This window comes from Variovorax paradoxus, assembly GCF_024734665.1.
Taxonomy (GTDB): domain Bacteria; phylum Pseudomonadota; class Gammaproteobacteria; order Burkholderiales; family Burkholderiaceae_C; genus Variovorax.
In genome coordinates, this window is sequence record NZ_CP102931.1 from 6,762,949 (window position 1) to 6,873,405 (window position 110,457).

At 66.8% G+C, this 110,457-nt stretch carries 111 protein-coding genes and 1 tRNA gene (2 of these 112 cut by a window edge); 63 read left to right on the plus strand and 49 right to left on the minus strand.

Annotated elements, in window-relative coordinates; translation table 11 throughout:
• Nucleotides 1-142: the 5' portion of a YbaY family lipoprotein gene (locus NWF24_RS31595; protein WP_258351969.1), read on the minus strand. It extends 302 nt beyond the left edge of the window; 142 of the gene's 444 nt are visible here — the first part of the coding sequence; the start codon lies at nt 140-142; the stop codon falls past the left edge of the window.
• Between the two features lie 7 nt (nt 143-149).
• Complete coding sequence (locus NWF24_RS31600; RefSeq protein WP_258351970.1) at nt 150-2,144, minus strand: acetoacetate--CoA ligase; 1,995 nt, start codon at nt 2,142-2,144, stop codon at nt 150-152.
• Between the two features lie 100 nt (nt 2,145-2,244).
• On the opposite strand from NWF24_RS31600, the gene NWF24_RS31605 reads away from it, so the two are divergent.
• From NWF24_RS31605 to NWF24_RS31645, 9 genes are all read left to right on the plus strand, one after another.
• Complete coding sequence (locus tag NWF24_RS31605; protein WP_258351971.1) at nt 2,245-2,973, plus strand: TetR/AcrR family transcriptional regulator; 729 nt, start codon at nt 2,245-2,247, stop codon at nt 2,971-2,973.
• A complete protein-coding gene (locus NWF24_RS31610; protein WP_258351972.1) occupies nt 2,970-3,914 on the plus strand; it encodes an ABC transporter substrate-binding protein in 945 nt (314 codons plus the stop codon). Before NWF24_RS31605 ends, NWF24_RS31610 begins: the two co-directional genes overlap by 4 nt.
• Entirely contained in the window at nt 3,911-4,768 is an 858-nt protein-coding gene (locus NWF24_RS31615; RefSeq protein ID WP_258351973.1) for an ABC transporter ATP-binding protein, read from the plus strand. The genes NWF24_RS31610 and NWF24_RS31615 overlap by 4 nt, the downstream gene beginning before the upstream one ends.
• A complete protein-coding gene (locus NWF24_RS31620; RefSeq protein ID WP_258351974.1) occupies nt 4,761-5,531 on the plus strand; it encodes an ABC transporter permease in 771 nt (256 codons plus the stop codon). Before NWF24_RS31615 ends, NWF24_RS31620 begins: the two co-directional genes overlap by 8 nt.
• A complete protein-coding gene (locus tag NWF24_RS31625; protein WP_258351975.1) occupies nt 5,528-6,319 on the plus strand; it encodes an ABC transporter permease in 792 nt (263 codons plus the stop codon). The genes NWF24_RS31620 and NWF24_RS31625 overlap by 4 nt, the downstream gene beginning before the upstream one ends.
• Nucleotides 6,320-6,361: 42 nt before the next feature.
• A complete protein-coding gene (locus tag NWF24_RS31630) occupies nt 6,362-7,168 on the plus strand; it encodes a cyclase family protein (protein ID WP_258351976.1) in 807 nt (268 codons plus the stop codon).
• Between the two features lie 13 nt (nt 7,169-7,181).
• Nucleotides 7,182-8,504: a fumarylacetoacetase gene (fahA, locus tag NWF24_RS31635; protein ID WP_258351977.1), complete on the plus strand. Its 1,323-nt coding sequence runs from the start codon at nt 7,182-7,184 to the stop codon at nt 8,502-8,504.
• Between the two features lie 100 nt (nt 8,505-8,604).
• Nucleotides 8,605-8,745, plus strand: coding sequence for a hypothetical protein (locus tag NWF24_RS31640; protein WP_258351978.1), 141 nt, complete (start codon nt 8,605-8,607; stop codon nt 8,743-8,745).
• A gap of 100 nt (nt 8,746-8,845) precedes the next feature.
• The gene (locus tag NWF24_RS31645) at nt 8,846-9,886 is read left to right on the plus strand and encodes an RNA ligase (ATP) (protein WP_258351979.1); all 1,041 of its coding nucleotides are present in this window, start codon (nt 8,846-8,848) and stop codon (nt 9,884-9,886) included.
• Between the two features lie 62 nt (nt 9,887-9,948).
• Here NWF24_RS31645 and NWF24_RS31650 read toward each other — a convergent pair.
• The 3 genes from NWF24_RS31650 to NWF24_RS31660 form a co-directional block, all read right to left on the minus strand.
• Nucleotides 9,949-10,024, minus strand: a tRNA-Gly gene (locus NWF24_RS31650).
• A gap of 63 nt (nt 10,025-10,087) precedes the next feature.
• Nucleotides 10,088-10,990 (minus strand): NAD(P)/FAD-dependent oxidoreductase, encoded by a 903-nt coding sequence (locus tag NWF24_RS31655; RefSeq protein ID WP_258351980.1) that lies wholly within the window; start codon nt 10,988-10,990, stop codon nt 10,088-10,090.
• Entirely contained in the window at nt 10,980-11,441 is a 462-nt protein-coding gene (locus NWF24_RS31660; RefSeq protein ID WP_258351981.1) for an RrF2 family transcriptional regulator, read from the minus strand. Before NWF24_RS31660 ends, NWF24_RS31655 begins: the two co-directional genes overlap by 11 nt.
• 118 nt (nt 11,442-11,559) lie before the next feature.
• Between NWF24_RS31660 and NWF24_RS31665 the strand changes: the two genes are divergently transcribed.
• The 3 genes from NWF24_RS31665 (at nt 11,560) to NWF24_RS31675 (ending at nt 14,446) form a co-directional block, all read left to right on the plus strand.
• Complete coding sequence (locus NWF24_RS31665; protein WP_258351982.1) at nt 11,560-12,654, plus strand: helix-turn-helix domain-containing protein; 1,095 nt, start codon at nt 11,560-11,562, stop codon at nt 12,652-12,654.
• A 107-nt stretch (nt 12,655-12,761) separates the two neighbouring features.
• A complete protein-coding gene (locus NWF24_RS31670) occupies nt 12,762-13,790 on the plus strand; it encodes an alpha/beta hydrolase family protein (RefSeq protein WP_258351983.1) in 1,029 nt (342 codons plus the stop codon).
• Nucleotides 13,791-13,966: 176 nt separating this feature from the next.
• Entirely contained in the window at nt 13,967-14,446 is a 480-nt protein-coding gene (locus NWF24_RS31675) for an adhesin (RefSeq protein WP_093057054.1), read from the plus strand.
• 65 nt (nt 14,447-14,511) lie between these two features.
• Here the strand turns inward: NWF24_RS31675 and NWF24_RS31680 are convergent, their stop codons facing one another.
• The 5 genes from NWF24_RS31680 to NWF24_RS31700 form a co-directional block, all read right to left on the minus strand.
• Nucleotides 14,512-14,955 (minus strand): MaoC family dehydratase, encoded by a 444-nt coding sequence (locus NWF24_RS31680; RefSeq protein WP_093174767.1) that lies wholly within the window; start codon nt 14,953-14,955, stop codon nt 14,512-14,514.
• A gap of 10 nt (nt 14,956-14,965) precedes the next feature.
• Nucleotides 14,966-16,252: a benzoyl-CoA 2,3-epoxidase subunit BoxA gene (boxA, locus tag NWF24_RS31685; RefSeq protein ID WP_258351984.1), complete on the minus strand. Its 1,287-nt coding sequence runs from the start codon at nt 16,250-16,252 to the stop codon at nt 14,966-14,968.
• Between the two features lie 124 nt (nt 16,253-16,376).
• The gene (gene boxB, locus NWF24_RS31690; RefSeq protein WP_093174765.1) at nt 16,377-17,804 is read right to left on the minus strand and encodes a benzoyl-CoA 2,3-epoxidase subunit BoxB; all 1,428 of its coding nucleotides are present in this window, start codon (nt 17,802-17,804) and stop codon (nt 16,377-16,379) included.
• A 31-nt stretch (nt 17,805-17,835) separates the two neighbouring features.
• On the minus strand, nt 17,836-19,512 hold the full coding sequence (gene boxC, locus NWF24_RS31695) for a 2,3-epoxybenzoyl-CoA dihydrolase (protein ID WP_258351985.1): 1,677 nt from the start codon (nt 19,510-19,512) through the stop codon (nt 17,836-17,838).
• A gap of 139 nt (nt 19,513-19,651) precedes the next feature.
• The gene (locus tag NWF24_RS31700) at nt 19,652-20,608 is read right to left on the minus strand and encodes a helix-turn-helix transcriptional regulator (protein WP_258351986.1); all 957 of its coding nucleotides are present in this window, start codon (nt 20,606-20,608) and stop codon (nt 19,652-19,654) included.
• Between the two features lie 163 nt (nt 20,609-20,771).
• Here NWF24_RS31700 and NWF24_RS31705 point away from each other — a divergent pair, with 163 nt between their 5' ends.
• The 9 genes from NWF24_RS31705 to NWF24_RS31745 all read left to right on the plus strand — a co-directional run bounded on the left by NWF24_RS31705 (nt 20,772) and on the right by NWF24_RS31745 (nt 29,743).
• Nucleotides 20,772-21,263 (plus strand): DUF4863 family protein, encoded by a 492-nt coding sequence (locus tag NWF24_RS31705; protein ID WP_258351987.1) that lies wholly within the window; start codon nt 20,772-20,774, stop codon nt 21,261-21,263.
• Entirely contained in the window at nt 21,260-22,810 is a 1,551-nt protein-coding gene (locus NWF24_RS31710; protein ID WP_258351988.1) for a 3,4-dehydroadipyl-CoA semialdehyde dehydrogenase, read from the plus strand. The genes NWF24_RS31705 and NWF24_RS31710 overlap by 4 nt, the downstream gene beginning before the upstream one ends.
• Nucleotides 22,811-22,840: 30 nt before the next feature.
• A complete protein-coding gene (locus NWF24_RS31715; protein ID WP_258351989.1) occupies nt 22,841-24,388 on the plus strand; it encodes a benzoate-CoA ligase family protein in 1,548 nt (515 codons plus the stop codon).
• Nucleotides 24,385-25,191, plus strand: a complete 807-nt coding sequence (locus NWF24_RS31720; protein ID WP_258351990.1) for an alpha/beta fold hydrolase — start codon at nt 24,385-24,387, stop codon at nt 25,189-25,191. The genes NWF24_RS31715 and NWF24_RS31720 overlap by 4 nt, the downstream gene beginning before the upstream one ends.
• Nucleotides 25,188-26,360 (plus strand): ABC transporter substrate-binding protein, encoded by a 1,173-nt coding sequence (locus NWF24_RS31725; RefSeq protein ID WP_258351991.1) that lies wholly within the window; start codon nt 25,188-25,190, stop codon nt 26,358-26,360. The genes NWF24_RS31720 and NWF24_RS31725 overlap by 4 nt, the downstream gene beginning before the upstream one ends.
• Before the next feature lie 105 nt (nt 26,361-26,465).
• Entirely contained in the window at nt 26,466-27,338 is an 873-nt protein-coding gene (locus NWF24_RS31730) for a branched-chain amino acid ABC transporter permease (RefSeq protein ID WP_093057064.1), read from the plus strand.
• Complete coding sequence (locus NWF24_RS31735; RefSeq protein ID WP_258351992.1) at nt 27,335-28,294, plus strand: branched-chain amino acid ABC transporter permease; 960 nt, start codon at nt 27,335-27,337, stop codon at nt 28,292-28,294. Before NWF24_RS31730 ends, NWF24_RS31735 begins: the two co-directional genes overlap by 4 nt.
• Complete coding sequence (locus tag NWF24_RS31740; RefSeq protein WP_258351993.1) at nt 28,291-29,040, plus strand: ABC transporter ATP-binding protein; 750 nt, start codon at nt 28,291-28,293, stop codon at nt 29,038-29,040. Before NWF24_RS31735 ends, NWF24_RS31740 begins: the two co-directional genes overlap by 4 nt.
• 1 nt (nt 29,041) lies before the next feature.
• Nucleotides 29,042-29,743 carry an ABC transporter ATP-binding protein gene (locus NWF24_RS31745; protein ID WP_258351994.1) on the plus strand — a complete coding sequence of 234 codons (702 nt, stop codon included), beginning with the start codon at nt 29,042-29,044 and terminating at the stop codon, nt 29,741-29,743.
• A 42-nt stretch (nt 29,744-29,785) separates the two neighbouring features.
• Here the strand turns inward: NWF24_RS31745 and NWF24_RS31750 are convergent, their stop codons facing one another.
• The 3 genes from NWF24_RS31750 to NWF24_RS31760 are packed head-to-tail and all read right to left on the minus strand — an operon-like array spanning nt 29,786 to nt 31,364.
• Nucleotides 29,786-30,244, minus strand: coding sequence for a hypothetical protein (locus NWF24_RS31750; protein WP_258351995.1), 459 nt, complete (start codon nt 30,242-30,244; stop codon nt 29,786-29,788).
• A 24-nt stretch (nt 30,245-30,268) separates the two neighbouring features.
• Complete coding sequence (locus NWF24_RS31755) at nt 30,269-30,976, minus strand: Crp/Fnr family transcriptional regulator (RefSeq protein WP_258351996.1); 708 nt, start codon at nt 30,974-30,976, stop codon at nt 30,269-30,271.
• Nucleotides 30,977-30,983: 7 nt separating this feature from the next.
• Nucleotides 30,984-31,364 (minus strand): DUF1090 domain-containing protein, encoded by a 381-nt coding sequence (locus tag NWF24_RS31760; protein ID WP_258351997.1) that lies wholly within the window; start codon nt 31,362-31,364, stop codon nt 30,984-30,986.
• A gap of 153 nt (nt 31,365-31,517) precedes the next feature.
• Here NWF24_RS31760 and NWF24_RS31765 point away from each other — a divergent pair, with 153 nt between their 5' ends.
• The 4 genes from NWF24_RS31765 (at nt 31,518) to NWF24_RS31780 (ending at nt 36,756) form a co-directional block, all read left to right on the plus strand.
• A complete protein-coding gene (locus tag NWF24_RS31765; RefSeq protein WP_258351998.1) occupies nt 31,518-32,438 on the plus strand; it encodes a 3-keto-5-aminohexanoate cleavage protein in 921 nt (306 codons plus the stop codon).
• 33 nt (nt 32,439-32,471) lie between these two features.
• On the plus strand, nt 32,472-33,680 hold the full coding sequence (locus NWF24_RS31770; protein WP_258351999.1) for an ABC transporter substrate-binding protein: 1,209 nt from the start codon (nt 32,472-32,474) through the stop codon (nt 33,678-33,680).
• 2 nt (nt 33,681-33,682) lie between these two features.
• On the plus strand, nt 33,683-34,633 hold the full coding sequence (locus NWF24_RS31775) for a 3-hydroxyacyl-CoA dehydrogenase NAD-binding domain-containing protein (RefSeq protein WP_375338429.1): 951 nt from the start codon (nt 33,683-33,685) through the stop codon (nt 34,631-34,633).
• 311 nt (nt 34,634-34,944) lie between these two features.
• Entirely contained in the window at nt 34,945-36,756 is a 1,812-nt protein-coding gene (locus NWF24_RS31780; protein ID WP_258352001.1) for a feruloyl-CoA synthase, read from the plus strand.
• 3 nt (nt 36,757-36,759) lie between these two features.
• Here the strand turns inward: NWF24_RS31780 and NWF24_RS31785 are convergent, their stop codons facing one another.
• A complete protein-coding gene (locus tag NWF24_RS31785) occupies nt 36,760-37,677 on the minus strand; it encodes a LysR family transcriptional regulator (protein ID WP_258352002.1) in 918 nt (305 codons plus the stop codon).
• 118 nt (nt 37,678-37,795) lie between these two features.
• On the opposite strand from NWF24_RS31785, the gene NWF24_RS31790 reads away from it, so the two are divergent.
• The 3 genes from NWF24_RS31790 to NWF24_RS31800 are packed head-to-tail and all read left to right on the plus strand — an operon-like array spanning nt 37,796 to nt 40,941.
• Nucleotides 37,796-39,163, plus strand: a complete 1,368-nt coding sequence (locus tag NWF24_RS31790; protein WP_258352003.1) for an MFS transporter — start codon at nt 37,796-37,798, stop codon at nt 39,161-39,163.
• A gap of 12 nt (nt 39,164-39,175) precedes the next feature.
• Nucleotides 39,176-39,685: a GAF domain-containing protein gene (locus tag NWF24_RS31795; protein WP_258352004.1), complete on the plus strand. Its 510-nt coding sequence runs from the start codon at nt 39,176-39,178 to the stop codon at nt 39,683-39,685.
• Nucleotides 39,682-40,941 carry a metal-dependent hydrolase family protein gene (locus NWF24_RS31800; protein ID WP_258352005.1) on the plus strand — a complete coding sequence of 420 codons (1,260 nt, stop codon included), beginning with the start codon at nt 39,682-39,684 and terminating at the stop codon, nt 40,939-40,941. The genes NWF24_RS31795 and NWF24_RS31800 overlap by 4 nt, the downstream gene beginning before the upstream one ends.
• Before the next feature lie 4 nt (nt 40,942-40,945).
• Here NWF24_RS31800 and NWF24_RS31805 read toward each other — a convergent pair whose 3' ends face one another.
• On the minus strand, nt 40,946-41,734 hold the full coding sequence (locus NWF24_RS31805; protein ID WP_258352006.1) for a PaaX family transcriptional regulator: 789 nt from the start codon (nt 41,732-41,734) through the stop codon (nt 40,946-40,948).
• 95 nt (nt 41,735-41,829) lie between these two features.
• Between NWF24_RS31805 and NWF24_RS31810 the strand changes: the two genes are divergently transcribed.
• Nucleotides 41,830-42,612 (plus strand): crotonase/enoyl-CoA hydratase family protein, encoded by a 783-nt coding sequence (locus NWF24_RS31810; RefSeq protein ID WP_258352007.1) that lies wholly within the window; start codon nt 41,830-41,832, stop codon nt 42,610-42,612.
• Here NWF24_RS31810 and NWF24_RS31815 read toward each other — a convergent pair.
• On the minus strand, nt 42,602-43,987 hold the full coding sequence (locus tag NWF24_RS31815) for an aminotransferase-like domain-containing protein (protein WP_258352008.1): 1,386 nt from the start codon (nt 43,985-43,987) through the stop codon (nt 42,602-42,604). The two genes, NWF24_RS31810 and NWF24_RS31815, sit on opposite strands and share 11 nt — an antisense overlap.
• A 137-nt stretch (nt 43,988-44,124) precedes the next feature.
• Between NWF24_RS31815 and NWF24_RS31820 the strand changes: the two genes are divergently transcribed.
• From NWF24_RS31820 to NWF24_RS31830, 3 genes are all read left to right on the plus strand, one after another.
• A complete protein-coding gene (locus tag NWF24_RS31820; protein ID WP_258352009.1) occupies nt 44,125-45,411 on the plus strand; it encodes a hydroxymethylglutaryl-CoA reductase, degradative in 1,287 nt (428 codons plus the stop codon).
• Between the two features lie 65 nt (nt 45,412-45,476).
• Complete coding sequence (locus NWF24_RS31825) at nt 45,477-45,938, plus strand: hypothetical protein (RefSeq protein WP_258352010.1); 462 nt, start codon at nt 45,477-45,479, stop codon at nt 45,936-45,938.
• Nucleotides 45,935-47,323: a tripartite tricarboxylate transporter permease gene (locus NWF24_RS31830; protein WP_258352011.1), complete on the plus strand. Its 1,389-nt coding sequence runs from the start codon at nt 45,935-45,937 to the stop codon at nt 47,321-47,323. The genes NWF24_RS31825 and NWF24_RS31830 overlap by 4 nt, the downstream gene beginning before the upstream one ends.
• Here the strand turns inward: NWF24_RS31830 and NWF24_RS31835 are convergent.
• Nucleotides 47,307-48,671 carry an AsmA-like C-terminal region-containing protein gene (locus tag NWF24_RS31835; protein ID WP_258352012.1) on the minus strand — a complete coding sequence of 455 codons (1,365 nt, stop codon included), beginning with the start codon at nt 48,669-48,671 and terminating at the stop codon, nt 47,307-47,309. The two genes, NWF24_RS31830 and NWF24_RS31835, sit on opposite strands and share 17 nt — an antisense overlap.
• 93 nt (nt 48,672-48,764) lie before the next feature.
• On the opposite strand from NWF24_RS31835, the gene NWF24_RS31840 reads away from it, so the two are divergent.
• From NWF24_RS31840 to minE, 5 genes are all read left to right on the plus strand, one after another.
• Complete coding sequence (locus tag NWF24_RS31840; RefSeq protein WP_093057085.1) at nt 48,765-49,187, plus strand: hotdog fold thioesterase; 423 nt, start codon at nt 48,765-48,767, stop codon at nt 49,185-49,187.
• A gap of 113 nt (nt 49,188-49,300) precedes the next feature.
• The gene (locus tag NWF24_RS31845) at nt 49,301-50,584 is read left to right on the plus strand and encodes a solute carrier family 23 protein (protein ID WP_258352013.1); all 1,284 of its coding nucleotides are present in this window, start codon (nt 49,301-49,303) and stop codon (nt 50,582-50,584) included.
• A 129-nt stretch (nt 50,585-50,713) separates the two neighbouring features.
• Nucleotides 50,714-51,487 (plus strand): septum site-determining protein MinC, encoded by a 774-nt coding sequence (minC, locus tag NWF24_RS31850; protein WP_258352014.1) that lies wholly within the window; start codon nt 50,714-50,716, stop codon nt 51,485-51,487.
• Between the two features lie 72 nt (nt 51,488-51,559).
• The gene (minD, locus tag NWF24_RS31855; RefSeq protein WP_093057168.1) at nt 51,560-52,375 is read left to right on the plus strand and encodes a septum site-determining protein MinD; all 816 of its coding nucleotides are present in this window, start codon (nt 51,560-51,562) and stop codon (nt 52,373-52,375) included.
• Nucleotides 52,376-52,378: 3 nt separating this feature from the next.
• Nucleotides 52,379-52,657, plus strand: a complete 279-nt coding sequence (gene minE / locus NWF24_RS31860) for a cell division topological specificity factor MinE (protein WP_093057088.1) — start codon at nt 52,379-52,381, stop codon at nt 52,655-52,657.
• Here the strand turns inward: minE and NWF24_RS31865 are convergent.
• A complete protein-coding gene (locus NWF24_RS31865) occupies nt 52,614-54,284 on the minus strand; it encodes a rhodanese-like domain-containing protein (protein WP_258352015.1) in 1,671 nt (556 codons plus the stop codon). The genes minE and NWF24_RS31865 overlap by 44 nt on opposite strands.
• A 214-nt stretch (nt 54,285-54,498) precedes the next feature.
• Between NWF24_RS31865 and NWF24_RS31870 the strand changes: the two genes are divergently transcribed.
• On the plus strand, nt 54,499-55,434 hold the full coding sequence (locus NWF24_RS31870) for a fatty acid desaturase (protein WP_258352016.1): 936 nt from the start codon (nt 54,499-54,501) through the stop codon (nt 55,432-55,434).
• 7 nt (nt 55,435-55,441) lie between these two features.
• On the opposite strand, the gene NWF24_RS31875 is transcribed toward NWF24_RS31870, so the two are convergent.
• Together NWF24_RS31875 and NWF24_RS31880 are read right to left on the minus strand one after the other, a co-directional pair.
• Nucleotides 55,442-56,359 (minus strand): alpha/beta fold hydrolase, encoded by a 918-nt coding sequence (locus NWF24_RS31875; RefSeq protein WP_258352017.1) that lies wholly within the window; start codon nt 56,357-56,359, stop codon nt 55,442-55,444.
• Nucleotides 56,360-56,577: 218 nt separating this feature from the next.
• Nucleotides 56,578-57,180 carry a TetR/AcrR family transcriptional regulator gene (locus tag NWF24_RS31880; RefSeq protein WP_093076513.1) on the minus strand — a complete coding sequence of 201 codons (603 nt, stop codon included), beginning with the start codon at nt 57,178-57,180 and terminating at the stop codon, nt 56,578-56,580.
• 169 nt (nt 57,181-57,349) lie between these two features.
• Here NWF24_RS31880 and NWF24_RS31885 point away from each other — a divergent pair, with 169 nt between their 5' ends.
• Nucleotides 57,350-58,294: a CysB family HTH-type transcriptional regulator gene (locus NWF24_RS31885; protein WP_093076511.1), complete on the plus strand. Its 945-nt coding sequence runs from the start codon at nt 57,350-57,352 to the stop codon at nt 58,292-58,294.
• 220 nt (nt 58,295-58,514) lie between these two features.
• Nucleotides 58,515-58,685 (plus strand): hypothetical protein, encoded by a 171-nt coding sequence (locus NWF24_RS34310; RefSeq protein WP_371127388.1) that lies wholly within the window; start codon nt 58,515-58,517, stop codon nt 58,683-58,685.
• 85 nt (nt 58,686-58,770) lie between these two features.
• Here NWF24_RS34310 and NWF24_RS31895 read toward each other — a convergent pair whose 3' ends face one another.
• The 8 genes from NWF24_RS31895 to NWF24_RS31930 form a co-directional block, all read right to left on the minus strand.
• Nucleotides 58,771-59,190, minus strand: a complete 420-nt coding sequence (locus NWF24_RS31895; RefSeq protein WP_258352018.1) for an RcnB family protein — start codon at nt 59,188-59,190, stop codon at nt 58,771-58,773.
• A 124-nt stretch (nt 59,191-59,314) separates the two neighbouring features.
• Complete coding sequence (locus NWF24_RS31900; RefSeq protein WP_258352019.1) at nt 59,315-59,914, minus strand: dihydrofolate reductase family protein; 600 nt, start codon at nt 59,912-59,914, stop codon at nt 59,315-59,317.
• Nucleotides 59,915-60,065: 151 nt separating this feature from the next.
• A complete protein-coding gene (locus tag NWF24_RS31905; RefSeq protein ID WP_258352020.1) occupies nt 60,066-60,968 on the minus strand; it encodes a VOC family protein in 903 nt (300 codons plus the stop codon).
• A 25-nt stretch (nt 60,969-60,993) separates the two neighbouring features.
• The gene (locus NWF24_RS31910) at nt 60,994-61,842 is read right to left on the minus strand and encodes an ABC transporter ATP-binding protein (protein ID WP_258352021.1); all 849 of its coding nucleotides are present in this window, start codon (nt 61,840-61,842) and stop codon (nt 60,994-60,996) included.
• Entirely contained in the window at nt 61,839-62,675 is an 837-nt protein-coding gene (locus NWF24_RS31915; protein ID WP_258352022.1) for an ABC transporter ATP-binding protein, read from the minus strand. Before NWF24_RS31915 ends, NWF24_RS31910 begins: the two co-directional genes overlap by 4 nt.
• Nucleotides 62,659-63,228 (minus strand): OsmC family protein, encoded by a 570-nt coding sequence (locus tag NWF24_RS31920; protein ID WP_258352023.1) that lies wholly within the window; start codon nt 63,226-63,228, stop codon nt 62,659-62,661. Before NWF24_RS31920 ends, NWF24_RS31915 begins: the two co-directional genes overlap by 17 nt.
• Before the next feature lie 14 nt (nt 63,229-63,242).
• Nucleotides 63,243-65,072, minus strand: coding sequence for an ABC transporter permease (locus NWF24_RS31925; protein ID WP_258352024.1), 1,830 nt, complete (start codon nt 65,070-65,072; stop codon nt 63,243-63,245).
• Nucleotides 65,073-65,217: 145 nt separating this feature from the next.
• Nucleotides 65,218-66,399, minus strand: a complete 1,182-nt coding sequence (locus NWF24_RS31930; protein WP_258352025.1) for an ABC transporter substrate-binding protein — start codon at nt 66,397-66,399, stop codon at nt 65,218-65,220.
• Between the two features lie 156 nt (nt 66,400-66,555).
• Between NWF24_RS31930 and NWF24_RS31935 the strand changes: the two genes are divergently transcribed.
• Nucleotides 66,556-67,194 carry a GDSL-type esterase/lipase family protein gene (locus NWF24_RS31935; RefSeq protein ID WP_258352026.1) on the plus strand — a complete coding sequence of 213 codons (639 nt, stop codon included), beginning with the start codon at nt 66,556-66,558 and terminating at the stop codon, nt 67,192-67,194.
• On the opposite strand, the gene NWF24_RS31940 is transcribed toward NWF24_RS31935, so the two are convergent.
• From NWF24_RS31940 to NWF24_RS31955, 4 genes are all read right to left on the minus strand, one after another.
• A complete protein-coding gene (locus tag NWF24_RS31940; RefSeq protein ID WP_258352027.1) occupies nt 67,195-67,710 on the minus strand; it encodes a class IV adenylate cyclase in 516 nt (171 codons plus the stop codon).
• Between the two features lie 287 nt (nt 67,711-67,997).
• Nucleotides 67,998-68,360, minus strand: a complete 363-nt coding sequence (locus NWF24_RS31945) for a hypothetical protein (protein ID WP_258352028.1) — start codon at nt 68,358-68,360, stop codon at nt 67,998-68,000.
• On the minus strand, nt 68,357-68,965 hold the full coding sequence (locus NWF24_RS31950) for a cob(I)yrinic acid a,c-diamide adenosyltransferase (protein WP_258352029.1): 609 nt from the start codon (nt 68,963-68,965) through the stop codon (nt 68,357-68,359). Before NWF24_RS31950 ends, NWF24_RS31945 begins: the two co-directional genes overlap by 4 nt.
• Before the next feature lie 14 nt (nt 68,966-68,979).
• A complete protein-coding gene (locus tag NWF24_RS31955; protein WP_258352030.1) occupies nt 68,980-69,480 on the minus strand; it encodes a DinB family protein in 501 nt (166 codons plus the stop codon).
• 73 nt (nt 69,481-69,553) lie between these two features.
• Between NWF24_RS31955 and NWF24_RS31960 the strand changes: the two genes are divergently transcribed.
• Entirely contained in the window at nt 69,554-70,978 is a 1,425-nt protein-coding gene (locus NWF24_RS31960) for an FAD-binding oxidoreductase (RefSeq protein ID WP_258352031.1), read from the plus strand.
• Nucleotides 70,979-71,071: 93 nt separating this feature from the next.
• On the opposite strand, the gene NWF24_RS31965 is transcribed toward NWF24_RS31960, so the two are convergent.
• The 9 genes from NWF24_RS31965 to NWF24_RS32005 all read right to left on the minus strand — a co-directional run bounded on the left by NWF24_RS31965 (nt 71,072) and on the right by NWF24_RS32005 (nt 79,179).
• Complete coding sequence (locus tag NWF24_RS31965) at nt 71,072-71,977, minus strand: CsgG/HfaB family protein (protein WP_258352032.1); 906 nt, start codon at nt 71,975-71,977, stop codon at nt 71,072-71,074.
• A gap of 115 nt (nt 71,978-72,092) precedes the next feature.
• Nucleotides 72,093-73,058, minus strand: a complete 966-nt coding sequence (locus NWF24_RS31970) for a ParB/RepB/Spo0J family partition protein (protein WP_258352033.1) — start codon at nt 73,056-73,058, stop codon at nt 72,093-72,095.
• Complete coding sequence (locus NWF24_RS31975) at nt 73,058-73,603, minus strand: RBBP9/YdeN family alpha/beta hydrolase (RefSeq protein WP_258352034.1); 546 nt, start codon at nt 73,601-73,603, stop codon at nt 73,058-73,060. Before NWF24_RS31975 ends, NWF24_RS31970 begins: the two co-directional genes overlap by 1 nt.
• Before the next feature lie 42 nt (nt 73,604-73,645).
• Nucleotides 73,646-74,560 (minus strand): ParA family protein, encoded by a 915-nt coding sequence (locus NWF24_RS31980; protein WP_093057108.1) that lies wholly within the window; start codon nt 74,558-74,560, stop codon nt 73,646-73,648.
• Nucleotides 74,561-74,579: 19 nt separating this feature from the next.
• The gene (locus NWF24_RS31985; RefSeq protein ID WP_258352035.1) at nt 74,580-75,194 is read right to left on the minus strand and encodes a LysE family transporter; all 615 of its coding nucleotides are present in this window, start codon (nt 75,192-75,194) and stop codon (nt 74,580-74,582) included.
• A 126-nt stretch (nt 75,195-75,320) separates the two neighbouring features.
• On the minus strand, nt 75,321-75,974 hold the full coding sequence (gene rsmG / locus NWF24_RS31990; protein ID WP_258352036.1) for a 16S rRNA (guanine(527)-N(7))-methyltransferase RsmG: 654 nt from the start codon (nt 75,972-75,974) through the stop codon (nt 75,321-75,323).
• The gene (mnmG, locus tag NWF24_RS31995; protein ID WP_258352037.1) at nt 75,971-77,932 is read right to left on the minus strand and encodes a tRNA uridine-5-carboxymethylaminomethyl(34) synthesis enzyme MnmG; all 1,962 of its coding nucleotides are present in this window, start codon (nt 77,930-77,932) and stop codon (nt 75,971-75,973) included. The genes rsmG and mnmG overlap by 4 nt, the downstream gene beginning before the upstream one ends.
• Before the next feature lie 174 nt (nt 77,933-78,106).
• Nucleotides 78,107-78,994, minus strand: a complete 888-nt coding sequence (locus tag NWF24_RS32000; RefSeq protein ID WP_258352038.1) for a transglutaminase-like domain-containing protein — start codon at nt 78,992-78,994, stop codon at nt 78,107-78,109.
• On the minus strand, nt 78,994-79,179 hold the full coding sequence (locus tag NWF24_RS32005) for a DUF1328 family protein (RefSeq protein WP_013538518.1): 186 nt from the start codon (nt 79,177-79,179) through the stop codon (nt 78,994-78,996). Before NWF24_RS32005 ends, NWF24_RS32000 begins: the two co-directional genes overlap by 1 nt.
• A gap of 185 nt (nt 79,180-79,364) precedes the next feature.
• Between NWF24_RS32005 and gstA the strand changes: the two genes are divergently transcribed.
• The 7 genes from gstA to gloA2 all read left to right on the plus strand — a co-directional run bounded on the left by gstA (nt 79,365) and on the right by gloA2 (nt 85,672).
• On the plus strand, nt 79,365-79,973 hold the full coding sequence (gstA, locus tag NWF24_RS32010) for a glutathione transferase GstA (RefSeq protein WP_258352039.1): 609 nt from the start codon (nt 79,365-79,367) through the stop codon (nt 79,971-79,973).
• A gap of 155 nt (nt 79,974-80,128) precedes the next feature.
• Nucleotides 80,129-80,911, plus strand: coding sequence for an enoyl-CoA hydratase/isomerase family protein (locus NWF24_RS32015; RefSeq protein ID WP_258352040.1), 783 nt, complete (start codon nt 80,129-80,131; stop codon nt 80,909-80,911).
• Nucleotides 80,908-82,725, plus strand: a complete 1,818-nt coding sequence (locus NWF24_RS32020; RefSeq protein ID WP_258352041.1) for an acyclic terpene utilization AtuA family protein — start codon at nt 80,908-80,910, stop codon at nt 82,723-82,725. The genes NWF24_RS32015 and NWF24_RS32020 overlap by 4 nt, the downstream gene beginning before the upstream one ends.
• Before the next feature lie 85 nt (nt 82,726-82,810).
• Nucleotides 82,811-83,914, plus strand: coding sequence for an alkene reductase (locus NWF24_RS32025; RefSeq protein WP_258352042.1), 1,104 nt, complete (start codon nt 82,811-82,813; stop codon nt 83,912-83,914).
• Between the two features lie 62 nt (nt 83,915-83,976).
• Complete coding sequence (locus tag NWF24_RS32030; RefSeq protein WP_258352043.1) at nt 83,977-84,462, plus strand: RidA family protein; 486 nt, start codon at nt 83,977-83,979, stop codon at nt 84,460-84,462.
• Nucleotides 84,459-84,914: a GNAT family N-acetyltransferase gene (locus tag NWF24_RS32035; RefSeq protein ID WP_258352044.1), complete on the plus strand. Its 456-nt coding sequence runs from the start codon at nt 84,459-84,461 to the stop codon at nt 84,912-84,914. Before NWF24_RS32030 ends, NWF24_RS32035 begins: the two co-directional genes overlap by 4 nt.
• A complete protein-coding gene (gene gloA2 / locus NWF24_RS32040; protein WP_258352045.1) occupies nt 84,911-85,672 on the plus strand; it encodes an SMU1112c/YaeR family gloxylase I-like metalloprotein in 762 nt (253 codons plus the stop codon). The genes NWF24_RS32035 and gloA2 overlap by 4 nt, the downstream gene beginning before the upstream one ends.
• Here gloA2 and NWF24_RS32045 read toward each other — a convergent pair.
• Nucleotides 85,669-87,075 carry a sensor histidine kinase gene (locus NWF24_RS32045; protein WP_258352046.1) on the minus strand — a complete coding sequence of 469 codons (1,407 nt, stop codon included), beginning with the start codon at nt 87,073-87,075 and terminating at the stop codon, nt 85,669-85,671. The two genes, gloA2 and NWF24_RS32045, sit on opposite strands and share 4 nt — an antisense overlap.
• Nucleotides 87,076-87,082: 7 nt before the next feature.
• A complete protein-coding gene (locus NWF24_RS32050) occupies nt 87,083-87,772 on the minus strand; it encodes a response regulator transcription factor (protein WP_258352047.1) in 690 nt (229 codons plus the stop codon).
• A gap of 137 nt (nt 87,773-87,909) precedes the next feature.
• Here NWF24_RS32050 and NWF24_RS32055 point away from each other — a divergent pair, with 137 nt between their 5' ends.
• From NWF24_RS32055 to NWF24_RS32075, 5 genes are read left to right on the plus strand one after another with little or no spacing between them, the layout of a single operon-like run.
• On the plus strand, nt 87,910-88,770 hold the full coding sequence (locus NWF24_RS32055; protein WP_258352048.1) for an alpha/beta hydrolase: 861 nt from the start codon (nt 87,910-87,912) through the stop codon (nt 88,768-88,770).
• Nucleotides 88,771-88,814: 44 nt separating this feature from the next.
• Entirely contained in the window at nt 88,815-89,114 is a 300-nt protein-coding gene (locus NWF24_RS32060) for an acyl carrier protein (RefSeq protein ID WP_093057120.1), read from the plus strand.
• Entirely contained in the window at nt 89,111-90,388 is a 1,278-nt protein-coding gene (locus tag NWF24_RS32065; RefSeq protein WP_258352049.1) for a beta-ketoacyl-[acyl-carrier-protein] synthase family protein, read from the plus strand. Before NWF24_RS32060 ends, NWF24_RS32065 begins: the two co-directional genes overlap by 4 nt.
• A 41-nt stretch (nt 90,389-90,429) precedes the next feature.
• Nucleotides 90,430-91,557 carry a sterol desaturase family protein gene (locus NWF24_RS32070; RefSeq protein ID WP_258352050.1) on the plus strand — a complete coding sequence of 376 codons (1,128 nt, stop codon included), beginning with the start codon at nt 90,430-90,432 and terminating at the stop codon, nt 91,555-91,557.
• A 51-nt stretch (nt 91,558-91,608) separates the two neighbouring features.
• Nucleotides 91,609-92,091, plus strand: a complete 483-nt coding sequence (locus NWF24_RS32075; protein WP_258352051.1) for a GNAT family N-acetyltransferase — start codon at nt 91,609-91,611, stop codon at nt 92,089-92,091.
• Between the two features lie 7 nt (nt 92,092-92,098).
• Here NWF24_RS32075 and NWF24_RS32080 read toward each other — a convergent pair whose 3' ends face one another.
• Nucleotides 92,099-94,345, minus strand: a complete 2,247-nt coding sequence (locus NWF24_RS32080) for a heavy metal translocating P-type ATPase (protein WP_258352052.1) — start codon at nt 94,343-94,345, stop codon at nt 92,099-92,101.
• A gap of 140 nt (nt 94,346-94,485) precedes the next feature.
• Here NWF24_RS32080 and NWF24_RS32085 point away from each other — a divergent pair, with 140 nt between their 5' ends.
• Both NWF24_RS32085 and cueR read left to right on the plus strand, forming a co-directional pair.
• The gene (locus NWF24_RS32085) at nt 94,486-94,680 is read left to right on the plus strand and encodes a heavy-metal-associated domain-containing protein (protein WP_007833622.1); all 195 of its coding nucleotides are present in this window, start codon (nt 94,486-94,488) and stop codon (nt 94,678-94,680) included.
• Nucleotides 94,677-95,081, plus strand: coding sequence for a Cu(I)-responsive transcriptional regulator (cueR, locus tag NWF24_RS32090; protein ID WP_258352053.1), 405 nt, complete (start codon nt 94,677-94,679; stop codon nt 95,079-95,081). The genes NWF24_RS32085 and cueR overlap by 4 nt, the downstream gene beginning before the upstream one ends.
• 1 nt (nt 95,082) lies before the next feature.
• Here the strand turns inward: cueR and NWF24_RS32095 are convergent, their stop codons facing one another.
• A complete protein-coding gene (locus NWF24_RS32095) occupies nt 95,083-96,027 on the minus strand; it encodes a YcjF family protein (RefSeq protein ID WP_258352054.1) in 945 nt (314 codons plus the stop codon).
• 564 nt (nt 96,028-96,591) lie between these two features.
• Here NWF24_RS32095 and creB point away from each other — a divergent pair.
• Together creB and creC are read left to right on the plus strand one after the other, a co-directional pair.
• Nucleotides 96,592-97,386: a two-component system response regulator CreB gene (gene creB, locus NWF24_RS32100; protein ID WP_258352055.1), complete on the plus strand. Its 795-nt coding sequence runs from the start codon at nt 96,592-96,594 to the stop codon at nt 97,384-97,386.
• On the plus strand, nt 97,383-98,822 hold the full coding sequence (creC, locus tag NWF24_RS32105; protein WP_258352056.1) for a two-component system sensor histidine kinase CreC: 1,440 nt from the start codon (nt 97,383-97,385) through the stop codon (nt 98,820-98,822). The genes creB and creC overlap by 4 nt, the downstream gene beginning before the upstream one ends.
• On the opposite strand, the gene NWF24_RS32110 is transcribed toward creC, so the two are convergent.
• The 4 genes from NWF24_RS32110 to creD all read right to left on the minus strand — a co-directional run bounded on the left by NWF24_RS32110 (nt 98,816) and on the right by creD (nt 104,671).
• A complete protein-coding gene (locus NWF24_RS32110) occupies nt 98,816-99,427 on the minus strand; it encodes a hypothetical protein (protein ID WP_258352057.1) in 612 nt (203 codons plus the stop codon). The genes creC and NWF24_RS32110 overlap by 7 nt on opposite strands.
• Nucleotides 99,428-99,512: 85 nt before the next feature.
• Nucleotides 99,513-101,915 carry a penicillin-binding protein 1A gene (locus tag NWF24_RS32115; protein ID WP_258352058.1) on the minus strand — a complete coding sequence of 801 codons (2,403 nt, stop codon included), beginning with the start codon at nt 101,913-101,915 and terminating at the stop codon, nt 99,513-99,515.
• 24 nt (nt 101,916-101,939) lie between these two features.
• Complete coding sequence (locus tag NWF24_RS32120) at nt 101,940-103,133, minus strand: glycoside hydrolase family 3 N-terminal domain-containing protein (protein WP_258355389.1); 1,194 nt, start codon at nt 103,131-103,133, stop codon at nt 101,940-101,942.
• A gap of 95 nt (nt 103,134-103,228) precedes the next feature.
• On the minus strand, nt 103,229-104,671 hold the full coding sequence (gene creD, locus NWF24_RS32125) for a cell envelope integrity protein CreD (RefSeq protein WP_258352059.1): 1,443 nt from the start codon (nt 104,669-104,671) through the stop codon (nt 103,229-103,231).
• A gap of 204 nt (nt 104,672-104,875) precedes the next feature.
• Here creD and NWF24_RS32130 point away from each other — a divergent pair, with 204 nt between their 5' ends.
• The 5 genes in view from NWF24_RS32130 to NWF24_RS32150 are tightly spaced (at most 24 nt apart) and all read left to right on the plus strand, a layout consistent with a single transcriptional unit that may run on beyond the window.
• Nucleotides 104,876-106,939 carry a VIT and vWA domain-containing protein gene (locus tag NWF24_RS32130; RefSeq protein WP_258352060.1) on the plus strand — a complete coding sequence of 688 codons (2,064 nt, stop codon included), beginning with the start codon at nt 104,876-104,878 and terminating at the stop codon, nt 106,937-106,939.
• A gap of 24 nt (nt 106,940-106,963) precedes the next feature.
• Nucleotides 106,964-107,893: an exosortase Q gene (gene xrtQ, locus NWF24_RS32135; protein WP_258352061.1), complete on the plus strand. Its 930-nt coding sequence runs from the start codon at nt 106,964-106,966 to the stop codon at nt 107,891-107,893.
• Entirely contained in the window at nt 107,874-108,443 is a 570-nt protein-coding gene (locus tag NWF24_RS32140) for a hypothetical protein (protein WP_258352062.1), read from the plus strand. The genes xrtQ and NWF24_RS32140 overlap by 20 nt, the downstream gene beginning before the upstream one ends.
• Before the next feature lie 17 nt (nt 108,444-108,460).
• Nucleotides 108,461-109,726 (plus strand): biosynthetic peptidoglycan transglycosylase, encoded by a 1,266-nt coding sequence (locus tag NWF24_RS32145; protein ID WP_258352063.1) that lies wholly within the window; start codon nt 108,461-108,463, stop codon nt 109,724-109,726.
• Nucleotides 109,723-110,457 carry the 5' portion of a GNAT family N-acetyltransferase gene (locus NWF24_RS32150; protein WP_258352064.1) on the plus strand. The gene runs 36 nt beyond the window's last position, so the window shows 735 of its 771 coding nt (coding positions 1-735); it begins with the start codon at nt 109,723-109,725; its stop codon lies beyond the right edge, outside the window. Before NWF24_RS32145 ends, NWF24_RS32150 begins: the two co-directional genes overlap by 4 nt.

Consider the following 110,457-nt stretch of genomic DNA (forward strand, 5'->3'; position numbering starts at 1 on the left):
TGCGTTCGCGGTAGGTGACGGTGCCGCTCACGCGAAGCTGCGTGCCTCCGCCTGCAGCTGGCGAAGAAGGCACGGCACAGGCGCTCAGCAAAGAGGCGCCGGCGATGGCCGAGAACATGAGGAGGCTGGTGCGTCTTTTCATGCGGTCATTATGCGGAGGCTCGCTCTGCGGCAAAGGCCACGTACCAGTCCAGGCTGCCCGGGTTTGCCATCGCCTCGCGGTTGACCACCTTCTCGATGGGCTGGCCCAGCAACAGCTTCTTGATCGGCAGCTCCTGCTTCTTGCCCGAGAGCGTGCGCGGTATCTCGGCCACCTGGAAGATGTCGTTGGGCACGAAGCGCGGTGACAGCGAGGTCTTGATGGCGTTGTTGAGCCGCATGCGCATGGCGTCGTCGAGCGACACGCCGGGGCGCAGCACCACGAACAGCGGCATGTAGCTGTCGCGGCCCAGGTATTCAAGGTCGACCACCATCGAGTCGAGCACCTCGGGCAGGCCCTCGACGGCGCTGTAGATCTCGCTGGTGCCCATGCGCAGGCCCTGGCGGTTGATGGTGGCGTCGCTGCGGCCGTAGATGATGCAGCCGCCGTCCTCGCCGATCCTGATCCAGTCACCGTGGCGCCACACGCCGGGATAGGTGTCGAAGTAGCTCGACACGTAGCGCGCATTGCCTTCGTCGCCCCAGAAGTAGAGCGGCATCGACGGAATGGCCTTGGTGCACACCAGCTCGCCAACTTCGCCGATGACCGGCTGGCCCTGTTCGTTCCAAGCCTCGACGGCATGGCCCAGTTCGCGGCACTGCATCTGGCCCGGCACTTCGGGCAGGTCGCGGTTGCCACCGACGAAGGCCCCGCAGAAGTCAGTGCCGCCAGAGATGTTGCACCACCACACCTCCTTCGAACCCGCATCGAGGATCTGCCTGGAGCCCCAGCGCTGCACCTCTTCGGGCAGCGGCGAGCCGGTGCTGCCTAGCGCGCGCACGCGCGACAGGTCGCCGCATTCCTTCGCGACGAGGCCGGCCTTCATGCAGTTGGTGAAGTAGGCCGCGCCCGCGCCGAAGAAGGTGACCTTGTGCCGCGCCACGAAGCGCCACAGCACGCTCCAGTCGGGCTTCTCCTTGCTGCCCGCCGGGTTGCCGTCGTAGATGCAGATGGTGGCGCCGAAGGCCATGCCCGAAAGCTGCGAGTTCCACATGACCCAGCCGGTGGAGCTGTACCAGTGGTAGCGCTCGCCGAAGTTGTTGGCGCCGTAGCTCGCACCCACGTCGTTGTGCAGGCCGCAGGCGTGCATGGTGAGGATGATGCCGCCCTGCCCGTGCACGATGGGCTTGGGCAGCCCGGTGGTGCCGCTCGAATAGACGATCCAGATCGGGTGATCGAAAGGCAGCCATTCGGGCTCGAAGGCTGCGACCTCGGCACCGTTGCGGTCGGTGGCCTGTGCCCAGTCGACGTCGTGCTGCACGGCGTTGGTGGCGTACGGTGACTTCACGAGCAGCAGCTTCTGCACGCTCGGCAACTGGCCGCGCAGTTCCTGCAGCACGGCGCTGCGGTCGAGCGGCTTGCCGCCGTAGTGCACGCCGTCGACGGCGATCAGCACCTTGGGCTCGATCTGGCGGAAGCGGTCGGCCACGGCGGCGGTGCCCATGTCGGGCGCGCACACGCTCCAGATCGCGCCGATGCTGGAGCACGCGAGAAAGGCCACCATGGTCTCGGGCACGTTGGGCATGTAGGCCGCAACGCGGTCGCCGCGCTGCACGCCAAGAGACTTGAGCGTGAGCGCGACTGACGCGACCTGGCGGCGCATTTCGGGCCACGACATCTCGCGCACTTCACCGCGTTCGTTGTCGCTCACGATGGCGGGCATGCCTGCGGCGTGGGCCACGTCGGCATGGCGCAGCACCTCGCGGGCGTAGTTGACCTGGGCGCCGGGGAACCAGCGCGCGCCGGGCATGCGCGATTCGGCGAGCACGGCTGTGTGCGGCGTGGGCGACTCGATGCGGGCGTAGTCCCAGATGCTCTGCCAGAAGGCGTCGAGCTCGGTGACGGACCAGCGCCACAGGGCGTCGTAGCTGTCGAACACGAGGCCGCGCGTATCGCGCAGCCAGTCTTGATAGAGGCGGATCTGGGGGATGTTGGGAGCGGGCATGGCACGAGCGTAGCGCTGCGAACGACCGTGCTCAATCGGGGTTGACCTCAGGGTTTGTACGCGTGTTCAATGTTTTTGTACAAGCGTTCAATATGCTCCCATGAGCACCCGCACACCTGCCGCAAGGCGCAGCACCTCGCGCGCTGCGACGCCGCCTCCCGCCGCAGTCGCCATCGCGACTGCGCGGCCCGACCGCAAGCAGGCGATCCTGCTGGCGGCCGAGAAGCTTTTTGCGCAGCACGGCTACCACGTGGTGACGATCCGCCAGATTGCCGAGGAGGCGGGCGTGCCGCTGGCGCTGGTGGGCTACTACTACGGCCAGAAGCACGAGCTGTTCCACGCGATCTTCGAGCACTGGGGCCACTCCATCGAGGCGCGGCTCGCGGGGCTGGCCGCGGTGAACATCGACCCCGACGACACGCGCACGCTGCCGCGCATCATCGAAGCCTTCACTGCGCCCGTGCTGGCGCTGCGCGCAAGTTCAGAGGGCGAGTACTACGCACTGCTGGTGGCGCGCGAGCTGTACCACGCCACCGAGGAAGCCGACCGCGTGCTGCGCGCCTACTTCGACCCATTGGCCGAGGCGTACATCGATGCGTTGCATGTCGCGCTGCCGCATGCCACACGCAGCCAGGCGGCCTGGGGCTATCAGTTCGCACTGGGCTCGCTGCTGCACCACCTGAACGACAGCCGCATCGAACGGCTCTCGCGCGGCGAGAACACGCGCGCCGACCCGGCCGTGGCGCCGATGCTGGTGAGCTTCATCGTCGGCGGCCTGCGCGCCGCGCTGCCACGCCCAAGAACCACCCCCAGGAGACAAAAGACATGATGAAACGACGCACCCTGCTGTCGGCGCTTGCCGCGGTGTCGGCCACTGCCGCGCTGCCTTCGCGTGCCCAGTCGAGCACGAAGGTCGTGTTCGGCTACACGGCCGTGACCGACTTCGCCTCGGTGTTCGTGGCGGCCGAAGAGGGCTACTTCAAGAAGCGCAGCCTCGATGTCGAGCTCAAGTTCATCCCGCTGAACTCGACGATCCCGGCGGCGCTGCAGTCCGACTCGCTGCAGATCGGCGGGCCCACGCCCTCGGTATTCCTGCAGGCGGTGGACGGCGGACTCGACCTGGTGCTGGTGGCCGGCGGAGGCCTCACCTCGAAGACCATCACCGGCTTCGGCCTGGTGGCGCGCGCGGGCTCGGGCATCAAGGGTCCGCAAGACTGCATTGGCAAGAAGATCGGCGTGCCGGGCCTGCGCGCCTTCCTGCACGTGACCTTCCGCGCATGGCTGAAGGACAGCGGCGTGGACTACCGCAAGGTCAACTTCGTCGAGGCCGCCTTCCCGCAGCATGCCGACCTGCTGCGCGGCGGCTCGGTCGATGCGGTGGTGTCGGCCGACCCGTTCATGAGTCGCATCACCGAGAGCGGCGCTGGCTACGTCGCTTCGTACTACTCGACCTTCCTGCCCGAGAACAACCAGACCATCGTGCACGCGGCCAAGCGCGAGTGGGTGGCGAAGAATCCCGCGGCGGCGCGCGCATTTCGCGAAGCGCTGGTCGAGTCAGGTGCATTCATGCAGCAGCCGAAGAACGATGCCAAGGTGCGCGCGGCCATCGGCAAGTACATCAAGCTGCCACCCGAAGTGCTGGCCAAAGTGCAGATCTCGCCGCCCGGCCCCGTGGTGACGGAAAAGCAGCTCGCCTACTGGACCGGGCTGATGAAGGAGCAGGACATGCTCAAGACGAGCATCGACGTGGCGAAGCTGGTGGCGAAGTGATCACAGCACCTGCCCCCGTCACCGCACGCGCCGCGCTGTCGGCGAGCGCCTTTCATTCGCCGGCCAGCCCCACGATGCAAGCCACCCCTTTCCTGCGCTTCGATGGCGTGACCATCCGCCTCGGCGGGCGCGAGATTCTGTCGCCCACCTCGTTCGACGTGGCGCGCGGCGAGTTCGTCTGCATCGTCGGCCCGAGCGGCTGCGGCAAGACCACGCTGCTGCGCGCGGCCAGCGGGCTCGTCACGGCGAGCGCGGGCGAAGTGCGGCGCAACGGCGTGAAGATGACCGAGCCTTCGCGCGAGGTCGCCTTCGTGTTCCAGGACTACGGCCGCGCGCTGCTGCCCTGGCGCACGGTGGAAGGCAATGTGAGCCTTGCACTCGAAGCAGCCGGCGTGCCGGCAGCCGAACGCGCGCCGCGCATCGCCGACGTGCTCGACAAGGTCGGCCTCGCGAAACATGCGCAGAAGTTTCCGGTGCAGCTGTCGGGCGGCATGCAGCAGCGCGCGCAGATTGCACGCTGCCTCGCGCAGAAGCCCGAGCTGATGATGATGGACGAGCCCTTCGGCGCGCTCGACGCACTCACGCGGCAGAGCCTGCAGGACGAGCTCGCGCGGCTGGTGCGCGACGACGGGCTCACGGTGCTGTTCGTCACGCACGACCTGGAAGAGGCCATCTATCTCGGCGACCGCGTGATCGCGCTGCAGGCCAACCCCGGACCGGGGCGGCCGAGCCTCGCGCGGATGATTGACGTGAAGATCCCGCGGCCGCGCGACCAGCTCACGACGAAGGAGCATCCGGAATACCTGCAGTTGCGGCGTGAACTGTTCGCCTTCATCGAGCAGGGCCATGACTGAAAACCGCCTCTTCCGCTGGCTGCGGCCGTGGGTGTTTCCGGTGGTGCTCGTCGGTGCGTTCGAGTGGTACGCACGACGTGCAGCGGCCTTGGGCAGCGATGCGCTCGCGCCGCCGAGTGCGGCGGCCAAGGCTTTCGTCGGCGCGGCCATGGACGGCTCGCTCTGGCAGGCCACCGGCTTCACGCTCGGCACCGCGGCACTCGGGCTGCTGTTGGGCGCGGTGCTCGGCATCGCATTGGGCCTGGTGCTCGGCCTCTCGCGCCGCGCGGCGCAGCTGGGCTCCGTCTCCATCGAGGTGCTGCGCCCGGTGCCTTCGGTCGCGCTGATCCCGCTCGCCATGCTGACCTTCGGCTTCGGTGTGCGCATGGAGCTGGCCATCGTCGCCTTCGCCACCTTCTGGCCGCTGCTGGTGCTGGTGCAATCCGCGGTGCAGCAGATCGAGCCGCGGCTGCTCGAAGTCAGCCGCGTGCTGGGCCTGTCGGCGCGCGAACGTGCCTTCAAGATCGTGCTGCCGGCCATCGTACCGCGCCTCTTCGTCGCGCTGCGGCTGGGCGTGGCGGTGGCGCTGGTGGTGGCCGTGACGGTGGAGATCGCTGCCAACCCGAACGGCATGGGCTACGCGATGATGATCGCGCAGCAGAGCTTCGACCCCGCGTTGATGCTCGCCTGGCTGGGGTGGATCGGCGTTGTGGGCTTTGCGGTCAACGCAGGCATGCTGTTGTTGCAGCGTGTGGTGGCGCGAGGCATGGGGGTGCCGTCATGAACGGCAGCAACAACGATCGCACCAGTCTGAACTGGCTCGGCTCGCTGGGCGTGCTGCTGGCGCTCATCGCGCTGTGGTGGGTCGCGAGCAACGCGGGCTGGGTCAGCCGCGTGTTCCTGCCGACGCCGCAGGCTACCTTCTCCAGCCTGCTCGAAGGGCTGAATCTTTCGGGGAGTGGCGGCAACGGCGAACTGCTCGGCTTCACGCAGGCCACGGTGGGCCGCATGATCGAAGGCTGGCTGCTTGCTTCGCTCTTCGGCGTGCTGCTGGGCGCGGCCATTGGCGTGTCGCCATCGGTGCGCGCGTGGGTGCAGCCGACGCTCGAATTCATTCGCCCCCTGCCCGCATCGGCGCTGCTGCCGCTGGCCATTTCGATCTTCGGGCTGAACCCCGGCATGGTGCTCTTCGTGGTCGCCTTCGGCGCGATGTGGCCGGTGCTGCTGGCCACGGTGCACGGCTTCGCGGCGGTAGAGCCGCGCCTGGCGGAAGTGGCGCGTTGCCTGCAGATGTCGCGTGCCGCGTACATCTGGAAGATGGGCCTACCCAATGCGATGCCCGACATCCTGGCCGGCATGCGACTCGCGCTGACCATTGCGCTGATCGTCGCGGTGGTGGGCGAAATGATCGCCTCGCAAAGCGGCCTGGGCCAGGCCATTCTGTTGGCGGCACGCGCCTTCCGCGCCAGCGACCTGTTCGCGGGCATCGTGCTGCTCGGGCTCATCGGCTTCGTGAGCAACGCGCTGCTGGCCTTTGCCGAAAAGCGCCTGTTGCGCTGGCAGCAACCCTGATTCCTTCTTCTTCCAACACCAACACCCCCACAAGGAGTTCCCATGCCACGCAAATTCGTCGACCTGTCGATCTTCCTGGAGAACGACGTGCTCTCCGACCCGCCGGCCTTCGCGCCGAAGATCCAGTACTTCACGCACGAGCAGACCTACGAGCAGATCGAGCCCTTCTTCCCCGGCTTGAAGAAGGAAGACCTGCCCGACGGCGAAGGCTGGGCGGTGGAGCTGGTGCAGCTGTCGACGCACAACGGCACGCATCTCGATGCGCCCTATCACTTTCACTCGACCATGGACAAGGCACTGGGCGAGAAGAAGCCCGCCATCGCCATTCATGACGTGCCGCTCGAATGGTGCTTCCAGCCGGGCGTGAAGCTCGACTTTCGGCACTTCGCCGACGGCTACGTGGTGACGGCCGACGACGTCGAGGCTGAGCTCAAGCGCATCGGCCACACGTTGAGTCCGCTGGAGATCGTGGTGGTCAACACGCGCGCCGGCTCGCGCTATGGCAGCAACGACTACGTCTCGGCCGGCGCGGGCATGGGCTACGAGGCGACGATGTACCTGCTGGAGCGCGGCGTGCGCCTCACGGGCACCGACGCATGGAGCTGGGATGCGCCCTTCGTGCACACCGCGAAGAAGTACGGCGAGACGCAAGACGCCTCGCTGATCTGGGAAGGCCACAAGGCCGGCCGCGACATCGGCTACTGCCACATCGAGAAGCTGCACAACCTCGAAGTGCTGCCGCCCACGGGCTTCTTCATCAGCTGCTTTCCGCACAAGATTCGCGGTGCGTCGGCAGGGTGGACGCGCGCGGTCGCGATCTTCGACGACGCGCTGATGGCTTCAGCTTGAGGGCCCTTTCATCATGAGCGCACTCAATCACACACACGACGTCAATGCACGCAGCTGGGTCGAATCGGCCAACGGGGCGGGCAGCGACTTTCCGATCCAGAACCTGCCGCATGCGGTGTTTCGCCGCGCGGGAAGCGGCGAGGCGTTTCGCGGCGGCGTCGCCATCGGCGACCAGGTACTGGACCTTGCGGCGCTGGCCGCACAACAGCAGCTCGACGGCCTTGCGCTCGATGCGGCGCGAACGGCCGCGCTGCCCGCGCTGAACGACTTCTTCGCGCTCGGCGGCGGCGCGTGGAAGGCGCTGCGCCACGCGCTCTTCGACCTGCTGAAAAACGACGCGCCCGTCGCCACGGTGCAAGCAGTGCGCGAATGCCTCGTGCCGCGGGCCGAAGTCGAATACACGGTGCCCGCACGCATCGGCGACTACACCGACTTCTACACCTCGATCGACCATGCGCTGAACATCACGCGCCTGTTCAACCCCGAGGGCGACGTGACGCCCAACTTCCGCTGGATTCCGACCGCGTACCACGGGCGCGTGTCGACCATCGGCGTGAGCGGCCAGCGCTTTCACCGGCCGATGGGGCAGGCGATGGCGCCGGGCGCGAAGGCGCCGACGTATCAGGCCTGCGCGCGGCTCGACTACGAGCTGGAGCTAGGCGTATGGATCGGCACGGGCAACGCGCAGGGCGAGCCCATTGCGCTCGAGCACGCGGAAGAACACATCTTCGGCATCTGCCTGCTGAACGACTGGTCCGCGCGCGACATTCAGTTCTGGGAGATGGCGCCGCTCGGCCCCTTCCTGGCAAAGAACTTCGCCACCACGATATCGCCGTGGATCGTGACGATGGAAGCGCTCGCGCCCTACCGGCAGGCCTGGACGCGGCCAACGAACGAGCCCCAACCGCTCGCGTACCTGGAGAACGCGAAGAACCGCGAGAGCGGCGCGCTCGACATCCGCCTGGAGGTCTGGCTCGAAAGCGAGAAGGCGCGCAAGGAGAAGACGGGCCCGTCGCGCCTGTCGTCCACCAGCTTCAGGCACCAGTACTGGAGCGTCGCGCAGATGGTGACGCACCACACGATGGGCGGCTGCAGCCTGAACCCGGGCGACCTGTTCGGCAGCGGCACGATCTCGGGGCCCGGTGCGGGCGAAGCCGGCGCGATCATCGAGCTGACACGCGCGGCGCAAAGCCCGGTGGCGCTGGCCAATGGCGAGCAGCGCGGTTTTCTGGAAGACGGCGATGCGGTGCTGCTGCGCGGCTGGTGCGAGAAGCCGGGGCATGCGCGCATCGGGTTTGGGGAGAGCCGGGGGACGGTGTTGGCGGCCAGGGGTTGACGCCGCCGTAAACATTATTTACAGTCCGCCTCCTTCGCGAATTTGCTCGCGTCGATCCGACAACGAAACACACCCACAACCACCACCCGGAAGCCTCTTCGTGAACGCAGCACTGGTCATTGCCAACGACATCGACAACGCGTGCCCGACATCGGGCCTTGCGTTCGCGTGCGGCATGGGCCATGCGATCGGCCTGCAGCAAACGGGCCATCACGCATCACCGGGAGGAGTCGGCGCATAGCGCGCATCTCTTCAGCACTCTTTTCAAGGAGGCCCGGACACCGAATGGTTCCGGGCCTCTTTTCTTTTGCGTCACCATCAACCACAGGGAGAAAACAACCATGCGCAAACTCGTCACCGTCCGCACCGTCGACGCCATCCGCCCCATCCCCGGGGCCGATGCCATCGAATGCGCCATCGTCGAAGGCTGGACCGTCGTCATCAAGAAGGGGGAGTTCGCCGTCGGCGACCGCTGCGTCTTCTACGAGATCGACGCGTTCCTGCCGCTCGACGATCCACGCTTCGCCTTCCTGGAGAAGGCCGCGATCACCTGGAACGAACAGCGCGGCGTGCGGCTTCGCACGATGAAGCTGCGCGGCCAGATCTCGCAAGGGCTGATCCTGCCGCTGTCGCAGTTCGCGGAAATCGACGCGCTCGCGCTGGCCGATCCGGCACTGCGCCAGCGCGATTGGGCCGAGCTGTTCGGCATCGGCAAATGGGAGCCGGTAATCCCGGCCTGCCTGTCGGGCGAGGTGGAGGGCCCATTCCCGTCCTTCATTGCCAAGACCGACCAGGAGCGCATCCAGAACCTGCCGGAGGTGCTCGCGGCGAACGACGGGCTTGCGTTCGAGGTCACGGTCAAGCTCGACGGATCGAGCATGACCGCGTTCCACAACGCGGGAGCACTCGGCGTGTGCGGGCGCAACTGGCAACTGCGTGAAACCCCGGGCAACAGCCTGTGGCGCGTGGCGCGGGAAAACCGCCTACTGGAAGCGCTCGCGACGCTGGGCCGCAATGTAGCGCTGCAGGGCGAGATCATCGGCGAGGGCATCCAGGGCAACCCGGAGAAGCTGCGCGGTCAGCAGTTCCACGTTTTCGATGTGTTCGACATCGACCGCGGCAGCCACTGCGGGATGGATGAGCGCAACGCCATCGTCGACGCGCTGCGCGTGTTGGGAGCGGGGGTGCGCACCGTGCCGCTGCTCGAAGTGAGCACGCTCGACCGCTTTGGCGGATCGATGGCCGAGGTGCTGGCGTATGCCGAAGGGCCGTCGCTGAACCCGGGCACCTCGCGCGAGGGGGTGGTGTTCAAGCGGCTGGACGGCGGGCTGTCGTTCAAGGCGATCTCGAACAGCTACCTGCTGAAGCACTCGGACCGCTGAGCAGGCAGGGCAGTCGCCCAACGAAAAAAGGCCACCCGATGAGGTGGCCTTTTTCTGCAATGTGGAGCGGGAAAAGAGTCTCGAACTCTCGACCTCAACCTTGGCAAGGTTGCGCTCTACCAACTGAGCTATTCCCGCGTGAAGCCTCAGATTATAGGGTGATCTTGAGCTACTTTTCCCGGATCCGGGAAAAAAGTTCGTTCAAGCGTCGAACACCAGCGACCGATGCAGCGACACGCCGGCCATCAGGCCGTCCGCCGAGGCCAGCGTGGCATTGGTGAATTTCATAGAGAGGTCGCCCGCCGCGTAGACGTCTGGCGCCGTCGTCATCTTCATGCCGTCGACGCGCAGCACCGGGCCGAAGGGGCCGTCGTCGAAGGCGCAGCCGAGTTGTTCGGCCAGCGGGCTGGACGGACGCGTGTGCGGCACCACGTACAGCGCCTCGATCGGCACGAGCCTGCCGTCGTCGATGCGCACGCCGGCAAGCTGAGGCGCCGCGCCTTCCAGACCCACGATGCGCCCCGGTTCGATCACCACGCCGCGCGACTGCAGCCTCGCGCGCGTCTCGGCATCGGGCCCCTCGCCGCCATTCAGGAAGATCGTGGTCGGGCCCCACTCGTTGATCAGCAGCGAATGGTCCGGTGGGTGTCCGCTGTGGAACAGCACGCCCAATGGACGCCCACTGAACTCGTAGCCGTGGCAATAGGGGCAGTGCAACACGCTCTTGCCCCAGCGCTCGCTGATGCCGGCGATGTCGGGCAGGCCGTCCTGAATGCCGTAGGCCAGGAGCAGCTTGCGGGTCTGAATCTGCTCGCCGTTGTCCAGGGACATCGTGAACCCCTGCGCGCCCTCGGCGTTCGCGGCCACCGCACTGGCGCTGACGAACTTGACGGACGGATACGCAAGCAGCTTGTCGCGCGCGTCGGCAATCATCTTCAAGGGCGGCACGCCGTCCTGCCCGAAGAAGCCGTGCGACGCCGCGGCGAAGCGGTTGCGCGGCGCGCCCGCGTCGACGACGCACACGTTCCTTCGCGCGCGAGCCAGCTGCATGGCAGCGGAAAGGCCGGCAAAACTGCCGCCCACGATCAGAGCGTCATAGCGCATGCTCAATGTCCTTCGATGTGAAGCCGCCGCCCGTCATGCGGCGGTGGAAGTCCCTGGAAAGATCGGCCAGCGTGATGCTGTTGAAACGCTTGAGCAGCAGCGCCTCGGCCTCGTCGCACGCGCCGTCGAGCGCCGCATTCACGGCCTGTTCGACGATGCAGCCCGGGCTCTCGGTGCGGTTGCCCATAGCCAGCAGCGCGGGCGCGCCGACGGCGTTGTGGATGTCGCCCAGGGTCACCGCCGCCAGCGAGCACGACAGCACCCAGCCGCCGCCATGGCCCTTGGCCGAACTGACGAACCCCGCCTGCCGCAGGCCGGCCATGAGGCGGCGCACGACGACCGGGTTGGTATGCATCGCGGCCGCGAGCGACTCGGAAGTGACGGGGTCGTTCATCTCGGCCATATGCAGGAGCACGTGGAGAACGGCTGAAAGCTTGCTGTCTCGTTTCATGCAACATTATGAGTTGCATATGTTTGTCGTGGCGTGCCGAAGGGTCTTGCGGGGCCGGAACGCCCGTCGGTCGTCACGACACTGAGGTGAGAATCGGGCCGGCCGCACCAATCCCACCATGACGCCCACCCCGACAACCCTGCTCGACGCCGCCCTGCGCGGCGTGCTGCTGGCCTTGCTGCTCGTGCTCGCGCTGGTCCTCGGCCGCGACCGCCCTCGCCTGCCGGTCGCGCGCGCCGGCGTGCTGCTGACGCTGGGCCTGTGTATCCAGGTCATCGGCTCCGCGCCGGCTTTCGAGGCACTGGTGCCGCGCGTGTGGCAGTCGCCATTCGTCGCCGTGGCGGTCGGCAATGCAGTGCTGTTCTGGGTGTTCGTGCAGGCACTGTTCAACGATGACTTCAGGCCGCGGCCCATGCACGTCGCCGCGTGGCTCGTGGTGGCCGCAGTGGCCGCGCTCAACTGCGCGGTGGTGGCGGGCAGCGCCTCGGTGCTCGCGCCGATGACGATGGGCGTTCAGCGCGCCGTGCCGCTGGTGTTCGCGGTGCTGGCCGCGATGGCGGCGGCTTCGCAGTGGCGGGCGGACCTGGTGGAGGGGCGGCGCCGGCTGCGCGTGTTCATCGTGGTGACGGGCGTCGGCTACAGCGTCGGGATGCTGGTCGTCCGGCTGGCCTCGCCGCACGGGCAGCTGTCGAGCCTGTCGGCGACGGCTGATGTGGCGATGCTGCTGCTGATCGTGGCGGTGGTGGCTTGGCGGATGGTGCGGCTGGCCGGATCGGAGCTCTTTCCGGTCGCGGTGGTTCCGGATGCGCCGATCCCCACGGTCGAACCGCCCCCCGTCGAACCTCCGGCCCCCGACCCCGCCGAAGACCGCCTCGCCGAGTCCTTGCAATACGCCATGGCCGTCGATCACGCCTATCGCAGCGAAGACCTGAGCATCGCTGCCCTCGCCGCACGGCTGTTCGTACCCGAGTACAGACTGCGCCGCCTCATCAACCAGCGGCTGGGCCACCGCAATTTCAACGCCTTCGTCAACGGCTTCCGGCTGGCCGAGGCGAAGGCGGCGCTAGCCGACTCCTCGAAGCGCGAGCTGCCGGTGCTGACCATCGCCTTGACCGCGGGCTTCCAGTCCATCGGCCCATTCAACCGCGCGTTCAAGGCCGCCACCGGCCTCACGCCCACCGAATTCCGCAAGCAGAAGCTGGCCGAATCCTGAAATCTCTTGCCGAAAACCGCGTTTGCGGCTTTCGGCAAGACGTTGCCGGCGCGCAGCGGCATCGTCCGGGTCGCCGGGGGCATGGGCCTCCGATGACAAGGAGTTCGATGCGACGACGTTTCCATTTCATCTTCCTGCTGGTCCTGTGGTCCGGATGGGCGCAAGCCTCGATGGGCATGGCGGAGCTTGCCGCCACGGCCGATGACGGCCCGGTCACGGTGTTCTACCCGTCCGCCGATGCTGCCCAGCCGATCCGGCGCGCCCGCTTCACGCTCGACGTGGCGGCGCAGGGCGCGCCGGTGCGCGGCAATGGCCGGCTGGTCGTCGTCTCGCACGGTTCCGGCGGCGCGCCGTGGGTGCACGTGGACTTGGCGCGCAGCCTGGTCGAGGCCGGCTTCATCGTCGCCATGCCCGAGCACAAGGCCGACAACTACAAGGACGACAGCAACCCCGGCCCCGACAGCTGGGCGATGCGCCCGGTCGAGGTGTCGCGCGCCATCGACGCGGTGGCGCGCGACCCGCGCTTCGCGCCGCTGCTGCAGCTCGACAAGGTCGGCATGTACGGCATGTCGGCGGGCGGTCACACGGCGTTGAGCCTCGCGGGCGGACGCTGGTCGCCGGCCGAGTTCAGGCAGCATTGCGAGGCGAACCTGGTGGACGACTTCCAGTCCTGTGTCGGCCTGATCACGCGGCTGACGGGCGGGCCTTTCGACGGCATCAAGAAATGGGCCGCGCTGTGGGTCATCCGCCATCGCTTCGACGACGCCACCCCGCGCGAGCACACCGACCCGCGCATCGCCGCCATCGCGGCGGCCGTGCCTTCATCAGCCGATTTCGACATGGCCTCGCTGGCCAACCCGCGCGTGCCGCTGGGGCTGATCACCGCCCGGCAAGACCGCTGGCTGGTTCCGCGCTTTCACAGCGACCGGGTGCTCGCGGCCTGCCTGCCGCGCTGCGAACTGATCGCCGACATGCCCACCGCCGGGCACGGTTCGCTGCTGTCGCCACTGCCGCCGGGCCTCACCGGGCTGATCGGCGACATGCTCAACGACCCGCCCGGCTTCGACCGCACCGGCGTGTTACCGGACGTGAACCGCAAGACAACAGCGTTCTTCAGCACGCATCTGCTGCCTTGATGCGGGCCGAGGCCTAACGTACGAGCCTCTGATTTCGCCGACAGCCGATTCCCACACGTGTGGGCGACTGTCGCGCACATGGCGACAGATAGCGGCCCGGCCATGGTTGCACCCGAATCGATCGAACCTCGGTCGGTCCTTGAAATCGTGACCATGCTACGAAAGGAAAGTCACCCATGAAGCAACAGCAACACAACCGCATCTTCCTCGGCGCCCTGCTCGCAGGCCTCCTGGCCGTCGGCGGCGCAGCCCAGGCGCAAGGCGTCGGGGTCGGCGTGGGAGTCAATGCAGACGTGAACACTTCGGGCGCCGCCGGCACCGGCTCCCCACAGGGCGGCGCTGCAGCAGGCGCCGGTGCACGCACCGGTGCGGCCGCAGGTGCACGCACGAATGCCGGCACTACCGCCACCGACGCGGCCGGCAACTCGACAGGCGGCGTTGGCAATGCCGTCGGCGGCGTGCTGGGTGGTGCCACGGGCGCTGTCGGCGGCGCCACGAATGCGGTGGGCGGCGTGGCGAACACCGCTGGCAGCACGCTGAATGGCGCGACCGGCGCCGTGGGCTCGACCGCCGGTACCGTGAAGCCGGCAAACGCCGGCGCGAAGGCTCGCGCCAAGGCCCAAGGCTCGGGCGCTGTCGACATCAAGCAGCAGTAACCCCGGCGGCCAAGCCGAAGAAAGCCCGCAGCGCCCGCGTTGCGGGCTTTCTTATTGATGAAGCCTCAGTCGGCCAGCTTGAGCTTGAACAGGCTGGTGACTTCCGCGTCTAGCACCACCAACTCGCGCTGGTTGAAGAGCCGCCAGCGCCAGCGCAGGATGCCGAGCGTGGGGCGTTTCTCGGAGCGGCGCACCTCGATCACATCTGCCACCAGCCGCAGTGCATCACCGGGCCGCACGGGGTTGGGCCAGCGCACATGCTCGAGCCCCGGCGATGCAAAAGACTCGGAGCCGGCGAGCGCTGCACCGACCACCAACCGCATCGCGATGGAGCACGTGTGCCAGCCGCTCGCTATCAGCCCGCCGAAGGGGCTGTCGGCAGCCGCGTCGGCATCGGTGTGAAACCACTGGGGGTCGTAGGCCCGCGCGAACTGCAGGAGCTCGGCTTCGGCAAGCACGTAGGGCCCGGCCTCGATGACCTGGCCCGCATGGAAGTCGGCGAACTTCATCCGCCGCAGCTTAGTACGTTTCGAGGTGCAGGCGGCCTTCGCGTTTCAGGGCAGCGCCCACAGTGTCCCAGTCGAGCCCCGCTTCCTTCGCCACGTCGCGCAGTGCGAGCACCACGCCCTCTTCCATGCTCTTGAGGCCGCACACGTAGAAATGGCTGCTGCCGTCTTTCAGCAGTGCGGCCAGGTCGGCGGCGCGTTCGCGCATCAGGTCCTGCACGTAGCGCTTGGGTTGCCCCGGCGTGCGCGAGAACGCGAGGTTGATGTCGATGAAGTCCTTGGGCAGCGACTGCAGCGGGCCGAAGTACGGCAGCTCCTGCTGCGTGCGAGCGCCGAAGAACAGCATCAGCTTGCCGCCCTCGAACTTGCCGCTCTTGCGCAGCCGGCGGCGCCATTCGGTCATGGCGCGCATCGGTGCGCTGCCGGTGCCTGTGCAGATCATCACGATGTGCGACCTGGGGTGGTTCGGCATCAGGAACGACGCGCCGAAGGGCCCCACCACCTGCACCGTGTCACCCACCTTCAGGTCGCACACGTAGTTGGAGCACACGCCGCGCACCGGCTCGCCTTCGTGGTCTTCGGTCACGCGCTTCACGGTGAGCGACACGTTGTTGTAGCCGGGCCGCTCGCCGTTGCGCGGGCTGGCCACCGAATACTGGCGCGCATGGTGGCGCTTGCCGATGGCGTCAACGCCCGGCGGCACGATGCCGATCGACTGGCCTTCGAGCACCGGAAACGGCAACACGCCGAAGTCCAGCACGATGTGGTGCGTCTCGCTGTCGAAGCCGGCCTCGGTGCAGTTGAAGTTGCCGACCACGGTGGCGGTGGTCGGCGTCTTCGGCGGAAAGAGATTGGTATAGGCGTGCGCGGCCGACCAGGGCGGCACGGTTGCGCCGTACTGCGCGGAGTTGAAGGCCGGCTCGACGGATTCGACCGCGGCCTGGGCTTGCGCCTGGGTTTGCTCAGGCGCGGCGGCATCGCCAGCGGCTTCGGCAGACACGCCGGCCGCTTCCAGCTCTTCAGGCGAGAGCTCGGCAGGCAGCGATTCCCAGGTGAGCTGTTCCTCGATCGTGTACGCACGCACCAGCGGCATGGTGCGCCAGTTGTCGATCGAGCCCGTCGGGCACGGCGAGATGCAGGCCATGCAGCCGTTGCAGACGTCGGCACGCACGACGTAGTTGTTGTCGTCGTGCGTGATCGCGTTGACGGGGCAGGTGGCCTCGCAAGTGTTGCAGCGGATGCAGATCTCGGGGTCGATCAGGTGCTGCTTGATGACTCCGGCTTCAACGGCCATGTCCATGTCTTTTTCTCCTTTCCCTCGCCCCTTGGGGAGAGGGTCAGGGTGAGGGGGCAGCGGCTTGTCGTGGGGACGCCGCCTACCCTCACCCCTGCCCTCTCCCCGAGGGGAGAGGGAGTAATACCAATCAGCCGAAACGCACGTATTCGAAGTCCACCGGCTGGCGATTGATGCCCATCACCGGCGGCGAAATCCAGCCTGCGAACTTGCCCGGCTCCACCACACGGCCCATCAACGATGCCACGAAAGCGAAGTCTTCGGCGCTCGGCAGCCATTCGTCGCGCTTGGCGGCCCATTCGACCTCATTCACCACGCGGCCTTCCGGCGACATCTTGATGCCGGCGAGCGCGCCGATCTGGCGGTTGAATGCCTTGTGCGGCACCACCAGGCGGGTCGGAATGCCGGCCTTTTCCAGCACCTTGTTCCAGCGGCCCACGCCGGCCACCGAGTCCTTGATGAAGTCGTCGCGCAGCACTTCATTCAACGCGTTGAGCATCGGCACGTCTTTCTCCACGAGCTGGCCTTCCTTCACTTCCAGCACCTTGTAGGTCTGGCCCTTGAGGATGTGGTCGTCCGTGCGCTTGCCTTCTTCGTAGCGGCCTTTCAGGCCCGAGCTGTAGAAGATGGCGGCGTTGCTCGACTGGTCGGCGCCGAACAGATCGATGGTCACGCTGTAGTGGAAGTTCAGGTAGCGCTGGATGGTGCCCAGGTCGATACAGCCCGCGGCGCGCACCTTCTGCGCATCGTCGGTCTTCAGCTCGTTCATGACCTGCGCGGTGCGTGCGATGACGCGCGACACGCCGCTTTCGCCCACGAACATGTGGTGCGCTTCTTCGGTCAGCATGAACTTCGTGGTGCGCGCGAGCGGATCGAACGCGCTTTCGGCCAGCGCCGAAAGCTGGAACTTGCCATCGCGGTCGGTGAAGTACGTGAACATGAAGAACGCGAGCCAGTCGGGCGTGCGTTCGTTGAAGGCGCCCAGGATGCGTGGGTTGTTCTCGTCGCCCGAAGTGCGCTGCAGCAGCGCTTCGGCTTCCTCGCGCCCGTCGCGGCCGAAGTGCTTGTGCAGCAGGTAGACCATCGCCCACAGGTGGCGGCCTTCTTCCACGTTGATCTGGAACAGGTTGCGCAGGTCGTACATGCTTGGCGCCGTGAGGCCCAGGTGGCGCTGCTGCTCGACCGAAGCGGGCTCGGTGTCGCCCTGCGTCACGATGATGCGGCGCAGGTTGGCGCGGTGTTCGCCGGGCACGTCCTGCCAGGCCTTCTCGCCCTTGTGGTCGCCGAAGTGAACTTCGCGGTTGGCGTCGCCCGGGTTCAGGAAGATGCCCCAGCGGTAGTCGCGCATCTTCACGTGGCCGAACTGGGCCCAGCCCTGCGGGTCGACGCTCACGGCCGTGCGCAGGTACACCTCGTGGTTGGTAGAGCCCTCGGGGCCCACGTCGTCCCACCAGTTGATGAAGTTGGGCTGCCAGCCTTCGAGCGCGCGCTGCAGCGTGCGGTCTTCGCCGAGGTTGACGTTGTTGGGGATCTTCTCGCTGTAGTTGATCGTGCTCATCGTTGTTCCTTGGGTTGTACGGACTGTCAGCTCAAACGCGGTTCATGTCGAAGCCGGCCTTTTCGCCGGTGCCGTAGACCTTGAGCGCACCCTTCTCGCCAACGGCGTTGGGGCGGTTGAAGATCCAGTTCTGCCAGGCGGTAAGCCGGCCGAAGATGCGGGTGGCCATGTTTTCCTTGCTCGCAAAGCGCAGGTTGGCTTCGAGGCCGGTGAGCGCGTCGGGCGACATAGCGGCGCGCTCCTCGATGACGATGCGGATCTCGTCGTCCCAGTCGATGTCGTCGGGCGCGGCGGTGACGAGGCCGAGCTTCAGTGCTTCGTCGGCATCGAGCGGCTTGCCGGCGGCGGCGCGCGCGGCTTCGAGCGGCGCGGCCTCTTCATAGAAGCGGCGCTGCAGGCGGCTCTGGTCGTTCACCATCGGGAAGAAGCCGAAGTTGAACTCGTTCAGCGTGAGCTTGGGCGCACGGCCTGCGTCGTCGGGCAGCGCGAGCATGTAGGTGCGGTCGGCCGCGAAGGCCAGTTCGGCCAGCGTGCCGGCGAAGCACGAGCCCGCTTCGATCAGCGCGAACAGGCTGCGCGAAGAAACATCGAGGCGTGCCAGCGTGCGGCGCAGCGCGCCGATGGTTTCGCGCACCAGCCAGTGGTCTTTATTGGCGAGCATCACGGCGTCGGATGCGAGCACGGCGGCTGCATCGCCTTCGGTCTTGAGCAGCCAGGTGCCGATGTCGAGTTCGTTGGTGCGCAGGTTGAGGATCGCGTCGTCGAGTTCGCGGCACACAGCGAGCGGCCACCAGGCAGCGCCCGCGGCTTCGATGGCGGCCACGTCGGCCGGCTGCGTGCCGGTCGGCGCCTTGACGGTGATCGTGGCGGTGCGCTTGCTGCGGTCGATCTGCACGTTGACGTGCGAGTAGGCGATGCCGTCTGCGCTGTCGGAGCGCTCGAGGCGGGTCAGGGCTACGCCCTTGCCGCCGGCCGGGCGGTCGCTGCCTGCTGCGAGCTGCGAAGCACGGTCTTGCACGGCAGCGGCGAACTGCGCGGGCTTGGCCACCGCATCGACCAGGCGCCAGTCGACCGCGCGCTGGCCGCGCACGCCTTCGACGCTGGTGCAGAAGATGTCGGCGAGGTCATGGCGCACGTGGCGCTTGTCGGTCACGCGGGTCAGGCCGCCGGTGCCGGGCAGCACGCCGAGCAGCGGCACTTCGGGCAGCGAGACGGCGGAGGAGCGGTCGTCCACCAGCAGAATTTCGTCGCAGGCCAGTGCCAGTTCGTAGCCGCCGCCGGCGCAGGCGCCGTTCACGGCCGCGAGGAACTTCAGGCCCGAGTGCTTCGAGGAGTCTTCGATGCCGTTGCGCGTCTCGTTGGTGAACTTGCAGAAGTTCACCTTCCAGGCATGGCCCGAGACGCCGAGCATGAAGATGTTGGCGCCCGAGCAGAAGATGCGGTCCTTGCCGCTGGTGACAATCACGCTGCGCACTTCGGGGTGCTCGAAGCGCACGCGGTTGAGCGCATCGTTCAGCTCGATGTCCACGCCCAGGTCGTAGCTGTTGAGCTTGAGCTTGTAGCCGGGGCGGATGCCGCCGTCTTCCGCAATGTCGAGCACGAGGCGCGCGATGGCGCCGTCGAAGCTCAGCGACCAGTGGCGGTACTGGCCGGGTTCGGTGCGGTAGTCGACGCGCGGGGGCGCCTGGAGCGTGGTGGTGTCGGTCATGCGGAAGTCTCCTGTGGGGCAGTGTTCGGAAACCGTGAACAGGAAAGATAATGCACTTTCTTGCTCCGATGACATGCATCATGCTGCATGTGACAAGGCAAGTCAATGCCTGTAGCGCTTTTTTTCAGATTTCAGGTGCCTAGACCAGGCCCATGGACTGGCGGGCAACGGAGCGCAGGGCCTGGAAGCTCTGCGACAGCGTCTTGCCGCTGGTGTCCACCGACAGGTCGGCCTTCGAATAAAAGGCGGCGCGGCCGTTCAGGATGCGGCGCAGGTCTTCCATCGCTTCCTTGCTGGCCGCCATCGGGCGGGTGTCGCCCTGCGCGGCCACGCGGCCCATGTGCTCCTCGGGCGCGGCCTGCAGCCATACGGTGGTGCAGTGCGCGAGCAGTTCGTTGAAGGTGGCCGGGTCGGAGACGATGCCGCCGGGTGTGGCGATGACCACCTCGCTGTAGATCTGCACGGCCTCCTCGAGCGCGCGGCGCTCGTAGCGGCGGTAGGCGTTGGTGCCGTACAGGTCGTGAATCTCGCGCACGCTGCAGCCCGCAAGCTTCTCGATCTCGCGGCTCAGCTCGATGAAGGGCAACTCCAGGTCTTCGGCCAGCATCTGTCCCAGCGTCGATTTGCCCGCACCGCGCAGGCCCACGAGGGCGATGCGCCGGTGCCGCGCCGGGTCGACCGAGGCGGTGCCCAGCAGCTCGCCAAGCGCCACGCGCACGCGGCGCAGGTCGGATTCGCTGCGGTTCTCGAGCAGTTCGCGGATCAGCAGCCACTCGGGCGAGCTGGTCGTGACGTCGCCCACCAGTTCGGCCAGCGAGCAGTGCAGCGCACCGGCCACCTGCTGCAGCACCAGGATCGACGCGTTGCCGATGCCGTATTCGAGGTTGGCCAGGTGGCGCTCCGACACGTCGGCCGCAATAGCCACAGCTTTGCGCGTGAGGCCACGCTGCGCGCGCAGGTTGCGCACGCGGTCGCCCAACGCCACCAGCAGCGGATTCTTCGCCTCCCCGGCGACGGCGTGGCCCGGGGCACCGTTGCTGCCGCCATTGCCGCTTTCCAGCGCGGCAGCCAGCCCCGCGTCTACATGCTCATTCATGCAATTCCTCGTTCTTCGCCGGGATTGTGCGCGCTCAGGGTAAACACCATAGATGCACTATATTGCTTGACACTCATTGTCTCGATGCTTATTGTTCGGCCACACGCAAGATACTGCACACACAGTGATCCTGCAAGGTAGTTCCAAAGTTCGAGGCCCCACGATGTCCGACAGCAGCACTCCCGCCACCGGCAAGGAAGCATTTCACCAGCTGATCGCCGGCCTGACCGCCGAGATTGCCGGCAGGCCGCTCGACGGCGCCCTCGACCAGTGGCTCAACGCCACCCACGGCGCGGGCAGCGCCAGCTTCGAACAACTGCGCCAGACCTGCATCGGCGGCGTGGCCGAAGGCTGGCTCTGCGAGCGCGAAGGCGGCGGCATCAGGTACGGCCGCGTCTTCAAGGCCGAGGACGCGCTGCATCGCTTCTCGGTCGACGTGGTCGACATGAAGGACATCGCCGGTCCGCACCACACGCATCCGAACGGCGAGATCGACCTGATCATGCCGCTCGACGACAGCGCCGCCACCTTCGACGGACGGCCCGCGGGCTGGTGCGTCTACGGGCCCGGCACCGCGCACCGCCCGACCGTGGCCCAAGGCCGCGCGCTCGTTCTCTATTTGCTGCCCGAAGGGCAGATCAAGTTCACGCAATGACCGAACTCCTTTCCAACTACGTCGCTGGCCGCTGGCAAAGCGGATCGGGCGCCGGCACGCCCCTGTTCGACCCGGTACTGGGCACCGAGCTTGCGCGCGTCGACGCTACCGGGCTCGACCTGCCCGCCGCCTTTGCCTTTGCACGCGAACAGGGCGGCCAGGCGCTGCGCGCCCTCACCTACCGCCAGCGCGCCGCCTTGCTCGCAGCCGTCGTGAAGGTGCTGCAGGCCAATCGCGATGCTTATTACGAGATCGCCACCGCCAACTCCGGCACGGTAAAGAACGACTCGGCCGTGGACATCGACGGTGCGATCTTCACGATCGGCCAGTACGCGAAGTGGGGCGATGCGCTCGGCGACGTGCGCGCGCTGCGCGATGGCGAAGCAGTCAAGCTCGGCAAGGAGCCGGTGTTCCAGTCTCAGCACCTGCAGGTTCCGACGCATGGCGTGGCGCTTTTCATCAACGCCTTCAACTTCCCCTCGTGGGGCCTGTGGGAAAAGGCCGCACCCGCGCTGCTGTCGGGCGTGCCCGTGATCGTGAAGCCCGCCACGGCCACCGCCTGGCTCACGCAGCGCATGGTGAAGGACGTTGTCGATGCGGGCGTGCTGCCCGCCGGAGCGCTCTCCATCGTGTGCGGTAGCTCAGCCGGTTTGATGGATGCGCTGCAGCCCTTCGATGTGGCCTCGTTCACCGGTTCGGCCGAAACGGCCGCGGTGATCCGCTCGCACCCCGCCGTGGCCGAACGCTCGGTGCGCGTGAACATCGAGGCCGACAGCCTCAACAGCGCCCTGCTGCTGCCCGGCGCCGCGCCCGGCAGCGAGGCCTTCAACCTGCTCGTGCGTGAAGTGGTGCGCGAGATGACGGTCAAGTCGGGCCAGAAATGCACGGCCATCCGGCGCATCCTGGTGCCGGCGGAGGTGTACGACGCGGCAGCCGAAGCCATCGGCGCCAAGCTCGCGGGCATCACCGTCGGCAACCCGCGCAACGAGAACGTGCGCATGGGTTCGCTCGTGAGCCGCGCGCAGCTGAACGCGGTGCGCGACGGGCTCGACGCACTGGCCGCGCAAACGACCGTGCTGCATGACAGCCGCAACAAGCCGCTGATCGACGCCGACCCGGCCGTGGCCGCCTGCATCGGCCCCGTGCTGCTCGGCGCGCGCGATGCCGATGCGGCGCAGCGCGTGCACGACGTGGAAGTGTTCGGCCCCGTCGCCACGCTGCTGCCGTACCGCGACCTCGCGCACGGCATCGCGCTGGCGCATCGCGGCCAGGGCTCGCTCGTCACCTCTCTATATGGCAGCGATGACGCTGCGCTCGCGCAAGCCGCGCTATCGGTCGCGCCAAGCCACGGCCGCGTGCACGTCATCACCCCCGAAGTGGCGCAGGCCCACACCGGCCACGGCAACGTGATGCCGATGTCACTGCACGGCGGCCCCGGCCGCGCGGGCGGTGGCGCCGAGCTCGGCGGGCTGCGCGCGCTAGATTTCTATCACCGCCGCAGCGCGGTGCAGGCAAGCCCCGGCGTCATCGCCGCGCTCGGCCTCTAGAACAAGAACACGGCCGAAGGAGACAAGACCATGACCCTGCCCACACGATTCAACTTCGCCGAGCACCTGTTCGCCCTCAACCGCGGCCGCGCCGAACGCACCGCCTACATCGACGACCGCGGCACGCTGAGCTACGGCCAGCTCGAAGACCGCGCGCGCCGGCTGGCTGCCGCATTGAAGGCAGCCGGCATCCGGCGCGAAGAGCGCGTGCTGCTGCTGATGCTCGATGGCAACGACTGGCCCGTGAGCTTTCTCGGCAGCCTCTATGCCGGCGTCGTGCCGGTGGCAGTCAACACGCTGCTAACGCCCGACGACTACGCCTACATGCTCGATCACAGCCGCGCGCAGGCGGTGCTGGTGTCGGGCGCGCTGCTGCCCACGCTGCAGGAGGCGATGGCACGCGGTGGCCATGAAGTGCACACGCTGTTCGTGTCGCAGCCCACGGGCGCCCTGCCCGATGGCGCGAAGGAATTCGATGCAGCGCTCGCCGCAGTCGAGCCCCTGCCGTCGCCCGTGACAACCGCTTCCGACGACCCGGGTTTCTGGCTGTATTCCTCCGGCTCCACCGGCAAGCCCAAGGGCACGGTCCACACGCACGCCAACCTGTGGTGGACGGCCGAGCTCTACGGCAAGCCCGTGCTCGACCTCACTGAGAACGACGTGTGCTTCTCGGCCGCGAAGATGTACTTTGCATACGGCCTTGGCAATGCGCTGACCTTCCCGCTCTCCGTGGGCGCCACCGTCGTGCTGATGGCCGAGCGGCCAACTCCCGACGCCACCTTCCGTCGCTGGGTGGAGCACAAGCCCACCGTGTTCTTCGGCGCGCCCACCGGCTTCGCGGGCATGCTCGCATCGCCCAAGCTGCCTGCGCGCGAAGCAGTGGCGCTGCGCATGTGCTCTTCAGCCGGTGAAGCCTTGCCGGGCGAGATCGCTCAGCGCTTCAAGGCGCACTTCGGCTGCGAAATCATCGACGGCATCGGCTCGACCGAGATGCTGCACATCTTCATCTCCAACCGCCTCGGCGACATCCGCTACGGCACCACCGGCAAGCCGGTCGACGGCTACGAGGTCGAGCTGCGCGGCGAAGACGGCCGCCCGGTGCCCGACGGCGAAGTGGGCGACCTCTACATCCGCGGCCCCAGCTCGGCACTGATGTACTGGGCCAACCGCGAGAAGTCGCGCGAGACCTTCCAGGGCGGCTGGACCAAGAGCGGCGACAAGTACACGCGCGACGCCGACGGCTACTTCACCTACGCCGGGCGCAGCGACGACATGCTGAAGGTCAGCGGCATCTACGTGTCGCCCTTCGAGGTCGAGGCCACGCTGATGCAGCACCCGGCCGTGCTCGAAGCGGCAGTCATCGGCAAGGAAGACGCCGAAGGGCTGACCAAGACCAAGGCCTTCGTGGTGCTGAAGGACGGCAGCACGGCAACCGAGGAAGAGCTGAAGGCCTTCGTCAAGGAACGCCTCGCGCCATATAAATACCCGCGCTTCCTGGAGTTCGTGAGCGAGCTGCCCAAGACGGCGACCGGCAAGATCCAGCGCTTCCGGCTGCGCGAGCGCGAGAAGCAGGCATGAGCACGCCCGAGTTCGCCACCATCGACTGGCGCGGCCGCACGGTGCGCATCGAATGCCAGTGGATCGCCCCAGAGCGCACCGACGCCCCGCTCATCGTGTTCCTGCACGAAGGCCTCGGCTCCGTCGCCATGTGGAAGGATTTCCCCGCGCAAGTCTGCGAAGCCGCCAACGCGCGAGGCCTGGTCTTCTCGCGCCCCGGCTACGGTCGCTCCACCCCACGCGCCGACGACGAGATCTGGGACGTCGACTTCATGCACCGCCAGGCGCACGAAGTGCTGCCCGCCCTCTTCACCGCGCTGGGGCTCGATGGCCAGAAGCCCTGGCTCTTCGGCCACAGCGACGGCGGCTCGATCGCGCTGCTGTACGCCTCGCGCTTTCCCGAAAAGGTCGAAGGCCTGGTCGTGCTCGCTCCGCACATCTTCGTGGAAGACAAGACCGTCGCGAACATCGAGATCGCCCGCACCGCATATCTGGGCACCGACCTGCCGAAGAAGCTGGGCCGCTATCACGACAGTGCCGACTCCGCCTTCTGGGGCTGGAACCGCATCTGGCTGCACCCGCCCTTTCGCGACTGGAACATCGAGGCAGAGCTCGACACCATCCGCTGCCCCGTGCTCGCCGTGCAGGGCATCGACGACGAGTACGGCACGCTCGCGCAGATCCGCGACATCGCCGCGCGCGTCAGTGGTTGCGAGCTGCTCGAAATCCCTGAATGCGGGCATTCCCCGCATCGCGATCAGCCGGATCGTGTCATCGTCGCGGCCACTTCTTTCATCACCAAAAACAGGAGACAGACATCATGACAATCCGCACCGCCCGACTGGCCCTCACGGCCATTGCCTTTGCCGCGCTGGCCTCGGCCGCCGGCGCCCAGGGCACCGGCAAGCTCAAGGTCGGCCTGATGCTGCCCTACAGCGGCACCTACACCGCCCTGGGCGTGGCCATCGAGAACGGCTTCAAGCTCTACGTTGACGAGCAAGGCGGCAAGCTCGCCGGCCGCGAGATCGAATACTTCAAGGTCGATGACGAGTCCGACCCCGCCAAGGCCACCGACAACGTCAACAAGCTCATCAAGCGCGACAACGTCGACGTGATCGTCGGCACCGTGCACTCGGGCGTCGCGATGGCCATGGCCAAGGCCGCGAAGGAAAGCGGCACCGTGCTGATCGTGCCAAACGCCGGCGCCGACGCAGTGACCGGCCCGATGTGCGCGCCCAACATCTTCCGCAGCTCGTTCAGCAACTGGCAGCCGGCCTTCGCCATGGGCGAGGTGGCGGCCAAGCAGCAGGGCAAGAAGAAGGCGATGACCATCACCTGGAAGTACGCGGCCGGCGACGAGTCGGTCAACGGCTTCAAGGAAGGCTTCGAGAAGAACGGCGGCAAGGTCGACAAGCAGCTCACGCTGCCTTTCCCCAACGTGGAATTCCAGGCGCTGCTGACCGAGATCGCGGCGGCCAAGCCCGATGCGGTGTATGCCTTCTTCGCGGGCGGCGGCGCGGTGAAGTTCGTGAAGGACTACCAGGCCGCGGGCCTGAACAAGACCATTCCGCTGTACGGCCCCGGCTTCCTGACCGACGGCACGCTCGACGCGCAAGGCGACTCGGCGCAGGGCATGCTGACCACGCTGCACTACGCCGACGGCCTGAACACGGCACGCGACAACGCCTTCCGCGTCGGCTATGCCAAGGCCTTCAAGCTGCAGCCCGACGTGTACGCCGTGCAGGGCTACGACGCGGCACAGATGCTGGGCGTGGGCCTTGCCGCCACCAAGGGCGACATCGGCAAGAAGGCCGAGTTCACGGCCGCCATCGAGAAGGCGAAGATCGACAGCCCGCGCGGCACGTTCACGATGAGCAAGTCGCACAACCCGGTGCAGGACATCTATCTGCGCAAGGTCGAGGGCAAGGAAAACAAGCTGGTGAGCACGGCCATCAAGGGACTGGCTGACCCAGCCCGCGGCTGCAGGATGTAAGCGGGCCACAAGCCCTTCGTTTGTCTCGTTCCCTCGCGGCCCTCGACTGAGTTCACGGGCCGCGAGCCGCCTTGCGGCAACCACAACCAACTGGGATCTCACACGGTGGATTTCGGAACCTTCCTCGTCCAGTGCCTGAACTCGGTTCAGTACGGACTCCTGCTCTTCCTCGTGGCCTCGGGGCTGACGCTGATCTTCGGGATCATGGGCGTCATCAACCTCGCCCACGGCAGCTTCTACATGATCGGCGCGTACATGGCGTTCGCGCTCGCGCCGCTCTTCGGCGACCAGTTCCTGCTGATGCTGGTGGCCGGCGTGGTGCTTGCCGCGGTGTTCGGCTACCTGCTCGAATGGGCCTTCTTCAGCTACCTCTACCAGCGCGACCATCTGCAGCAGGTGCTGATGACCTACGGCCTGATCCTGGTGTTCGAGGAGCTGCGCTCCATCCTGGTGGGCAACGACGTGCACGGCGTGAAGGTGCCCGCGTGGCTCGACGGCAGCTTCGCGCTGGGCAACGTCATGAGCTACCCGTGGTATCGCCTCTTCGCATCGGCCGCCTGCATCGTGCTGGCCGTGGGGCTGTACTGGGTGGTCAACCGCACGCGGCTGGGCATGATGATCCGCGCCGGCGCGAGCAACCGCGACATGGTTCGCGGCCTGGGCATCGACGTGAAGCGGCTCTACCGCATCGTGTTCGCAGCCGGCGTGGCGCTGGCGGCGCTGGCCGGCATGATCGCCGCGCCGATGTCCTCGGTGTACCCGAACATGGGCGCGAGCGTGCTGATCATCTGCTTCGTGCTGGTGGTGATCGGCGGCATCGGCTCGATCACGGGGGCGCTGGTGGCGTCGCTGCTGGTGGGCTTCGTCGACACCTTCGGCAAGGTGTTCTTCGCGGACCTGAGCGGCATCGGCATCTACCTTCTGATGGCCATCGTGCTCATATGGAAGCCCGAGGGGCTGATGGGGAGGCGGCCATGACAGCCATGAAAAAAGGCGCCTTCCTCCTGCCCGTAGCCTGCGCAGTGGCCATCGGCATTGCTGGCCCGTTGCTGGGCAACTATGCGTCGGACTTCATCGTGAAGGTGATGATCCTGTCGATCTTCGCGCTGAGCCTGGAGCTGCTGGTGGGCATGACGGGCCTCGTGAGCCTGGGCCATGCGGCGTTCTACGGCATCGGCGCGTACGTCACTGTGCTCGCATCGGGCAGCGAAGGCGGCAACTTCGCGCTGCTGCTGCCGCTGGCCATGGGCGCGGCCGCGCTCTACGCCCTCTTCGTCGGCGCACTGAGCCTGCGCACGCGCGGCGTGTACTTCATCATGGTGACGCTGGCCTTCGCGCAGATGGCCTTCTTCGTGTTCCACGACACCAAGGTCGGCGGCGGCAGCGACGGCATCTACATGTATGTGCGCCCCGCCATCGGCGCGCTCGACATGGAGAACCGCACGGTGCTGTTCTACGTGGTGCTGGCCTCGCTGGTATTCACCTACGGGCTGCTGGCGCTCATTCGCCGCTCGCGCTTCGGCGCGGCGCTGGCGGGCATCCGCGTGAACGAGCAGCGCATGCGCGCGGCCGGGTTCGCGGTGTATGGCTACAAGCTCGCGGCCTTCGTGCTGGCCGGTGCGCTGGCCGGGCTCGCGGGTTTCCTGCTGGCCTCGCGCGACGGCGTGGTCAACCCGGAGCTGATGGCATGGCACAACTCGGGCGAAGTGCTGCTGATGGTGATCCTCGGCGGCCTCGGCCATCTGCGCGGCGCGGTAATTGGCGCCATCGCGTTCACGCTGCTGAAGGAAATCTTCTCGACGCATGCGGTGATGGGCCCGCTGGCCGACCACTGGCAGCTGACGCTGGGGCTGACGATCATCGTGTTCGTGGCGCTGCTGCCCAAGGGCTTGATCGGCCTTGTCCAGCGCCTCTCGCCGAAGGGGGCTGCATGACGACCGCACTGCTTTCCGTCGAAGGCCTCACGCGCCGCTTCGGCGGCCTCACGGCCGTCAACGCCGTCACGCTCGACCTGCACGTCGGCGAAGTCCATGCGGTGATCGGCACCAATGGCGCGGGCAAGTCGACGTTGATCAACATGCTCTCCGGCGAGATCGAAGCCTCCGAAGGTCGCATCGCGCTCGACGGCGTGGACATCACCGGCCGTGCCCAGTCGAAGCGCGCGCGCGACGGCGTGGGCCGCAGCTACCAGCGCACGACCATCTTCCCGGAGTTCAGCGTGCACGAGAACTGCCGCCTCGCCGCGCAGGCCGCCACGCCGAAGCCCTGGGCGTTCTGGCAATCGTCGCAAGGCTGCGCCACCAGCAACGCATCGGCCGACGCGGCGCTCGAAGCCGCCGGCCTCGCGCATGAAGCAGGCCGCATCGCCGGCACCATGAGCCACGGCGCGCAACGCCAGCTCGAAGTGGCGATGTGCCTGGCCACCAACCCACGCGTGCTGCTGCTCGACGAGCCGCTCGCCGGCATGGGCGCGGAGGAAACCGACCGCATGCTCACGCTGCTCGCGCGGCTGAAGGCCACGCATGCCATCTTGCTGGTGGAACACGACATGGACGCAGTGTTCCGCATTGCCGACCGCATCACGGTGATGGTGAACGGCACGGTCATCGCCACAGGCAACCCCAAAGAGATTCGCGAGAACCCCGAAGTGCGCACGGCTTACCTCGGAGAAGACCACTGACATGCTCATCGTCCGCGACCTCAACACCTACTACGGCAACAGCCACATCCTGCGCGGCGTGCACGCCGGCATTCCGGCGGCCACCTCGGTCGGCCTGCTCGGGCGCAACGGCATGGGCAAGACCACGCTGATCCGCACGATGATGGGCTACGTGCGCCCCGCTTCGGGCGAAGTGCAGGTCGACGGCCGCACCGTCACCGGCCTGCCGCCCGAGAAGATGGCGCGACTGGGCATCGGCTACGTGCCCGAGGGGCGCGGCATCTTCCCGAACCTCTCGGTGCGCGAGAACCTCGTGATGAGCGAACGCGCCGGCATCGACGGACGGCGCGAGTGGACCTTCGACCGCGTGATGACCACCTTTCCGCGCCTGGCCGAGCGGCTGTCGCACGGCGGCCAGCAGCTGTCGGGCGGCGAGCAGCAGATGCTGTCCATCGGCCGCGCGCTGATGACCAACCCGCGCCTGCTGATCCTGGACGAGGCCACCGAGGGTTTGGCGCCGCTGATCGTGGCCGAGATCTGGCGCGTGATCGGCGAGATCCGTGCGACTGGCATTGCCACGCTGATCGTGGACCGCGACTACCGCAAGGTGTTGGCCCACACCGATCTTGCGGTGGTGATGGAGAAGGGGCAGATCGTGCGGCACGGGGCTTCGGCGGATCTGCTGGCCGAGCCGCATGTGCTGGAGGAATTGCTGGGCGTGTAGTAGGGTGCGCCCGCACGTGGTTGCAGCTGACGCTGTGAGAAATCAGGCCACGCGCTGCTTGAGAACAGTCGGTTCGATGGCCGGCGCCGGCCAGAGCTGCAGGTGGTAGCGATCGCTGCCCTCCAGCCCGTCTTCGGAAAGCGTGTCGAGGCCCGCATAGCAGGCGCGCAGCCTGTAGATTCCGGGCGCAACGGGAATGCGCGCTGCATCGGGAAAGTAGTCGGTGCAGCCGGCGATGACCAGATCAGCGCTCTGCGTCACCAGCGTGCATTCGACGACATGCTCCCACTGGTCAAGATCGAGCGGGCTTTCCGCTTCGAGGATCTCGACAGTGACGGGCACGTCCATGTTGCGAACGGTGCCGATGCCGACGACGCCGGCTTCGGTCGCAAGCATGCGTTCCACGGCTTCGTCTGTCCACGCATCGGAGAGGTCGCCATCCGCGGCCTCGTCCTGTATGTAGAACTGGAAGTAGTCGGCAAAGATGCTGAATTCATGCATGGGGCGTACTCCGATTCCCTTTTGCTATTCGATGAAGCGCCGCAGCCCTTCGAGATCGATCACGGTGATGCCACCGTACTCGATCCGCAGGAACCCCGCTTCCTTCAGCCGGTTCAGCGCCGCATTGCACCGCTGACGCGACACGCCCGAGAGATTGGCAATCTCCTCCTGCGAGGTCTGCAGGTGCGGCTCGCTGCCCGGATGCAGCCACGGGTGGAACAGCCCCGCCAGCGCGCGCGCCACCTGGCTGTCGGCATCGAGCAGCCGGTGCGCCGCGTAGTTGCCCATGAACCAGTGCAGCCGCTCGTTGATCTGCTGCAGTAGGAAGTGGTCGAAGCCGCGCTGCGTGCGGTGCAGCCACTCGAAGGTCTCCAGCGGCAGTTGCGCCACGCGGCTCGGGCGCAGCGCGATGATGTCGGCCGAGCGCGGCAGCGCGCGCAGCAGCGTGCCCTCGCCGAACCAGCTGCCGACCGAGAGCCCGCCGAAGGTCACGGAGCGTCCGTCGCTCGAGGTGATCGACCACTTGAGCAGCCCTTCGAGCGTGCCGTACCAGTGCAGCGGCGTGTCGCCGCGCCGGCACAGCGCGGCACCCGCGGCCACTTCGACCTCGCGTATCTCGTCGAGCACGCGCTCGCCCGCCGCCACGTCGAGCAGCGGGAACCAGGCCGAGCCCTGGAGCAACTGGGGAATCGTGAGCGATGCCGCCTGGATGGCGGGCCTGGTCGTGGGCATCTTCTTCTTACTGCGCGCCCTTGAGCTGTTGCAGCTCGGCCTGCGCTTCACGCAATTTTTCTTCGCGGTCTGCGATCTTGTCGGCGCGGCCCTTGTGCTGGGCCTCGCGCAGGTCACGCTCGCGTTCTGCCACTTTGCGTTCCTGGCTGCGAATGCGCCGCTGGTGCTCTGCCGCCAGCTTCGCGTCGCTGCAGGTGCGGCGCACTTCGCCCAGCGCCTTTTCGAGCCCGCGCACGCGCTGCTTCTGGCCCTTGGCTTTGGCCGCCTCGATGTCGCGGCCAATGGCCTCGCGCTTGGCTTCGCAAGTGGCGGGGCCAGCCGGTTGCGCGAGCGTCCAGGTCGAGGTCAGCGCGGCCGCGGCGGCCAAGAGGATGGGCAGTAGTCTCATTGGTTCTCCTTGATGCGCGCAATGGCGCTGGGGCGACTTTAGCGTTTGGCGCAGCGTAAACCCTGCCCCCAAATGTCGTCGCGATGACTGAGTGCAAATGCGCCCCAAAAAATAATGACGCGCCCCCATGAAAGACACCAGGAGTCCCCGAGCATGTCGAAGCGCAAAGTGATCGTGACCATCGCCCCCACCGGCGGCATGGCGCACAAGTCGCAGAATCCCAACCTCCCCACGCAACCCGCTGAAATCGCCGCCGACGTGCTGCGCTGCTGGAATGCCGGCGCCAGCGTGGTCGCCATTCATGCGCGCCGCCCGGACGACGGCGCCACCTGCAACGCCGACGTGTACCGCGACATCAACAGCCGCATCCGCGCGGGCGGCAGCGACATCGTCATCAACAACTCCACCGGTGGTGGCGTGCACGGCGACATGGTGAAGCCGCTGGCCGGCGAGCGCTGGGAAATCGCGTGGGAAGAGCGCATCAAGGGCATGGACGCCGGTGCCGAGATGTGCACGCTCGATGCGACCACGCTCAACCTGAGCTTCGAAGGCAAGCAGATCCTGATGGACACGCCCATCACCCGCGGCCGCGAGTTGGCCGCCGGCATGAAGGCGCGCGGCATCAAGCCCGAATGGGAGGTGTTCAGCCCCACGCACATCCTGCAGGACACGACCACGCTGATCGACGAAGGCCACGACGACGAGCCCTACTTCATCAACCTGGTGATGAACGTGCACCGCAACTTCCAGAACGCGATGCCCTACTCGCCGCGCTTCCTGCAGATGATGGTCGACACCCTGCCCAAAGGCAGCATCTTCTGCGTGAGCGGCATCGGCCCGTCGCAGCTCGAAGCCAACGTGGCAGCACTGCTGCTGGGCGGCCATGCGCGCGTGGGCCTGGAAGACAACCTCTACTTCCGCCAGGGCGAGCTGGCCACCAACGTGCAGCTCACCGAGCGCATCGTGCGGGTGATACGCGAACTCGACATGGAGGTGGCCACGCCGGCCGAGGCGCGGCAGATGATGGGCTTGCCGCGCGTGGGCACGCCGCGGCCCGAGTTCGCGCTGGGCTGACAACACCAAAGAGCAACGAACGGAGACAAGCACATGAACATTTCCCGCACCGCCCTGGCCCTCGCCCTGGGCGCGGCTTTCGTAGCAAGCGCCTCGGCCCAGGTGTCCGACGACACGATACGCATCGGCTTCATCAGCGACATGTCGGGTATCTACCGCGACTACGACGGCCCGGCCGGCGCAGAGGCGATCCGCATGGCCATTGCCGACATGGGCGGTGCCATCGGCGGCAAGAAGATCGAGCTGGTCACGGCCGACCACCAGAACAAGCCCGACATCGCCGCCGCGAAAGCACGCGAGTGGTTCGACGTGCAGAAGGTCGACATGCTGATCGCCGGCGTCAACTCGGGTGCGGCCATTGCGATGGCCGGCGTGGCGGCCGACAAGAAGAAGCCGTACTTCGTGGTGGGCTCGGGCGCATCGAGCCTCACCAACGAGTACTGCTCGCCCTACACGGTGCACTACGCCTACGACACAGTAGCCATGGCGCGCGGCACTGCAAGCGCGGTGGTCAAGGCCGGCGGCAAGAGCTGGTACTTCGTGACGGCCGACTACGCCTTCGGCGCGGCGCTGCAGAACGACGCGGCCAAGATCGTGCAGGCCAGCGGCGGCACGGTGGCAGGTTCAGTCAAGCATCCGCTGGGCGCGAGCGATTTCTCGTCATTCATGCTGCAGGCGCAGAACTCGAAGGCGCAGGTGCTGGCGCTGGCCAATGCGGGCGGCGATACGGTGAACGCCATCAAGTCGGCCGCGGAGTTCGGCATCAGCAAGAACATGAAGCTGGCCGGCATGATCATCACCATCAACGACGTGCATGCGCTGGGCCTGAAGAGCTCGCAGGGCATGTACCTCACCGACAGCTGGTACTGGAACCAGAGCCCCGAGGCGCGCGAGTGGGCGCGCCGCTTCTTCGACAAGCACAAGCGCATGCCCTCCTCCTTCCACGCCGGCGACTACTCGGCCGCGCTGCAGTACCTGCAGGCCGTGAAGGCCGCGGGCAGCGACGATGCCGACAAGGTGATGGCGCAATTGCGCAAGACGAAGTTCAATGACATGTTCGTCAAGGGCGGCTGGCTGCGCGACGACGGGCTGATGGTGCACGACATGCACCTGATGCAGGTGAAGACGCCGGCCGAGTCGAAGGAGCCATGGGACTACTACAAGGTGGTCGAGCCGATCCGCGGCGAGGCCGCATGGACCACGAAGGCAGAGAGCCGCTGCGCGCGGTGGAAATCAGCATGAGCATGAGCACTTCTTCCTCGAACGTGAAGCGCGTGGCGGTGGTCGGCACCGGCGTGATCGGTGCGAGCTGGGTCGCGTACTTTCTCGCGCACGGGCTCGACGTGAACGCGACCGATCCGTCGCCCGGCGCCGAAGACCGGCTGCGCGCCGCGGTGGCGCAGCACTGGCCGACGCTGGAGCGCTTCGGTTTGTCCGAAGGTGCTTCAGTGGACCGCCTGCGCTTCCACGACAGCCTGGAAGACGCGGTGTCCGTGGCCGACTTCGTGCAGGAAAACGGCCCCGAGCGCATGGATTTCAAGATCGACCTGTTCCGCCGCATGGATGCCGCCGCGCCACCGGAGACGATTCTTGCGTCGAGCTCGTCAGGCCTGGCGATCAGCGGCGTGCAGTCGGGGTGCGTGCATCCACAGCGCGTGGTGCTAGGCCATCCGTTCAACCCGCCGCACCTGATTCCGCTGGTGGAGGTGATCGGCGGCGAGCAGACCTCGGCCGAAGCCATCGAGCGGACGATGGCGTTCTACGCCGCCATCGGCAAGCGGCCGATCCACGTGAAGCGCGAGGTAAAGGGCCACATCGCGAACCGGTTGCAGGCAGCGCTGTGGCGCGAGGCCTTCCATCTCGTCAACGAAGGCGTGGCGAGCGTGGCCGACATCGACACGGCCATCGCACACGGACCCGGCCTGCGCTGGGCGGTGATGGGGCCGTTCATGAATCTGCATCTCTCGGGCGGTGCGGGCGGTATCGAGCACGTGCTCGCGCATCTGGGCGGGCCTATCGAGGACTGGTGGAAGGACTTGGGTGCGCCGTCGATGACAGCCGAGCTCAAGCAGAAGGTGACGGAAGGCGTGGCACAAGAACTGGGCTCGCGCCGCACCAGCGACCTCGAAGCTGCGCGCGACACCCTGCTGTTAAACCTGATTCGCGCGAAGGCAGAGACCGGCAAGCTCGACTAGATGAAAGCTTGCTTTTCGATTTGTCGCGTTGTTCGTTTGGGGTGCGATCACGCCGACGGGGTACCTTGCTCCGCGAATGTCCCCCGGCCTGCGGCCTCCTCCTTTATTTCGCTGCGCAAGGCACCCCATCGACGTAATCGTTGGACGGTGCGGTCGTTGATCGGCCAGCACAACGGCAGCGCCCATTTGCGAATGGCATCGGGTGCTCCCCGCAGCGAAATAAAGGAGGAGGCCGAAGGCCGGGGGACATTCGCGGAGGGGAGTACCCGGTGTCATTCGCACACGCCCTGAACAAACCCCGGAACACTGAAATGACCGACTTCCTCAATGACGAAAGCCTGATCGCTCCACCCCGCACGGTTCGCATCGACTTCGACGACGGCTCCTTCGCGCTGCGCTCGCCGATGGCGCTGAAGTCTTACGCGCGCTGCATCGGTGAATGGCTGGAGCGGTGGGCCACGGAAACGCCCGACGCACTGGCCTTCGCCGAGCGCGACGAAACAGGCGAAGGCTGGCGCAAGCTCGACTACCGCACGCTGCGGCAAACGGTAGGCGCGGTGGCGCAAGGCCTGCTCGACCTGAACCTGCCCGCAGGTCAGCCGGTCGTGATCCTCTCGGACAACGCCATAGACCACGCGGTGCTGATGCTCGCGACCATGCACATCGGCCGCACCGCGTGTTCGCTCTCAAGCGCCTACTCGCGCATGGCCAAGGACCCATCGCGGCTGCACGGCATGCTGCAAGCGCTGAAGCCGGGGCTGATCTACGCATCCGACGCGAAGGTGTACGGCGCATCGCTCGCGGGCTGTGGCGTGGAAGCGGTCACAGTGTTCAGCCGCAACGCCGATGCGCATCCCGGTGCGATGTCGTTCGAACAATTGCTCGCAGCGAAGGAAACGCCCGCCGTGATGCAGGCCTTCGCCAACGTGCTGCCCGACACGCACGCCAAGTACCTGCTGACCTCCGGCTCCACCGGCAAGCCCAAGGTGGTCATCAACACGCATCGCATGCTCTGCGCCAACCAGCAGATGATGGCGCAGACATGGCGCTTCCTCGCGCAGGAAAAGCCGGTACTGGTCGACTGGCTGCCCTGGAGCCACACCTTTGGCGCGAACCACAACCTGCACATGGTGCTGTGCCATGGCGGCGCGCTCTACATCGACGAGGGCCGGCCCGCGCCGGGCCTGATCGAGAAGACGGTGCGCAACCTGCGCGAGGTGAAGCCCACGCTGCTGTTCAACGTGCCGCGCGGCTTCGACATGCTGCTGCCTTTTCTCGAAGCCGACGACGCGCTGGCCGCCGAGGTGTTCTCGCGGCTGCGGCTGGCCTTCTACGCGGCGGCGGCGCTCGCGCCTTCGACATGGCAGCGGCTCGAAGCGGTGGCCAAACGGGTGCGGCCCACGCGACCGCTGTGGCTCACCACCTCATGGGGCGCGACAGAGACCTCGCCCGCCATCACCTCCGCGCATTGGAAGCTCGACGGCGCCGGCTGCATCGGCGCGCCGCTGCCGGGGCTGGAGCTGAAGTTCGTGCCCAACGGCGAGAAGCTGGAGATGCGCGTCAAGGGCGTCTCGGTGTTCCCAGGCTACCGCGATGCGCCGCACGAAACGGCGCAGGCTTTCGATGAAGAAGGCTACTACCGCATCGGCGATGCCGGCTTTCTCGCGAACCCGGCGCAGCCCGCGCACGGCGTGATCTTCAACGGCCGCGTGGCGGAAGACTTCAAGCTCTCGACCGGCACCTGGGTGTCGGTGGGCACGCTGCGCGTGAAGCTGGTGTCGATGCTCGCGCCGCACGCACAAGACGTGGTGCTCACCGGCCACGACCGCGACGAGATCGGCATGCTGGTGTTTGCAAGCCCGCAAGGCGCGGCGCTGCCGCCGGAGGCCCTGGGCGAGCGCATCGCCGGCGTGCTGCGTTCGCTGCGCGACGAAGGCGCGGGCTCCTCGCAATGCCCGGCCTGCGCACTGGTGCTGGCCGAGCCGCCGAGCCTCGACGCGGGCGAGATCACCGACAAGGGCTACATCAACCAGCGCGCGGTGCTCACGCGACGCGCGGCGGACGTGGCGCGCCTGCACGCCCTTGCCGATGACGACCTGCAGGTGGTGCGGCTGCGCGCCTGATCATCACGAAGGCTGCTCAAACAGCGCCAGCAGCGTGTTCTTCAGCCACTGGTGCAGCGCGGAGGTCTCGTGCCGCTGGTGCCAGAACAGCTCGATGACGCGTGCCGGCGCCTCCAGCGGCACGGGCATCCGGCGCAGGCCGGCCAGGCGCGCGGGCTCGAACTTCTCCGACCACGGCAGCACCGCGATCAGGTCGGAGCGGCGCACCACTTCGTACGCCGCGCCGTAGTGGTTCACCGTCGCGACCAGGTTGCGCTGCAGCCCGCGGCTGTGCAGGAACAGGTCGTAGGTCGGCGTGGTCTTGCCGACCAGGCTCACGTCCACATGGCGCGCCGCGAGGAATTTCTTCAGCGGAATCCTGTCGGCGCGCGCCAGCGGATGCCCGGTGCGCATGACGCACACGAAGTCGGGTGACCACAGCGCCCTCGACTTGAGAAACGCCGGCCGCTGCACTTCCTCGTTGTAGACGCTGATTGCGAAGTCGGCCTTGTTGTCGGCCAGCACCTTGTCGAAATCCACCAGCGTGTTGGGAATGGCGTGGATGAGCATCGACGGCGCAGCCTTGCTGAGCTTGCCGGCGAGCCTCGGCACCACGATGCCCGAGACGTAGTCGGACATCGCGATGCTCAGGCTGGCGGTGCTGCGCAGCGCATCGAAGCGCTCCAGGTCGAGCGTGCCGCGAATCGCATGCAACGACTGCGACAGCGGCTCCCACAGGTCGATGGCCCGCCGCGTCGGGTTGACACCGGCGCCACTGCGCACGAACAGCGCGTCGTCAAAGGTCTCGCGCAGCCGGCGCAGCGCGTTGCTGACCGCGGGCTGGGTCAGCGACAGCTTGCTGGCGGCGCGCGTGACGTTGCCCTCGGTCATGAGGGCTTCGAACACCTTCAGCAGGTTGAGATCGGCGGAGCGGTAGTTCATCGTGCGGCCTGACCATTCACTGAATCTATAAACACAATCACACGTATAAATTTGTCGTGATATCCCTGCGATCCTACGATCTGCCGCTTCATCGCACCACCGAAGTCGAGGGATTCACATGACCATGCTGTCGGCCCGCATCGAGCGCCTGCCGTTCTCCGGTTTCCATCGGCGCCTGCTCCTCATGGGAGGACTGGGCTACACCTTCGACGCGATGGACGCCGCGGTGATCGCCTTCGTGCTGCCGGTATTGCGCACCGAATGGGGGCTCAGCAGCGTGCAGATCGGTGTGCTGGCCAGTGCGAACTTCATCGGTTTCTTCTTCGGCGCGCTTGCGTCCGGCACCTGCGGCGACTTGTTCGGGCGGCGCGTGGTGATGATGTCGGCGCTGGCGATCTACTGCGTGGCGTCGCTCTTCAGCGGCATGGTCGACAGCTGGACGGTGTTCCTCGGGCTGCGCATCGTGGCCGGCTTCGGCGCCGGCGCCGAAAGCGCGATCATCGCGCCCTACCTGTCGGAGTTCGTGGCGCGCCGCTACCGGGGCACCTTCACCGGCGCGCTGGCGGGCTTCTTCTCGTTCGGCTTCGTGGCGGCGGCGCTGCTGGGCTACTTCATCGTGCCGGCGCATCCGCAGGGCTGGCGCATCGTCATCTTCATCACGGCGATGCCGGTGGTGCTGCTGCTGTGGTGGCGCCGCGCGCTGCCCGAATCGCCGCGCTGGCTGGAAAGCCAGGGGCGGCAGGCCGAGGCCGGGACGATCGTGGACGCGATGGAATCCGACACCGTGCAACGCGGCCTTGCGCTGCCAGCACTCAACGCCGAGGACGTGGCCGCGCCGCCGCCCAGCAACAGCCGCGGCAGCCTGCTGAAGAACTACGCCACGCTGGTCTCCAGCAAGCTCATCCGCATCAGCACCATGACCTGGCTGATGTGGCTGGCGATCACCTTCAGCTACTACTCGTTCTTCACCTGGATTCCCAGCCTGCTGATCCAGAACGGCATGACGATCACCAAGAGCTTCGGCTACTCGCTGGTGATCTACCTCGCGCAGATTCCGGGCTACTTCTCGGCCGCCTGGCTCAACGAGAAGATCGGCCGGCAAGCCACCATCGTGAGCTACATGCTGCTGGGCGGACTCTCTGCGCTGGGCCTGGCCTTCACGCACAGCGACGGCCAGATCATGGCGGCGGGCGTGCTGCTGTCCTTCTTCATGAACGGCACTTATGCGGGCGTCTATGCCTACACGCCGGAGGTTTTTCCGACGCAGGTGCGCGCGACCGGCTCAGGCCTGGCGTCGGCCATCGGGCGCATCGGCGGCATCACGGCACCGATCCTGGTGGGCTTCATCTATCCGGCGCTGGGCTTCGCGGGCGTATTTGGCATGACGACGGCGGTGCTGCTGCTGGGCGCGGCGGCCGTCACCTTCATGGGCATCCCGACGCGCGGCCGTTCGCTGGAAGACATCGCAGCGGCCGAACTTTCCTGATACAGAGCATCCATGCAACCCAAGCTTCTCGATGAATCGCTGTCGGCCGTCGCGCGCGCGCACGCCGACACGCAACAACCCCAGGCCACCTTCGACGCACTCGAGAAGGCGGTGGCCGCGACCATCGGCCACCGGCTCTTCACCATCCTGGTGCACCATCGCGAGGCGCGCGAGTCGGAACGCATCTACACCAACATGCGCGAGGCCTACCCGGTGGGCGGGCGCAAGCCGATCACCGATTCGCCGTGGATGCAGCAGGTGATGCAGCGCGGCCTGCCCTACATCGGCCGCAACGCAGACGACCTGCGCGACGTTTTCTACGACCACGAGCTCATCGTGTCGCTGGGCTGCCGCAGCGTGCTGAACATTCCGCTGCGCTGGCGCGGCGAGACGCTGGGCACGCTGAACATGCTGCACGAGGAAAACTGGTACGACACCGGGCACGTCGAGCTCGCGCGCGTGTTCGCGCAACTGGCGCTGCCGGCCGTGATGGCACAACAGAGCAAGGAGTCCCTCGCATGACGAACATGGTGCTTTTCAAGAATGCCAATCTGCTCGACCCGCAGCGCCCCGAGCTGCTGGAAGACCACCACATCCTCGTCGAGGGCGGCGTGGTTCGCGAGGTTTCGGACAAGCCTATCCACAGCCCCTCGGCGCGCGCGATCGACGTGAAGGGCAAGACCGTGATGCCCGGCCTCATCGACCTGCACGTGCACGTGATCGCGGTGGAGCTCAATCTCTCGCGGCAGGTGCACATGCCCAACGTGCTCATCACGCTGCGCAGCGTGCCCATGCTGCGCGGCATGCTGCGCCGTGGCTTCACCACGGTGCGCGACGCGGGCGGCGCGGGCTTTGCGTTCAAGCAGGCGGTGGAATCGGGGCTGGCGCAGGGCCCTCGCCTGTTCGTCTCCGGCCGCGCGCTGAGCCAGACCGGCGGCCATGGCGACATGCGCGCACGCTCCGACTACCTGATGAACAACGACGGGGCGTGCGCCACCTGCGTGCGTGTCGGTGCGCTGGCGCGCGTGGTCGACGGCGTGGATGCGGTGCGCCGCGCCGTCCGCGAAGAGCTGCAGATGGGCGCTGACCAGATCAAGATCATGGCCTCCGGCGGCGTGGCCTCGCCGACCGACCCGGTGGGCGCCTTCGGCTACAGCGAGGACGAGATCCGCGCCATCGTCGAAGAGGCCCGCGGGCGCGGCACGTATGTGATGGCGCATGCCTACACCGCCGAGGCCATCGCGCGGGCCGTGCGCTGCGGCGTGCGCACCATCGAGCACGGCAACCTTGTCGATGCGCCCACGGCCGAACTCATGGCGCAGCTCGGTGCGTACGTGGTTCCGACCCTGGTCACCTACGACGCGCTGGCCAACGAGGGCGAGAGCTTCGGGCTGCCGAAGGAAAGCGTGACCAAGGTGGCCAGCGTGCGCGAGGCCGGCCTGCGCTCGCTGGAAATCTACAAGGCAGCGGGCGTGAAGATGGGCTACGGCTCCGACCTGCTGGGCGAATCGCAGCGCCTGCAGAGCGACGAATTTCGCCTGCGCGCCGAAGTGCTGTCGCCGGCCGAGGCCATCGCCAGCGCAACGACGGTCGCGGCCGAGGTGCTGGGCATGAGCGAACGCCTGGGCCGGCTGGTGCCCGGCGCACTGGCTGACATTCTGGTGGTGGACGGCAATCCGCTGCGCGACGTCGGCTGCCTGCTGGGCCAGGGCGAGCGCATTCCGCTGGTCATGAAGGAAGGCGTGGTGCAGTTCGACGAACTGGGCACCGTCCACTGAAGGGCTACGGCAGCGCCAGCCACTTGCGCCACAGGACCAGTGCCTTGTCCTGGTAGCGACGGGTGGCGGCGAGCAGCGCGGCGCGCGGTTCGGGCGACATGAGTTCGGCCGGCAACAGCGGATCGCGGATGAGGTGCGCGATCACGGCGCGCCCCAGCAGCAGCGACTCGCGCGTAGCCACTTCGAGCCGCTGGGTGCGCAGCCGCTTCTCGCTGCGTTCCAGGCCCGCCTGCAGGCGGCTGCAATCGGCCGTCAGGGCACGCACATTCCAGAGCTTGCGTGCGGCGGCCTGCGCGGCATCGTCCAGATCGGCCAGCCGGAACACCAGGGCGGTGCGCGACAGGCCCAGGGCCGCCAGCTGCACGCGCTCGCCCTCCAGCCCGCCCGCGAGGTTGTCGGGCCGGATGTTCAGCCCCGGCCGCAACGCCGCAAAGCCGCGCAGCGACAGTGCAAGAGCATGGTGGCGCCACGCCGTCTTGTCGGCACGCGGCACGCCAGCGTCGTGCACGGCGAGCCAGTCGCCGTGCCACGCGACAGCCTGCGCCTGCTTGTGCCGCCAGTCGTCGACCGCGCGCGACAGCGCCGGGCCCTTGCGGTTGAGCGCGTAGCTGCCGCGCTCGCCGCGCGCGATCTTGCCCTCGGCGGCGAGCCTCGTCAGGCCCACGCGCAGCGTCGATTCGCCGATGCCCATGAGCTCGCCCGCGCGGCACAGCGCCTGCGAGCTCAGCGTGCCGCCGTCGGCCACAAGCAGGTCGAGGATCAGCTCCGGCGCGCTGGGGATGGCGACCGGCACATTACATACTTTGTCCATAATTGCGAAACAGAGAAATATTTCCTACGATGCAACCGAGCGAACGCTAATGTAATTTAGCCCGAAAGGATGCACGCATGGCCATGCAGTACGTGGCGTACGACGTGGACCGCACGGTCTGCACCATCACGCTGAACCGCCCGGAGAAGCGCAATGCGGTCGATGGCGTGGTGGCCGCCGAACTGCGTGAGGCTTTCGAGCGCTTCGAGGCCGACGACGCGCTGCGCGTCGCGGTGCTGACCGGCGCGGGCGGCAACTTCTGCGCGGGCGCCGACCTCTCGGCCGTGGCCGACCCGAGCCGCCGCAACGAGCTCGACCCCGAAGGCGGCGGCAGCGGCCCGATGGGGCCCACACGCATGGCGCTGTCGAAGCCGTTGATCGCAGCGGTGAACGGCTATGCGGTGGCTGGCGGCCTCGAACTGGCTTTGCTGGCCGACCTGCGCGTGGCCGACGACGACGCGGTGTTCGGCGTGTTCTGCCGCCGCTGGGGCGTGCCGCTGATCGACGGCGGCACGGTGCGGCTGCCGCGCATCGTGGGCATGGGGCGCGCGCTCGACATGATTCTTTCGGGCCGTCCGGTGGGCGCGCCTGAGGCGCTGGCGATGGGCCTGGTCAACCGTGTGACGCCGCCCGGCGGTGCGCTGGCCGCTGCGCAAGAACTGGCCTACCAGCTCGCAGCGTTCCCGCAGCAATGCATGCTGGCCGACCGCCGCTCCGCCTACGCACAGTGGGACATGTCGCTGGCAGAGGCGCTGCGCCGCGAGGGTGCGCAGGGCGGGCCGATGGTTTTCGCCGAAGGCGAAGCCGGCGCCGCGCGCTTCGCCGGTGGCGCCGGTCGCCACGGGGAGTTCAAGCGCTGAAGAAGCGCAGCGTGGTGCGCAGCGCCTTGGCAAAGCGCGGGTCGGCCATGGCGCCCACGTTGAAGCGCGACCAACGCGACACCTGCGTCGAGTCGACGCTGAAGATGCGCCCCGGCGCCATCACGATCTTGCGTGGCAGCAGCTCCTTCGCAAAGGCCAGCGAGTCGGCCACGCCGGGCAGCGCGGCCCACACGTAGAGCGACTGCGGGGTGCGCGCGAACACCTCTGCGTCGACCGAGTCGAACAGCTTGATCGCGTTGCGCGTGGCTTCGCCGAGCCGCGCCTGCAGGCGATTGAGATGCCGCTGGTAGTGGCCCTCGCTCAGGATGACGTCGACCGTGCGCTCGCAGTACTCCGAACTGCTCACGTGGATCAGCGCCTTCAGGTCCGCGAGGTCGCTCGCCAGGTCGGCGCCGCAGGCGATGAAGCCCACGCGCAGCGCTGCCGAGAACGACTTGGAGAAGCTGCCGATGTAGATCGTGCGCTCCAGCTGGTCGAGCGCGGCCAGGCGCGGCAGCGAGGTGGGCTTGAAGTCGGCCAGCGGATCGTTCTCGACGATCAGCAGGTCGTGCTTCTGCGCGAGCTGCAGCACGCGGAAGGCCTTGGCGGGCGAGATGTCGGAGCCCGTGGGGTTGTGCGCGATCGACTGCGTGAAGAACAGGCGCGGCCGCTCGGCAACGAGCAGGCGCTCCAGTGCTTCGAGGTCGGGCCCGTCGGCCAGGCGCGGCACGCCCAGCACCTGCGCGCCCGCAAGCTTGAGCTTGCCGAACAGCGGGTAGTAGCCAGGGTCGTCCACCAATACCTTACCGCCGGGCGGCACGAAGTAGCGGATGACGATGTCCATCGCCTCGTTGGCGCCGTGCGTCAGCACGATCTGCCGCGGCTCCGCGCCGATGCCGAAGTCGGCCAGCTTGCGCACGAGATGGTCGCGCAGCGGCGCATAGCCGAAGCGGCTGCCGTAGCGGAACAGCGCCCCGAGCCCCGTGCGGACCACCTTGGGGTGATATTTGTCGAGCCGCACGTCGGCCAGCCATTCGACCGGTGGAAAGCCATCGCCCACCGCGATCGCGTCAGGCTGCGTCTTGAGCTGCTCGCGCATGAGCCACACGATGTCCATCGCGCGGCCGAGACTGCCGGCGTCTTCCTCTACCGGCTTGGCGGTCTGCTGCGCACGCACGAAGTAGCCCGAGCCGCGCTTCGGCTCGACCAGTCCGCGCGACACCAGCAGCTCGAAGGCGGCCACCACGGTGTTCTTCGCGTAGTTGTGCAGCTGCGCCAGTTCCCGCAGTGACGGAAGCTTGTCGCCTGCCTTGTAGGCACCACTCACGATCTGGCGTTCGATGGCGTTGGCGAGCGAATCGGCAATGGTCGTCATGGGCGCCGACTGTGACACAGCGGCTCGCTTTCGCGCACCACTGTCCGCACTGTCCCGCCAAACTGTGCCTTCCACCGGCGGTACAGCCGACCTAAATTGCCTGCTCCCGAATTCATCTTCCGAAGAGACAAGCAACGATGGTCGCCGACTCCCGCATTCCCAACTTCCGCGCACTCACGCCCACGCAGCGCTTGGCCCACATAGCGCAGGCCGCATCCCTGGGCGACGAAGAGGTCGCGCTGCTCGCCCACGCTGGTGCGCTGGGCGTGGACCGCGCCAACGGCATGGTCGAGAACGTGATCGGCACCTTCGAGCTGCCGCTGGGCGTGGCCGGCAACTTCACCGTCAACGGGCGCGACTACCTCGTGCCCATGGCGGTGGAAGAGCCCTCGGTGGTGGCCGCCGCCTCTTTCATGGCCAAGCTGGCGCGCGAGGGCGGCGGTTTCGAGGCTTCGAGCACCGGCCCGCTGATGCGTGCGCAGGTGCAGGTAATAGGCATCACCGATCCGTACGGCGCGCGGCTGGCGCTGCTGCAGGCGCGCGACGAAATCCTTGCCGTGGCGAACAGCCGCGACAAGGTGCTGATCGGCCTGGGCGGCGGCTGCCGCGACATCGAGGTGCATGTGTTCGGTGACACGCCGCGCGGCGCGATGGTGGTGATGCACCTGATCGTCGACGTGCGCGACGCGATGGGCGCGAACACCGTCAACACCATGGCCGAGGCGGTGTCGCCGCTGGTCGAGAAGCTCACGGGCGGCACGGTGCGGCTGCGCATCCTGTCGAACCTGGCCGACCTGCGGCTGGCGCGTGCACGCGTACGGCTGACCCCCGCGGTGCTGGCCACGCGCGAGCGCAGCGGCGAAGAGGTGGTCGAGGGCGTGATCGACGCGTACACCTTCGCAGCCATCGATCCCTACCGCGCGGCGACGCACAACAAGGGAATCATGAATGGCGTCGATCCGGTGATCGTCGCAACCGGCAACGACTGGCGCGCAGTGGAAGCCGGCGCGCATGCCTATGCCTGCCGCAGCGGGCGCTACACATCGCTGACCACCTGGGAGAAGGACACAGCGGGCGCGCTGGTCGGCACCATCGAGATGCCGATGCCGGTGGGCCTGGTCGGCGGTGCGACCAAGACACACCCGCTCGCACGGCTCGCGCTGAAGATTCTCGACGTGAAGTCGGCACAGGAGCTGGGCGAAGTCGCGGTGGCCGTGGGCCTCGCGCAGAACCTCGGCGCGCTGCGCGCGCTCGCCACCGAAGGCATCCAGCGCGGCCACATGGCACTGCATGCCCGCAACATCGCGCTGGTCGCGGGCGCCACCGGGGACGAAGTCGACAGCATCGCGAAGCAGATGGCGGCCGAGCACGACGTGCGCACTGACCGCGCGGTCGCACTGCTCGAGGCGCTGCGCAAGAAGTAAACAGACGAGCACCGCGGCGGCCACGCAAGAGGCCGTCAGATAACCACAGACGGAGACATCGAAAAATGAGTGCAGACAGTGCAACGCCCGCCCGCTGGCGGCTGGTGGAGATATGGGGCGACACGGCCGACCTGGGCCACCTCGCGTGGTCGATCGTCATCGGCATTGCGGTGAGCCTCACGGGCTACCTCGTGGCCAGTCGCGTGCTCATGAGCACTGTCGGCACGCCCGAGCTGGCACGGGCCTACGCCATGCTCGCCGGCCTGGGCGGCTGCGTGGTGTCGGGCCTGATCTGCGCGAAGCTCTTCACGCCGAAGCGCGAAGTCGTCGAAGGAGCAGCGGCCGATCCGCGCTGGCGCGAAGAGGTGCTGGCCGAACTGGCCGGCGAGCACGGCGACCTCGGCTCGGTGGACGACCTGCCGCCGTCGGTGGTGCGCGAGATGAAGGAGCTGGAGATCTACGACCTGTTCGCGTCGTACAAGCCCCGCGCACATGCCTCGGGCAGCACGGAAGGAGCCGCGCCGTGATCGACGCCGCACTCCTGAACCAGATCCTCGTTGCCACGGGCATGGGCCTCGTGGGCGCCGTCGTGTTCGCAGCCATCGGCCTCGTCTCGGGCACCGACGAGACCACCACGCTCGCACCGCTCACCCTGCTGGTGGTGCTGCTCGGCGTGCCGCCCGAAGGCGTGTTCACCTTCTTCCTGGCGGCGGCCGTGGCCAAGCACATGACGCATGCGGTGCCCACCGCGCTGCTGGGCATTCCGGGCGACACCATGGCCACGCCGCTGCTGCAGGATGCGAACGTGCTGCGCAACCTCGGCGTGCCGCACATCGCGCTGCGCAAGATGGTGTCGGGCGCGATCATCGCGGCCTTCATCGCGGTGCCGCTGGCCGTGCTGTTCGCGGTGCTGCTGGCGCCCTACGGCGCGGTCATCACCAAGGCGGCGCCGTGGATCTTCGTGGTGGCGGCCGTGGCCATCGCGTACTTCTCCAGCGGACGCTGGGCCTCGGTGGCCACGCTGGTGCCGTTCGTGATGGTGATCGTGGCGCTGCAGGCGCTCACCGGCAAGTACGGCGTGAAGCTCGGCATCAGCTACTTCCTGGGCATCGCCATCGGGCCGCTGGTGGCCGACCTGTTCTCGGTGATCTCGCCGGCTGCGCGCGCACGCATGAAGCGCGACAAGGTCCGCACCTTCTCGCTCGCCCCCGACGTGAAGGGCTGGTCGGGCTACTTCCCGAATCCGTTCAAGGTGCTGGACCGCACGCAGGTGAAGTGGACCTTCGCGACGGCCGCGATCTCCAGCGCCACCTTCGTGTTCAGCCCGGTCGCGATGACCGTGGTGCTGGGCGAACTGGTGGGCTCGCGCATCAAGCATGCGTACCACCGGCTCACCACCACGCTGGCCGCGCGCAACGGCGTGACCGAGGCCACCTACATCGCCGAGGCACTGATCCCGCTGATCGCCATCGGCCTGCCGCTGAGCCCTGTGGCGGCCGGGCCGGCCGCACCGCTGTTCAACGCGCCGCCGGTGTTCACCATCGATGCGGCCACCGGCCAGACGCACAACCTGCACAACCTGCTGAACCACTGGGAGTTCCTGGGCTACGGCATGCTGGCGGTGGTGCTCGCAGCCCTGGTGGCCTATCCGTTCACGATGAACTTCGCGCGCCGCGCGGCGCTGTTCGTGTCGCGCAAGGTGAGCCACGAAGCGATCATCGCGACCTTCGTCGGGCTGATCGTGGTCATCAGCGTATGGGAAGGCCAGCTGCTCGGGCTGCTGGTAATCCTGACGATGGGGCTGCTGGGCGGGCTGCTGTCGCGCGCGATCGGGTTCAACACCGGCGTGCAGTTCATGGGGTACTACACGGCTGTGCTGACGGTGCCGGCGGCGATCAAGGCGTTTGCCTAGGGCCGGTGCGCGGCCTGGGTGCCGGCCTGGGCTTGGGCTTCGTCGGCTTGCTCCCGCCGAACATCTTTTCCACCTGCTGCCCCACGCGCGCGCCGATGGCCGTGCCCACGCCCGGCAGCACCGCGCTGCCGATGGCCGCGCCGGTGAGCGCGGCGCCGGTCAGCGAGAGCTCGGGGTCGCTTGCGGTTCCGCCGATCTTCAGCGGCACGCCGATCACGCCGTCGACAAGGTCCACCGCGATCTCGCCGTCGAGCTTGCGGTTGAACAGCTTCAGGTTGCCGCTTGCCGTGAGCACGCCCGAACGGGCCTTGAGGTTGGTGTACTGGATCACCACGCCGTCTTCGGTGCCCTGGGTGTCGAGCGTGCCGGTAAGCTCGTTCAGTTGCGTCGTGCCCCCCCGGCTCACGCCTGCGGTGGCTACGGCCTTGGCCACGTCCAGCTTGGTGAGCGTGGCGGGCTGCACCGAGAAGGTGGTGCGGGTGTGCAGGCTGCGGATCAGCGCGCCCAGTTCCTCGGCACTCCCGGCCTCGGCCACGAGCGTGGTGTTGCCCGAGAACTTGCCGGCCACCGAAGTGCGGCGGTCGAAGGCCTGCACCAGGCTCTCGATGTCGATCTGGCGCGGCTCCAGTTCGGCGGAAAACTGCAGCTTGCCGTCGGGCAGTGTCTCCAAGCGGGAGACACCGTTCCAGGTACCGCCGCCCGCGTCGATGCGGGTGCGCCAGCGGTCCTGCCCGGCCTGGCGGTCCAGGCGCAGGCGCACGGGTGGCAAGGGCGGTGCCAGGCCGGCGCGCTCGAGCCGGGCCTGGCGCGGGCGCCAGCCGGGGTCGAAGCGGACGTCGCCGTCGTAGGCCAGCGAGATGTCGCGCCGGTCGATCCAGACCACGTCGCGCCAGCGCAGCAGTTCCACGGGCACGGGCGCGAGCGTCCATGGCGCGGGCAGCGCGACGACGTTGCCGCTGCCTTCCTGCGGCTTGGGCCCCTTGCCGCGAAACGCCCGCACCGAGGCGCGCGGCAACACCAGGCTTTCGATTTCGACCTCGTCCACGGCAATGACGCGCTGCAGCAGCGGCGCAAGCTGCAGCCGCAGCGTGACACGGCGCAGGGTGATGGGGCGCGGCTGGTCGGTGGCGATGTCGGACAGCACCAGCACGGGCACCGGCAGCAGCGACCAGTGGGCACCGCCGACCTTCAGGGCAACGCCGAAGCGCTTCTCGAAGCCTTCGGCGATCTTCGCGGCCACCTCGTCGTCGGTGGGCAAGCGCGCGCTCACCACCCACACCAGCGCGCCCACGCCCAGCAGCAGTGCGACGGCAATGCCAATGAGCCAGCGGCGGACGGGGTGCTTCATCGATCCAAGGTAACACGCAAAGGCGACTCGGTTTGTCAGTCTCCATCGCTATAGTTTTGGCCACTGTTACAGGCACAAGGAAAGAAGCACGCCATGCGTATCTGGAAAAAAGAGATCTCCGTCGAGGCGCTGACGCGCAACCACGTGGGCACCGTCGTATCGGCACTGGGCATGGAATTCCTGGAGGTGGGCGACGACTTCATCCGCGCCCGCTGCCCGGTGGACGAACGCACCCGCCAGCCCTACGGCATCCTGCACGGCGGCGTGTCGGTGGTGCTGGCCGAGACGCTGGGCTCCTGCGGCGCCCACTACTCGGCCCCCGAAGGCGACCGCGCCGTGGGCCTGGACATCAACGCCAACCACATCCGCTCTGTCACCAGCGGCTGGGTGATCGGCACGGCGCGGCCGGTTCACCGTGGACGCACCACGCAGGTCTGGCAGATCGACCTGACGAACGAGGCGGGTGAGCTGACCTGCGTGTCGCGCATCACGATGGCGGTGCTGCAGCCGCGCTGAGGCAAAGTGCGGCGGCGGGCGGCCGCCATGCCTTCTTCTCTTGCGGAGTGTTCAGCGTGGGGTTCATCGACCACAATCACGCCCCACCAACAACCAACAAGAGGAGACAAGAAATGTTCAACTGGACTGAACGGCCCGCGTCCTCGCTGGCCAACGGCGCGGTCATCGCGCCCGACGAGCGGCTGCCCTGGCTGCAGACCGGCGCCATGGGCGTGCAGCACGTGATCGCGATGTTCGGCGCCACGGTGCTGGCGCCGATCCTGATGGGCTTCAGCCCCAACATCGCGATCCTGATGAGCGGCATCGGCACGCTGATCTTCTATTTCGTCACCGGCGGCAAGGTGCCCAGCTACCTGGGCTCCAGCTTCGCCTTCATCGGCGTGGTGATCGCGGCCAGCGGCTATGCGGGCAAGGGGCCCAACGCCAACATCGCGGTGGCGCTTGGGGGCATCGTGGCCTGCGGGGTGGTGTACATCCTGATCGGGGCCATCGTGCAGGCCGTCGGCACGGGGTGGATCGAGCGCTTCATGCCGCCGGTGGTCACGGGCGCGGTGGTGGCGGTGATCGGGCTCAACCTGGCGAGCGTGCCGATCAAGAACATGGCCGCCAGCAACTTCGACTCGTGGATGCAGGCCGTGACCTTTCTCTGCGTGGGCCTGGTGGCGGTGTTCGCGCGCGGCATGCTGCAGCGCCTGCTGATCCTGATGGGGCTGATCCTGGCCACTGTGGTCTATGCGGTGCTGACCAACGTCATGGGCATGGGCAAGCCGGTGGACCTGAGTGGCATCGCCAACGCGGCGTGGTTCGGCCTGCCGACCTTCACGACGCCGGTGTTCACGGCCAACGCGATGCTGCTGATCGCGCCCGTGGCAATCATCCTGGTGGCGGAAAACCTCGGCCACCTGAAGGCTGTGACGGCCATGACGGGCCGCAACCTCGACCCGTACATGGGCCGCGCCTTCATCGGCGACGGCATCGCCACGGTCGTGAGCGGCGCCGCGGGCGGCACCGGCGTGACCACCTACGCCGAGAACATCGGCGTGATGGCGGCCACGCGCATCTACTCGACGGCGGTGTTCGTGGTGGCGGCCGTCATCGCGCTGGTGCTGGGCTTCAGCCCCAAGTTCGGCGCGCTGATCCAGGCGATTCCGCTGCCGGTGATGGGCGGCGTGAGCATCGTGGTGTTCGGGCTGATCGCCATTGCCGGTGCCAAGATCTGGGTCGACAACAAGGTCGACTTCTCGCAGAACAAGAACCTGATCGTGGCGGCCATCACGCTGATCATCGGCACGGGCGACTTCACGCTGAAGTTCGGCGACTTCGCACTCGGCGGCATCGGTACCGCGACCTTCGGCGCGATCATTCTTTACGCGCTGCTGGGCCGCTCGAAGAACTGACGCAAGGCACCCCGGAAAAGTGCAACCTCATGAAAGAAGTGTTCTCTGGAGCGCATGAAGCGGGGGCGGTTCACCGGGGTTTGGCCCGCGCCCGTTAGACTCCAACGCTTTTCGCACCGACGTTTTCCAATGGCCGATGTCTCCGCCGCGCGCACCAAGGCGGTTTTCGAATTCAAGAGCGCCACGCTGCCGCTGATCGCAGTGATCCTCAAGACGTCCGACCTGGACGTGCTGGCCGAGGCACTCGACGCCCAGCTGGCCGATTCGCCCGACTTCTTCGAGCAGGAGCCGGTGGTGATCGACCTCTCGCTGCTGCAGGAAGCACAGGGCGAGGGTGACGAAGCCGCCGGCGACATCGACTTTGCCGCCCTGCGCAGCCTGCTGGCGCGCCACCAGACCCAACCCATCGCGGTGCGCGGCGGCAATGCCGAACAGAACGCCGCGGCCCGGGCTGCCGGCCTTTCGGTGGCGGCCATGCCCGCAGCCCCCGCACCCCGCGCCCCGGCGCCGCCGCCCGAGGCCCCCGCCTCGGAAGCCCCGCAGATCGTGCGCGAGGTGCCGGTGCCGGCCAACGGCACGCTCTTGATCGACAAACCGCTGCGCTCGGGCCAGCAGGTGTACGCCCGCGGCGGCGACGTGGTGGTGACGGCGGTGGTGAGCTTCGGCGCCGAGGTCATCGCAGACGGCAACGTGCATGTGTACGCACCGCTGCGCGGTAAGGCCATTGCCGGCGCGCGGGGCAACACCGAGGCCCGGATCTTCTCGACCTGCATGGAAGCACAGCTGGTGGCCATTGCAGGCATCTACCGGACCAACGAGGTGCCGCTGCCCGACACGGTGCTGGGCAAGTCGGCCCAGGTGCGGCTGGACGGCAAGAAAATTGCGATCGACGCCATTCCATGACCCGGATCACCGGCTCACGGAACGCGGCGACCCTGACAAGCAACAACTGAATCGAAACAAGAAGGAATGGCCATGGCCAAAATTGTGGTGGTGACTTCGGGCAAGGGCGGCGTCGGCAAGACGACGACGAGCGCCAGCTTCGCGTCGGGCCTCGCGCTCGCGGGCAAGAAGACGGCGGTGATCGACTTCGACGTGGGCCTGCGCAACCTCGACCTGATCATGGGCTGCGAACGCCGCGTGGTGTACGACCTGATCAACGTCATCCAGGGCGAAGCCAACCTGAGCCAGGCACTCATCAAGGACAAGCAGTGCGACAACCTGTTCGTGCTGGCCGCATCGCAGACGCGCGACAAGGAAGCGCTCACGCAGGAAGGCGTGGAGAAGGTGCTGACCGACCTGGCCGCGATGGACTTCGAATACATCGTCTGCGACTCGCCCGCGGGCATCGAGACCGGCGCCATGATGGCCATGCACTTCGCCGACGAGGCGCTGGTGGTGACCAACCCTGAAGTCTCTTCCGTGCGCGACTCGGACCGCATCCTGGGCATGCTCAGCAGCAAGACCAAGCGCGCCAAGGACGGCAGCGAGCCCATCAAGGAGCACCTGCTCATTACCCGCTACAACCCGAACCGGGTGGCGGGCGGGCAGATGCTGTCGCTCGAAGACATCCAGGACATCCTGCGCATCAAGCTGATCGGCGTGATCCCCGAGTCGGAAAGCGTGCTGCATGCCTCCAACCAGGGCGTGCCCGCGATCCACGACAAGGAAACCGACGTGGCGCAGGCCTACAGCGACGTGGTGGCGCGCTTTCTCGGCGAAGACAAGCCGATGCGCTTCGTCGACGCCGAGAAGCCGGGCTTCTTCAAGCGGATTTTCGGAGGCAAGTAGTCCATGTCCTTTCTCTCGTTCCTGCTGGGCGAAAAGAAGAAGACTGCCAGCGTCGCGAAGGAGCGGCTGCAGATCATCCTCGCGCACGAGCGGTCCAGCCTCAGCGGCAAGAAGCGGCCCGACTATCTGCCCGAACTCCAGCGCGAGCTGGTGGCGGTGATTTCCAAGTACGTGTCCATCAACGCGGAAGACATCAAGGTGCACCTGGAGACCCAGGACAACCTCGAAGTGCTCGACATCAAGATCGAGCTGCCCGACCCGACTCCTGCGCCGGCGCGCTGAGCGGAAAGAAGCGAAAGCGCACGGACGGGTCCTGCAGGACCCGTTCTGCCAATGCGCGCTCCCACGCGAGGTAGTCGGCCCAGGCCGCATCGCGGCGCGGACCGAACACGCGCATCACCGAGCCCCAGTCGTCGTCGAAGGGGGTCAGCAGCTGGGCCGGAACGAAAGCAGTCGTCAGCGGCCTGCCAGAAGCCTTCCAGCCCTGCGTTCCGCCCTGGAGCCAGGTGAACACCGCCCCCGAACTCGGCCAGCGCTGGTGCGCATCGCGCGCCACGCGCGCGGCGGCCGTGCCGTCGGGCGAGGTGAAGACCAGCGTGCGGCCGGCCACGGCGTGCAAGACCAGCGGCGCCAGCGAGGCAGGCAGCATGTAGAGCGCGCCCGGCAGATGGCCGCGCTCGTAGTCGAGGCTGGGGCCGACGTCGATCACCGTGACGGCACCGTTCCTGCGCAGCTGGGCCAGCGCGTCGGGGGCGAGAGGCGAAGGGGCGTTGTTCACCGTCGCTGCGGTGGCAGGCGGTGCCTGGTCCGGCGCCAGTTCGCCCTCGTAGACGTAGATCTCGGCCTGGTTGAGCTGCGTGAGCCAGAAGCTCGTGATGGCGGCACGCAGCCGATGCGCCGGGTCGTCGAGCAGCACGATGCGCGCGCCGCGCGTGCCAACAAGGTTCTCGAAGTGCATCAGCAGCTGGCCACCCGGCACCTGCTGCACGCCCGTGCCCGCGAAGGCCGGGTCGGCGGTGGGCCGCACGTCGAAGACGTAGAGGGTGCGTTCGTTGTCGCCGTCACGCCATCGGGCGAGCTGTGCGGCGTCGGCCACGGGCAAGGCGAAGCGTTCGAGCAGGTCGTCGGCGATGCGACGCAACACCTCGGGGGATTCGGGCGGCAGCTCGTCGCTGGGGGCTGCGTTCTGCACGGTCGGGGCACCCTGCAGGCCCCAGGCCATGACACCGTCTTCGACGAACACCGTGTCGGGCGCGCGGCCCAGCAGCCGCAGCGTGGTCGCGCCGACGATGCCGCGCGTGCGGCTGAAGCAGTTGATGGCCCAGAGATGGTCCGCATCGTCGGCTCCGTGCTGCTCGAAGCGGCGCAGCGCCAGCTCTGTACCCGCGTGGTTGCGCGCGCCGGGCAGCGAGAGAAATTCGAACTCGGCACGCGGCCGGGCATCGACCAGCGTGGTCGGCCGGCCATCGCGTTGGCGCGCGCGCAGCGCCTCGACGGGCAACGCCGGCGTGCCGTAGTGCAGCCGCGCACGATCGCCGAAGGCCTTGACCAGCGTGCCGTAGCCGTCGATGGCGGGCAGGCCTTCGGTCACCCAGCGCTGCAGGCCGCCGTCGAGCGTGCGCACATCGGTGTAGCCCAGGCGCGCGAGCACGGCCACGGCGGCTTGTGCAACGCCGTCGGGCGCGTTGTAGTCGTCGTAGAGCACGACGGGCGTGGAGCGACGCGGCACCAGCGTGCCGACCTGCAGTTCGAGCCCGCTGAAGGGCGCGTTGCGCGCGAGGTTGGGGTGGCGCTGGACGAACCACCGGGTTTCGCGCACGTCAAGCAGCGCTAGCTCGGCCACGGGCTCTTGCAGCAGCAGAGCTTGCAGGTCTGCCGGGGTGACGGTTTTTGCCCTGGTCGGATTCATGTGTACTTGCTTTCGGGGTGAGTGCGAATGACACCGGGTACTCCCCTCCGCGAATGTCCCCCGCCGTCGGCGTGAGCGCCCCCTGAACAACGGCAAAGGCAGCAAGCGTAGACCGCATCACGCCAATGCGGGAAGGAAGTTTCACGCCGATGCATATGCGAAATGCGCGCATGCAGACAGGTTCTTCATGCCTAGCATCGCAGTCCTTCGCACCATGACAACGACTGCTGATCCGTCCATCGCCCTGGCACGCACACGCCGGCACTGGTGGTGGCACTACGAAGTGCCCACGCTGCTGCTGGCCGCCGTGCTCTACGCCGCATGGGCCGCACTGCTGTGGTGGCACGCGGCGCTGCCGGGCTGGGCGCTGTTCCTTGCCGGCGGCTTTCTCGCGCAGCTGCACTTCTCTTTGCAGCACGAGAGCATCCATGCGATGCGCCATCTGCCGAAGTGGCTGCGCCATGCGGTGGTGTGGCCGCCGCTGAACCTGTGGCTGCCGTATCCGTTCTACAACCGCGGCCACAGCTCGCATCACGTCAACTTCCACCTCACGCACCCGGAGCGCGACAACGAAAGCGCCTACCACTCGGCGCCCGCGTGGGCGGGCTACGGCCCGGTGTGGCGATGGATCTACATGGCCAACCAGACGATCGCGTTCCGCGTGGTGCTGGGGCCGTTCCTGCGGCTGTGGAAGCTGGTGCGCTTCGAAACCGTCCAGGTGCTGTCGGGCAATTTCTCGCGCCTGCCGACGTGGCTCTGGCATGCGCTGAGCGTGGCGCCGGTGCTGTACTACGTGACCGCCGTCTGCGGCATGGGCTTCGGCGAGTACCTGCTGTGCTTCGTGTACCCGGGGATGATGCTGGGCTCTCTGCGCACCTTCACCGAGCATCGCTGGGCCGACACACCGCACGAGCGCGTGGCCATCGTCGAATCGAATCTCGTGTTCGGGCTGCTGTACCTCTTCAACAACCTGCACCACGTGCACCATCGCGCACCCACCATGCCCTGGTACGAGATACCGGTGTATTTCCGCAAGCATCGCGCGGCGGTGCTGGCGGCGAACGGCAATTTTTACTACCGGGGGTATGGGGAGATCGTGCGGCGGCACCTGTTCAGGCCGGTGTTCACCCCTGTCCACCCCACCTGGTAGTGCGGGCTCAATCCGCCGCGACGAAGCGCGTGACCTGGGCCAGCACCTCGGCCTCCTTGAGGATGCGGCGATGCCCCCAACCCTGCGTGGCCACGAGCCGTGCGCCGGCGATCGCATCGCGGTACGCCTCGGCGTCGGCGAAGCGGTTCACGCGATCGTCGCGGTCATGCACGATGAGCGTGGGCTGCGCGATGCGCGGGCCCACTGCCGCTGGCTCCAGTTGCGGCATCAGCACGCCTTCGCGCGACTCGAACAGCCGCTGCATCGACAGGCGCGTGGCTTCGTTGAGGCCGAAGGTGTGCGCGAAGTAGCGCGTGTATTCGCGCGGCGAGGCAGGCGGCGCGAGCAGCACGAGGCGTTCTGCCGAGAGGCCGCGCGCGGCGGCAAGTGCCAGGCCGTTGGCACCCAGCGAATGCGCGACGGCGGCACGCAACGCGTGGCCATCAGCCGCGAGCCGGGCCGTGACGTAGGCAATGGCGCGCGCGAACTGCGGCGAGTTGCTCATCGTGCCCGCGCTGCGGCCGTGCGCCGGCAGTTCGAGCAGCACGGGCCGCAGGCCTGCAGCCGCCACGGCCTGCGCGAGCGGCAGCATCTGCCCCGCGTGCCCGCCCCAGCCATGCACCAGCAGCACCACCGGCGCCGACTCCGCACCCGAGTCCTGCGCGGCCAGGTGGTAGATGCCGACACTCGCGTCTTCGAAGGCCCAGCCCTCGCGCCGCCACTCCGCGCCGGGGCCCTGGCCGCGGTAGAGCCACTTGGGCGGCAGCGGCGTGCCGAACAGGCGGTAGGCGGCGCGCACGCCCAGCGCGGGCCAGAGGCGCTGCGACGTGGTCAGGCCGAAGCGCAGCGCGCGCATCGTGCGGCTGGGCTTGTAGTAGTTCGACTGCGCGGCATGGCCGGCAGTCGGGGTGGAAGTGCTCGTCATGGCGTGGCGTTCCTTTCGGGCGTTCAGTACCAGACCCAGTCCTGGTTGCTTCGGGGCAGGCTGCGCAAGGTGTCGCGAAGGCCCTTGGCACCAACGACGAGCGCGTAGGCGGCAAGAAAGAGGGCAATGATCAGCATGGTGCTTCTCCTGTTTATCGCACGACTGTGCGAAATTCTGGCAAATGGAAACGTGAGAGATCCGCCTGCTTCGTGAACGGATCAGGCGAGGTAGCTGGAAAGAAGCCGCTGCCAGGTCTGCATGGCGCGGTCGGCGGCCTGCGGATCGCGCAGGAAACGCGCGTCGTGCAGTTGGGTCATGGTCAGGCCGTTGATCTCGCTCACGAGCTGTGCGGGGTCGGTGTCGGCCTTCAGCTCGCCGGTCTCGATGGCTTGCAGCACGGTGCGGCGCAGCGCAGCGCGCCAGCGGGTGATCTCGCCCAGCAACATGTCGCGCAGCTCGCCTTCGCGGTCGTCGAACTCGAAGGCGCCGGCTGTGTAGAGGCAGCCGGTGTGCATTTCGACGTCTCGCGTGCGGGCGATCCAGCGCGCGACGATCTCGTTGAGCCGGGGCAGGCCCTTGGGTTTTTGCATGGCGGGCACAAACACCTCGGCCAGGAAGCCGCGGCCGTACTCTTCGATGACGGCCTTCTGCAGCGCCTCGCGCGAACCCACGCGCGAGAACACGCCGCTCTTGGACAAGCCCAGCCGGCTGGCCACGGCCTGCAGCGTGATCGCTTCCAGGCCTTCGGCCAGCGCAAGGTTCATCGCAGCGCCGACGATGGCAGCGCGGGTGAGTTCGCTTTTCTGGGTCTTGGCGTCCATGCGGCAAACTTTAGCACAGTCGTGCGAAATTTCAAGCAACCACTCCTGAAGCGCCTTAAAGATGTTTTACTCATGTGGAACCAACAAACGCATCGTTCCCCGAATAAGCACTTCTGCCGAGAATCGCCGGTCGGTCCCAACCGGGGCCCTGATGACTCTTCCGCGCCAGATGAACTTTCAACAACTGCGCTCGGTACGCGAGGCCGTTCGTTGCGGCTTCAACCTGACCGAAGTCGCCCACACCCTTCACACCTCCCAGCCCGGCGTGAGCCGGCAGATCCGCGAGCTCGAAGAGGAGCTCGGCATCGAGCTCTTCGTGCGCGCCGGCAAGCGGCTCACGGGGCTCACCGAGCCCGGCGGGCACGTGCTGCCGATCATCGAGCGCATGCTGATGGAGAGCAGCAACCTGCGCCATGCGGGCCAGGAGTTCGTCGCGCAGCAAAGCGGCCTGCTCTCGGTGGCGGCCACGCACTCGCAGGCGCGCTATGCGATGCCGGTGGCGGTGCAGGAATTCCGCGCGCAGTTTCCGAACGTGAAGCTGCACCTGCACCAGGGCTCGCCCAAGCAGATCGCGCAGATGCTGCTCGACGGCGAAGCCGACGTGGGCATCGCCACAGAGGCTCTGGGCGACTATCCGCAGCTGGTCGCCCTGCCCTGCTATCGCTGGACGCATTCGGTGATCGTGCCGCCGGAGCATCCATTGCTCGACGCGCCGCTGACGCTAGAAGCGCTCACGCGCTATCCGCTGATCACCTACGACACGGGCTTCACGGGCCGTTCGCGCATCGACGAGGCCTTCGAGCAGCGCGGGCTGCAGCCCAACATCGTGCTGGCCGCGATGGACGCCGACGTGATCAAGACCTACGTGCAGTTGGGCCTGGGCATTGGCATCGTCGCCGGCGTGGCCTACGAAGCCGAGCGCGACACGCAGCTGCGCGCGCTCGATGCGGGGCGGCTGTTCGGCATCAATCTCACCAAGCTCGCGGTGCGGCGCGGCACTTACCTGCGCAAGTACGTCTATGCCTTCATCGAGTCGTTCGCGCCGACGCTGACGCGCGCAGTCGTCGAGAAGGCTCTGGGCGACGAGGCCAGGGCCTCTCACTACGAAATCTAGAGCCTGTCCAGAGGCTGCGGCGTGGTGTGTACTGCGGACGACAGAATGGTTAAAAAAGAAGAATGCAGCTTCACACAAGGGGCGTACATTCGGGTTAATTCCCTGGCTTCCTGGAAACGGATCAGCAATGGCATCGACCCCGCAGCAGCAGCAACAGCAAACAAGGGCCGCCCTCAAGGCGGCCAATGCAGCCGAGCGGCGTGAGAGATTGAGACGAGCCTTGCCCGCAACGGTAGAGCTGCTGCAAAGCCGCCAGGCCGACCGCATCGACGACGCCGACATCGACGCATATGTGAGCCTCAACTGGCTCGAGTGGCATGGTGGCGGCCTGCGGTTGACCATCACCGGGCGCAATGTGTGCGCCCAATCGGCGCCCACCGCGCTGGTCTGAAGACCGGCTCCGGCGTTCCATCAAAAGAAAAACCGCCACAGTTGCCTGTGGCGGTTTTGCGTTGTCTGCCCGGCTGGCCGTCTGTTTACTGGCCAGCGATGATGTTTGCGATCACACCGGTGGCGATTGCCGCGAGCACGAAGTCTCCGCCCACGCCAACCCATTGATAGCCACGGGGCGGCTGCTGCAGGCGGTAGGCACGCCAGTCCTGCACCACATAGTTGCGGCCACGGTACTCGGCCGGCACACGTCCGCCACGGCGCCATTCGGCATGCGGCTGCGGGAAGCCTCGGCGATCGAACTGGCGGCCGTCGCGGAAGTCCTGGTTGCCGCGGTAGTTGCCGGCTTGCGGACCGCGGCGGTCGAAATTGCGGTCGCGCTGTTCATAGCGTCCGTCGCCTGGACGGCCATCGCCATGACGGTCTTGCGCAAAGGCGCCCCCTGCGGCCATGCACATCGCGAGCGCTGCTGCGGCGACTGCCATGCTCTTTGAATTGCTGATCATCTGGAACTCCTTCATGCGTTGATGACGAGTCCATTGTGGGCCGCACTTGTGTCCGCTTCGGGCACTTCAGGTCGCGGTCAGGTGAAATCAGGTAAGTGCTGGTATCCGTGCGGCGCCTTGTCCTTCAAACCGCGCGACCGGGCGTGTAGCGATTGACCACCATGCCGCATTCGTATGCCGTCGAACACAGCAGCCGCAGCTTGTGGCCCTTGCGCTGGTCGTGAAACACCGAACGCCCCGCACCCACGGCAGTGGGGTTCACGAAGAACTGGAACTCGTCGACCAGCCTCGCCGCAACCAGCGCGGATGCGAAGCCGACACCGCCGATGGTGATGATGTCCTTGCCCGGTTCACGCTTCAGCGCATTCACCTCCTCGGCCATGTCGCCGCGCGCGATGACGGTGCGCTCCCAGCGCGAGGCCGCGAGCTTGTCGGTGAGCACCACCTTGCGTGCATCGACGATCTTCTGTGCGAAGGCGTAGTGCGGGTTCGCAGGAAAGTTCTTCGCCGCGCGACCCCAGTGATCGAGGTAGCCCTCTTCCGCGATCAGCCGGCTCAGCAGGATGGTGTCGATGCCTTCGAAGACGGCGTTGAAGTCTTGCTTCAGTCTGTCGTCCCAGGCCCAGCGCTCGCCCCAACCCCACAGTTGCCAGTCGAGGTTGCCATTGGCCGGTGAGACATAGCCGTCGACCGACATCTGCATCTGGAGGATGAGCTTTCTCATACCGGTTCTCCTTCATGAGGACTGAAACAACCGCTTGTTGAATGCAAGCAGTGCCAGTATGCAGAAGAAGATGCAGGCCGGGCTGCGCAAGGCACATCTGGGCGGGCACTAACGTCGATACAAGACGCTCAAGGGTGCGGCAACGGCCAGCTCATCCGCCGACCAGGCTGTTGACCTGGTAGCTGCGCGAGCTGCTGTCGTGCTTCACGTGACGATCCAGCGGCGGCAGGTCGAGTTCGATCAGTGCGCCATGCGCGCGAGCAAGGTCGAAGGTGCCGGTCGATTGCGGCCTGTCGGTATGCAACACGAGCGCATACGGGCCCTCGCCGCGCGCCGCGATGCGTTGCGCGAGGATGCCGCTGCCCTCCTCCCCATCCGGCACATTGTTGTTCTCGCGCGGCGATGAAAGCACGAGCACGCTGCGCCCCAACGCGATGATCGCCACGCGCACGTTGCTGCCGGGCACCGCCACCGGCTCGCCGATGTGCGTGTCGGCATCGTCGGGCACGGTGCCGAGCAAGGCGCGGTAGCGTGCCAGCGTGGCGTCGAGATCGCGCACCGCAATGGCCAGGCTCGCCACGCCGAGCGCGCCGTTGGCATGCACGCGCACATCGCCTTCGGGCACGCGCAATGCGCGCGGCGTGAGGTCGCCGCACAGGAAGGGCAAGTCGGCCGAAGACGCGCGCGCCGTCTGCCAGCGCAGGCGCTCGCCATCGGGGCGCACGCGGCCGCCGTCGAGCGGGCCATCGAGTGCGAGCCCCCGCGCCTTCGCATCGGCCACGGTGGCAGCGGTGTCGCGCGGCAGCAGCGCGAAGTCGACAATGCCTTCGCCGTGGCGTTGCAGCAGCTGCCACCAGCGCTCGGTGGGCGACGGTTCGCGCCATGCGATCAGCTCGAAGTAGCTGCCGTCGCCAAACACCACCAGCGCGTTGTGCGTGGCGCGGCCCGGATGGTCGCCGCCACGCAGCACATGGAAGCCCAGCGCCCCGTAGTCGGCGATGGTGCGTTCGAGGTCGTGCACTGCGATGACGATGTGGTCGAGTTTCAATGGCATGAGTGTTCTCCCGTGGATAACCGAGTCAGGAAGCAGTGCGCGCCGCGCCGTCACCGCCAAGGTAGGCATCGCGGATGCGCGCATCGGCCAGCAGCTCGCGCGCCGGGCCCGAGAGCACGATGCGCCCCGTCTGCAGCACATAGCCGTGGTGCGCGATCTGCAGCGCGAGGCTCGCGTTCTGCTCGACCATGAACACCGACACGCCCTGGCTGTTGATGCGCGCGATGAGTTCCAGCACCTTGTCGACGTACAGCGGCGACAGGCCCATGGTCGGCTCGTCCATGCAGATGAGCTGCGGGCGGCCCATGAGCGCGCGCGCCATTGCCACCATCTGCTGCTCGCCGCCCGAGAGCGTGCCGGCCTGGAACTCGATGCGCTCGGCCACGCGCGGGAACAACTCCAGCATGCGCTCCAGGTCTTCGGCCACGGCCTTGCGGTCGCTGCGTGCGTAGGCGCCCATCAGCAGGTTCTCGCGCACGGTCATTGCGGGAAACAGGCGGCGCGCTTCGGGCACCGAGCCTATGCCGCGGCGGATGATCTGCGGCGTGCTCAGGCCGAGCGTCGACTCTCCGTTGAAATTGACTTCGCCCGAGCGCGGCTTGAGCAGGCCGAGCACGATCTTCATCGTGGTCGACTTGCCGCTCGCGTTGCCGCCGAGCAGGCTGACGATCTGGCCCTTGCGCACTTCGATGTCGAGGTCGAAGTGCGCCTGGACGGGGCCGTAGAAGCTGTTGATCTTCCTGAGCTGAAGCAGCGGTTGCAGCGATCCGCTGGAAGCAGGCGCTGCAGCAGCGCGTTCGGGCAGCCCTTCATCCCCGCCCTCTCCCCAGAGGGGCGAAGGAGAAAGACCGGTGCGCGCGACGGTAGCGATCATGCGGGCACCGCCTCGCCGACATGGCGGTGGCCCAGGTACGCCTCGATCACCGCCGGGTCGTTGCGCACCTCATCGGGCAGGCCTTCGGCGATCTTGCGGCCGTCGTCGAGCACGGCCACGCGGTCGGACAGCTGCATCACCAGGTCGAGCTTGTGCTCGATCAACAGGATGGTCTGGCCACGCGCCTTCAGGCCGCGAATGATCTCCAGCATCTCCGCCGTCTCGCTCTCGTTCATACCGGCAGTGGGCTCGTCGAGCAGCAGCAGTCGCGGCTTGAGCGCAAGAGCCCGTGCGATCTCCACGCGACGCCGATTGGCATAAGAGAGGCTGTATGCGGGATGGTCGACACGCGGCGCGAGACGCTCGCCGAAGAGCGCGATGATTTCTCGCGCCTCTTCGCGCAGCACCTGCTCTTCGCGGCGCACGGCACCGGGCTGCACCAGTGCGAGCGCAAGCTCGGCCAATGCGCCCAGACCCGGCACGCCACCGACGCGCGGTTTCACGGCACGCAGCCGCGTGTGTGCGCCGACCAGCACGTTGTCGAGCACCGAGAGGTTCGCGAACACGCGCCCATGCTGGAAGGTGCGCGCCAGCCCGCGCTGCGCGAGTTGCTGCGCCGGCAGTCCGGTGATGTCCTGCCCTTCGAACAGCACCTGCCCTTCGTCGGGCCTGTCGAGGCCGGTGACCAAATTGAACAGCGTGGTCTTGCCCGCTCCGTTCGGCCCGATCACGCTCAGCAGTTCGCCCTCGCCCACATGCAGGTCGACGGCATCGACGGCCGTGAGTCCGCCGAAGCGGCGCGCAAGGCCGCGTATCTCAAGCAGCGATGGCATCGGCTGCTTTCTTCGCCGCTTGCGCCTTCGAGTTGACCAGCTTCACCTCGGCGCGGATGGTCTGCGGATTGCGCAGGAGGTTGAGGATCGGGCAGTTGCGCTCCACCGCTTCGAACAGCGCGTCGATGTCTTCGCGGCTCGCGGGCGAATCGATGTGCACCGTGTAGCCGATCTCATGCGGCCAGATCGGTGTCTTCTCGTGGCCCGGCTTGCCGCCGCGCGGATCGATGACGCCGGTCACTTCCACTTCGAGGCTTTCGAGCGGCACCTGCCGTTCGGCCGCCTGGATCAGGAAGATGTGCGTGACGCAGGTGCCGAGCACGCCCAGCTGCAGCTCGGGCGAACTGGGGCCGAGGTTGTAGCCCGCGAAGTCCGGCGGACTGTCGCTGATGATCTGGTGCTCGCGAATGCGCAGGCGGCGCACGCCGCTGCGGCCCTCTGCCTTCACGCTGGCCTTCAGTTGCACGGGCTGCGCGGTGCCGGCCTCAACGGCGGCATTGCGTGCCAGCACGGCGGCGCGTTTCTCGGCGAGGTAGTCGTTGAGGTGGCTCATGGTGTGGTGTTCTTTCAGACGGTGCCCAGCAAGCCTTGCGGGCGGAAGCGAATCAAGAGAAGCAGCGCGACGCCGTAGATCAGCATCCGGTACTCGGCCGTCACGCGAAACAGCTCTGGCAGGCTCACAAGCGCGACCGCGCCCAGCAGCGCGCCGCTGATGTTCCCGAGCCCGCCGAGGATCACCATCGTCAGCGCGAGGATCGAGATCTGAGAGCCGAAGGTCTCGTGGTTGATGTACGAGTACATGTGCGCGGTGAAGGCGCCGCTCACGCCCGCTGCAAAGCCGCCGAAGCCGAAGGCCAGCGCCTTGTAGCGGTCGGGGCTCACGCCGTAGGCGCGCGCGGCCACTTCGTCTTCGCGCACCGCGCGGAAGGTGCGGCCCAGGTGCGAACGCAGCAGACGCCATTGCAGCAAAGCCAGCAGCACCATCGCGCCGAACGATGCCCAGTAAACCGCCTCGTTCGACGATGCATCGCGCCCGAACAGCGAGAGCGGCGGAATGCCCGACACACCGATGGGCCCGTGCGTGAGGCTTTCCCAGTTGAGGATGGTGAGCGCCACGATCTCGCCGATGCCGAGCGTGGCAATCGACACATAGTGGCCGCGCAGCCTGAAGGCCGGGAAGATCAGCGCAGTGCCGATCAGCGAAGTGAGGATGCCCGCGAGCACGATGCCCGTGCCCACCGGCAGGTGCAGGTCGAGCACCAGCAGCGACGATGCATACGCGCCGATGGCCAACAGCCCCGCATGGCCCAGCGAGATCTGCCCGATGGTGCCGGCCACCAACGTGAGGCTGAGTGCGAGCGCCCCATAGAGCCACGCGTTGGTGAGCGTCTGCAGCAGGTACGGCGATGGATCGAAGAGCGGCAAAGCCACCGCCGCTGCAAGCAACGCAAGGAGCAGACGCCGCGGCACATGCCACGGCTTGCTCGGCGCAATGAAGGTACCCGTCAGCGGCTCCGGCGGCAACGCACGCTTGCGTCCGAACAGCCCGTTGGGCTTCCACACCAGGATGACCAGCAGCAACGCGAAGGCGAAGAGGTTGCGGTACGGCGTGCCGAGGATCGCCACGCCATAGCTCTCGATCAGCCCCAGCAGCAGGCTGCCGACGATGGCGCCGGGCACGTTGCCCACGCCGCCGACGACAGTGGCCACCACGCCCTTGAGCGTGGCCTGGAAGCTCATCGCCGGGCTGATGTTGTTGTAGTACATGCCCACCAGCAGGCCCGAAAGGCCGCCCAGTGCTGCGGCGATGGCGAACACGGTCTGGTTCACGCGGTCGACGTCCACGCCCATCTGTTGCGCCGCGTCGCGGTCTTGCGCGGTGGCGCGCACGGCCCAGCCGAGTTTCGTGAAACGCAGGAAGCCGAACAGCACGGCCGCGCTCGCGATGCCGATGCCCGCGATCAGGATGTCGAGCGCACCGATGGTGCCGGTGCCGATCTGCAGGCGCCAGTCGGGCAGTTGCGTGGGCAGCGAGCGCGGGTCGGGGCTGAACACCAGCTGCACGAGGATGTCGAGCACGAAGCTGATGCCGATGGTGGCCAGCAGCGGCGCGATGCGTGCCGCACCCTGCAGCGGGCGCAGGCCCACGCGTTCGATCAGCATGCCGAGCGCGCCCGAGCCGAGCACGACCAGCAGGATGGTCACGGGCAGCGGCGTGTGCAGGAAGGTGATCGACGCCCAGCCGATGTACGCGCCCACGGTGTACACCGAGCCGTGCGCGAAGTTGATGAGGTGCGAGACGCCGAAGATCAATGCGAGGCCGACCGCCAGCAACGCATAGATGTTGCCGATGATCAGGCCATTGACGGTGTAGTCGAAGAATGAGGTGAAGCTCATGGTGTCTTGCTCCCTCTCCCGCTTGCGGGAGAGGGTTGGGGTGAGGGTGCGGCGGCCGATGCAAAGGGCTGCTGTCTATCGAAGGCCCCCGCCCTCACCCTAGCCCTCTCCCGCAAGCGGGAGAGGGAACAACGCGAAAAACCGCTCATTTCGTCGAAGCGATGGCCGCCTTCTCGTCGATCTGCGCCCACTTGCCATCCTTCACGACAAGGTTGACGCTCTTCACGCCAATGATCCGGCGCGTCTGCGCATCGAAGCTCGCCTTGCCGAAGATCACGCTGGGCACGTCCTTGATCTTGTAGAACGCGTCGCGCACGGCCTTCCGATCGGCCTTCGGGCCCGCCTGGCGCAGCGCTGCCGCCGCGTACACCACCGCGTCGTAGGCATAGGCGTTGAAGGCGTCGGGCTCCTTGCCGTACTTCGCGCGGAAGCTCTTCACGAAGTCCTGCACCTCGGTGCGCGGCTCCTCTGGATAGAAGGCAGTGTTGGTGTAGATGCCGTTCACCGCACCGCCGCCGAGCTCGATGAACTTCGGCGAATACACCGAGCCCACCGCCGCAATCGGCTGCTTTAGGCCCACGCTGCGCACCTGGCCCGCGATGAGCGCGCCGTCGGGGTAGTACGAGATGAGCACCAGCCCGTCGGGGTTGGCGTCGCGCACGCGCACCAGCGTCGAGCGGAAGTCTTTCTCGTCGGGCTGGTAGCCCTCGGCAATCGCGAGCTGCGCGCCGCGTTCCTGCGCGGCCTTCACGAGCACATCCTTGCTGGTGCGGCCCCAGTCGGTGTTGAGATACAGAACGGCGATGCGCTTGAAGCCCAGCGTCTTCACCGCGAGCTCGGCCAGCAGCGGCTGCGCATCGGCCTGGCTGATGGAGGGGCTCCAGATGAAGTCGCCGCCCTTGGTGAAGTCAGGGTGCGAGTTGGTGAAGCCCAGCTGCACCAGGCCCGCGCGCTGGTAGATGGGCGATGCGGCCATCGAGGCCGGGCTCGAGAAGTCGCCGAGCTCGATGAGCACGCGCTTGTCGTTCACCAGCTTCTGCGCGATGGCCACCGACTGGCGCGGATCGCTCTGGCTGTCCTCGAAGTTGTAGGCCAGCGGCCGGCCATGGATGCCGCCCTGCGCGTTGATGTGTTCGAGGGCGAGATCGAAGCCCGCCTTCCACTGCGCGCCGTATTGCGCGTTCTGCCCGGTGAGCGGCCCGCTCACGCCGAACCACACGGGCTCGCCGGTGGCGGGCGCGGCCCAGGCCGCGATGGGCGCGGCCAGCAAGGCCATGGAGAGAGCGGCCACATGGCGCAGGAAGCGGTGGCGAGTGAGCAGCGGCATGGTGTCGAACCCCGGAGATGAATGAAGGTGCAGGGCAACGATTCTTCGCCTGCGCCCACCGCCCGGGAACGAACAAAAACGGGGAGGCTTATGCGCTTTCCGAGCAAAGGGACAAGCGCCCGTGCGCCCTCAGGCTGCGTTTAAGCTGCGCGCCACATGAAGCGACGACACCTCCTCCACCTGCTGGCCGGCGTGCCTGCCATCACCCTTCTGTCGGCCTGCGGCAAGCGCAAGGCCTCGGCCACCGCGCTGAAATCGAATGCCCACGTGCTGGCCCTCGGCGACAGCCTGACCCATGGCTACGGTGCGCCGCCCGACGCGGCATGGCCCGTGAAACTGGGCGAGCTCACGGGCTGGCAGGTCGAGAACGCGGGCGTCAACGGCGACACATCCGAAGGTGCGCTGCAGCGCCTGCCGGGGCTGCTGAATGGCGCGAGCTACGACGCGATCCTGATCGGCATCGGCGGCAACGACATGCTGCGCGGCGTGTCGGCCGCAGCCACGCGCGACAACCTCGTCGAGCTGATCACCCAGGCGCGTGCGCACACGCCCTACGTCGCCGTGCTGGCCACGCCGGCGCCCGATGCGATGCGCGCGGCCGTTGGTTCGCTCAGCGATGCGCCGTTCTATGAAGAGGTGGCGAAGTCGCAGCAGGCGCTGCTGGTTGCCAATGTGTATTCGAGCGTTCTGTCGGATTCGTCACTGCGCTCAGACCGCATCCATGCCAATGCACGAGGCTATGAAAAGGTCGCGCAGTTGCTGGCGGACCAGCTCAAGGCTGCTGGTTGGCGCTGATCAACCGTTGATCAGATCGACGTAGGCGCCCTGCACCATCTGGTCGGCGCCCACGCCCAGTTGCGCCATGAGCGCATGCGCCTCGGCCACGCCGGCTTCGGCTGGCTCACCTTCTTGCAGCACCACTTCGAGTTCGAGGAATTCTCCGATGCCTTCGACACGGTCGAGATGCACGCGCGTGCGGCCCACGATGAATAACCGGCGCTGCTTGCGAACCCGGCCGGCCTGTCCCCATGCGAGCGTGAGCGATTCGCGCAGCACATCGGGCGTGCTGCAGGGCGTGATCAGGTAGAACGATTCCTTCGGCCCGCTGCTGTTCGCGCGGCGGTAGAAGATCAGCTCCGCGCGGTCGGGCGCGAAGGTGCGCAGCTTGAGGCGGTCGGCGCTGTCGGTGCAGCGGAAGAAGGTGTCGTCCTGAGCGATCTCGATGGGGCCCTGGTCGGCCAGCGTTGCGGCGATGCTTGCGACTCGGTCTACGCTGTCGATGCGGGCCTTGATATCGATGTTTCTTGCCATTTGTGCCTTGGAGGTTTTGTTCGGGGTGCGTGCGAATGACACCGGGTACTCCCCTCCGCGAATGTCCCCCGGCCTGCGGCCTCCTCCTTTATTTCGCTGCGGGGAGCACCCGATGCCATTCGCACATGGGCGCTGCCGTTGTGCTGGCCGATCAACGACTGCTCTGAACGGTCACGTCGATGGGGTGCTCTGTTTCGCGAAATAAAGGAGGAGGCCGCAGGCCGGGGGACATTCGCGAAACAGAGCACCCCGTCGGCGTGATCGCGCCCCGAACTGACCCGTGAGGATCAGGGCGCGTTGCCTTGCGGACCGACAGGCGGCGGCGCAGCGCGACCGCTGGAGCCGGGAGACAACTTGCGGCCAAAGGCCTCGCCCACGTTGCGCACCGGTCGGCTGGCTTTCTCCGACACGTTGTTCACGCCGCGTCGCGTGGCGGTGTCTGCACGGTTGACTCCGCGGCCCGCAGCGTTGGTGCCGCGTTGCACGCTGCCCACGACCTTGCCGCTGCGGGAGGGCGACTTGATGGTGTGGGCGCGTTGTGCCTGGGGCGGGTTGTCGGCGCTCTGGGCTTGTGCACCGGCTGGCAGCCACAGCGCCGCAGCCATCGTCACTGCGAGCGACATGCGAAAGGTATTGATCGGGAATTTCATGGGGCCTCCTTGGTGTTGGTGTCGTCTGCTTCGGCTTCTTCCGCAGCGGCTGCGCGTGCCATGCGCTCGCTCTTCCAGTAGACGTCGTCGCCGCCGTTCATTCGGTTGAGCACGCGTGCAAGCACGAAGAGCAGGTCGCTGAGCCGGTTGAGGTACTGGCGCAAAGCGTCGTTGAGTTCGGCGGTGGCGCCGAGCGCAACCACCGCACGTTCCGCGCGCCTCGCCACCGTACGGCACACATGCGCGAGCGAGGCCGCGCGCGTGCCAGCCGGCAAGATGAATTCGGCCAGGCGCGGCAGAGCAGCGTTGTGCTCAGCCAGCGCGTTGTCGAGCTGCAGCAGCGCATCGGCCTTCAGCAACGTGAAACCGGGCATCGACAACTCGCCGCCAAGGTTGAAGAGCTGGTGCTGCACATCGACCAGCAGCTCGCGAACGGGCTCTGGCATGGGCTCGCACAGCAGCACGCCGATCTGCGAGTTGAGTTCGTCCACATCGCCCATCGCGTGCACGCGCAGGTGGTCTTTGGGCACGCGCGTGTTGTCGCCGAGGCCGGTAGTGCCGTCGTCGCCGGTGCGGGTGGCGATCTGGGAAAGTCGGTTGCCCATGGAGGCTCCTGTTTTTACTGATCGACGGTCGATGCGTCGATCTTGCCCGCGAGCCATTGCAGGCCTGCAAGATGCTGCTGGTCGTGGCTGCAGAGGTAGTGGATGAGACTGCGCATCGTGAGCGGGCCGTAGCCTTCGAACACTGCGGTGCGCGCGAGCTGCGCGTCGCTCAGGCTGGAGATGATTTCCATCGTCTGCACGCGCGCCATGCGGAATTCGGCCAGCACTTTCGCCGCATCGGCGGTGCCGTATGCGCGCTCGATGGCCAGCGGTTCGCTGTCGATGGAGGCGAGCGTCGGGTGCGTCTCCTGCAGCGTGCGGCGAAAGCGCACGTGGTAGCCCTCGATCTCGATATCGCGCACATGGCAAAGCTGCTCGATGGCGGTGAAGGCCTCGCTGGGCACGCCCTCCCACGAGGGCGGCGCCCAATGCCTGAAAGCCGTGGGAATGGCCGCGTAGTGGGCCTCCAGTTGCGACGGGAAGGCCGCGAGAGCGCTGAGGGTCGTGGGGTTCATGTTTTTTCCGAAGCGCATTATGGTGCTCGCTCCGTAAAATGGACGACCACCCTCACCCGCCAGGAGACTCCCGATGAACGCCCCGACCCAAACCTCGCACCTGATGCCGGAGCTTCATCTGCGCGACGTCCCGGCCAGCCTGATCGATGGGCTGAAGGCCCGCTTCGGCGCCAACTGCTCCACCGCCATGGCGGTGCGCACGCAGCACGGGCGCGACGAGTCTTCCTTCGACGCGCCGCCCCCCTCCGCCGTGGTGTTCGCCGAGAGCACACAGGACGTGGCCGATGCGGTGAAGCTCGCGAGCGAGCACAGCGTGCCGGTCATTCCCTTCGGCGTGGGCTCATCGCTCGAAGGCCACCTGCTGGCGGTGCAGGGCGGCATCAGCATCGACGTGTCACGCATGAACAAGGTGCTGTCGATCAATGCCGACGACCTCACGGTGACGGTGCAGCCCGGCGTCACGCGCAAGCAGCTCAACGAAGAGATCAAGAGCACGGGCCTGTTCTTCCCCATCGACCCGGGTGCCGACGCCTCCATCGGCGGCATGACGGCCACGCGCGCCAGTGGCACGAACGCGGTGCGCTACGGCACGATGCGCGAGAACGTTCTGGCGCTCGAGGTGGTCACAGCTGCCGGCGAAGTCATCCGCACCGGCACACGTGCGAAGAAGTCTTCGGCCGGCTATGACCTCACGCGCCTCATGGTGGGCAGCGAAGGCACGCTGGGCGTGGTCACCGAGGTCACGCTGCGCATCTATCCGCTGCCAGAAGCGGTGTCGGCGGCGATCTGCTCGTTCCCGAGCATCGAGGCCGCGGTGCGCACGACCATCGAGACCATCCAGCTCGGCGTGCCGATCGCGCGCGTGGAACTGATCGACGTGAACACGGTGCGCATGGTGAACGCATACGCCAAGCTCAACCTGCGCGAAGAGCCGATGCTGCTGATGGAATTCCACGGCTCGCCCGCCGGCGTGAAGGAACAGGCCGAGACGGTGCAGGAGCTTGCGAGCGGCCACGGCGGCAACGCATTCGAATGGGCCAGCACGCCGGAGGAACGCACGCGCCTGTGGACCGCGCGGCACAACAGCTACTTCGCGGCGGTGCAGTCGCGCCCCGGCTGCCGCGTGATCTCTACCGATACCTGCGTGCCGATCTCGCGGCTGGCCGATTGCCTGCTCGACTCGGTGGCCGAAGCCGATGCGAGCGGCATTCCGTACTTTCTCGTCGGCCACGTTGGCGACGGCAACTTCCACTTCGGCTATCTGCTCGACCCGAACATTCCCGAAGAGCGCGTGAAGGCCGAAGAGTTGAACCACGCGCTGGTGAGCCGTGCGCTGGCGCTCGAAGGCACCTGCACCGGCGAGCACGGCGTGGGGCTGCACAAGATGGACTTCCTGCTCACCGAGGCGGGTGTGGGCGCGATCGACATGATGCGCACGATCAAGCGCGCGCTCGACCCGAAGAACATCATGAACCCGGGCAAGATCTTCAGCCTCTGATCCGTTCGTTCAGGCGTTCAATGAAAAAGCCCGGCGGCTCGCGAGAGCCCCGGGCTTTTTCGATTTGCTTGCGGCGGCTGCCGTGCCGTGCAATCAGTTGGTGGTGTTGCTGCGGCGGCGTGCCGGTGCCTTCTCCGCAGGCACATAGGTCTGCGACGGTGCAGCGCCGCCATCCACACCCAGACGACCGCCACCACCAAGGCCCTGGCCGCGCACCGTCTGCGCCTTGTAGTTGCGCAGCGAACGGACCATCTGGTTGAAGGCATCCATGAAGGCCGCGGCAATCACCTTGCCCTGCGCCGTGTTGGTGTAGCCACCCACGCCGCCGCCGCCGCTGCGACCAGCCAGCGCACCGAAGGCGCCGAAGTCGGTCTTGGAGGCGCTGCCTTCAGCGGCCGCGACCTGCACGCCCGAGCGGTTGTCGATCAGGGTCAGCAGTGCGCTGGCTTCCTTGGTCTGCATGCTGCCGCCCAGGGCAGCGAGGGCTCGGCCACGGCCGCCACCCACCAGGCCGCCGAGCGCGCCGCCGACGCCACCGGCATCGCTGTTGCTGAACACGATCTCGGGTGACAGGCCGTAGTCGGACGCCACCATCTGGCCACGGCCGAAGTTGCTGCCGCCTCGCATTTCACCCGACTGCTGCAGCGCGCGTTCGCGCGTCATGGCGTTCATGCCGGCCGCGCCGCGCTCGACCACGATGAAGCAGTTCGATTGCTGCACCAGCAGGCGCAGCAGGTTGGCCGTGGGCGGCAGGCGGTATTCGCCGGTGAGGATGGTGTACCAGCCAGCACTCTGGTTCTCGATCAGCGAGACCGTGCCGAGCGGCGATTCGCAGCGCTCGAGCTGGCTGCTCGCGTTGTCGGTGGCGCCGCCTGCGGCGCTGCCGGTGGCCATGGTCTTGGCCGACTGGCTGCCCATTTGCATGTCGGTCGTGGCGCAACCGGTGAGGAGAACTGCGCCGACGGCAATGGCCGCGAGCGGGAACTTGGTGAGCTGCATGGTGGACTCCCTCCGTTTGTTCAGAGATCTGGGATTGAAAAAACCAGCGGTCGAGGATACGCGCAAAGGATTGCAGGAATCAATCAAACGAACGCCAGCCCCCGAGTTCACAACACTAGGCCGTTCGGCGGATGCGCTCGATCAATCCGTTGAGTGCTTCGATGGAGCCGAAGTGGATGGCGAGCTCGCCGCTTTCCTCGATGCGGCCGCCGCGCTTGCTGCGCTTCTTGATGCGCACCTCGACCTCGGCGGTGAGCAGGTCGGCGAGTTCTTCTTCCACGCGCTGCAGGTCGCGCGACTTCTCTCCGTCGTTGCCGCGGCGCGAGGGCGTGAGCGTGAACTCGGCCGCGAGCTTCTTTACCAGCGCCTCGGCTTCGCGCACCGACATCTTCTTGGCCGCGATCTGGTTGGCCGCCGTGATCTGCGTGCCACGGTCGAGCGACAGCAGCGCGCGGGCGTGACCCATGTCGATGTCGCCGGCCATCAGCATCTGCTGTGCGGGCTCGGCCAGGTTCAGCAGGCGCAGCAGGTTGCTTGCCGCGCTGCGCGAACGGCCCACGGCCTGGGCCGCTTGTTCGTGAGTGAGCCCAAACTCGTTCACCAGGCGTTGCAGGCCTTGGGCCTCTTCCAGCGGGTTGAGGTCTTCGCGCTGGATGTTCTCGATGAGCGACATCGCCGCGGCGGCCTCGTTGGGCACGTCGCGCACCAGCACCGGCACGCTGTCGAGGCCCGCGAGCCTGGCGGCGCGAAAGCGGCGTTCGCCCGCGATGATTTCGTATTCGGCGTTCTTGGCGGCTGCCGATTCGGCGTCGAGCCGGCGCACCAGGATCGGCTGCATGATGCCCTGCGCCTTGATGCTCTCGGCCAGCTCGTAGAGCGCGCCTTCGTCCATGCGCGTGCGCGGCTGGTAGACGCCGGCCACCATCTGGTCGAGCATCAGCGTCGTCGGGTTCCTCTGTGCGCCGCCCTCTTCCGAGCCCGAATTGCCGCCACTGCCGTTGTTGTCGGCGGAAGGCGCGGCCGTCGGGCCGAGCAGCGCTTCGAGGCCGCGGCCCAGGCCCTTGGGTTTCTTGGTCGCCATCAGTTCTTTTCTTTCGAGATTTCGTTCAGGAGTTTCCGGCCCTCGGGCCAGTCGCCCAGGCCGGATTCGGCATTCAGGTGGCTGCCCGGACCGGCATCGATGAAGCGTGCACCCCAGTCATTGGCGAGCTGCTGCGAGCGCGAGGCTTCGCAGTACGGGTCGTCGTTGGCGGCGATCAGCACCGCCGGGAACGGCAGCGGCTTGCGCACGATCGGCGTCCAGCCGGGAATCAGCTGGCGCAGGTTGTCGCTCTCGACGTCGCCGGGCGCGACCAGCAACGCGCCGCGCACCTTGTGCGTGTTGCGCGAATGCGCGGCCCACGCGGCGACGAGGATGCAGCCAAGACTGTGCGCCGCAAAAGCCACCGGGCCGGGCGAGGCCAGCACTTCTTCTTCGAGCCGGGCGGACCAGTCACCGCGCAGTGGGCGCATCCACTCGTGCTGCTCGACGCGGTGATCGCCGTACACCGACTCCCAGCGGGTTTGCCAATGGCCGGGGCCGCTGTTCTGCCAACCGGGCAGCAGCAAGATGCGCGGAGCTGTCATTTGCTACGAACTTGATAGCGCCTTGCCGAGCAGCGGCAAGCGTCAGGCATTGTTTTCACTGGTGGAGTCGGATGCGGGCGCGGGGGCCATCACGTCATCGGGAATGGGCAGGTCCGGCGCGATGCGCGTGACCGGCGCAATCGGCGGCGCCACCGCGCCCGAAGCAAAGGCGCTCGCGGGCGGCATCTTGTCGACCAGCTCCTGTGCGAAGGCAATGAAAGCCTGGCTGCCGCGGGCGGCCGGGTCGAACACCACGCCCGGCAGTCCGTAGCTCGGCGCCTCGGCCAGCCGCACATTGCGCGGGATCACCGTGTCGAACACCTTGTCGCCGAAGTGGGACTTGAGCTGCTCGCTCACCTGCTGCTGCAGCGTGATGCGCGGATCGAACATCACGCGCAGCAGGCCGATGATCTGCAGGTTCTTGTTGAGGTTGGCGTGCACCTGCTTGATGGTGTTGACCAGATCGGTCAGCCCTTCGAGCGCGAAGTACTCGCACTGCATCGGCACGATCACGCCATGGGCGGCGCACAGGCCGTTGAGTGTCAGCAGGCTCAGGCTCGGCGGGCAGTCGATCAGCACGAAGTCGTACTCGGCGCCGACCGCGGCCAGCGCGGTGCGCAGGCGCTTTTCTCGGCGGTCGAGCGCGACCATTTCGACTTCAGCACCCGCCAGTTCGCGGTTGGCACCCAGCACGTCGTAGCCGCAACCGCCCTCCACCAGCTTGTCGGCCTTGACCCGGGCTTCGGCCACCGAGGCCGATTCGAGCAGCACGTCGTACACCGTCAGCTCCAGCTGGCGCTTGTCGATGCCCGAGCCCATGGTGGCATTGCCCTGCGGGTCGAGGTCGATCATCAGCACGCGCTGGCCGACCTTGGCCAGGCCAGCCGCGAGGTTGACGGTGGTGGTGGTCTTGCCGACGCCGCCCTTTTGGTTGGCAATGCAGAAAATCTTGGCCATGTCAGTACCGGAGGATCGATCAGCGCGAGATTGCGAGCTTGACGCCGAAGGCGATCAAAAAGGTGCCGGCAAGCTTCTCGAGCGTGGCGGAAATACGAGGATTAGCGCGGATGCGCTCGGCCAGGAAGTGCGTGAGCAGCGTCGAGGTCAGGCCGTACAGGAAGGTCAGCGCGGCAATCGTCACAGCCATCGCGCCGAAAGTGACCAGGCCTTGGTGGCGGGCCGGGTCGACGAACAGTGGGAAGAAGGCCATGTAGAACACGATCGCCTTCGGGTTCAGCAGGGTGATGGTGAATGCCTGGCGCAGGAAATGGCTGGGCTTGATGTTGAGGATGGGCGCCGAGCCGGGCTTGGCCAGCAGCATCTTGAGGCCCAGCCACGCCAGGTAGGCGGCGCCCAGCCATTGCACCGCCTTGAAAGCAGCCGGGTATGCGGCCAGCACGGCCGACACGCCAGCCACCGCCGCCCACATCAGGCACTGGTCGCCAATGATCACGCCGGTCGTCGCGGCCAGCCCACCACGGATGCCACCTTTGCTCGTCGAGGTAATCAGCGCCAGATTGCCCGGACCGGGAATCAGAAGGAACAGGACGATGGCGGCGACGAATGCGCCGTAGTCAGCGATGCCGAACATGGGATTTGCCTCGAAAAAGCGAGCCGGGAAAGGGACCAGAGGGAGGCATCGAGTCTAAGCGAGCACACCGCCGCGAAGATCGTTCAGACACCGGCTTTTACCGGTGTCTCCGCTTCTTTTGCAGATTCAGGCGCCGATTTCGGCGGCTTCTTTGCGTGCCCAGACGATGCAACGCTCGGCGTCCAGGCCGGGAACCGTAAGTTGTTCCACGTGAAACACTGCCACGGCCTTCGGCAAGGCGGCGAGTTCGTCGGCCGGCACTTTGCCCTTCATGGCGAGCCAAACGCCACCGGGTGCGAGCAGATTCATCGAGCCGTTGAAGAAATCCGGCAGCGATGCGAAGGCGCGTGAGCTGATGACTTCGTAGCTGCCGACCAGCGATTCGACCCGGGCGTGCAGCCCGCGAAGGTTGGGCAGCTCCAGTTCGGCTGCCACTTGCTGGACGAAAGCCGCCTTCTTGGCGACCGCGTCGAGGCAGCTCACATCGAGATCCGGCCGCATGATGGCGATCACCACACCGGGCAAGCCGCCGCCGGAACCCACGTCCAGCAGCTTGCCCTTCCCTGCCCACTCGCGCTGCAGCGGCGCGACGGCCGCCAGACTGTCGAGCAGGTGATGCGTCAGCACGCTGGCCGGATCACGCAGCGCCGTGAGGTTGTAGACCTTGTTCCACTTGAGCATCAGCGTGCCGTAGGCCAGCAGCTGCTCACCTTGAAGATCGGACAGCGCCACGCCCATGGCGGCTGCGCCCACACGCAGCGTATCGATCGGCGCCGTCATTCCGCAGACTGCGGCTCGGTGGCTGCTTCCGTGGTGGCGGCATCGCGGGCGAAGGCCTTATGGCCGCCCTTGCGCAGATGGATCATCAGTAGGGAGATGGCGGCAGGCGTCACACCGGAGATGCGCGAGGCCAAGCCCAGTGTTTCCGGCCGATGCCTGTCCAGCTTCTGCCGCACCTCGAAGCTCAGCGCCTTGACCTGGCCGTAGTCGAAATCAGCCGGCAGCTTCAGGTTCTCGAAGTGTGCGGCCCGCTCCACCTCGTCGTGCTGGCGCTCGATGTAGCCGGAGTACTTGGCCGAAATCTCGATCTGCTCGATCTCGGTTTCGCTCAGCGCCGTCTGGGCGCCGTACTTGCCGCCGTCCAGCGACATCAGCGTTTCGTAGTTCACGTCGGGCCGGCGCAGCAGGTCGGCCAGGTTGTATTCGTGGTCGATGGCCTTGCCCAACACCCGCTCTGACTCGGCAGCCGGCAGGTTGCGGGGGTTCACCCAGATCGACCTGAGCCGCTCTGTTTCACGTGAAACAGCGTCGCGCTTGCGGCTGAAAGCATCCCAGCGCGCATCGTCTACCAAGCCCAGCTTCCGCCCTGCTTCGGTCAGGCGCATGTCGGCGTTGTCCTCGCGCAGCTGCAGGCGGAACTCCGCGCGGCTGGTGAACATGCGGTACGGCTCGGTCACGCCCTTTGTGATCAGGTCGTCGACCAGCACGCCCAGGTAGGCTTCGTCGCGGCGCGGCAGCCAGGCATCCTCACCACGGCATTGCAGTGCAGCGTTGATGCCGGCGAACAAACCTTGGGCCGCGGCTTCTTCATAGCCGGTCGTGCCGTTGATCTGCCCAGCAAAAAACAGGCCCTTGACCGAGCGGGTCTCGAAGCTGCTCTTGAGCTCGCGCGGATCGAAGTAGTCGTACTCGATGGCGTAGCCTGGCCGCAGGATGTGCGCGTTCTCCAGCCCCGGCATCGATCGCACCAGCTGGTACTGGATGTCGAACGGCAGGCTGGTCGAGATCCCGTTCGGGTAGTACTCGTTGGTCGTCAGACCTTCAGGCTCGAGAAAGATCTGGTGGCTTTCCTTGTCGGCAAAGCGGTTGATCTTGTCTTCCACGCTCGGGCAGTAGCGCGGACCCACGCCGTCGATCTTGCCGGTGAACATCGGGCTGCGGTCGAAACCCGAACGGATGATCTCGTGCGTGCGCGCATTGGTGTGGGTGATCCAGCAAGGCATCTGCTGCGGATGCATGTCCGCACGGCCCATGAAGCTGAACACCGGCATCGGCCCTGCCCCACCGGGCATGCCGTCGCCGGGTTGTTCGGTGCACTTCGAAAAATCGATGCTGCGGCCGTCGAGCCGTGGCGGCGTGCCGGTCTTGAGCCGGCCTTGCGGCAGCTTCAGTTCCTTGAGCCGTGCCGACAGGCTGATTGCCGGCGGATCACCCGCGCGTCCAGCCTGGTAGTTGTCGAGGCCGACGTGGATACGGCCATCGAGAAAAGTACCCGCCGTCAACACCACGGTGCGCGCACGAAATGCGATGCCAACCTGTGTGACGGCACCGACCACGCGATCGCCCTCCACCATCAGGTCGTCGACGGCTTGCTGGAACAGGCTCAGATTCGGCTGGTTCTCCAGCCGATGACGAATGGCGGCCTTGTACAGAATCCGATCGGCCTGCGCGCGGGTGGCGCGCACGGCCGGGCCCTTGCTCGAATTGAGAATACGGAACTGGATGCCGGCCTCATCGGTGGCAATCGCCATCGCACCGCCGAGCGCATCGACCTCCTTCACCAGATGGCCCTTGCCGATACCGCCGATCGACGGGTTGCAGCTCATCTGCCCCAGCGTCTCGATGTTGTGGGAGAGCAGCAGCGTCTTGGCGCCCATGCGCGCAGCGGCGAGCGCGGCTTCGGTGCCGGCATGGCCACCGCCGACGACGATCACGTCGAATTCTTCGGGGTACAGCATTTGAAATGGGGAGCGCACAACTGACGCGTGCGCGGCGCAAAAGGGGCACTGATTTTAATCGTCCAGGCCGATCTGCGCCCTTTTTGTGGACAAGCTAGAGGGTCATGCCAAATTACCCGCCAAAGCCTGCGGAATCTCGATAGTTTGCTATATATTTTATAGCAAACTATCCGCTCAGCCCGTCGCTTCGGCCACTTGCACCACCGGCACGGGCTTCTCGATGCCGACCAGCGCGCCAGTCGGTGGCGGCGCCTTCGACGGTGTCAGGCTTTCATCCTGCACTTCGCGAACAACGAGCTTCTTGTCCGTCATGCGCACGTTGCCGAAGATTGTGCAGAAGGCCACGTCCTTCGCGTCGCGCCCCGTGCCCACGCGCACCACCCGGTCGACCGGCGCCATGCGCGTCGGATCGAACAGCACCCACTGCCCACCGAGCCAGGCTTCGAACACGGCGTGGAAATCCTGCGGCGGTTCGTCGAACCACACATAGCCCACCACCAGCCGCGCCGGAATGTTGAGCGCGCGGCAGAAGGTGATGCCGAGGTGCGCGAAGTCACGGCACACGCCCGCGCGTTCCACGAAAACTTCGCGCGCCGTCGTGGTCGAGTTGCTGCTGCCTGGCTCGTAGGCGATGCTGTCGTGGATCCAGTCGACGATGGCCTGCACACGGCCAATGCCGGGCGGCAAGTCGCCGAAGAGCTGCTGCGCGCAGCGCGACATCAGGTCCGACTCGCAGTAGCGCGTCGGCATCATGTAGTGCAGCACCTCGTCGGGCACTTCGCTGACCGGCACCTCTCGCAGGTCGGTCGGCACCACCACATGCGCGCGCTGCACGCTGGCCTTGTAGCGAATCTTCAATGGCCCGGGCTTCGCGTCGAAACGGATGAAGCGGTTGCCGCTCCCCTCGTCGCAGAACACTTGCATCTCGGTCGGCGGCTCGATCGTCAACTCCTCGCTGACGACGGCTTGCGCACCCGAGCGCGCCGCCTCGATGTTGAGCAGCATGTGGGCCGGCGCGACGACCTCGTAGTCGAGCTGCGCATCGACGTGGGAGATGTGCATCAGTCGAGCGCCTTCTTCACCGCGCCCACGCCAAGCGCGGCCAGCACCACGAACAGCACAGCCAGCACCAGGAACAGGCCGAACAGCAGCTTGGCAATACCGGCAGCACCGGCCGCCACGCCGCCAAAGCCGAGCAGGCCGGCCACGAGAGAAATGACCGCAAAAATGATCGCGTACTTCAACATCGGATACTCCTTGCAGCAGGCCCTGCCCACCGTGCGACGCAGCTTAGGAAGCGACCGCCCCGCGCCCGATAGTCGCCTCGCGCGTGCGACCGTAGGACAAAAACGCGAGGCAGCCAAACCCGCTAGCATCCGCTGCGGTCTCCCACAACAATCAATCAACCTCGTCATCCATTGGAGTTTTTCGAATGAAGCTGTATTACTCGCCCGGCGCCTGTTCGCTCTCGCCCCACATCGCGCTGCACGAAGCAGGCATTGCCGTCGAACCCGTGCTGGCCAGTACCAAGAGCCACAAGCTGCAGGACGGCACCGACTACTACGGCATCAACCCGCTGGGCTACGTGCCGATGCTCGAGCTCGACGACGGCACCCGCCTGCGCGAAGGCCCGGCCATCCTGCAGTACATCGCCGACCTCGCCCCCACCAAGAACCTCGCGCCCGCAGCCGGCACCCTGCAGCGCTACCGCCTGCAGGAGTGGCTGACCTTCATCGGCACCGAAGTGCACAAGGGCTTCAGCCCGCTGTTCAACCCGAACATGCCCGAAGAAGCCAAGACCATCTTCAAGGACAAGCTCAAGTCGCGCTTCCAGTGGCTCGACGGCGAGCTGGCCAACAAGCAATACCTGATGGGCGACCACTTCAGCGTGGCCGACGGCTACCTGTTCACCGTCACCAACTGGACCAAGCCCACGGGCGTGGACATTTCCGACTTCCCCAACCTGCAGGCCTGGCACGCACGCGTTGGCGCCCGCCCCGCCGTGCAGGACGCAATGAAGGCTGAAGGCCTGCTGAAGTAAGCCGAAGCACGCGAAAGCGTGCAGAAGCATTGAAGCGGCCGGATGCCCTCTAGGGGAAAACCCGGACCGCTTCAGCCACAAGCCGCACGATGCGGCTTTTTTTTCGGGTCACGCTACGGGCAGAACTTCAGACGACCGAAGAAGGAACCCGCGCCATGCCCGAAACCCCTCCCCCCGTCGAACTGCGCGAAGAGATGCGCGGGCCCGTCATGTGGCTCACCATCGACCGCGAAGAGCGCCGCAACGCCATCAACGGCGCAGTGCTCGCGGGCCTGAGCGACGCACTGGCCCGTGCCAACAGCGACACCGCCGTGCGCGCCGTGGTCATCACCGGCGCCGGCACGCGCGCCTTCTGCGCCGGCGCCGACCTGCAAAGCGGCACCTCCTTCAAGTTCGACTACGCCGCGCCCTACCAGGGCTTCGCCAACCTGTTCCGCCAGGCCCGGCAATCGACCGTGCCGCTCATCGCGCGCGTCAACGGCGCATGCATGGCCGGCGGCATGGGGATCATGGCGATGTGCGACATGGCCGTGGCCAGCAGCCAGGCCGTGTTCGGCCTGCCCGAGGTAAAGGTCGGCCTCTTTCCCGCACAGGTGCTCAGCGTGCTCGGCGGCCTGCTGCCACGCCGCGTGCTGGCCGAGATGTGCATCACCGGTGAACCCATCACCGCCGCGCAGGCGCTCGAACTGAATCTCGTCAACCGCGTGAGCGACGACGTCGACGAAAGCGTCGCCTGGCTGCTCGGCCGCATGCTCGACAAGTCGCCCGCCGCCATCCGCCGCGGCCTCTACACAATGAAGAAGATCGAGGCGATGGCCTTCGAGGAATCGATGGCGTTCACCGAAAGCCAGATCGGCCTGTTCGCACTCACCGAAGACGCCGCCGAAGGACAACTCGCCTTCCGCGAGAAGCGCAAGCCGCAATGGAGTGGCCGATGAGCAGCAGCAGCAACAACAACGAACGCATCGTCCGCATCGGCGGCGCATCGGGCTTCTGGGGCGACAGCAGCGTGGGCGCACCGCAGCTCGTGGGCAGCGGGCAGATCGACTACCTCGTGTTCGACTACCTCGCCGAGCTCACCATGTCGATCCTCGCCGGCGCACGGCTCAAGAAGCCCGAGCTGGGCTACGCGACCGATTTCGTGTCGGTGGCGATGAAAGCCGTGCTGACGGACGTCGTGAAACAAGGCATCCGCGTGGTGAGCAACGCAGGCGGCGTCAACCCGCAAGGCTGCGCCGACGCACTCGCCGCGCTGGCCGCCGAGCAGGGCGTTGCATTGAAGATCGCCGTGGTGAGCGGCGACGACGTGTCCCCGCTGCTGCCGCAACTACGCCAGGCGCAACCACCCGTGCGCGAACTGCAAAGCGGCGCCCCGCTGCCCGAACGCGTGCTCACCGCCAATGCGTATCTCGGCGCACGGCCGATACAGGCCGCGCTCGATGCGGGTGCGCAGGTCGTCATCACCGGCCGCTGTGTCGACTCCGCCGTCACGCTCGGCGTGCTCATGCACGAATTCAAGTGGCAGCCGGGCGACTACGACCTGCTGGCCGCCGGCAGCCTCGCGGGCCACATCATCGAATGCGGCTGCCAGGCCACCGGCGGCCTGCACACCGACTGGGACACCGTGCCCGACTGGCCGAACATCGGCTACCCCATCGTCGAGTGCAGCGCCGATGGCAGCTTCGTCGTCACCAAGCCCGCGGGCACCGGCGGCAAGCTCACGCCTGCCGTGGTGGGCGAGCAGATGCTCTACGAGATCGGCGACCCCGCGGCCTACCTGCTGCCCGACGTGGTGGCCGACTTCACGCAAGTGCGCATCGAACAGGCCGGCGAGCACCGCGTGCGGGTGCATGGCGCACGCGGCCATGGGCCAACGGCGAGCTACAAGGTCAGCGCCACGTATGTCGACGGCTTCAAGACGGCGGCGCAGCTCACCATCGTGGGCTTCGATGCGGTGGCCAAGGCTAAGCGCACGGGCGAGGCGATCCTCGCGCGCACGGGAGCGCTGTTCTCGCAATACGGCTTCGGGCCGTACAGCGGCACGCAGCTCGAAGTGCTGGGCGCGGAGTCTTGCTACGGCCCGCACGCACAGGCATTGCAGACGCGCGAAGCGGTGCTGCGGCTCGCGGTGACGCATCCGCGCAAGGAAGCGCTGGAGCTGTTCGCACGCGAGGTCGCACCGGCAGGCACATCGTGGGCGCCAGGCACCACGGGTGCGGGTGGTGGGCGCGCCTCGGTGTCGCCGTCGATCCGGCAGTACGCGTTCCTGCTCGACAAGTCGAAGGTCGAGGCCACGGTGGCCATCGATGGAGAACGCGTCGATGTTCCGCGCAGCGAGGTTTCCGCATCAGCTCCCATTCCATCGCCTGCCAGAGCCCCGGAAACGCATGAAGCACCCGTCGCCCTCGACGTCATCGAGGTGCCTCTCATACGCCTTGCCTGGGCTCGCAGCGGCGACAAGGGCGACACCTCGAACATCGGCATCATCGCGCGCCACCCTGCCCTGCTGCCGCTGCTGCGCGAACAGCTCACCGAAGCGCGCGTGGCCGAATGGCTCGCGCATCTGGTCAAGGGCCGCGTCACGCGCTATGAGGTGCCGGGCATCGACGCCTTCAATTTCGTCTGCGAGCAGGCGCTGGGCGGCGGCGGCATGGCCTCGCTGCGCAACGACCCCCTTGGCAAGGGCATGGGGCAGATCCTGCTGGCCATGCCCCTGCGCGTGAGCCCGGCGCTGCTGGCGTTGCTTGCCTAGCACCAATCGGGACAACCGTGCGACAGCAGGGTTGAGGCCGGGCGCTTAGCCTTGCGCCTCTTTCAACTCTGCTTTCGATCGCACGATGTCCACCCTTTTCGACCCCGTACAGGCCGGCGACCTGAAGCTCGCCAACCGCATCGTGATGGCGCCGCTCACGCGCAACCGTTCGCCGAACGCGATCCCGCCCGACATCGCCGCCACCTACTACGCCCAGCGCGCCAGTGCCGGCCTGCTGATCACCGAGGCCACCGCCATCAGCCACCAGGGCCAGGGCTATGCCGACGTGCCCGGCCTCTACGGCACCGAGCAGCTCGACGCCTGGAAGCGCGTGACCGACGCCGTGCATGCCAAGGGCGGCAAGATCGTCGTGCAGCTGTGGCACGTGGGCCGCGTCTCGCACACCGAACTGCAACCCGGTGGCGGCAAGCCCGTCGCCCCCTCGGCCATCACCGCCAAGACCAAGACCGTGCTCATCAAGGACGGCGTGCCGACCTTCGTCGAAACCTCCGAGCCGCGCGCGCTCGACGCTGGTGAACTGCCCGGCATCGTGCACGCCTACGCGGTGGCCGCCCGCAGCGCTGTCGAAACTGCAGGCTTCGACGGCGTGGAACTGCACGGCGCCAACGGCTACCTGCTCGACCAGTTCCTGAAGGATGGCAGCAACAAGCGCACCGACGACTACGGCGGCAGCATCGAGAACCGCGCCCGCCTGCTGCTCGAATCCGCGCGCGCCGTGGTCGATGCCGTCGGCGGCGGCAAGACCGGCATCCGCCTGTCACCCGTGACGCCGGCCAACGACGTGCACGACAGCAACCCGCAGCCGCTGTTCACCTACGTGGTGAAGCAGCTCGCCACGCTCAACCTCGCCTACATCCACATCATCGAAGGCGCCACCGGTGGCCCGCGCGAGATCGAAGACCGGCCCTTCGACTACGAAGCGCTGAAGGCCGCCTACCGCGAAGCCGGCGGCAAGGGTGCATGGATGGTCAACAATGGCTACGACCGCCCGCTGGCCGAAGAAGCGCTGAAGGAAGGCGACGACCTCGTGGCCTTCGGCAAGCCCTTCATCTCGAACCCCGACCTCGTGCGCCGCCTGCGCGAGAACGCACCGCTCAACGAGCTCGACAAGGCCACCATGTACGGCGGCGGCGCGAAGGGCTACACCGACTACCCCGCACTGGCGTAATCCGGAGAAGGCCATGGCAAGATGCGGCGGACGCTTTGTGTCCGCCCCAGGAGAGAAATGCCATGGCCCGCATCGAGCAACGACTGGCCGCGCTCGGCCTCGTTCTTCCACCGACAGTGACGCCGCCGCCGGGCGTCGTGCTGCCCTTCCAGTTCGTGCGCATCGTCGGCCGCCGCGCATTGATCTCGGGTCATGGCCCGCTCAATGCCGATGGCACCATCGCCGCACCACTCGGCAAGCTGGGCCGCGAGGTGACCGTCGAGCAAGGCTATGCAGCGGCCCGCCTCACGGCACTGGCGATGCTCGGCAGCCTGCAGCGCGCGCTCGGCGATCTCGACCGCATCACGGCCTGGACGCGCGTGTTCGGCATGGTCGCTTCGGCGCCCGGCTTCGACAAACAGCCGGCCGTCATCAACGGCTTCTCGGACCTGATCCTCGAACTCTTCGGACCCGACATCGGCGCGCATTCGCGCAGCGCCGTGGGCATGGCAGAGTTGCCGTTCAACATCCCGGTCGAAATCGAAGGCGAAGTGGAATTCGACGCATGACGACGTGGACCATCAGGCGCGCCACCGAGAGTGACGCAACATCCGTCGCCACCTGCGCCGTCGAGGCCTTCCGCCACTACATTCCGCGCCTGGGCCTCACGCCGATTCCGATGACCAAAGACTACAGCGCGGCCATCGCCAATGCGCAGGTCTGGGTCGCCGCGCAGCATGGCGAGACCATCGCCGCACTGGTGCTCGACGTCACCGACGAAGGCTTCCTGATCGATGTGATCGCAGTGCTGCCGCAGCACCAGGGCACCGGCGTGGGTCGCGCACTGCTCGAACTCGCCGAGCAGGAAGCACTGCGACACGGCCACGACTCGATCTACCTCTTCACCAACGAGAAGATGACCGAGAACCGCGCTCTCTACGAACGCATCGGCTATGTCGAATACAAGCGCCTCGCCTTCGCGGAACGCACTCGCATCTTCCTGCGCAAGCCATTGAAGTGAGCACCGCCATGCAGCTGGCCCGCATCCATCACGTCGCGATCATCTGCGCCGACTACACAGTGTCCAAGCGCTTCTACACCGAGGTGCTGGGCCTGCGCGTGATCGCCGAAAACTACCGTGCCGCGCGTGATTCGTACAAGCTCGACCTGGCACTGCCAGACGGCTCGCAGATCGAACTCTTCTCCTTTCCCGACGCACCCCCACGTCTCACGCGGCCCGAGGCCCAAGGGCTGCGGCACCTGTCTTTCGAGGTGCCCGACGTGCAGGCCGCGGCCGACGAGCTCGCAGCACAGGGCATTGCCGTCGAGCCGCTGCGCACCGACGAATTCACGGGCCGGCGCTTCACCTTCTTCGCCGATCCCGACGGCCTTCCGCTCGAACTCTACGAGGCCGTGCCCGACGACGATCTCGATGCGCTGCTGCTCAAGCTCGAAGGCGCATTGCATCTTCGCGAGGTGCGCACAAACGCCGCACGACTCGAGGAACTGCTCGACGACGACTTCCATGAACTGGGCGTCTCGGGCACGGTGTGGACGCGGGCCGCCATCATCGAAGCGCTGCGCGATGAGGCGTTTTCGCAGCGGACGATGTCGGACTTTCGCGTGCTGCGCATGGCACCCGATGTAGCGCTGGTCACCTACCGCGCACACCGCGAAGCCATTGCGCAGCGCCCCGCCGCGGACTCGCTGCGCAGCTCGCTGTGGCAACGCCGCGCCGGCCGCTGGCGCATGGCCTTTCACCAGGGCACGCCACTCTAGATTGCCTCGCCGAACGCCACGCTGACGCGCAGGCCGGTGGGCTCGGCCGCTTCGAGCCGCAGTTCGGCACCCAGCAACTCCGCATAGCGCGACACGATCGACAGCCCCAGCCCCGAGCCCTGACCGAGCTTCTCCCCCGCGGGCCCTTGCGCCCAGCGCTGCATCAGGGCGCGTTGCGCTTCGAGCGGAATGCCGGGCCCGTCGTCGATCACGCTCAGCGTGCGGCCCGCGAGCTCGACGGTGATGGTGCGCCCGCCATAGCGCAGCGCGTTGTCGATCAGGTTGTCAAGGATGCCTTCTACCAGCGCCTCGTTGGCATGCACGACCACGCCGTCATCGAGGCCACGCGCGCCCAGGTCGACGCCGCGCGCATCGGCACGCGCGAGGTGCCGCAGCACCGTCTGCTCGGCCAGCACGTCGAGCCGCACCGGCACGCGCTTGAGCTCGGTGCGCGCTTCCTCGGCCAGTGCCAATGCCAGCAGCTGGTCGATCAGGTGGCTTGCGCGCGCCTGTCGCTCCGACACGCGCTCGAGCTGCTCGCGCCACACCGTCGTGTCCTGCTGTGCAAGGCCGTATTCGGCCAGCGCACGAATGCCCGCCAGCGGCGTGCGCAGCTCGTGCGCCACGTTGCCCACGAACTCGCGCTGCGCCTGCACGCTGTTGCCCAGCCGCTCGAACAGTGAATTGACCGCATTGCCCAGGCGCTGAAGCTCGCGCGAAGTCTGCGCCACCGCCACCGGCGAGAGGTCGCGCACGTCGCGCCTATCGAGTGCGCGCTGAAGGTCGGCGAGCGGGCGCAGGTCGCTGCGAATGCCGTACCAGAGCCAGACTGCAAGCAGGATCAGCAGCACGATCTGCGGCGCCAGCGCATAGCCCAGCAGCTGCCGCACCAGTGCGGTCCGGCTCAGCGTGGTCTGCGCAATGATCACGCGGTAGGGCATGCTGATGTCGGGCTCGGCGTCGTGTTCGAGCACCACCGCGCGCAGCGTGCCGCCTTCGTAGCGGATGTCGGAAAAGCGGTAGCGCGAGCCGTCCACCGGCAGCGGCGCCTGCAGGCCTGATTGCCCCGAAATCAGCGAGCCGTCGAGCCGCTGCACCGCGAAGTACACCTTGTCGACCTGGTCGAAGAGCACGGTGGCCACTTCGCGCGGCGTCAGCAGCAGCTCGATGCCGCGCTCACCTGCCTGTACGTTGGCCGACAGCGCATAGGCATCGTCGAGCATGCCGCGGTCGAAGGCCTGCTCGGAGAAGTAGTTGGCAATGACCAGTGCAATGACTGCGCCGACCATCCACGTGAGCGCCAGCGGCACCAGCACGTTGCGCAGCACGCGCCGTGTGAGCGACGGCGCGCGCACGACGGCCGCGGGTTGCGTTTCAGTCGGCTGTTGCTGCGGCTCGGTCACGCGCTGATCACACCTCGGCTTCGAGCAGGTAGCCGATGCCGCGCAGCGTGCGGATGCTCGCGCCCGTGCCCTGCAGCTTCTTGCGCAGGCGGGAGATGAAGGCCTCGAGCGCGTTGTCGCCGAGCGATTCGTCGAAGCTCGACAGCTTGTCGGACAGCGCACGCTTGCTCACGGTGCGGCCCGGCGGACTCATGAGCTCCCACAGCACTTCGAACTCGCGCGCCGGCAGGTCGAGCGGACCGCCCGCGGTCGAGAAGCGGCGTGCCTTGCGGTCGAGCTTCAGCTGGCCCAGCAGCACGATATCTTCGGTGCCCTTGGCGCGGCGAACCAGTGCACGCAGGCGCGCTTCGACTTCGGCCAGGTCGAAGGGCTTGCCGAGGTAGTCGTCGGCGCCCGCATCGAGGCCGGCAATGCGCTCTTCGGTGCGACCGCGTGCTGTGAGCACCAGCACAGGAGTGCGGTCGCCGCGCGCACGCGCCTGCCGCAGCGCGGTGAGGCCACTCGCGAGGCCACTGGTGGGGCTCGCGGTGGCTGGCAGGTTGAGGTCGAGCAGCACGGCATCGAAGGGCTGCACGCGCCACAGGTGATCGGCATCTTCGACGTTGGTCGACACGTCGACGCGATGGCCGGCATCCGCAAGGCTGCGCACCATCACATCGCGCAGAACGGCGTCATCTTCGACAAGCAGAATTCGCATGGTTATTGAGTGGTTGGGGGTGATCTGCCTTGCGAACGACGGGTCAGCGGCCGGTCAGTCGCTCCAAGCGATAAACGCAACATGAGCATACGACAGCAAGATGAAATACGGGCCATTTTCATGGCCGACGCCACACGATGAGCGCGCGTGAACCCTCCGATCTTTTGAGCCTGGTGCCTCCGGAGGTGCAACGCACCGCCGTGGTCCTGCTGCATGGTTTATGCAGCACGCCTGACGAGTTGCTGACCGTGCAGTCCGCCCTGCGCAGCCGCGGCTACTCGGTGCACCCGCTGTCGATCGAGGGTTATTCGTTCGATGCCAATGCGCCGCTGCAACGCGCGGCGCCGTACGAACGCTGGCTCGACGAGATCCAGGCGCAGGTGAAGGCGCTGCGCCAGCAGCACGACCGCGTGATGCTGGTCGGCATTTCCGCCGGTTCTTCGCTGGCCCTTGGCGCGGCCATCCGCTGCGGCAGCGAAGTCGATGCGCTGGTGCTCATGTCGACCACGCTGCGCTTCGACGGCTGGGCCATTCCGCGCACGCAGTTCCTGCTGCCGCTGGCCTTCTACACGCCGCTCGGCCGGCTCTGGCAATACCGCGAACGCCCACCCTACGGCGTGAAGAACGAACGCGTACGCGCCTGGATCGAGCGCGAGCTGCGCCACCGCAAGGTCTCGCGCGCCGGCAGCTCCGTCATCGGCGTGGGCCATCTGCGCGAGCACGACCGGCTCATCCGCCACGTGCGCCGCAACCTCAACAGTGTGCGATGCGACAACGTGCTCGCACTGCACGCCCAGCAGGACGAAGTGGCCAGCGTAGCCAACCTCGGCATCCTCGCGCGCGGCCTGCGCTGCCGCGCCTTCCGCACTGTGGTGGTCGCCAACAGCTACCACATGATCACAATCGACAACGATCGTCAACAGGTTGTGCGCGAAACAGTGTCGTTCGTCGATGCCGTGGCGCATGGCACGATGCCCGAGCATCCGCTGTACGCCTGACACCTTCGACAACGTTCGATCACGCCCGAAAGGAAAGCATTTCCATGTCTTCTTCCAACGCTTCTTCGCCCACCTTCAACAGCATCGCCGCGATCCTGGAGACCGACTTCCGCGTCGAGCGCTCGGCCATCTCGCCGGACACCGCGCTGTCCGACCTCGGCCTCGACTCGCTCGCGCTGATGGAGTTCGTCTTCGCCGTCGAAGACGCCTTCCATCTGCGCATTCCCGAAGACCGCCTCGACCCGCGCGAAGCCGGCATCACGCTGCAGCGCCTGTGCGAAGTGATCGACACGGAAAGTGCCGGCAGCGCAGCCGCCGCCCAGCCCGCCGAAGCCACCGCATGAGCAGCGGTGCAGCCCACGCCGCGCTCGCCGCTTCGGCCGCACGCGCCGCCTCCGCGCCGGTGCGCGTGAGCGGCATCGGTTTCGTCACGCCCATCGGCCGCACTGTCGAGGCCTTCGACGAAGCGCTGTTCGCGGGCCGTTCGGCCGTGCGCGCGCAGACGCTGGAGATCAAGGGCATGGACCCGATGCTGCTCGCCGTTGCCGCCTGTGACTTCGATTCGAACGGCGTGCGCAGCACCTCGCGCCTGCCGCTGGACCGCGGCACCGCCATGGCGCTGGCTGCCGCACAGGACGCGGCCGGCGAAGCCAGGCTCGACCTCGACACCATCGACCGCGACCGCCTCGGCATCTTCTGGGGCAGCGGCCTCGCGGGCGCCGGCACCTTCGACAACACCACCAGTGCGCTCTATGGCGAACAGCGCCGCATGCGCCCGACGACCGTGCTTACCGTGATGCCCAACGCCGCCGTGGCCGAGCTCGCACTGCATTTCGGCGCGCGCGGTTCGGCCATTGCATACGCCTGTGCCTGCGCCTCCTCGGCCGTGGCCATCGGCGAAGCGATGCGCGCCATTCGCGGCGGCTGGATCGACGTTGCCATCGTCGGCGGCCACGACGCCATGCTCACGCCCGGCGTGATGGCCAGCTGGCACGCGATGCGCGTGATGGCTCCGCCGCCAGCCGATGCGCCCTCTTCCGCCTGCCGCCCGTTCTCGGGTGACCGCGCGGGCTTTGCCATTGGCGAAGGCGCGGCCGCGCTGGTGCTCGAATCGGAAGCGCATGCGGCCGCACGCGGCGCCGAAGCCGCGCCCTTCGTGCTCGCGGGCTACGCCACCAACTGCGACGGCACGCACATCACCAACCCCGACGCCCCGGGCCAGGTGCGCGCGATGCGCGCCGCACTGCGCGACGCGGGCATCGAAGCCTCCGACGTCGGCCACATCAACGCGCACGGCACGGCCACCTCCGCCGGTGATGCAGCCGAAGCCGCGTCGATCCGTGAGGTGTTCGGCAACAGCACGCCGGTCAGCGCGACCAAGGCCATCCACGGCCACGTACTCGGCGGCGGCGGTGCGATCGAGCTCATCGCGGCGCTGCGCGCACTGGCGCGCGAGACGCTGCCGCCCATCGCCAACCTGCAGACGCCTGATGCCGCATTCGATCTCGACTTCGTGCAAGGCGAGGCACGCGAGGCCAAGGGCATCCGCTACGCGCTGTCCAATTCCTTCGCCTTTGGCGGCACCAACGCGGTCATCGTGGCCGGTCGAGCGTCCTGACGCTGAAGATTCGCTGAACCCTTCCTGAAAAAACGAACGCGGTGCATCGGCTGGTTGTTTTCGTCGTGCCCGTGTTCGCGCTGCTCATGGCGTGCGAATTCGCGTGGGGCTGGCTCAAGCGCCGCAACACCTACCGCTTCAGCGACACGCTCGGCAGCCTGAGCCAGGGGCTGCTGAGCCAGGCGCTTTCGGTGTGCACGCAACTGTTCCAGATCGGCCTCTACGCAATGGTCTATCCACTGGTCGCGATCTGGACACGGCCGAGCTTCTGGGACAGCGTTGTGGGCTGGATCGTTGCCGTGCTGCTGTTCGACTTCTTCGACTACTGGCTGCATCGCGCGGGTCATGAGTCGGCCGTGTTCTGGGCCGCGCACTCGGTACATCACCAGAGCCAGCACTTCAATTTTTCCACCGCGCTGCGGCAGGAAAGCACCGTGGCCTTTCTGGGCTGGGCCTTCTACCTGCCGATGGCGGTGGTGGGCGTTCCTCCCGAACAGTTCGGCCTTGCAGGGCTGATCGTGCTGGTCTACCAGTTCTGGATCCACACCGAACACATCGGCAAGCTCGGCTGGTTCGACCGCGTGTTCTCGTCACCCTCGAACCATCGCGTGCATCACGCAGTGAACGACGGCTACGTGGACCGCAACTACGGCGGCATGCTCGTGGTGTGGGACCGGATGTTCGGCACATTTGCCGAAGAGAAAGAACGCTGTGTCTACGGCACGCGCAAGGCGCTCGCGAGCTTCGACCCGATGCGCGCGATCCTCGGTCCCTATGTGCCACTGCTGCGAGACGCCTGGCACACGCGACGCTGGCAAGACAAGATCGCCGTGTGGTTCAAGCCGCCCGGCTGGCGGCCGGCCGACGTGGCACAGCGATTTCCCGACGCACCCTTTTCGCTGGAAGAAGCGATGCACATTCACGATCCGGTGCTGACGCACCCGCAGGTGGCTTCGGCCTCGATTCACTTCGCGTGCTGGGTCGGCGTGACGCTGGCCTTTCTGTGGCGCGCCGACGATCTCGCGTTCCAGACGGGTCTGGGTTTGCTTGCACTTGCCGTCGGCGGCTTCTGGTCCATTGGCGCCGTGCTCGACTCGCAGCTTCGACTGCGATGGGCCTGGTGCGCACAGCTAGCCTTGCTGGGAGTTTCGGCGGTACTGCTCGCCTGACGGCCTCGCTATGTATGCTCGGCGCTCTCTTCGCACCGGGAACATTCGATCATGCACAGGCTGGCCACACCTGAAGACATCGACACCGTCTTCGCCCTCTACATGCACGAGAAGGTCGTGCGCTTCCTCGGCTACGACCCGATGCCGATCGAAGACTTCCGCGCCGTCTACCAGGCACTGCTCGACACCCGGTGCTTCTACGTCTACGAACGCGAAGGACGCATCGCAGGCTTCTACCGCGCCACGCGCTATCCGGGCCGCATTCATCATGTGGCCGGCCTCGGTACGCTCGCTGTCGATCCTGCATTCCATGGCCAGGGCATTGCGCTCGCCATGGTCAGCGAGGCCATCGACACACTGAAGACTGCTGGTGTCAAGCGCATCGAGCTCTTCGCCGAAAGCGACAACGCGCCCGCGCTGCGCTTCTACGAGAAGCTGGGCTTCGAGCGCGAAGGCACGCTGCGCAAGTACTACAAGCGGGCCGGCGAAGAGAACTACGTCGACGAATACGTGATGGCGCTGCTGTTCGACTGAGAAGGCATCAGGGCTTCCAGCGCCGCAGCAGCAGCGCATTCGCCATCACGCTCACGCTAGACAGCGCCATGGCGGCACCAGCCACCACGGGGCTCAACAGACCGAAGGCCGCGAGCGGAATGCCGGCCACGTTGTAGGCAAAGGCCCAGAACAGGTTCTGCCGGATCTTCGCGACCGTGCGCGCAGAGAGCTCGAAGGCCTGCGCCACCAGCGCGAGATCGCCGCGCATCAGCGTGATGCCGGCCGCTTCCATCGCCACGTCGGTGCCGCCACCCGAAGGCGCCATCGCGATGCCCACGTCGGCCGCGGCCAGCGCGGGTGCATCGTTTGCGCCGTCGCCGACCATCGCCACGACGTGCCCGTTCTTCCTCAATGCAGCGACCTGCGCCGCCTTGTCGGCCGGCAGCACATCGGCGCGCACGTCTTCGGCGGCGATGCCCAGCCGCGCCGCCATGGCTTGCGCTGCACGCAGGTTGTCGCCCGAGATCATCACCACGCGCAGGCCACGTGCACGCAGTGTGCGGATGGCTTCTGCGGCTTGCGGCTTGGGCTCGTCGGCGAAAGCGAACAATGCATGCACGTGCGCGGCGCCGGCTTCGTCGAAGCGCAACAACGCGGACACCGTGGCACCTTGAGACTGCAAACGCTCGACTTCCGCAGCGTCGTCGGGCATCGCGTCGAGTTCACGGCACCAGCGCAGGCTGGCGATGGCCCAGTGCACGCCGCTGACCTCACCACGCACACCGCGACCTGGCCACGCCTGCATCACACCCAGCGCAGGCACCTGCACGTTGCGCTGCACCGCAGCGGCCAGCACTGCCTTGGCCAGCGGATGCTCGCTGCCGCTCTGCAGGCTGGCGGCCGTCGCCAGCAATTGATCTTCACTGGCATCGGTGCCCGCGACGGGCACCAGTGCAGTGAGCACCGGTCGGCCGACCGTCAGAGTGCCTGTCTTGTCGAATGCAACGGTGTCGACGCGGTGCGCGATTTCCAACGCGCGCGCATCCTTGATAAGAATGCCGTGACGCGCCGCCACGCCCGTGCCAGCCATCACCGCGACCGGCGTTGCGAGGCCCAGCGCACACGGGCAGGCAATGACGAGCACTGCCACAGCGTGGATCAGCGAAGTCTCGATGCCCGCGCCCACAACCAGCCATCCGGCCAGTGTGACAAGCGCGATCACCAGCACCACCGGCACGAACACGGCCGCAACCTTGTCCACCAGCCGCTGGATCGGCGCCTTCGCTGCTTGTGCATCTTCGACCAGCCGGATGATGCGCGCGAGCACGCTCTCGGCACCGACCGCGCTCACCTCGATGACCATGCGGCCGTCGCCGTTCACTGCTCCGCCGGTCAATGCATCGTCCGGTCCCTTGGCCACGGGCAGCGGCTCGCCAGTGAGCATCGATTCATCGACTTCGGATTGCCCTTCGATCACGCGTGCATCGGCTGGCACGCGTTCGCCAGGGCGCACCGCGAGGCGGTCGCCCACCATTACCTCGGCCAGCGGCACATCGCTTTCCTTGCCGCGTGCGCCGACCAGGTGAGCCACTTCAGGCCGCAACTGCTGCAACGCACGGATCGCCGACGTGGCCTGGCGCTTGGCGCGCGCCTCCAGCCACTTGCCGAGCAGCACCAGCGTGATCACCACCGCCGAAGCCTCGAAGTACAGGTGCGGCATCGCACCGTGGCCCGCATGCTCGCCGGTGGCCGCACGCCACCAGAGCCAGAGCGACAGGCCGAAGGCTGCGCTGGTTCCGAGCGCCACCAGCAAATCCATGTTGCCGGTGCGCGCCTTTGCCGCATGCCAGCCCGCGCGATAGAAGCGCGCGCCCAGCCAGAACTGCACCGGCGTCGCGAGCAGCAGTTGCAGCCATGGCGGCAGCATCCAGTCTTGTCCGAAAGGATCGCCGAGCATCGGTGCCAGCAAGGGGATCGACAGCGCCAGGCCGACAGCGACCGGGCCAAAGCCGTGCCACGGCGACAGCGCTGCTTCGTCGGCCGCGGTGCTCGCTGCGCGCGGCTCGTACCCCGCCGCACGCACGGCTCGGCGCAGCAGGGCGTCCATGTCTTCGCTGCCGCCTGTCACCACACGGGCCGATTCGGTCGCGAGATTCACACTCACGTCTTGCACGCCCGGCACGTTTTTAAGCGCACGCTCGACACGCATCACGCATGAGGCGCAAGTCATGCCGCCGACCGAGAGGTCGAGCGTGGTGGTGCCGGGAGTTTGGTGCTGCAGAACTTTTTCCATGTGCCAAGGCTAAAGCCTCACACGATGGCAAGGTCAAGCGGAGAAATTCAGTGCCCCTGCGCTGGACATTGACATCGTGAGAGGGTTCAAACTTGTGCCCTCTGTTCAGTTACTTCAATCACTTTCAAGGAGCTACCACGATGAGCCAGAAATTCCAGGTCACGGGCATGAGCTGCGGCCACTGCGTGAGCGCAGTACAGAACGCGGTGCAAACGGTGGATCCCGAAGCGCAGGTCACGGTCGATCTGGAAACGGGCCATGTCGACGTGCTGAGCGAACAGCCGCGCAAGGACATCGTGGCCGCGATCGAGAACGCGGGCTACGCGGTTCAATGACGACGGGCCCTGTCGCCATCGGCGAAGCGGCGCAGCGCTCCGGCGTGTCGGCCCGCATGGTCCGCCACTACGAAGGACTGGGGCTGCTGCCGGCGGTGGCGCGCACCGAAAGCGGCTACCGCCAATATGGTGAGGCCGATATCCACACGCTGCGCTTCATCAAGCGCTCGCGCGACCTGGGTTTCTCGATGGAAGAAATCGCGGAACTGGTCGGGCTGTGGAACAACCGTCGGCGCGCGAGCTCGAGCGTGAAGCGCATCGCCGAAAAGCATCTTGGTGAACTGGAGCAGCGCATTGCCGACATGCAATCCATGCGCAATACGCTGGCCCACCTGGTTCATTGCTGCCACGGCGATTCGAGGCCGGACTGCCCCATCCTCGACGACCTGAGCAAGGTCTAGATCAGGCGCCCCGCACCAGCGACAGCACCTTGCCTGCATCCAGCGTGCGGGCCTTCTCCTGAATGGCCGGCAGATACTGCGTCTGCAGGCTCTGCCCTTCCTTCACCACGCCCGAGAACGCGTCCTTCAGCATCTGCGTCGAGAGCGTGCGGCCGCCGGCGTAGTAGCGCTTGGCCACATGGCCCAGCGCGTAGGTCGAAGCAAAGCTCATCCCCGAGCTCACGGCCTGGTTGCCCAACCCACGCAACAGGCCACCGCCAACCTTGCCCAGCAGGCCGCCGAGCAGCTTGCGCCCCGCCTGCTCCAGGTACTGCGAAGTCAGGCCCACGCCGACCGTGGCCAGGAAATCCTTGATGTGGCCGCTGTCGAGCTGGTAGCCGTACGACTGGCCGATGCGGTAGACCAGCTTCATCTGCAGCGGAATGATCGCCATGGTCGAAAGCGTCTCGGGCAGCAGCTCCAGCGCGCCGTTGAGGATGGCGGCGTTGAGGATCGACTTGTCGAGCTCCGCAGTGTCAGGAGTGTTCGGTGCCGAGGGAGCCGCGACCGCGGTGCCAGCAGTGGCAGCAACAGGCACCGCCGCAATTTCCTCGGCCTGCTGCGAAAACGCGGCAGCCGAAGCATCCAGCCTCAGCGACGTGCGCACATCCGCCAGGAACATGCGCTCCGCCTCCGACTGCGTGCCGTCCGCATCGCACACGCACACCGCCATCTCGTAGGCAAGCTGCCTGGCTTCGCTGCCTTTGAGCTCCCCGGCCACCGAGGCCAGCGACACGCGCTTCATCAGCACGTCCTGGTAGAGCGTCGGCAGGTTCAGGCCGTCGGCCTGCGACAGGCCCTCGGCAATCCGCTTGATCTCGGCGCGTTCGCGCTCGTGTTTTTCGCCATCTACAAAGGCAGCCAGCAGGCTCAGGGTCACGATCGACTTTGTTTCTGAAGGTGTCATGTTCAACATTTCGCAATATGAATGATCTGGTTCGGTCGCTGAACGGGCCGGAAGGTTCCGGCGAGCTTCTCCCCACAAACCTTGAGTAACTCTGTGGATAACGTTGGCACTTCTGTGTAGTGGCGTTGCAAGTCATTGATCTGAAAGGAAAATCTACAGATCGCCCAAATTTTCAGCAATGAATTTCTCCGGGGAAAAACCCCCTTTCGCAGATTTTCCGGAAGGAGTCAAAGCACAACTCTGGGGACAGTTTTTGAACAAGCCATGGCTTATCCACAGGCCGGATCGGTTACCCAATGTTGTTCATGTGGCGGATACAAACCGGAAGCGCAGCTGCGCACAGTGACAGAGCCATGACAAGTGCTTGTCACATAACGAAAAAAGCGGCATGTCCACAGAAGAGGGCAACCCTTATCTACTACTACTAATTTGAATAAGAAGAATAAGAAGACAGGGAAAGGGAAAGCTGCGCGCGAAAAAAAAGCCGCGAACGGCCGCGCCGGTCGACGGCGCCTTTGAACAAAACCGGTCCTCCCGGTCCACTCCCCTCGGTAACATTCGTGGATGAGCTTCAAACCCCGGATCCTGATTGCCGAAGACGAATCGGGCATCGCAGACACGCTGCAGTACGTCCTCAAGAGCGACGGATTCATCCCGGTCTGGTGCGCCACGGCCGAAGAAGCCATCGCCCAGTTCGCGCAGGAACCGCCGGCGCTGGCCATCCTGGACATCGGATTGCCCGATCTCAACGGTTTCGAGCTCTTCAAGCGCCTACAGGCGCTGAACCAGTCGATGGGCGGCCCGGAGGTGCCCATGGTGTTCCTGACGGCCCGCAGCGACGAAATAGACCGCGTGGTGGGCCTCGAACTGGGCGCGGACGACTACATCGCCAAGCCGTTTTCGCCGCGTGAACTCGTCGCTCGCGTACGGACCATCCTGCGGCGCAGCGCCCGAAACGGCTCAGGAGCCCCCACGACGGGTGCAGCTCCAAACCATGGGATACCCCATCAAATCCCGGCCCAGACGCCTCCAGCGAGCCCACAGGCACCTGCAATGCCCTTTTCGCTCGATAACGAGCGCATGCAAATCCGTTATTACGGACGCCTGCTGGAACTCTCCCGTTACGAATACGGCCTGCTGAGACTGCTGGTGCAACGGCCCGGCCGCGTCTTCACGCGCGACGAATTGCTCGAACTGGTCTGGGACGATTCCAGCGACAGCTTCGACCGGACGGTCGACGCGCACATCAAGACCCTGCGCGCCAAGCTCAAGGCGATCGCGCCCGAGGTCGAGCCGATCCGCACGCTGCGCGGCACCGGCTACGCACTGAACGAAGAACTGCCCGCCAAGGCGTCGTGACCCGGCGCACGCGGATCTTCATCGGCATCCTGCTGATCTACACGGCGGGCATCGCCTTCCTGCTGTACCGCGTCGTTTCCGACATCGACCCGCGCTACCGCGAGTCGGCCGAAGAATCGCTGGTCGAAACTTCTCAGCTCGTGGCCAGCCTGGTCGAGCAGGACGTGATCGCCGGTGCCATCAACACGGCGCGGCTCGAGCCTCTCTTTCGCACCGTCTACGCACGCGAGTTCTCGGCGCAGATCTACAACCTGCACAAGAGCCGCGTCGAACTGCGCGTGTACGTCACCGACCGCAATGGCCGCGTGATGTTCGACTCGCTCGGCAGGCACCTGGGCGCCGACTATTCGCAGTGGGCCGACGTGAGCCGCACGCTGGCTGGCTTGTACGGCGCGCGCACCTCGCGCGATGTCGACGGCGATCCGCGCACTTCGGTCATGTATGTGGGCGCGCCGATCCGCTGGAACAACGAGATCGTCGGCATGGTCAGCGTGGGCAAGCCGGTGCAGAGCTTCGGCCAGTTCGTGGAAGACGCCCGCGTGCGCACCATCTGGGTGGGCGTCGGCTCGGCACTCGCGCTGCTGCTGCTCACGCTCATCGTCTCGATCTGGCTGGTGCGGCCCTTCGGCCTGATCCGCGACTACTGGACCTGGGTACGCGCGCAGCACAGCCTGAGCCTGGTGCGCATGGCACGCCGCGCGGTCGACGGTGTGCGCACCGGCTTCAGCGAAATGCGCGATGCCCTCACCGGCCGCAATTACGTGGCCGACTATGTGCAGACCTTCACGCACGAAGTGAAAAGCCCGCTCTCCGCCATTCGCGGCGCGGCCGAGCTGCTGCAGGAGCCGTCGATGCCGCATGCCGAGCGCGAGCGTTTCCTGAAGAACATCGAACGCGAGACACAGCGCATCCAGGAAATCGTCGACCGCATGATGGAGCTCACCGCGCTCGAGACGCGGCGCACGCTGGACCGCACAGAACCGGTGGCGCTGGCTTTGCTGATCGAGGACATCGCTGCCAGCGCACAACCTGCGGCAGCCAAGCGCAACATCAAGCTGCTCGTGAACATTCGCGACGATGCCCGCACCGAAGGCGACCCGTTCCTGCTGCGCCGCGCCATCAGCAACCTGCTCGACAACGCCATCGATTTTTCACCGCGCGACAGCGAAGTTCTGCTCACGCTGGAAACGACCTCGAAGCTGGCCCGCGTGAGCGTGCGCGACCACGGCCCGGGCATTCCGGAGTACGCGCAGGAAAAAGTCTTCGAGAAGTTCTATTCGCTCGCCAGGCCCCACAGCCAGAAGAAGAGCACGGGGCTGGGGCTGGCGTTCGTGAAGGAGATCGCGGCATTGCACCGCGGCCGGATCGATCTGGGCAACGCGTCGCGCGGTGGCGCCGTGGCGACGCTTACGCTGCCGTTGCTGTCACATCACTGAGGGCGGCCGATCAGCGCGCAATAGGCGCTGCGAGTTTCCGGACTCACAGCCCCGAGCGCCTGCAAATACTGCGTCTGGTGCTGCCCGATCATGCGAGCCGACGCCACCGTCTTCGAGCGGCAATACCAGTGGCAGGTGTGCTGCATCAGGAACAGCTCGGCCGACATGGTGAAGGCTTTCGATTTAGGCGTGCGTCCGGCTTCGTTGCGCATCACGCCGGCAACGCCGCGTGCATGGATGAGCAGGGCCTGGCGCACGTCGAAGGTCGAGGCCGGAAAAAACTGCGTGAACAGCGGAATGGCCACCGGCAGCTTGCTCACGCGCGTGGCGGGTTCGGGCATGCGCGAGAACTCGGCGGCGAAGCTGTCGAACTGGGCAGAGAGCTTTTCTTCGGTGGCGTCGAGCAGGTGCCAGATCTGCTGGCGGCGCTCGGCGTCGTCTTCGCCGAGGCAGCGCATGTAGCCGGAGGTGAGGCTCTCCATCAGCCTCTCGATCTGGTAGCGCCCGAGGTGGCTGGCCAGCAGCGCGATGCGCATGCGCTGTTCCCTGGACTTGAGGATGTAGAAGCCGGCGGCAAAGAGAGCCACCAGAGTAAGAATTTCCATGGATGCGTGGAGAAGAAAAAGAGAAGGCGGGAAGCAGCACCGAGTGTAGGCACCGCGACCCGCCTTCGCTTTTCAGCTCTGCGACTTACCGGAAGAAATCGAGAATCCTGTTGCGTTCTTCCGGCACCGGCGGCGCTCCGATGGGCGCACCCGTGAGTTCTTCGGCCGGCGGCGGCGGCGCTTCGCTTTCCAGACCCAGGCTCGCCACGTTGTGGCCCGGCGTGAAGTCGTCGAAGTACCACTCGCCGTCGACGTTCACCACGCCAGGCGGTTCCGCCGGTTGCGTCACGGGCACGCCCTGCAGCGCGGTCTGCATGTAGCCAATCCAGATCGGCAGGCTCAGGCTGCCGCCGGTTTCACCGCGTACGCCGAGCTGGCGCGGCGTGTCGTAGCCGATCCACGCGATGCCGACCATGGTCGGCTGGAAGCCCGCGAACCATGTGTCGAAGGAATCGTTGGTGGTGCCGGTCTTGCCGTAGAGGTCGTCGCGCTTCAGAGCCTGATGTGCCTTGAAGCCGGTGCCGTTCTTCACCACGCTCTGCAGCAGCGAATCCATGATGAAGGCGTTGCGCTGCGGAATGGCGCGGCGCGCTTCGTCGAGCACCGGCGGCTCGGTTTCCATGATGACCTTGTCCCTCATGTCGGTGACACGCGTGACCAGGTACGGATTGACGCGGTAGCCGCCGTTGGCGAACACCGAATAGCCCACCGCCATCTGCATCGGCGTGACCGAGCCGGCGCCCAGGCCCATGGGCAGATTCGCTGGGTGCTTGTCCTTGTCGAAGCCGAACTTGGTGATCCAGTCTTGCGCATAGGGCGCGCCGATCGACTCCAGCACGCGCAGCGTGACGAGGTTCTTCGACTTCATCAGCGCGGTGCGCAGCGGCATCGGGCCTTCGTAGGTGCCTTCGAAGTTCTTCGGCTCCCAAGGCTGGCCGCCGTTGGCGCTGGCATCGAAGTACAGCGGCGCGTCGTTCACCACGGTTGCGGGCGTGAAACCTTTTTCGAGTGCTGCCGAGTAAATGAAGGGCTTGAAGCTCGATCCCGGCTGGCGCCAGGCCTGCGTCACGTGATTGAACTTGTTCTTGCCGAAATCGAAACCGCCGACCAGTGCCTTGATGGCGCCGCTGCGCGGGTCCATGCCGATGAAAGCGCCTTCCACCTCAGGCAGCTGCGTGATTTCCCAGGTGTTCTTCGGCGTCTTGGCCACGCGGATGACCGCGCCGCGGCGGATCTTGATGTTCGGCGGTGCCTTCGCAGCGAGGCCCGACTGCGCGGGTTTCAGGCCGTCGCCCGTGATCTGGATGGTTTCACCGTTCGCGCGCACGGCGCTGATTTCCTTCGCGTTCGCGTCGAGCACCACGGCCGCGACCACGTCGCCGTTGTCAGGGTGTTCGGCCAGTGCGTCGTCCACGGCTTCGTCGATTTCCTTCTGCTCGGTCGGCAGGTCGACGAACCTCTCGGGGCCGCGGTAGGGCTGGCGCCGCTCGTAGTCCATGATGCCCTTGCGCAGCGACCTGTAGGCCGCTGCCTGGTCGGCCGCCACGAGCGAGGTGTAGACCTTCATGCCGCTGGTGTAGATGCTGTCGCCGTACTGCGCGTACATCATCTGGCGCACCGTCTCGGCCACGTACTCGGCATGCAGCCGGTTCGGATCGGCGGCGTCGCGCAGGTGCAGTTCTTCCTTCTTGGCTTCTGCAGCCTGGTCGGCGGTGATGAAGCCGGTTTCCTGCATGCGGTCGATCACGTAGAGCTGGCGCGCCCGCGCGCGGCGCGGGTTGGCCACGGGGTTGTTGGCGCCGGGCGCCTTCGGCAGGCCGGCCAGCATTGCGGCTTCGGCGATGGTGACGTTCTGCAGCGGCTTGCCGAAATAGGTTTCGGCGGCGGCCGCAAAGCCGTAGGCGCGATTGCCCAGGTAGATCTGGTTCAGGTAGATCTCGAGGATCTGGTCCTTGGTGAGTTGCCGTTCGAGCCGCAGCGCCAGCAGGATCTCGTAGGTCTTGCGACTCATCGTCCGCTCCGAACTCAGGTACACGTTGCGTGCAACCTGCATCGTGATGGTCGACGCGCCCTGCTTGCGGCCGCCCTTCAGGCTGGCCACCGCGGCACGCAGGAAGCCCTTGTAGTCCACGCCGCCGTGGTCGTAGAAGCGCGCGTCTTCCACAGCCAGTACCGCGTCTTTCATGACCTTCGGAATGTTGGCGAAAGGCGTAAGGTTGCGGCGCTCTTCACCGAACTCGCCGATCAGCTGGCCTTCTGTCGAGTACACGCGCAGCGGCAGCTTGGGGCGGTAGTCGGAGAGCTCCGACACATCGGGCAGCTTCGGATAGATGGCGACCACCGCGACGATGGCTGCGACCAGCACCACGAGCGCGCCGGAGCCGACCGCGATGGCGCCCCAGCCGGCAATGCGCTTCCACGGCGCGCGGGGTTCGTTGGACGCCGCGTTGCCGTCGTCGGAAGGTTTGGAGCTTGAGCGTTTGAACATAAGAGTTGGCTGCTTGCTTGTCTGCTAGCGAAAGGATTGGAGCCGCGGCGCGCCACTGCGTTCCAGCATCGGCAGGTCGAGCGTGCCCTGCCGCGCTGCCTGCTGCGCGCAATGCATGGCATCGAAATACTTGTCGTGGTCGAAGGCGATCAGCAACAGGTCCACGCCGGCGCCAAGGGCGCGAACGGTGGCATCGCAAAGACCGCGGTTGTAGGCTGCGCCCATCGTGAGATCGTCGGTGACGAGCAGGCCCTGGTAGCCCCATTCGCCTCGAATTACCCGCTGCACGATTTTGCGCGAGAAAGAGACCGGATATTCGGCGTCGAACTCTACAAGGATGACATGGCCCAGCATGATCGCGGCATCCGAATGTTTCGACACGTCTTGAAACGGCTTCCAGTCGTGCGCCGCGAGCTGGGCGACCGGCGTGCGCAGTTCGGCGGCGAAATGATGGGTGTCCTCGGCTACACCGCCCAGGCCGGGAAAATGCTTCAGCGTGCCGCGAACGCCTGCGGATTCAAGGCCCAGCTCGTAAGCGAGCGCCACCTGCGCAGTGATGGCGGGGTCGGCCGAGATCGCGCGTTCGTCGATGCGGGTGTGAAAGTCCCAGCGGCCCGGTGCGCGGCCGGGGCGCAGGTCGACCACCGGGCTGAAATTGAGCGTGATGCCTAAAGCGGCGAGCGCCCTGCCCTGTTGCGCACCGTAGGCACGGGCGCGTTGCGCGAGTTCGTTGTCGAGCACGTCGGCGTCGAGCAGCGAGGCGAGTGAGGGCTGGCGTTCGACCAGCGGCGAGAGGCGCGAGACCGAGCCGCCTTCCTGGTCGGTTGCGACGATCAGCGATGGCAGGCCAGCTTCGCGGCGCAATGCTTGCAGGCCTTCGATCTCATTGCGCAGTTCAGCGGCCGTGCGGCCCTTTACATTGCGGCCGGTTACGAAGATTCCGCCGATCAGGCCCTTTCGGGCCAGCTCGCGCAGGTTTTTTGCATCGTCATACCCGACGATGAAATGCGCGCCCAGTGTCTGGGCAAGCGGGCCCTCCGATGCATTCACTTCGGCCCGGTGCTGGTGCGAGGCCGCCTCATTGCACAGGGCAGTCAGCAAGGCCGCGAATGCCAGGCCCAGAGCGACCGGGCGCAAGTTGCCCCGTGCAAACCTCCAGGCGATGGTGATGCTGGCCACCAGTATCGCCAACAGCAAGGGCAGTTCCCACGCCCGCATGAAGCGCAAGTGCGGGTCCTTCAGGTGCCAGGCCCAGAACCACAGCGTGGCCAGGGTCAGCCAGCCCGATGCACTCGCGATGACCCGCAGCAGTCTCATGCCGCCTGCGCTTCCGGTGCCGGTTCCACGCGTCGTGAGAGCGCATACCAGTCGACCTTGCGCGTCACCAGCATCAGCGTGGCCAGCATGCCGAAGATCAGCAGCGCGCCGAGCAGCAGTGCGTTGCTCTCGGAAGCCAGCAGGCCGTAGAGCGCGCCATAGAGCAGCGCCGCGAAGGCGCCGAAGGACAGGCCGCGCCGCCAGCCTCCCAGCACCGCGCTGAAGTACACGGCCAGCAGCGCAACGCTCGCCGTGGCAGCGCCCGCATACGCCATCCAGAACGCGAACTTCTCCGACAGCGCAAGCAGCAGCAGGAAGAACAGCGCGATCGACAGGCCGACCAGGCCGTACTGGATCGGATGCAGGCGCAGCTTGCGGAACAGTTCGAACATGAAGGCGGCCATCAGCACCAGCCCGATGAACAGCGCGCCGTACTTGCCGGCGCGCGTGCTCATCGAATAGACGTTGATGGGCTGCGCGAGCGACACGTCGAAGGTCTGCAGCGAGCCCGTGTTCTGACGTGCCTGGGTGGTAGCTGCTTCAGCGGCGTTGCTGCGACCTGAGAGACCCGCGCGAACCTGCTCGCGCGCCGAAGTCACGAGCGAAGACACGCGCCAGTGCGCGTCGAAGCCCTGCGGCGTCACGCTGCGCTCGGCCGCGAGAAAGCGGCCGCCGAAGCTGGGGTGTGCCCAGGGCGAGGTCAGGTGCGCGGTCGTTTCCTCGGCGATGGGCGCGACGGAGAGCGTGTCCTGCCCGACCAGGCCGAGCTTCATTTCGAACGCGACCGGCGTGTTGGCCTGCCATGCATTGAGCGCTGCGCCGGTGAGCGGCGCGTGGATGCCGTCTGCAAACCATGCACCGTCGGCCAGGCCCGGCACGCGCTGCTTGAAGCGCAGTGCCTCGCCGCTCATCGTCATCGCGGGCGAGCCGTCGAGGCCGCGCAGGTCGCTCACGTTGAAGGCGATGAAGGGCGCCTTGAATTCGATGCTCGAGTCGGACTCGCTGTGCGGCACGGCCTTCGGGTCGAAGGCCGTGAAGCCGCCAGTGAGCGTGGCGTTGAGCGTGTAGAACGGAATCTTGAAGATGCCGCGGTAGCGCTCCTGCGGCGCCATCGTGCCTTCGATGTGCAGCTTCTCAGGAAACACCACGTGGGCCATTTCCTTGCTGCGCGGCTCCTGGCCGATCACTTTGCCCTGCGCGTCGCGCAGCGGCTCCATCCAGCGCTCCACATACGGCACCAACAGCAGCGGCCCGACCATCGTCTGGCGGCCCGCGTAGGTGGCGGCGAGCTCGTCGGCCGCTTCGCGCTGGCTCTCGCCGCGGGCGCGGTTGATCGAGTCGATCTCGCCCAGCGGAATGCACAGGAGCAACAGCAGGAAGAACAGGCCGGCGACCTTGGCCAGCACCGAACTCTGAAGGGCCTTCAACAACTGAAGCATGGTTTTCTCTCCTCGTCTGTAGCGAAGCCGCGATGCTCGCCGCGCGATCCGAAGGCCGTGTGAAGCGTGCGCGCCGCTTCGCTTCACACAGACTTCACAGAGCCAGGCACGGGTGTTTCCGACTTCAAGAAGCCTTCCAACTGCCTTCTCGTGTGGTGCCGACAGTTGCGGCTGTGCAAGTTCGCACGGACAAGGACCCCCGCCATGGATGCCCACATCACCACCCCACGTCCCGGCCGCTGGCTCTGGCTCGCCACCGTGAGCCTGGCGACTGCGGGCTTCATTGCCATGGGCGTGCGCCCGGCGCATGCGCAGGAAGCGCCCGCCGGCCCGCGCCTGAAGACCGAGAGCCCGTATTTCTTCGTGAAGAGCGACGATCCATCGGTCGACCGCCTGCCGCTGAAGGGCACCGAGGTCTCGGTGAAGATCTCGGGCGTGATCGCCGACGTGACGGTCACGCAGACCTACCGCAACGAAGGCCAGCGCGCCATCGAAGCGAAGTACGTTTTCCCCGGCTCGACCAAGGCCGCCGTGAGCGGCCTCAACGTGCGCCTGGCCGACCGGCTCATCACCGCGCAGATCCGCGAGAAGCAGCAGGCGCAGATCGAATACGACGCCGCCAAGAAGGAAGGCAAGACCGCCGCGCTGCTCGAGCAGCACCTGCCCAATGTGTTCCAGATGAATGTCGCCAACATCATGCCGGGCGACGACGTGAAGGTGGAGCTGCGCTACACCGAGCTGCTGGTGCCGCAGTCGGGCAACTACCAGTTCGTGTTCCCGACCGTGGTCGGGCCGCGCTACAACTCGCCGCAATCGGAGAACGCGCAAGCCAAATGGGTCGCTCAGCCCACGTTGCCCGCGGGCGTGGCGCCGAGCACCAGCTTCAGGCTCAAGGCCAGCATCGACACGCCGATGGGCATCAAGGAAATCCGCTCGGCCACGCACACCATCGACGTGAAGAAGAGCGACGAAGACCAGCACGCCGACATCGCGCTCAAGGCCGACGGCCGCTCCGCCGACAACCGCGACTTCGTGCTCGACTACCGTCTGGCTGGCGAGAAGATCGAGTCGGGCCTGATGCTCTACAAGGGCCAGGGCGAGAACGCGGAGAACTTCTTCCTCGCGATGGTCGAGCCGCCCAAGGCCGTGGCCGCCAGCGCCATCTCGCCGCGCGACTACATCTTCGTGGTCGACATCTCTGGTTCGATGCACGGCTTTCCGCTCGACACCGCGAAGACGGTGCTCGAACGCCTGATCGGTGGCCTGCGCCCCAGCGACACCTTCAACGTGCTGCTGTTCTCCGGCAGCAACAAGATGCTCTCGCCCAAGTCGGTGCCGGCCACGCGCGCCAACATCGAGCAGGCGCTTGCCACCATCCAGAACTACAGCGGCAGCGGCAGCACCGAACTCATTCCCGCGCTGAAGCGCGCGTACGCCGAGCCCAAGGAAGAGAACGTGTCGCGCTCGGTGGTGGTGGTGACCGACGGCTACGTGACGGTCGAGCGCGAAGCCTTCGAGCTTGTGCGCAACAACCTCTCGAAGGCCAATGTGTTCGCCTTCGGCATCGGTTCGTCGGTCAATCGCAGCCTGATGGAAGGCATTGCACGCGCCGGCATGGGCGAGCCCTTCATCATCACCGACCCGGTGCAGGCCCCCGAGCAGGCCGCGCGCTTTCGCCGCATGGTCGAGTCGCCGGTGCTCACCAGCGTGAAGGCCACCTTTGGCGGGCTCGATGTGTACGACGTGGAACCGCAGGCCCTGCCCGACGTGCTCGGCGAACGCCCGGTGATCGTGTTCGGCAAATGGCGTGGCGAAGCGAAAGGCCGCGTGATCATCGAAGGCCAGAGCGCCAGCGGCCCGTACCGCCAGGAAGTGCGCATCGACGATCGCACCCGCCAGGACACCGCCGCGCTGCGCACGCTGTGGGCCCGCCACCGCATCCAGAGCCTGAGCGACCAGGAAACGCTGGAAGGCGGCACGGCTTTCAAGGAACGCATTACCGAGCTCGGCCTGAAGTACAGCCTGCTCACGCAGTACACGAGCTTCATTGCCGTCGACAAGGTGGTGCGCAACGTGGCACCGCAAGACAGCGTGGGCGTGAACCAGCCGCTGCCGATGCCGCAGGGCGTGAGCAATCTCGCGCTAGGCGCCGAAGTGCCGAGCACGCCCGAACCCGAATCGCTCGGCGCCATCGCCGTCGTGCTGTCGATGCTCGCGATGCTGCGCCGCCGCGCGCGCCGCAACGACGCACGTCGTTTCACTGCCTGAACAAAACAAAAAGAGAGAAGAAAAATGTCTTTGGCAACGCTCGCCCACCGCCACCCGCGCATCGTGGACTGGGGCATCCACATCGACCGCACGCCGGCCGCCGGCTGGCTCGGGTTGCAGTTTCTTGCGCTGATGCCGACCTGGGTCTGGATGGTGCAGCGCATGCGCGACGGCTCCGACGATCCAATGGGCCTGCTGGCATTGGTCGCGCTCGCGGCACTGACCTGGAACCGCCGGCGCGAACTGCGTGCCTCGCCGCGACTGGGCTGGCTCGCGCTGGCTGGCGCGGGCACCGTGCTCGCGACGCTGCTGCGCACGGGGCTCGGCTTCGTGCCCGCGCTGCCGCCGCTTGCGGCCGGGCTGGTGGCCGTGCTGGCGCTGGCTTGCGGGCTGCTGGCTTTCCTGCCGCGCCGCGTGGCGGCGTTTCCGGTGGCCGGCCTTGCGGTGCTGGCGCTGCCGCTGCTGTCGTCGCTGCAGTTCTATGCCGGCTATCCGCTGCGCGTGCTGACGGCCGAAGTCAGCCGTTGGCTGCTGGCACCGGGTTTCGACGTGGCGCGCGAAGGCACGAGCCTGATGATCGACGGCCGGCTGGTGATCGTCGATGCGCCCTGCTCGGGCGTGCAGATGGTGTGGCTCGGCTACTTCACGGCCTGTGCCGTCGCGCTGTGGGCGCGCCGCAGCGACCGCGCCTTCATGCGCCGCCTGCCGATGGTCGGTCTCTTCGTGCTGGCCGGGAACATCGTGCGCAACAGCGTGCTGATTGCCTTCGAAGGCGCTGGCCATCCGCTTGCGCCGTGGGCGCACAACGCGTTGGGCCTGCTGGTGCTGGCCGTGGTGTGCGGTGCCATCGCCCGCCTCATGGTGCCGGCCCGGTCCGAACCCCAAGCTGCCGAACACCCCATTCCAGGCCTGATCACCACCCAAGGAAGCCGCCATGTCGACACCGTTCTTTGAGCGCTGGTTTGCAAACCATTTCATCAACCGCATCGGCCACAAGACAGCCTTTGCGCTGGCGATGGTGCTGTGCGTGCTGTGGTCGGCAACCGCGGCTGTGCGCGCACCGGCCGAACCGGTCGCTGCAGTGATGTCGCACGAATGGCCTGGCGAGTGGGATGGAGTTCCGTTGCGCCCGCTGGCCCTGAGCGACGTGGAGCAGCGCTTTGCCGACCGCTTCCCCGGCGCCATCGGCCGCATGACCGACGGCACTCAGACCCTGGTGATGCGCGAGGTGGCGCAACCCACGCGCATGCTGCACCCGGCGACGGACTGCTACCGCGCGCTGGGCTACCGCATCGAACAGGCGCGCCTGGAACGCGACGCGCAGGAGCGCATGTGGCGCTGTTTTGTTGCGCAACGGCACGGTGCACAAAAAATCCGCGTTTGCGAGCGCATCGTCGATGCCCGGGGCACGGCTTTCACAGACACTTCAAGCTGGTACTGGGCAGCGGCCAGCGGCCAATCCCATGGGCCGTGGCAAGCTGTCGCGGTAGCAAAACCGATCTGACGATCCGAGAACGTGCCTTGAAGAAGATCCTGCGATTCGTGCTCTACGGCCTGCTGGCCTTGGTCATTACGGCGTGTGTAGCTATCTTTTTGATAGTCAAGCTGGCGCTCGCGCCGGCTGCGGGTGAGTGGAGCACCACGGTGAAGACGGGGCCGCTGAATTTCGAGATCGGCATTCCGACCGCAGTGCGCGTGGCCACCTCGTCGTGGTTCGCGCCCTACCTCGACGGTCGTTCGCTCGACACCAGCTTCGGCACCGTGCGCTTCGCCTGGAAGCCGGCCGGCGATCTGCTCGAAATGCAGTGCGCCCCCTGCAGCGCCGAGGTTCCGGCGCTCGGCACCCAGCCGATCCGGGTCGAGCGCCTGATCGCCACCGTGAAGCGCGACGGCAACACGCTCAACGGCACCTTCGAAGCCACGCCCCAGGGCACTGACACCACCCGGCTGCAAGGCAACTGGGACGGCAGGCTCACGCCGAAGAACATCCATCTGAATGCCAGCGTGCAGGACGCGCCCATCGCGCGCTGGTACGCGGTGCTGGTGCCCACCCTGCCCGAGCTGCAGCGCGCACGCATCGGCGGCACGCTGGCGCTGCGCGGCCAGCTCGTGCTGCCCGAGGCCACTTTTGCGGTGCAGCCCGTCATCAGCCAGTTCACCGTCGAGGGGCTGGGCACCGAGGCCATGCTCAACGCGCGCACCAGCTGCGGCCCCTCGGCCAAGCTGGCCAACGACAGCTGGCTGGCGCGCGCCGTCATCGCCGCCGAAGACCAGCGCTTCTTCACCCACAGCGGCTACGACCTGACCGAGATCCTCGCGTCGATCGACAACAACCAGAAGCCAGGCCAGATCCGGCGCGGCGGCAGCACGCTCACGCAGCAGCTGGCCAAGCTGCTGGTGACTGGCAGCGACCGCACGGCCGAGCGCAAGCTGCGCGAGCTGCTCTACGCGGTCGAGATGGAGCAGACGCTGGGCAAGGCCCGCATCCTGCAGCTGTACCTGGACAACGCGCCCTGGGGCGGCAACATCTGCGGCGCCGAAGCCGCGGCGCGGCGCTACTTCAAGCGCAGCGCACGCACGCTCGAACCGGCGCAGGCCGTGTGGCTTGCCGCCATGCTGCACAAGCCGCAGGCCGTGCTCGAGCAATGGCGGCGCGACGGCCACATCGACGCCGACCGCATCAAGTGGGTTGCCGAGGGCATCCGCGGTATCAGCCGGAACCAGCGCGAAGCGCTGCTCAAGGGCGTGGCCGCGGCGAAGTTCACGGCGCCGGAGGCCACGCCATGAACACCATGACACTGAACGTCACCGACATCGAAGCCATCGAGCGCGCCACCATCGCGGCCGTGTCGCCCGACCTGACCGAGGAGCTCGACGGCTGGCTGCTGCCCTTTGCCGGCGGCACCGTGAAGCGCGCCAGATCAGCCGTGCCGCTGCACCGCAGCGCGGTCGATCACGCAACGCTCGACCGCATCGAAGACCGCTACGACAGCCGCCAGGTCGTGCCCGCGCTGCGGCTGGCCGACGCACCCTGCTTCGACGGGCTGCGCGCCGAGCTGGAGCGGCGGCACTACATCGGCGACAGCCCGACCTGCGTGCAGATCGGGTCGGTGCAGCGCATGCGGCAGGTGGTCGCGCCAGGCGGTGCATTGGCCGATGTCGACCGCGCGCCCGACGACGCGTGGTCGGCGCTGTTCCTCGGCGAGGGCTTCGATCCGGTGGACGGCGCCCATCGCGTGCGGATGCTGTCGCGGGCCAAGGGCACGCTCTATGCCAGCGTGCGCGAAGGCGGCCGCACGCTGGCGGCCGGCGCGATGGCGTTCGGGCATGGCTGGGCCAGCGTGCACGGCATGCGCACCGATCAGGCGCAGCGCGGGCGCGGCCTTGCGGGGCGCGTGCTCGCCGGGCTGGCGCAGGCCGCGTCTGCGCGCGGCTTCGAGCGGGTGTTCCTGCAGGTCGATGCGCACAACCACCCGGCGCTGTCGCTCTACCGCCGGGCGGGCTTCGAGACGCATTGG

Bases quoted from the DNA above. Each gene is read 5' to 3' on its own strand.
- NWF24_RS31600 (WP_258351970.1), bottom strand. From the start codon at position 2,144: ATGCCCGCTCCCAACATCCCCCAGATCCGCCTCTATCAAGACTGGCTG.
- NWF24_RS31785 (WP_258352002.1), bottom strand. From the start codon at position 37,677: ATGAACTACCGCTCCGCCGATCTCAACCTGCTGAAGGTGTTCGAAGCC.
- minC (WP_258352014.1), top strand. From the start codon at position 50,714: ATGGCCGATGTCTCCGCCGCGCGCACCAAGGCGGTTTTCGAATTCAAG.
- boxA (WP_258351984.1), bottom strand. From the start codon at position 16,252: ATGGACATGGCCGTTGAAGCCGGAGTCATCAAGCAGCACCTGATCGAC.
- NWF24_RS32140 (WP_258352062.1), top strand. From the start codon at position 107,874: ATGTCGACACCGTTCTTTGAGCGCTGGTTTGCAAACCATTTCATCAAC.
- NWF24_RS31840 (WP_093057085.1), top strand. From the start codon at position 48,765: ATGCGTATCTGGAAAAAAGAGATCTCCGTCGAGGCGCTGACGCGCAAC.
- NWF24_RS31820 (WP_258352009.1), top strand. From the start codon at position 44,125: ATGGTCGCCGACTCCCGCATTCCCAACTTCCGCGCACTCACGCCCACG.
- NWF24_RS31630 (WP_258351976.1), top strand. From the start codon at position 6,362: ATGCCACGCAAATTCGTCGACCTGTCGATCTTCCTGGAGAACGACGTG.
- NWF24_RS31740 (WP_258351993.1), top strand. From the start codon at position 28,291: ATGACGACCGCACTGCTTTCCGTCGAAGGCCTCACGCGCCGCTTCGGC.
- NWF24_RS31955 (WP_258352030.1), bottom strand. From the start codon at position 69,480: ATGAACCCCACGACCCTCAGCGCTCTCGCGGCCTTCCCGTCGCAACTG.
- NWF24_RS32085 (WP_007833622.1), top strand. From the start codon at position 94,486: ATGAGCCAGAAATTCCAGGTCACGGGCATGAGCTGCGGCCACTGCGTG.
- NWF24_RS31825 (WP_258352010.1), top strand. From the start codon at position 45,477: ATGAGTGCAGACAGTGCAACGCCCGCCCGCTGGCGGCTGGTGGAGATA.
- boxC (WP_258351985.1), bottom strand. From the start codon at position 19,512: ATGACCGACACCACCACGCTCCAGGCGCCCCCGCGCGTCGACTACCGC.
- NWF24_RS32025 (WP_258352042.1), top strand. From the start codon at position 82,811: ATGTCCACCCTTTTCGACCCCGTACAGGCCGGCGACCTGAAGCTCGCC.
- NWF24_RS31715 (WP_258351989.1), top strand. From the start codon at position 22,841: ATGACCCTGCCCACACGATTCAACTTCGCCGAGCACCTGTTCGCCCTC.
- NWF24_RS31725 (WP_258351991.1), top strand. From the start codon at position 25,188: ATGACAATCCGCACCGCCCGACTGGCCCTCACGGCCATTGCCTTTGCC.
- fahA (WP_258351977.1), top strand. From the start codon at position 7,182: ATGAGCGCACTCAATCACACACACGACGTCAATGCACGCAGCTGGGTC.
- rsmG (WP_258352036.1), bottom strand. From the start codon at position 75,974: ATGACGGCGCCGATCGATACGCTGCGTGTGGGCGCAGCCGCCATGGGC.
- NWF24_RS32050 (WP_258352047.1), bottom strand. From the start codon at position 87,772: ATGCGAATTCTGCTTGTCGAAGATGACGCCGTTCTGCGCGATGTGATG.
- NWF24_RS31655 (WP_258351980.1), bottom strand. From the start codon at position 10,990: ATGCGCTATGACGCTCTGATCGTGGGCGGCAGTTTTGCCGGCCTTTCC.
- NWF24_RS31940 (WP_258352027.1), bottom strand. From the start codon at position 67,710: ATGGCAAGAAACATCGATATCAAGGCCCGCATCGACAGCGTAGACCGA.
- NWF24_RS31620 (WP_258351974.1), top strand. From the start codon at position 4,761: ATGACTGAAAACCGCCTCTTCCGCTGGCTGCGGCCGTGGGTGTTTCCG.
- xrtQ (WP_258352061.1), top strand. From the start codon at position 106,964: ATGTCTTTGGCAACGCTCGCCCACCGCCACCCGCGCATCGTGGACTGG.
- NWF24_RS31845 (WP_258352013.1), top strand. From the start codon at position 49,301: ATGTTCAACTGGACTGAACGGCCCGCGTCCTCGCTGGCCAACGGCGCG.
- NWF24_RS31965 (WP_258352032.1), bottom strand. From the start codon at position 71,977: ATGCAGCTCACCAAGTTCCCGCTCGCGGCCATTGCCGTCGGCGCAGTT.
- NWF24_RS31975 (WP_258352034.1), bottom strand. From the start codon at position 73,603: ATGACAGCTCCGCGCATCTTGCTGCTGCCCGGTTGGCAGAACAGCGGC.
- NWF24_RS32080 (WP_258352052.1), bottom strand. From the start codon at position 94,345: ATGGAAAAAGTTCTGCAGCACCAAACTCCCGGCACCACCACGCTCGAC.
- NWF24_RS31910 (WP_258352021.1), bottom strand. From the start codon at position 61,842: ATGATCGCTACCGTCGCGCGCACCGGTCTTTCTCCTTCGCCCCTCTGG.
- NWF24_RS32030 (WP_258352043.1), top strand. From the start codon at position 83,977: ATGGCCCGCATCGAGCAACGACTGGCCGCGCTCGGCCTCGTTCTTCCA.
- NWF24_RS31775 (WP_375338429.1), top strand. From the start codon at position 33,683: ATGAGCACTTCTTCCTCGAACGTGAAGCGCGTGGCGGTGGTCGGCACC.
- NWF24_RS31950 (WP_258352029.1), bottom strand. From the start codon at position 68,965: ATGGGCAACCGACTTTCCCAGATCGCCACCCGCACCGGCGACGACGGC.
- NWF24_RS31610 (WP_258351972.1), top strand. From the start codon at position 2,970: ATGATGAAACGACGCACCCTGCTGTCGGCGCTTGCCGCGGTGTCGGCC.
- NWF24_RS31780 (WP_258352001.1), top strand. From the start codon at position 34,945: ATGACCGACTTCCTCAATGACGAAAGCCTGATCGCTCCACCCCGCACG.
- NWF24_RS31760 (WP_258351997.1), bottom strand. From the start codon at position 31,364: ATGAGACTACTGCCCATCCTCTTGGCCGCCGCGGCCGCGCTGACCTCG.
- NWF24_RS31880 (WP_093076513.1), bottom strand. From the start codon at position 57,180: ATGGACGCCAAGACCCAGAAAAGCGAACTCACCCGCGCTGCCATCGTC.
- NWF24_RS31665 (WP_258351982.1), top strand. From the start codon at position 11,560: ATGACGCCCACCCCGACAACCCTGCTCGACGCCGCCCTGCGCGGCGTG.
- NWF24_RS32000 (WP_258352038.1), bottom strand. From the start codon at position 78,994: ATGCACATCTCCCACGTCGATGCGCAGCTCGACTACGAGGTCGTCGCG.
- NWF24_RS31935 (WP_258352026.1), top strand. From the start codon at position 66,556: ATGAAGCGACGACACCTCCTCCACCTGCTGGCCGGCGTGCCTGCCATC.
- NWF24_RS31800 (WP_258352005.1), top strand. From the start codon at position 39,682: ATGACGAACATGGTGCTTTTCAAGAATGCCAATCTGCTCGACCCGCAG.
- NWF24_RS31895 (WP_258352018.1), bottom strand. From the start codon at position 59,190: ATGATCAGCAATTCAAAGAGCATGGCAGTCGCCGCAGCAGCGCTCGCG.
- NWF24_RS31720 (WP_258351990.1), top strand. From the start codon at position 24,385: ATGAGCACGCCCGAGTTCGCCACCATCGACTGGCGCGGCCGCACGGTG.
- NWF24_RS32110 (WP_258352057.1), bottom strand. From the start codon at position 99,427: ATGGAAATTCTTACTCTGGTGGCTCTCTTTGCCGCCGGCTTCTACATC.
- NWF24_RS31875 (WP_258352017.1), bottom strand. From the start codon at position 56,359: ATGACGAGCACTTCCACCCCGACTGCCGGCCATGCCGCGCAGTCGAAC.
- NWF24_RS31795 (WP_258352004.1), top strand. From the start codon at position 39,176: ATGCAACCCAAGCTTCTCGATGAATCGCTGTCGGCCGTCGCGCGCGCG.
- NWF24_RS31645 (WP_258351979.1), top strand. From the start codon at position 8,846: ATGCGCAAACTCGTCACCGTCCGCACCGTCGACGCCATCCGCCCCATC.
- NWF24_RS31745 (WP_258351994.1), top strand. From the start codon at position 29,042: ATGCTCATCGTCCGCGACCTCAACACCTACTACGGCAACAGCCACATC.
- NWF24_RS32115 (WP_258352058.1), bottom strand. From the start codon at position 101,915: ATGTTCAAACGCTCAAGCTCCAAACCTTCCGACGACGGCAACGCGGCG.
- NWF24_RS31980 (WP_093057108.1), bottom strand. From the start codon at position 74,560: ATGGCCAAGATTTTCTGCATTGCCAACCAAAAGGGCGGCGTCGGCAAG.
- gstA (WP_258352039.1), top strand. From the start codon at position 79,365: ATGAAGCTGTATTACTCGCCCGGCGCCTGTTCGCTCTCGCCCCACATC.
- NWF24_RS32020 (WP_258352041.1), top strand. From the start codon at position 80,908: ATGAGCAGCAGCAGCAACAACAACGAACGCATCGTCCGCATCGGCGGC.
- NWF24_RS31960 (WP_258352031.1), top strand. From the start codon at position 69,554: ATGAACGCCCCGACCCAAACCTCGCACCTGATGCCGGAGCTTCATCTG.
- NWF24_RS31870 (WP_258352016.1), top strand. From the start codon at position 54,499: ATGACAACGACTGCTGATCCGTCCATCGCCCTGGCACGCACACGCCGG.
- creB (WP_258352055.1), top strand. From the start codon at position 96,592: ATGAGCTTCAAACCCCGGATCCTGATTGCCGAAGACGAATCGGGCATC.
- NWF24_RS31815 (WP_258352008.1), bottom strand. From the start codon at position 43,987: ATGACGACCATTGCCGATTCGCTCGCCAACGCCATCGAACGCCAGATC.
- NWF24_RS31925 (WP_258352024.1), bottom strand. From the start codon at position 65,072: ATGAGCTTCACCTCATTCTTCGACTACACCGTCAATGGCCTGATCATC.
- NWF24_RS31865 (WP_258352015.1), bottom strand. From the start codon at position 54,284: ATGAATCCGACCAGGGCAAAAACCGTCACCCCGGCAGACCTGCAAGCT.
- NWF24_RS31915 (WP_258352022.1), bottom strand. From the start codon at position 62,675: ATGCCATCGCTGCTTGAGATACGCGGCCTTGCGCGCCGCTTCGGCGGA.
- creD (WP_258352059.1), bottom strand. From the start codon at position 104,671: ATGCTTCAGTTGTTGAAGGCCCTTCAGAGTTCGGTGCTGGCCAAGGTC.
- NWF24_RS31705 (WP_258351987.1), top strand. From the start codon at position 20,772: ATGTCCGACAGCAGCACTCCCGCCACCGGCAAGGAAGCATTTCACCAG.
- NWF24_RS31755 (WP_258351996.1), bottom strand. From the start codon at position 30,976: ATGCCCACGACCAGGCCCGCCATCCAGGCGGCATCGCTCACGATTCCC.
- NWF24_RS31660 (WP_258351981.1), bottom strand. From the start codon at position 11,441: ATGAAACGAGACAGCAAGCTTTCAGCCGTTCTCCACGTGCTCCTGCAT.
- NWF24_RS32065 (WP_258352049.1), top strand. From the start codon at position 89,111: ATGAGCAGCGGTGCAGCCCACGCCGCGCTCGCCGCTTCGGCCGCACGC.
- NWF24_RS32005 (WP_013538518.1), bottom strand. From the start codon at position 79,179: ATGTTGAAGTACGCGATCATTTTTGCGGTCATTTCTCTCGTGGCCGGC.
- NWF24_RS31885 (WP_093076511.1), top strand. From the start codon at position 57,350: ATGAACTTTCAACAACTGCGCTCGGTACGCGAGGCCGTTCGTTGCGGC.
- NWF24_RS31670 (WP_258351983.1), top strand. From the start codon at position 12,762: ATGCGACGACGTTTCCATTTCATCTTCCTGCTGGTCCTGTGGTCCGGA.
- NWF24_RS32015 (WP_258352040.1), top strand. From the start codon at position 80,129: ATGCCCGAAACCCCTCCCCCCGTCGAACTGCGCGAAGAGATGCGCGGG.
- NWF24_RS31930 (WP_258352025.1), bottom strand. From the start codon at position 66,399: ATGCCGCTGCTCACTCGCCACCGCTTCCTGCGCCATGTGGCCGCTCTC.
- NWF24_RS31675 (WP_093057054.1), top strand. From the start codon at position 13,967: ATGAAGCAACAGCAACACAACCGCATCTTCCTCGGCGCCCTGCTCGCA.
- NWF24_RS31750 (WP_258351995.1), bottom strand. From the start codon at position 30,244: ATGCATGAATTCAGCATCTTTGCCGACTACTTCCAGTTCTACATACAG.
- NWF24_RS31810 (WP_258352007.1), top strand. From the start codon at position 41,830: ATGGCCATGCAGTACGTGGCGTACGACGTGGACCGCACGGTCTGCACC.
- NWF24_RS32035 (WP_258352044.1), top strand. From the start codon at position 84,459: ATGACGACGTGGACCATCAGGCGCGCCACCGAGAGTGACGCAACATCC.
- NWF24_RS31605 (WP_258351971.1), top strand. From the start codon at position 2,245: ATGAGCACCCGCACACCTGCCGCAAGGCGCAGCACCTCGCGCGCTGCG.
- NWF24_RS32055 (WP_258352048.1), top strand. From the start codon at position 87,910: ATGAGCGCGCGTGAACCCTCCGATCTTTTGAGCCTGGTGCCTCCGGAG.
- NWF24_RS31835 (WP_258352012.1), bottom strand. From the start codon at position 48,671: ATGAAGCACCCCGTCCGCCGCTGGCTCATTGGCATTGCCGTCGCACTG.
- cueR (WP_258352053.1), top strand. From the start codon at position 94,677: ATGACGACGGGCCCTGTCGCCATCGGCGAAGCGGCGCAGCGCTCCGGC.
- boxB (WP_093174765.1), bottom strand. From the start codon at position 17,804: ATGAGCACGATCAACTACAGCGAGAAGATCCCCAACAACGTCAACCTC.
- NWF24_RS31710 (WP_258351988.1), top strand. From the start codon at position 21,260: ATGACCGAACTCCTTTCCAACTACGTCGCTGGCCGCTGGCAAAGCGGA.
- NWF24_RS31985 (WP_258352035.1), bottom strand. From the start codon at position 75,194: ATGTTCGGCATCGCTGACTACGGCGCATTCGTCGCCGCCATCGTCCTG.
- NWF24_RS32130 (WP_258352060.1), top strand. From the start codon at position 104,876: ATGGATGCCCACATCACCACCCCACGTCCCGGCCGCTGGCTCTGGCTC.
- NWF24_RS31735 (WP_258351992.1), top strand. From the start codon at position 27,335: ATGACAGCCATGAAAAAAGGCGCCTTCCTCCTGCCCGTAGCCTGCGCA.
- NWF24_RS31770 (WP_258351999.1), top strand. From the start codon at position 32,472: ATGAACATTTCCCGCACCGCCCTGGCCCTCGCCCTGGGCGCGGCTTTC.
- NWF24_RS31680 (WP_093174767.1), bottom strand. From the start codon at position 14,955: ATGAAGTTCGCCGACTTCCATGCGGGCCAGGTCATCGAGGCCGGGCCC.
- minD (WP_093057168.1), top strand. From the start codon at position 51,560: ATGGCCAAAATTGTGGTGGTGACTTCGGGCAAGGGCGGCGTCGGCAAG.
- NWF24_RS31970 (WP_258352033.1), bottom strand. From the start codon at position 73,058: ATGGCGACCAAGAAACCCAAGGGCCTGGGCCGCGGCCTCGAAGCGCTG.
- NWF24_RS31905 (WP_258352020.1), bottom strand. From the start codon at position 60,968: ATGCCATTGAAACTCGACCACATCGTCATCGCAGTGCACGACCTCGAA.
- mnmG (WP_258352037.1), bottom strand. From the start codon at position 77,932: ATGCTGTACCCCGAAGAATTCGACGTGATCGTCGTCGGCGGTGGCCAT.
- NWF24_RS31625 (WP_258351975.1), top strand. From the start codon at position 5,528: ATGAACGGCAGCAACAACGATCGCACCAGTCTGAACTGGCTCGGCTCG.
- NWF24_RS32075 (WP_258352051.1), top strand. From the start codon at position 91,609: ATGCACAGGCTGGCCACACCTGAAGACATCGACACCGTCTTCGCCCTC.
- NWF24_RS31765 (WP_258351998.1), top strand. From the start codon at position 31,518: ATGTCGAAGCGCAAAGTGATCGTGACCATCGCCCCCACCGGCGGCATG.
- NWF24_RS31945 (WP_258352028.1), bottom strand. From the start codon at position 68,360: ATGAAATTCCCGATCAATACCTTTCGCATGTCGCTCGCAGTGACGATG.
- NWF24_RS32060 (WP_093057120.1), top strand. From the start codon at position 88,815: ATGTCTTCTTCCAACGCTTCTTCGCCCACCTTCAACAGCATCGCCGCG.
- NWF24_RS31900 (WP_258352019.1), bottom strand. From the start codon at position 59,914: ATGAGAAAGCTCATCCTCCAGATGCAGATGTCGGTCGACGGCTATGTC.
- NWF24_RS31920 (WP_258352023.1), bottom strand. From the start codon at position 63,228: ATGAGCCACCTCAACGACTACCTCGCCGAGAAACGCGCCGCCGTGCTG.
- NWF24_RS32095 (WP_258352054.1), bottom strand. From the start codon at position 96,027: ATGACACCTTCAGAAACAAAGTCGATCGTGACCCTGAGCCTGCTGGCT.
- NWF24_RS31790 (WP_258352003.1), top strand. From the start codon at position 37,796: ATGACCATGCTGTCGGCCCGCATCGAGCGCCTGCCGTTCTCCGGTTTC.
- minE (WP_093057088.1), top strand. From the start codon at position 52,379: ATGTCCTTTCTCTCGTTCCTGCTGGGCGAAAAGAAGAAGACTGCCAGC.
- NWF24_RS32120 (WP_258355389.1), bottom strand. From the start codon at position 103,133: ATGCGGGCGTGGGAACTGCCCTTGCTGTTGGCGATACTGGTGGCCAGC.
- NWF24_RS31700 (WP_258351986.1), bottom strand. From the start codon at position 20,608: ATGAATGAGCATGTAGACGCGGGGCTGGCTGCCGCGCTGGAAAGCGGC.